Raw genomic sequence first — 112,403 nt, forward strand, 5'->3', positions numbered from 1 at the left:
GCTGCTCTACGCCAGCATCGAGGGCAACATCGAGAACATCCTCTACTCGCTGCGCCACGACATCACCCTCGACAAGATCGAGCCGCCGTCGGCCGCGTACGAGTACGCGCGGCGGCTGGCCCAGCGCGGCGTCGCCATGAGCGCTCTGGTCCGTGCCTACCGCCTGGGCCAGCAGCACCTGCTGGAGCTGGTGTTCGCCGAGTGCGAGCGGATGGCGGCCGAGCCCAGCGCACGGGCGGCGGCGTACGAGGAGGTCGTCGCGGTGACCTTCGACTACATCGACTGGATCTCGCAGCGCGTCATCACCGTCTACGAGGGCGAGCGCGAGCGCTGGCTGGCCGAGCGCGACAGCGCCCGGGCGGGCCGGGTCCAGGAGCTCGTGGCCGGGCGGGTCGACGACGTCGATGCCGCCGAGAAGGTGCTGGGCTACCGGCTCCGGGTCACCCATCTCGGCGCCGTGCTGTGGGTGCACGAGACCGGGACGCAGCAGGACCAGCTCACCCGGTTCACCCGCGCCGCGACCGTGCTCGCCGAGCACCTCGGCTCGAGCTGGGCGCCGCTCGTCGTCCCCCACGACCGGGCCACCGCATGGGCCTGGTTCTCCGTCGCCGAGGACGTCGAGCCCGACCTCGACGCCATCCCGTCCCTGCTCGCCAAGGCGGGCGGGCCGCCGACGTCCAATGTCGCGCTGGGCCGGCCCTGGTCCGGCGTCGACGGCTTCCGCCGCACCCACCGCGAGGCGCTGCACGCCCAGCAGGTCGCCATGGTCGGCGCCGACCCGCAGCGCGGCGCGACGAGCTTCGACGAGCCCGGGCTCAAGGTCGCGGCGCTCCTCGCGCACGACCTCGACACCGCCCGGACCTGGGTCCAGGAGACGCTCGGCGACCTGGCCCGCGACGACGAGCAGCACGAGCGGCTGCGGCACACCCTGCTGCTGTTCTTCCAGAACGACAGCAGCTACACCGCGACCGCCGAGGCGATGCTCATGCACAAGAACTCGGTGAAGTACCGGATCGCCTCGGCCGAGAAGGCCCTGGGGCGCTCGATCAGCTCCGACCGGCAGGCGATCGAGCTCGCGCTGACCGCCTGCCACTGGCTCGGCCGCGCGGTCCTCGTGGGCGCCGGATGAGCCGGGTGCGCCGGGCTTGTGCGCCGGGCACAAAGCCCGTCGCCGAAGTCCGGCCCCGCGGGACATGGGGCCGCACCCCCGCAGGGCCTACGGTCGAGGCATGAGCGACGCCCTCGTGATCGGCAGCGGGCCCAACGGACTCGCCGCCGCCCTGACCCTGGCCCGGGCCGGCGTCGCCGTGACCGTGCTGGAGGCGCAGGACGAGATCGGCGGCGGCACCCGCACCGTCCAGCCGTTCGGCGAGGGGATCCTCGTCGACCACTGCGCGGCCTTCCACCCGATGGCGCTGCAGTCCCCGGCCCTGGCCGGTCTCGAGGCGTACGGGCTGCGCTGGGCCTGGCCCGAGATCGACGCCGCGCACCCGCTCGACGACGGCCCCGCGGCGCTGCTGCACCGCTCGGTCGCGCAGACCGCGGCCGGCCTCGGCGCCGACGGCCGGCGCTGGAAGATGCTCTTCGGCGGCCCCTCGCGGCGCTACCCCGAGCTCGCCGGCGACATCCTCGGGCCCGTCGTCCACGTGCCCCGGCACCCGCTGCTGATGGGCCGGTTCGGTGCCCCGACCCTGCTGCCCGCGACTCTCCTCGCCCGACTGTTCCGCACCGAGCGGGCCCGCGCGCTCTTCCTCGGCACCACCGCCCACGCGATGCGCCCGCTGACCGAGGTCGTCTCGTCGGCGATCGGCATGGGCATCCTCACCGCCGGCCACCACGACGGCTGGCCGGTCGTGGTGGGCGGCACCCAGGCGCTCACCGACGCGATGGCGGCGGCGCTGACCGACCTCGGCGGCAAGATCGAGACCGGCGTCCCGGTGACCTCGCTGTCGCAGCTCCCCCACGCGGACGCCGTCCTGCTCAACCTGGCGCCGCAGGCCGCGCTCGCGCTGTACGGCGACAAGCTCCCCGCCGGCACCCGGCGCGCCTACCGCCGCTACCGCTACGGCCCGGGCGCCTTCAAGGTCGACCTCGCCGTCCAGGGCGGGGTGCCGTGGCGCGACCCGGAGGTCGGCCGGGCCGGCACCGTGCACCTCGGCGGCGGCTCCGCCGAGATCATCGCCGGCGAGAAGGCCGTTGCCGCAGGCCGGATGCCGGAGCGCCCCTTCGTCCTCCTCGGCCAGCAGTACGTCGCCGACCCGACCCGCTCGCGCGACGACGTCCACCCGGTCTACGCCTACGCCCACGTCCCCGCCGGCTACGACGGCGCCGCGAGCGACACGACCGAGGCCGTCATCAGCCAGATCGAGCGCTTCGCCCCCGGACTGCGCGAGCGCATCACCGGCGTCCACGTCACCAGCCCCGCGCAATTCGCCGCGGGCAACGCCAACTACATCGGTGGCGACATCCTCACCGGCGCGAAGTCCCCCGGCGCGCTGCTCCTCGGCCCGCGCCCCGGCCGCAACCCCTACCGGACCGGCGCCCGCGGGGTCTACCTCTGCTCGGCGGCCGCCCCGCCGGGGCCCGGCGCGCACGGCATGGCGGGCTACCGCGCGGCGCAGCTCGCGCTGCGCGACCTGGGCGTCGGCCGTCCGTAGCCGGGCGTCTGCCAGCATGGCGGGGTGACCCCGAGCATCCTGTGGTTCCGGCGGGACCTGCGGCTCGGCGACCATCCCGCGCTCCTGGCCGCCGCCGGTGACGGGCCGGTGCTGCCGGTGTTCGTCCTCGACGACGCGCTCCTGCGCCCCTCCGGCGCCGCCCGGACCGCCTTCCTGCTGCGCTCGCTGCGCGCGCTCGACGCCGACCTGCGCCGGCACGGCCCGGGCCTCGTCGTCCGCCGCGGCCGCCCCGAGGACGTCGTCCCCGCCCTGGTGCGCGAGACCGGCGCCGCGGCCGTCCACGTCAGCGCCGACTTCGCCCCCTACGGCGCCGCCCGCGACGAGCGCGTCGCGGCGGCCCTCGCCGAGGCCGACGTGCCGCTGGTGCGCACCGGCTCGCCGTACGCCGTGGCGCCGGGCCGGCTGCACACCAAGGGCGGCGACCCCTACAAGGTGTTCACGCCGTTCTACCGGGCCTGGGCCGACCACGGCTGGCGCGCGCCGGCCGCCTCCGACCCGGCCGGCGTCGAGTGGGCCACGGCGCCGGGCGACGACCTGCCCGCCGAGCCGGACGTCGACGCCGAGCTGCCCGAGGCCGGCGAGGCCGCCGCGCGCGCCCGCTGGGACGCCTTCCGCGGCACCCCCTACGACGACATCCGCGACCGCCCCGACCTCGACGAGACGTCGCGCCTCTCGACGTACCTGCGCTGGGGCGCGATCCACCCGCGCACCCTGCTGGCCGACCTCGACGCCCGGCACACCCACGCACAGGTCTACCGCCGCGAGCTGGCCTGGCGGGAGTTCTACGCGCACGTCCTGCACGCCTGGCCGGCCAGCGCCCGCGACTACTTCCGCCCCGAGCTGAAGGACCTCCCCTACGTCACCGGGCGCGAGCAGCGCCGCCGGCTCGACGCCTGGGCCGCCGGCCAGACCGGCTTCCCGGTCGTGGACGCCGGCATGCGCCAGCTGCTCGCCGAGGGATGGATGCACAACCGGGTGCGGATGATCGTCGCGTCCTTCCTGGTCAAGGACCTCCAGGTCGAGTGGACCCACGGCGCCGCGCACTTCATGGCCCACCTGGTCGACGGCGACCTCGCGAGCAACCAGCACAACTGGCAGTGGGTCGCCGGCTGCGGCACCGACGCGGCGCCGTACTTCCGGGTGTTCAACCCGATCACCCAGGGCGTGAAGTTCGACCCCGACGGCGACTACATCCGCCGCTGGGTGCCCGAGCTCGCGGGTCTGTCCGCGCCCGCCGTGCACCGGCCGTGGAAGGACGGTCCGCCGGACGGCTATCCCGCGCCGATGGTGGACCACGCGACCCAGCGCGAGGAAGCGCTCGCCGCCTACCAGCTGCTGCGGAGGAACCATGACTGACGCCCCCGTGCTCACCGACCGCCTGCTGCCCGAGCGGCCGCGCGCCCTCGTCCTCGTCCTGCACGGCGGCGCCGAGCGCTCGACCGAGCCGCTGGGCCGGCGCAGCGGCGCCTGGCGCCGCAGCCGGGCCCTCGCCCGCCACCTCGCCCCCACCCTCGTCCCGGACGACATCGGCCTGCTCGTGCTGCGCTACCGGGTCAAGGGCTGGAACGCCGGCGTCGAGGCCCTGCCCTCGCCCGTCCCGGACGCACGCTGGGCGCTCGACCAGATCGCCGCCGAGCACGACGTCCCGGTCGCCATCGTCGGCCACTCCATGGGCGCCCGGACCGGCGTCGCCGTCGCCGACCACCCCTCGGTGCGCGGCGTCGTCGCGCTCGCCCCCTGGCTCCCCGTGGACGACCCGGTGACGCCGCTGGCCGGAAAGGTGCTGCGCGCCGCCCACGGCCGCCTGGACCGGATCACCTCGGCACGCGCCACCCGCAAGTACGTCGAGCGCGCCGCCGCGATCGCCGACGCCGAGTTCACCGACATGGGCCCGACCGGGCACTACATGCTGCGCCGGGTGCCGCTGTGGAACGCGGTGACCGCCGCGTCGGTGCGCGAGATCCTGCCGCGCTGAGCGCTCAGGCGAGCGCCAGGAACAGCTTCTCCAGCTTCTTCGCGTCGACGCTGTCGGGCCCGCCCTCGACCAGGCACTTCTGCAGTCCCGTCGCGACCAGCGCGTAGCCCCCGCGCCCGACCGCCTTGTTCACCGCGGCGAGCTGCAACAGCGCGTCCTCGCACTCGGCGCCCTCCTCGAGCATCCGGATCACCGACGCCAGGTGCCCGTAGGCCCGCTTGAGGCGGGTGATGATCGCCTTGATCTCGTCAGGCTCCAGCTTCATCGACGCGCTCCTTCTCTCCGGTGAGGACCTCCATCATCCCGGCCAGCCGGGCCCGCCCGTCGGCCGCCACCTCCGCGAGCTCCGGATCGGGCACCAGTGCGGCCAGCAGACCGGGATCCATCACGTCCACCCGGGTCCGCCCCGCCCCCGCGTCGGCGACCACCACGTTGCACGGGATCAGCGCCGCCACCCGCGGCTCGACCTGCAGCGCCCGGTGGGCCAGCTGCGGCCGGCACGCCCCCAGGATCACCTGGGCCGGCACCTCCTCCCCCAGCTTCGCCCGCAGCGTCGCGCGGATGTCGATCTCCGTGAGCACGCCGAACCCGGCGTCGGCCAGCAGCGTGCGCACGCGCGCCACCGTGTCGTCGTACGAGGTCGGGACGGTGGCGCTCAACGTGAAGTCCGCGGTCCCGGTGATCTCCGTGGTGTCGGTGATCTCCGTGGTGTCTGTGCTGTCCATGGGGCTCTTCCTCCCGATTCGCTATCCCCCCAGGGGGTTCTGTACGGTCGCCAGCCTAACCCCCCAGGGGGATAATCGAAAGGAGCCGCCACCGTGGCGCAGCACACCTCCCCCGCCGGCCCGCTGGGCCGCCTCGGCCTCTGGGTCGCCGACCACGGCCGGCTCGTGGGGATCGCCTGGATCGCCGTCGTGATCGGGCTCGGGATCTTCGCCCCCTCGGTCGAGAAGAACCTCTCCGGCGCCGGCTGGCAGGCCGACGGCTCGGAGTCCGTCGCCGTCCGCGACCTCGCCCAGGAGCACTTCGGCGGCAACGCCAGCCATGCGCTCCAGGTCGTCGTGCACAGCACCGACGGCCCCCTGGACGACGGCGCCGGCGACGGCGCGCGCGTCCTGGCGCAGGTGCGCGACGTCCTCGAGGCCGAGCCCCGGCTCGCCGAGGTGATCGCGCCCACGCCCGGGGCGAGCCTCTCCCCCGACGGCCGGACCGCCGTCGTCCTCGCCGGCGCCGGCGTCGACACGAACGAGATGGTCCGCGTCGCCTCCGACCTCAAGGAGGAGCTGCAGGCCCTGTCGACGCCCACCGTCCAGGTCAACCCGACCGGCTCGTCCCTGCTCTGGTCGGACTTCAACGAGGCCAACCTCGAGGCGATGCTGACCTCGGAGATGATCTCCTGGCCGGTCACGCTCGCGATCCTCGTGCTCGCGTTCGGCGCGCTCGTCGCCGCCGGGCTCCCCCTCCTGCTGACCCTCGCCGGACTCGTCGCGTCGGCCGGCTCGCTGGTCCTCGTCAACGAGCTCGTCCCGGTCTCCATCTGGGCGATGAACTTCGCCATGATGTTCGCGCTCGCGCTCGGCATCGACTACGCGCTCTTCCTCGTCGTCCGCTACCGCGCGGCCCGGATGGGCCGCGACGCCTCACCCCGGCAGGCGATCGCCGAGACCATGGACACCGCCGGCAAGGCGGTCCTGCTCTCCGGCGCGACCGTGCTCGTCTCGCTCTCGGCGGTGCTGCTCGTGCCGTCGCCGTCGTTCCGATCGATGGCCGGCGGGATCATGATCGCCGTCGTCTTCGTGCTCGCCGCGACGCTCACCCTGCTCCCGCTGGTCCTGGTCCGCCTCGACCACCGGATCGACCGGCTCGCCCTCCCCTGGGCCCGCACCACCGAGCACCGCTCCCCGGTCTTCGCCCGCTGGGGCGCCCACCTGTGGCGCCGTCCGCTCGCCTGGGGCCTCGGCGCGACCGCCGTCCTGCTGCTGCTCGCCGCCCCGATCGCCGGGCTGAGGACCGGCATGCCGTCGATCAAGGTGCTGCCGGACGACGCCAGCGCGCGGGTCGGCTACGCCCAGGTCAAGGACGCCTTCGGCCCCGGCGCACCGGGGATGCTGCAGGTCGTCGTCGCCCGCCCGGACGCCGACGCGGCCGCCGCGGTGCTCGCCGACGACGCCGGCATCCGGTCGGTGCTGCCGCCGCAGCCTGCCGCGGACGGCAGCGACCTGGCGATGATCCAGGCCGTCCCGACGGTCGACCCGTCCGACCCGCACCTGCCCGCGACCGTCGAGCGACTGCGCGCCGACCTGCCGTCGTCCGCCCTGGTCGGGGGCGCCGCCGTGGAGAACATCGACCTCACCGACCAGCTCGACCGGTCCACGCCGCTCGTCATCGGCGTCGTGCTGCTGCTCGGCTTCCTGCTCCTGCTGGTCGCCCTGCAGGCACCGCTGATCTCGCTGCTCGGCACCCTCGCCAGCCTGCTCTCGACCGCCGCGGCGTTCGGCGTCGCGCGGCTGCTCTTCCAGGACGGCCACGGCGCCGGTCTCCTCGGGTTCGAGCCCCAGGGCTTCCTCGACGCCTGGGCGCCGGTGTTCTTCTTCGCGATGATCTTCGCCATCGCGATGGACTACACCGTCTTCCTGCTCGCCGCCGCCAAGGAGCACTGGGAGCGCACCGGCGACCCCCGCGAGGCCATGGTCGGCGCCGTCGCCCACTCCGGCCGGGTGATCTTCGCGGCCGGCGGTGTGATGGTCGCGGTCTTCTTCACGTTCGCCCTCTCCGGACCGCTCCCGCCCAAGGAGATGGGCGTCATCCTCGGCGTCGCCGTCCTGCTCGACGCCTTCCTGGTCCGCCTCGTGCTGCTCCCCGTGCTGCTCCGGCTGTCCGGTCGCGCGGCGTGGGCGACGCCCGCCTGGCTGCGCCGGATCCTGCCCCGGATCACCTTCGCCCACGGCTGAGCAGTCTCAGGCCGCGTCGTGCGCCCGCAGGTACGCCGCGAGCGGCCCCGGCAGCTGCGCCGGCCGGTCACCCCAGTCGTAGACGACTGCCGTGCGTGCGATCAGGTCGTGCAGCGCGCGGTGGTCGCGCCGGAACGCGATGAGCAGCAGCCCGATCGCGAACACCGACGTGCTGAGCGGGAACGCCAGCACCCGCACGACCGCCGCGGACGGCCGCACCGGGTAGCCCAGCCGCGAGACCACCTTGAGCCCCACGACGCCCTTGCCGACCGTCCGCCCGGAGATCGCCGTGCCCACGGCGACGTACAGCGCCGCCCAGCCCAGCAGGACCGCCGTCGCGAGCACGCCCGTCCCCTTCTCGATCGAGAAGTTGAACAGCGCCTGCGACAGGAACCCCGCCAGCCCCACCCCGACCGAGTACGACGCGAGCACCACCGCGACGTCGATCGCCGTCGCCGCGGCCCGGCTCACCGGTCCGGCGTACCGGCCCGTCACGGTCGGCCGGCTCATCGCCGCACCTCCCCGGCCGCACCCGGCCCGACGAGCGCCGGCGGACCGACCGGCGCCGGACCGCGCCGGCGCAGCAGCCGGTCCACGATCCCGGTCACCACCGTGTCGAGCCCGACCACCTGCCGCCGCGCGACGTCCAGCGTCCGGCCGGCCAGCTGGCCGGTCGTGTCGGCGACGACGTCGGGGATCCCGGCGCGCTGCACCAGCTCCTCGAGGTCGACCCGGGCGAGCAGCCGGTCGATGTCGACGCGGTCGAGGAGGCGGTCGACGTCCACCCGGTCGAGCAGGCGGTTCACGTCGACCCGCTCCAGCAGTGCGTCGACGTCGACCTGCTCGATGATCTCCTCGATCGGCACGACATCGACCACCTTGCCGGTGACCGCACCCGCGACACGTCCGAGCAAGCCGTGGTCTGGAGGCGTCATGCGGTCAGGATTCCATAGGGTGCATCCATGAATTGGCCCGTTCCGACGTCGACACTCGGCTGGATCATCTTCGGCCTCGACCTGGTCCTCAGGTTCGTCGCGCTCGGCATCATCCCCGGCAACCGCAAGCCGTCGACGGGCATGGCCTGGCTGCTGCTCATCATGATCGAGCCGATCATCGGCTTCTCGATCTTCCTGCTCCTCGGCCGGACCCGCCTCGGCAACCGCCGGATCACCCGCCAGCGCACGGCGATCGCTGCCATCCGCGAGCAGTCCGAGCGGCTGCCGCTGTCGTTCGACAGCGCCCGCCTGCCGGCGCCGATGGCACGGGTCGCGGACCTCAACCAGCACCTCGGCGCACTCGCGCTGACCGGCGGCAACGAGGTCCAGCTCTGGCCCGACTACCGCGGCACGATCGCCGAGATGGCCGCCGAGATCGACCGCGCCCGCAGCCACGTCCACATCGAGTTCTACATCACCGCCTGGGACGAGGTGACCGACCCGGTCTTCCAGGCGATGATCCGCGCGACCGACCGTGGCGTCGACGTCCGGCTGCTGTTCGACCACATCGGCTCACGCCGGATCCCGGGCTACAAGAAGATGGTGAAGCGGCTGCGCGGCACCCGGATCGCCTGGCACCCGATGCTGCCGATCAAGCCGCTGCAGGGCCGGTTCCGGCGTCCGGACCTGCGCAACCACCGCAAGATCCTCGTCGTCGACGGCAGCGTCGGCTTCACCGGCTCGCTCAACCTCACCGAGCCGGGCTACAACAAGCCCGCCAACCACAAGCTCGGCCGCGAGTGGGTCGAGCTGATGGTGCGCCTGGAAGGCCCCGTGGTCGGCGCGCTCAACTCCGTGTTCGCCTCGGACTGGTACGTCGAGACCGGCCAGGTCGTCGACCTCGTCCCCGTCTTCGGCGAGCCGGACGCGCGCCCCGACGAGGTGTTCGACGTCCCCTGCCAGGTGGTCCCGAGCGGCCCGGGCATCGTCGCGGAGAACAACCTCCGCATGTTCACCACGCTCCTCTACGCCGCCACCGAGCGGATCTCCCTCACCTCGCCGTACTTCGTCCCCGACGAGTCGCTGCTGTACGCCGTCACCACTGCCGCCGAGCGCGGCGTCGCAGTCGAGCTGTTCGTCAGCGAGGTCTCCGACCAGTTCCTCGTGGGCCACGCGCAGGCGTCGTACTACCGGGCGCTGCTGGAGGCGGGCGTGCGGATCTACCAGTACCCGGCGCCGTACATCCTCCACTCGAAGCACTTCACCATCGACGAGCAGGTCGCGGTCGTCGGCTCGAGCAACATGGACATGCGCTCGTTCGCGCTCAACTACGAGGTCTCCCTGATGATGCCGGACCCCGCCGTCGTCGCGAAGATGCGCGAGGTCGAGGACACCTACCGCGCACTGTCCCGGGAGCTCACCCTCGCCGACTGGGAGCAGCGCCCCGCCCGCACCAAGTACGTCGACAACGTGGCCCGACTGACCGCGGCCCTGCAGTAGCGCAGGCCCGAGACCCGAGCAGGCCCGAGACCCGAGCAGGCCCGGGACCCGAGCAGGCGCAGCCCGGGCCCCCGTCCCGGCCGGCCTGGCCCGTCCGGACCGCGCGGGCGCCCCGACCGGCCAGACCTCGGCCGTACCCGTTGCCGCACCCCACCCGGGCGGCGATCCTCGGAAGGTCGCAATCTCGCACGTCACGGAGGCCGAGGCAGATGAGCGCACGCACCGCCGTCCAGGACGAGCACGAGCACGATCCCGGCCTGGCCCCCGCCGGGCCCGCCCCGCACCTGTCCCCGGAGCTCGAGGAGGTCATCCTCGAGATCGCCGCGTCCGAGCGCGCGCTCGACGACGTCCTGCTCCGTGCGTCCCGGCTCCACGAGAGCCACCTCGACCACGACCCGCGGTCGTGCCTGGTCTGCTTCGGCGACCGCTGACGCTCGGCCACGCCGCGCCTCGCATGCGCCGAGGCCGCCCGCCTGAGCAGAGCTCTCGGGCAGGTCTGCCGAGAACCTGACTTGACAGAGTGCTCGAACGCATGTTCGAATCGACGCACGTCGGAGCAATACTCCTCGGTGGCTGATGGTTCCGGCTTGGCCCACCCCCTGCGGTGGGTCGCCTCCCTCACAGGCACCTGCCCCGAGACGTGAGAACCCGCTGCTTCCTGCTGGGTCCGTGTCTCGAGAGGGGTAGGTCATGTCGGTCGATGCCGTCGCTACGTTGCACCCGGTGCTCGCCTGCGCCCGCACCGTACGTCGCGCGCTGGCCGAGGTCGCCGACACCCAGCCGGCCTACATGTCCACCCTCGAGAAGCAGACGGCACTTGTCGAGCTCGCGAAGGCCGAAGCCCAGGTCACCGAGCTGCGCCTGCGCGTCCTTGCAGCCTCGGGCGAGGTCGGCGACCAGTCCGGTGCCCGCAACGCAGCAGCCTGGCTGTCCCACGAGACGCGCGCGGAGCCGGCCGCCGCCCGGTCCGACTGGCACCTCGCCACCTCCCTCGAGGACCGTCCTCTCCTCGCGACGGCCTTGCGTGCCGGCCAGGTCTCGCCCGCTCAGGCCCGCGTGATCGCCGACGGTGTGGCCGATCTGCCCGAACGCCTCGGCGCCGAGGTGCGCACCTCGGCGGAGAAGACCCTCGTCGGCTATGCCGCGCACTACCGTCCCGGCGAGCTCCGCCGTCTTGCCCGGCGGATCCTCGACGTCGTCGCCCCCGAGGTCGCCGAGGCGGAAGACGGTCGTCGTCTCGAGGACGAGGAGCGGCGGGCCCGCGAGACCGCTTCCCTCCGCTTCCATCCCCTCGGCCGCGGGCGTACCCGCCTCGTCGGGATACTCCCCACCAGCGTCACCGACCGCCTGCGTACCTACCTCGACGCCTTCACCTCGCCCCGCCAGGCCGATGGCGCTGCCCACGGCGAGGCCGACCTGATTCCGCCGTACCGCAAGCGCGCCCATGCCTTCGCCGCACTCCTGGAGCACCTCGACCCCGCTCGGCTTCCCGACCATGGCGGCGATGCCACCACGCTCGTCGTCACCCTCGGCCTCGACCAGCTCCGCACCGAGCTCGCCGCCGCAGGGGTGCAGACCAGTGACGGCGACACCACCATCTCGGCCGACCAGGCCCGGCGGCTCGCGTGCACCGCACGCATCATCCCCGCTGTCCTCGGGACGGCCGGCGAGGTGCTCGACCTCGGCCGGGCCAGCCGTCTCTTCCGCCCGGCCCAGCGCCGCGCCCTGCGCCTGCGCGACCGCTCCTGCCGCGCCGAGGGCTGCACGATCCCTTCCGCCTGGTGCGAGACCCACCACCTCACCCCTTGGTCACGCGGCGGCCGCACCGATCTGGCCGACGGCATCCTGCTCTGCTCGTACCACCACCACCGCATCCATGACCGCGCCTTCGACCACGATCGGCTGCCCAACGGCGACGTCCGCTTCCACCGGCGCACGTAGGAGTGGGCACCACGGTGACGATGCCGCGGCTCTCAGAATCCGATGCTGTCGAGGTAGAAGTCGCCCAGGTGTCCCGCCCCGAGGATCGCCGCCCACGCGCCGAGCACCATGAACGGCCCGAACGGAAGGGCCGTCCGCCGTCCAGCCCGCCCGCCGGCCATCAGCATCAGGCCGGCGACCGCACCCAGCAAGAAGCCCAGGAACGCACCGACCAGAAACGTCCCCCACGAGAGGTAGGCCGTCATGCCGCCCACCATCCCGGACAGCTTCACGTCGCCGAATCCCATTCCTCCGGGCGCGACGTACCAGATGACGAAGAAGAACGCGGCCAGCGCAACCGTTCCCTCGGCCGCCCGCACCAGCGCCGGCCCATCGCCTCCGATGGCCAGCAGCGCTGCCAGCGCAGGGTACGACGGCAGCACGATCGCATCCGGCAGCCGCTGGACGTCGAGGTCGATCAAGGCGAGCGCGATGCCGACACCGGCGAAGGCCAGGTACGCCGGCAACAGCCGGAGCCCGCCCTCGTCCGTCCCGAGCCGCAGCGCGACCAGGGCGAAGCCGACGCCCGTGCCGAGCTCCACCCAGGGGTAGCGCGCGCTGATCGGCTCCTGGCAGTCGTAGCACCGACCCCGCAGCACCAGCCACCCCACGACGGGGACGTTGTGCCGCGCGCGGATCAGGTGCCCGCACTGGGGGCAGGCCGACGGCGGCCGGACGACCGACTCCCCCGCCGGCACGCGGTGCACGACCACGTTGAGGAACGACCCGACCGCCAGCCCCAGGAGGCCGGCGAGCGCCGGGACGGCGATGCGGAGGAGTTCCTGCTCGGTCAGCGGTTGTGGCTCCAGCTCAGGACGGTCATCTGCCGGTGCGGCGGCCCCGGCGTCCCCCCATCGTCGAAGATCTTCACCTTCGACTTCAAGGCCAGCTCACCGCCGGTGGCACAGGTGGTGCCAGGGCAGACGTAGACCTCGAGTCGGACCAGCGTCGTCTCGACGCCGAAGCCCGGTGTGTTGTCAGGGATCTCGATGACCGGGTAGGTCTGGTCCGACGCGCCGTTCCAGAACTGGAACTCCAGCTGGCGAGCGACGAGACCGAACTTCATGATCTCCGACGCGAAGTTGCCCAGGAGGAGCTGCAGGTCGCCGTAGGGCACGTAGGTCGTCCCCTGGAAGTAGACCTGGACCTTGTTGTTGCCGTTCTTCATGTCGATGAAGCGGCAGCCCCCGCCGGTGCCGTCGATGCACGTTCCGCCCTGACCGCGGAGCACCGGGACGTAGTACGTCAGGTCGAGCTTGACCATGTCGACGGTGGTCGTCGCGGCGTTCTTCTTCGCATTGGCGGTGTAGGCGATCGACGCGCCGGCGTAGCCGTTGTCGTGGATCTCCTTCTGGAGGCTGTTGAGGTTCGTACCGGTGATGGCGAGATCGGACGTCGTCGCAGTGGCCGAGACGGGCACGTTGACGGCGGTGGTGGTCGTGCCGCCCACGGTGACCTTGGCGGTCGCCTGCGAGCTCGCCGTACCGTCGGCATCCTGGTGCCGCACGTGCAGCGTCGCTGCGGTGAGGATCGATCCGGGCGGTACGGCGCTGCCGGGCGCGAATCCCTGAGCGGTCAGGGTCGTGCTCTGTGCGGCCGCCGACGTGGTCTTCCACGTGGCGGCGTTGCCGTCGTTCGGGGCGGCGAGGTCGGCCTCGGTCGCCGCGCCGGTCGTGGTCGACCGTGTGAAGGCTCCCGCCGAAGGTACCGATGAGGCGACGAGCCCGTTCGCGTTGGTTGCGGTCGGTGTGGTCCCCGACTTCAGGCCGTACAGCTCGATCGGCGGACGGTCGGCGTGGTAGGTCGCGCACAGCTCCATCTTCGAGTTCTGGTCGACGTAGATCCGGCTGCTGCCACCGAAGACGAACTGCACGCCCTGGGCGTTCACGTCGGTGATCGGGCTGCGGCAGGCGCCCGGGACGGACACATTGCTCGGCGGCTGGCTGAGCGTGTTGTTGTTCGCGTCGACCGGCGTTCCCCCGATGACGGTCGCGCCGTTGATGGTCCACGTGTTGCCGCCGGTGCCGTAGACGTTGCTGGGGCAGACGTTCGCGCAGCTGTCGTTGTGGAAGTCGAAGTAGTAGGTGCCGGGCTTGAACCACGCGACCGAGCACAGGTTGGTCGCGGTGTTCAGCGTGCTGGCGTTGTCGTAGTAGCCCGGCTCGAAGATCGCGACGCCACCGCTGCAGGTCGTGGGCGGCGTGCGAAGACCCGGGATAGTCCCCCCGAGCTCGCTCGCGTAGTTCGGATCGGAGATCGGCGGGCCGCTGTTGCAGCTCTTCGGACTCGCGGTCACCGTCGCATCACAGGAGCCGACGGCGCGGACGCCACCGGCCAGCACGTTGACCGGACCCTTCACCGCGCCGTTGGAGTAGATCCCGCCGCGCACCAGCAGTCCTGGGCTCTTGGAACCCGTCGCGTCGACCGCACCGCCGAGCGTGACCACGGCATACCCGGGCTTGTTCGCATTCGTGATGGGCACCGCGGAGCCTTGGTCGCCGGTGTCGTTGTCGGGCGTGCAGACGACGCGCGCCGACATCGGCTGCTGTGTCTCGCCGCCGGCCTGGGGGATCAGGTTGTTGAGGACGAGGGTGTCCTTAGCCGTCGCGGTCGCGAGCGGGCCGTCGTAGCCGAAGCATCCGGTGTTCTTGACGTTCGTGTAGTACCAGCCCGCCGGCTCGCCGCTGCCCACGTTGTAGCCGGTGCGCAGCGCGTTGATGGCGACCTGGGCGCCGGCATCCGCGGCGTACGACGTGCGGGCGACATCGCGCAGGGCGACGGTGGCGCGCAGGCTGCCGTCGCCACGGGTCAGCACGAACCCGGTCACGACGGCGACCACCGTCACGATCGCCATCGCGATGATGAGCAGTGCTCCGCGGTCGTCGCGCGCCGGAAACAGGCGTCGCAGGTATCGCCGGACTCTCATGACTGTCTCCGTTCGCCCGAGAGGGTGGCCGTGTAGGCGACGGTGTCGTGGCCTTCAGGGTCGAGGACGGCGAGATCGATGCGCACCACCGACGGCACGTCGGCGCCCGATCCGGTGCACGCGACATTGCAGCTCACGGTCGGCGGGGCCCGCAGGCTGTGGGCGACGCGTACCGTCGAGTCGACCGCGCTGCCGCTGCAGCGGATCCGGACCAGCTCGTACGCGCCGCCGACCGCGCGGGCGACGTAGCTGACCGTGATCTTGGGCGGGGTCACCGTCGAGTCCGGCGAGACGTACTCGCTCCAGGCCAGCGTGACCACGGTGGTGCCGGATGGCAGGGTGCACGACGGACTGACGTTGACCGACTGCTGCAGCGGGAACGACTTGGAGGGCGCGTCGTAGGCGCGGACACCGATGCTGGCCACGTCGCGCTGCCAGTAGGCGGCGGCGAACTGAACGTCCTGCGACTCGGTCATCCGCGCCTGGGTGTCGACGGTGGTCTTGAAGTAGCTGATCACCACGCCCGTGAGGGCAGTCACGATGATGCCCATGATCGCCACGGTGATCACGAGCTCGATCAACGTGAAGCCTCCGTCGCCGGCCGCACTGCGGCGCGCGTGCCCCGAGCGTCCCGGGCGAAGCCGGAGACGCAACGACCTCAGCAGTCTCAGTCGCATGACGTCGTCGCCCCACACGCTCGACGGACGACGATCGTCAGGCGCTCGGTGGCGCGGCCGTCGTCGCTGCGCACGCTGAGCCGCAGCCGCTGGACGCCGCGGTCGGGGCAGGAGCCACCGGACAGGACCGAGCCGTCGCCGTCGAGCGGCTGCGCCGCGCCCTCCTGCTGCGCCGTGTAGCCGTCGGGCTCGTCGAAGCCGACGACGCCAGGCGTGTACGCGGAGGCAGAGGCGCACGACACGTAGTGGGCCGACTTGTCGAGGTAGGTCTCGATCGCCTCGGCGTAGCTGCGCACGTAGGCGCCACCGGTCGACTGCTTGCGGTGGATGTCCGAGGTCTGCACGGTCAGCTGGAGTCCGGCCATCACGGCGACGCCGGCGATGCTGAGGATCGACAGTGCCACGAGCGTCTCGATGAGCGTCACGCCGTCGTCGGCACGGACCCCCGCGCGCAGACGCCCGAGGCCGCGCATCAGACCTGCACCTGCTGGAAGATGCCGTACATGGCGGAGACCAGGGCGACGGCCACGAAGCCGACGATGCCGCCCATCACCACGATCACGATCGGCTCGAAGAGCGCGGTCAGCTTCGCGATCTTGTAGTCGAGCTCGTCCTCGTAGTACTCCGCCGTCACCTCGAGCTGGGTGTCCATCGACCCCGTCTCCTCGCCGACGCGCAGCATCGAGGTCGCGGTCCCTGGGAAGAGCTGGGTGCGGGCGAGCGGACCGGCCATCCCCTGGCCTTCGAGCATCTGCTCGGTGACGCCGTTGAGCCTCTTGATGAAGACCCGGTTGCGCAGGGACTCGGTCGCGACGTGGAGCGCCTCGGGCAGGTTCACGCCGGCACCGACCATGGACGCCATCACCCGGCAGAAGCGCTCCACCAGCGCGTACTGGATCGTCGTGCCGAGGACGGGGACCTTGAGCAGGAAGGCATCGCGCGCGTACTTGCCCTTCTCGAACCGGAGGATGATCCAGCTGAGCAGCAGCCAGGCAGCGAGGGCCGCCAGGATCGCCCACCACCAGGTGCCCAGGAAGTCCGTGAAGCCCATCAGCATCCGCGTCGGCAGGGGCAGGGTGGCGTCCAGCTCCTCGAAGAAGTCCTGGAACTTCGGGAGCACGTAGACCGCCAGCACGACGACCGTGACCACGGACATGATCGCGACCGCGATCGGGTAGATCAGCGCGGACTTGATCTTCCGTCGCGCCTCCAGGTCGCGCTCGATGTAGATGGCCAGCCGCGCGAGCACGGTGTCCAGCTCTCCGGTGAGCTCGGCCGATCGGACGATGCCGCGGTAGAACTCCGGGAACACCTTGGGATAGCGGTCGAGCGTGTCGGAGAAGCGCTCCCCCGCCCGGAGCCCGTCCTCGATCTCGTGCATCATCCGGCGTACCGAGGAGTTCTCGCTCTCCGCTCCGATCGAGTGCACGGCGTCGAGGATCGGCAGGCCCGCCCGGAGGAAGGCCGCGATCTGGCGAGAGAGGTGCATGACGTGCTCGCGCTTGATGCGCGGGCCGGAGATCTCGTACTGGAGAACGCTCTTCTTCTCGATCACCCGCAGCTCGCGCAGGTCGCGCTGGAACAGAGCGACCTCCGCATCGCCGCGGCTGGCGGCCTTGTGGGTGCCCTTGACGTGCTGACCCTCGAGGTCGATACCGACATACGCGAACTTGGGCATGGTTCAGACTCCTGCGACGTAGATGGCGCGCATGACCTCGGCGGCTGTGGTGACGCCGTCACCCACGAGCCGAACGGCCTGCTCCTGGAGAGTGCGCATCCCCTGGCTCCGGGCGAGCTTGCGCATCTGGTCGTGCGGCGCGCGGTCGACGATCAGCTCCCGTACCTCGTCGGTGACGACGAGCATCTCGTAGACGCCGATCCGCTCCAGGTAGCCGGTGTGGGCGCAGAAGTGGCACCCGGTCCCGTGCTGCCAGCCGCCCATCGGCTCGGTGCCGCCGAAGCTGCGCAGGAAGGCGAGCTCCTCGGGCGACGGCTGGTACGGCGCGAGGCACGAGGTGCAGCTGCGGCGAACCAGGCGTTGGGCGACGACGGCGGTCACCGATGAGGCGATGAGGAACGCCTCGATCCCCATGTCCAGCAGGCGGTAGAGCGCCGACACCGCCTCGGTCGCGTGGAGCGACGACAGGACGAAGTGGCCGGTGAGCGCGGACTGGACGGCGATCCGGGCGGTGTCGACGTCCCGGATCTCGCCGACGAGGATGACGTCCGGGTCCTGGCGGAGGATCGACTTGAGCCCGCCGGCGAAGGTGATGCCGGCCTGCTCGTTGATCTGGATCTGGTTGATCGAGTCGAAGGTGTACTCGACCGGGTCCTCGATCGTCATGAGGTTCTTCTCGGGGGTGTTGAGCTCCCCGAGCGACGCGTAGAGCGTGGTGGTCTTGCCGCCTCCGGTCGGGCCGGCGCAGATGACCATCCCGAAGGGCGAGCGGATCAGCTGGGAGTAGCGCGCCGCCGTGTCCGCCGGCATCCCGAGCTGCTCGAGCCGGAACAGCGGCCGGCTCTTGTCGAGGAGCCGCATGACGACCTTCTCGCCGCCGACGACCGCCGTGGTCGACACGCGGATGTCGACCTCGCGCCCGTCGACCTCCATGGTGATCTGGCCGTCCTGCGGGCGACGGCGCTCGACGATGTTCATGCCGCCGAGGATCTTCACCCGGCTGACCAGCGCGGGGCCGATCGAGCCGGGCAGGTCGAGGACGTCCGTGAGAGCGCCGTCGATGCGGTACCGGATGCGGACCCGATCGCCGGACGGCTCGATGTGGACGTCGGACGCGCGATCGCGCAACGCCTGGGTGATGACCTTCTGCACGACCTGGACGACGGGCGCCTCCTCGTTGACGCTGACCGAGTCGAGCTGCTCGGCCTCGCGGCGGAGCACGTCGCGCGCCTCGAACGCCTGGATGTGGCCGACCACCTCGCGGGTCGCCGGGTACGCCGACGCGATCGCGCGGTCGAGGTCACGCCGGGTCGTGACGAGCGGGCGGACCGGCTGCTCGAGGACCGCGACCAACGCTTGGACACGTTCGGGAGCCGGGTCGAGGACGGCCACGGTGACCGTGCCGTCGGCTGTCGTGATCGGCAGCGCGTCCAGGGTGATGGCCTGGTCGCGCGTCAGCAGCGCGATGGCCTCGGCGTCCGGGGTCAGGCTGCGGAAGTCGGCGACGCCCACCTGGTGGTGGTCGGCGAGCGTCCGGGCGAGGGCGTCCTCGGTGATCACACCGGTCGCGGTGAGCCGTGCGGCGAGCGAGCCGCCGTCGGCCAGACCGCGGGCCGCGTCCAGCTGGTAGGGCTGGAGCCGGCCGGCTCCGACCAGGATCCGGCCGAGCCGCTCGTCGTCCTCGTCGTTTCGTGCGACGGCGACCGGCGCGTCCGCCTTGCTGTGCTTGCCCTTGAGCCTCATCGGTGGCCGTCCCGCCTCACCGGCCCACGCCGACGGCGTGCCGTGGCCGGGCGTCGATGTCCTTGGGGTACAGGCTGCGGGCGACGGCGTCCTGCTCCGTCACGATGCCGGCCTGGATCAGCTGCGACAGCGACTGCTCGAGCGTGACCATGCCGTCCTGGGCACCGGTGACGATCGAGTTGCGCAGCTGGTGCGTCTTGCCCTCCTTGATCAGGTTGCGGACGGCGGGCGTCGCGACGAGGACCTCGTACGACGCGATCATGCCGCCGCCGATCCGCGGGATCAGGCGTTGGTAGACCACGCAGCTCAGGGCCGCCGCGAGCTGGACGCGGATCTGCGCCTGCTGCTCGGCCGGGAAGACGTCGATCATGCGACCGAGCGACTGCGCGGTGTCGTTCGTGTGCAGGGTGGCGAAGACGAGGTGGCCGGTCTCGGCGACGGTGAGCGCGAACCCGATCGACTCCAGGTCGCGCATCTCGCCGACCAGCAGGACGTCGGGGTCCTCGCGGAGCACCGAGCGCAGCGCGTTGTGGAAGCTGCCCGTGTCGGTGCCGACCTCGCGCTGGTTGACGGCCGCCATCTTGTGGTCGTGGACGTACTCGATGGGGTCCTCGACGGTGATGATGTGGCAGCCCCGGTTGGTGTTGATCAGGTCGATCAACGACGCGAGCGTCGTCGACTTGCCCGACCCGGTGGGCCCGGTCATCAGGATCAGGCCCTGGTGGCGCATCGACAGGTCCCGCAGGACCGTCGGCAGCCCGAGCGCGTCGGGCGTCGGCACGGTGCGCGGGATCATCCGCAGCGCGACCGCCGTCATCCCGCGCTGGGTGAAGGCGTTGCCACGGATACGGGCGTGCTCGCGCCAGGAGAACGAGAAGTCGTACTCGTGGCTGGACTCCCACACGTCGCGCTGCTCGGTGGTGAGCACCTCGGCGAGCAGGCTGTCGGTGTCGTCGGCCGCGAGCACCGGCTGGTCCGGGATGGGCTTGAGCGTCCCGTCGACCCGGATCATCGGCGGCAGGCCGACAGTGAGCATCAGGTCCGTGCCGCGCGCCCCCCAGAGGACGTCGAGGAGACGGTCGACACGATCGCCGATCCGAGGCAGGTGATGAAACACGATGGTTCCCCTCCCGTGGGCCGCTGGGCCGTGGTCTGGTGGGTCAGTGGGCCGGAGGCCCGGAGGAGGGCCGTCGTCGCGTGGACGACGGCCCTCCGCAACGGAGGCTCACGGGCAAGCGGTACCAGTGGCCTTCGCGGGCTCGGTGGCCGTCGCGGCCGAGAGACCGGTGACCCAGTCCGACGGGGTGTCGTGCAGGAAGCCCGCGTCCACGAGCGCCTGGAGCGTGCCCGGGTAGGTGGTCTTCGACGCGTAGTACGCCTCGATCGCCGTGTTGACGGTGCGGTACTCCGTCTTGCACGCGGCGGTCTTGCTGTTGTTGTTGATGCCGCGCACCGAGAACACCACGATGCCCGCGAGGACGCCGAGGATGACGATGACGATGAGCAGCTCGATGAGCGTGAAGCCGCGCTGGTCGCGGCGCGCCTCGGTGAGGCGATCGGAGATTCGGCGCATGCCAATATCCTTCGAAAGAGAGATGGTTTGGTAAGAAGGAGCAGCCCCCGAGCAACCGAGATCAGGTTGCGCCGCGGCTCGGAGGGGCGTCCCGGCATTTCGGTTTTCTTTACCCACCGATGAGACGGCCTTCCCCAACTTCGGTGAGAAGCCCGTACCTTCGGGCGATTCGCCTGCCGGGGTCGGAAGATCCGCGCACAATCCGCCCGTGCAGGCGGGTTGTGGCCGATCGGTCAGGTTGTCGGGCGGCGCAGGGCGCGGTCGACGACCGCCGGCAGGTGCCGGATGGCGACGGCGGCGAGGCGGCTGTCGCGGCCCGGGATGACGAGGAAGCCGCGGCGGCGGCCGAGGGCGCGGACGAGGGTGTCGGCGACCTGCTCGGGGGTCAGCGTGGCGACGCTCTCCTCGGCGGCGAGCACCTCGGCGGGCTTGTGGTGGTTCTCCTCGGCGAAGCCGGGGGTGAGCGTGTTGGGTGGGCAGAGCACCTTGACGGTGATGCCGTAGGGGCGGACCTCGCGGCGCAGCGCCTCCGAGAACCCGATCACGCCGAACTTCGTCGCGCTGTAGACCGTGTAGCCGAAGACCCCCGCCAGTCCGGCCATCGAGGACGTCGTGACGATCGTGCCGGTGCCTGCTGCGCGCAGGTGCGGGAGGACCGCGCGGCACACGTGGACGGTGCCGAGCAGGTTGGTCGCGACCATGCCGGCGATGTCGTCGGCGGGCAGCTCGTCGAGGTAGCCGGGCCGCGCGTAGCCGGCGGTGGTCACCACCAGGTCGGGGACGCCGACGTCGGCGACGAGGGCGTCGACGGCGGCCGTGACGGCGGCTGCCGAGGTGACGTCGACCGCGTGGGAGCGGGCTTCCGGGCCCAGCCGGGTGCGGGCGGCGGCGAGCTTCTCCTCCGAGCGGGACAGCACGACGACGCGCGTGCCCGCGGCGTCGAGGCGCTCGGCGACCGCGAGGCCGATGCCCTCGGAACCCCCGAAGACAAAGGCGATCCGCGGCTTCACACCGATGCCTCCTCCTCGACCTGCCGGCGCAGCTGGAAGTGCTGGAGCTTGCCGCTCGTGTTGCGCGGCAGAGCCTCGATGAACCGGATGACGCGAGGGTACTTGTACGGCGCCAGGGTCTGCTTCACGTGCTCCTGCAGGCGCCGCACGGTCGCGTCGTCGGGCGCGACGCCCGGTGCGAGCACGACGAAGGCGCAGACGACGGAGCCGCGCTCGGCGTCGGGCGCCGCGACGACGGCGGACTCGACGACGTCCGGGTGCTCGTCGAGCGCGGCCTCCACCTCGGGGCCGCCGATGTTGTAGCCCGCCGAGACGATCATGTTGTCGGTGCGCGTCTGGTAGGTGAAGTAGCCGTCGGCGTCGCGGACGAAGGTGTCGCCGGTGACGTTCCAGCCGTTGCTGACGTACGCCGCCTGGCGCGGGTCGTCGAGGTAGCGGCAGCCGACCGGGCCGATCACCGCGAGGCGGCCGGGCTCGCCGGGCGGCAGCTCCTCGCCGTCGGGGCCGAGCACGGTCGCGCGGAAGCCGGGCAGCGGGCGGCCCGTCGTCCCGGGCCGGATCTCGCCGACGGGCGCGGACAGGTAGATGTGCAGGAACTCGGTCCCGCCGATGCCGTCGATGATCTCGAGCCCGAGCTCGTCGCGGACGTGCTCCCACGTCTGCAGCGGGAGGTGCTCCCCCGCGCTGACCGCGACCCGCAGGCCGGCGAGGTCGCCGATCCGGCCGGCCCCGAGGATCCGCCGGTACGCCGTCGGCGCAGTGGCCAGCACGGTGACGCTCTCGCGCGCGATGATCTCGGCGAGCTCGAGCGGCGTCGCCGCCTCGGTGAGCAGGGCGCAGGCGCCGGCCCGCAGCGGGAAGACGACGAGCATGCCGAGGCCGAACGTGAACGCGAGCGGCGCGGAGCAGGCGACGAGGTCGTCCGGCCGCAGCCGGAGGACGTGCCGGCCGAACGTGTGGTCGATGGAGAGCACGTCGCGGTGGAAGTGCGTGGTGATCTTGGGGACGCCGGTGCTGCCGGACGTCGGGCAGAACAGCGCGACGTCGTCGGCGGCGGTGACGACGGCCGCGAAGTCCTCGGGCTGGCGGGCGGCGCGCGCGACCAGGTCGTCGTCGCCGGGACCGCCGAAGGTGACCAGGGTGAGGCCGGGCGCGGCCTCGGCGACGTCGTCGGCGAAGCGGTGGTCGACGAGCGCCAGGAAGGGACGGGTCCGCTCGACGAGCGGCACGATCTCGCGCGCCCGCAGGGCCGCGAACGTGGTGACCACGATGCCGCCCGCCTTGAGGACGCCCAGCCAGGCGGCGACCGTCCACGGGTTGTTCGGTGAGCGCAGCAGGACCCGGTTGCCCGGGCGCAGCCCCAGCTCGTCGACGAGGACCCGGGCGACCTGGTTGCTGCGGGTCTGCAGCTCGCCTAGCGTCCACGTCTCCCCCGACGGCGTGCGCAGCGCCGGGCGGTCGGCGCCGAACTCGGCGACGGCGCGGTCGACGAGCTCGACCGCGGCGTTGAGGCGGTCCGGGTACTGCAGCTCGTCGGTGGTGAACTCCAGCACCGGCCACTGCTCGGCGGGCGGGAGGTGGTCGCGCGCGAACGTGTCCTCGTAGCCGCTCGGCGTCAGCGTCATATTACGAGATTTGCACGATCGTTTGAGAACGTCAATAGACCGCCGGGGGGTGGTTCAGCCCTGCCCGACGTGCTCCTCGAAGACGAGGACGGTCTGGGTGGCGACCACCTCCGGCAGCGCCTGGATGCGCTCGAGGACCAGCTCGCGCAGGTGCTCGGCGTCGCGCGCGCGGACCAGGATCACGCAGTCGAAGTCGCCCGCGACGAGCGCGACGTGGGCCGCCTCCTCGAGCGCCCAGGCCTTCTTGCGGAACGACTTCCAGGTGTTCTGCTTGATCCGCACGTGGACGTACGCCGGCAGCCCGAGGCCCAGCGCCGCCGGGTCGACGTCGATGGTGAACCCGCGGATCACCTTCGTGTCGACCAGGCGCTTGACCCGGGCGTACGCGCTCGCGCGGCTGATCCCCAGCCGCTCGGCGACCTCCCGGATCGAGGTCCGGGAGTCGGCGCGCAGGATGTCCAGGATTCCGTGGTCGACCGCGTCCATGCCGGACACCCTGCCACCGAATTAGGGCTCGCGGGGGCCAAACGTCTGACCTTGCTCGCAATTCGGTGGACCACGTCTCAGACTGCAGCCATGTTCGAGGAAGCCCAGTACTTCGCGCCCGTGACCGCCGACGAGGACGGCTCGCTCAAGGTCCACCTCGGTGCCGACCACCCCGGCTTCGCCGACCCGGCCTACCGTGCCCGGCGCGACGCCCTCGCCACGCTCGCCAACGCCTGGACGCCGGGCACCCCCGCGCCGTACGCCGACTACACGGCCGAGGAGCACGACGTCTGGCGCGTGGTCAGCGAGGCGCTCGTCACCAAGCACCGCGCGTACGCCTGCCGGGAGTTCCTCGACGGCAAGGAGGCGCTGGCCCTGCCGATCGACCACATCCCCCAGCTCGCCGAGGTGAGCGAGTGGCTGGAGCCGCTGACCGGCTACCGCTACCAGCCGGCCGCGGGCCTGGTGCCCCTGCGCGACTTCTACGGCTCGCTCGCCGACAAGGCGTTCTGGTCGACCCAGTACGTCCGGCACCACTCGGTCCCGCTCTACACGCCGGAGCCCGACGTCCTGCACGAGGTCGTCGGCCACGGCAACACCCTCGCGAACCCGCGCTTCACCGCGCTCTACGAGCTCGCCGGCCAGGCCTCGCGCCGGGTCGAGTCGGCCGACGCGCTGGAGTTCGTCAGCAAGGTCTTCTGGTTCACGCTGGAGTTCGGCATCCTCTGGGAGAGCTCCGAGCTCAAGGCGTACGGCGCCGGCATCCTCTCCTCGCCCGGCGAGATCGAGGCCTTCCGCGGCATGACGATCCGCCCGCTCGACGTCGGCGAGATGGGCAGCATGACCTACGACATCACCGACTACCAGAACGTCCTCTACGTCGCCGACTCGTTCAGCCAGGTCGAGGACGTCGTCGGTACGTTCTGGGCCGAGTGCACCGACGACTCGATCGCGGCACTGCAGGAGCGCCACCCCGCGCACACCTGATCCGGCCCCCGTCGTACCGGACAAAATGGTCGCGAATCCACCGGATTGACGACCATTTTGTCCGGTACGACGATCACCGGGGGCCGCGAGCTGCCCAGGCGACGAGGTCGCGGGCCGGTCCCTCGGGGGGCTGGGGGCCGCCCTTCCAGACGGCGTGCAGCCGGCGGGTGAGGTCGAGCCCGGTCACGGTGACCCGGACCAGCCGTCCGGTGGCCAGGTCGTCACGCACGGCATGGGCACCGACGGCGGCCGGTCCGGCGCCGGCCGCGACGGCGGCGCGCACGGACGCCGTGCTCGACAGCTCCAGCGCGGGCGGCGCCTGCGGGCGGCCGGCGAGGGCCCGCTCCAGGACGGTGCGGGTGCCCGAGCCCAGCTCCCGGACGACGAGCGGCGTCGCCGCGAGCGTCTCGGCGCTGACCCGGCGGCGCGAGCGCGACGCCCAGGGGTGCCCGGGGCCGACCACGACGAGGAGCTCGTCCGTGCCGACCAGCCGGCGGCGCAGGCCGCGTGGGGCCTCGGGTCCCTCGACGAAGCCGAGCACGACCTCGCCGGACCCGACGAGCTCGGCGGCCCGCGAGGAGTTGGTGGCGGTCATGGTGACCTCGGTGGGCTGCAGGCCGCGCTGGACCTGGTGCGCGCGCAGGCCCACGAGCCAGCCCGGCAGCAGGTGCTCGGCGATCGTGAGGCTCGCGGCGATGTCGAGGTGGCCGCGGCGGTCGGCGCGCAGCGCGGCGATGCCGGCGTCCAGCTCCTGCGCGGCGTCGAGCACCCGGTCGGCCCACTGGACGACGAGCTCGCCGGTCGCGGTGAGCTCGGAGCCGCGCTTGCTGCGGGTCACCAGCGGCTCGCCGACGAGCGCCTCCATGGTCCGCACCCGCGACGACGCGGCCTGCTGGGTGATCCCGAGCTCGGCCGCGGCCGCCCCCAGCGAGCCGGTGCGTGCGACCACGACGAGCAGCTCGAGAGCGCGCAGGTCGGGGACGTGGGAGCCGAGCATTCTCACAAACTAACCTTGTGAGAACCCAACCACAACCTCGTTCTGTGAGCAGCCCGCGGCGCCCAGACTCGTCAGCATGACTCTTCGCGTCGCGATCGTGGGCGGTGGCCCGGCCGGCATCTTCGCCGCCGACATCCTCACCAAGGCCGAGACCCCGGTCTCCGTCGACATCCTCGAGCGGCTGCCCGCCCCCTTCGGCCTGGTCCGCTACGGCGTCGCGCCGGACCACCCGCGGATCAAGGAGATCATCAAGGCGCTCCAGCGCGTGCTCGCCAAGCCGGAGGTCCGGTTCCTCGGCAACGTCGAGTACGGCGTCGACGTCAAGCTCGAGGACCTGCGCGAGTTCTACGACGCCGTCGTCATCTCCACCGGCGCGATGGCCGACCGCGACCTCGGCATCCCCGGCGAGGAGCACTCGCTGGGCGCCGCCGACTTCGTCTCCTGGTACGACGCGCACCCCGACGTGCCGCAGACCTGGCCGCTCGACGCGACCAGCGTCGCCGTCCTCGGTGTCGGCAACGTCGCGCTGGACGTCGCGCGGGTGCTCGCCAAGACCGGCGACGAGATGCTCGTCACCGACATCCCGCCGCACGTCCACGCGGGCCTGAAGGCCAAGACGATCACCGACGTGCACGTGTTCGCCCGGCGCGGCCCGGCGTACGCGAAGTTCTCGCCGGTCGAGCTGCGCGAGCTCAACCACTCGCCCAACGTCGAGGTGGTCGTGCACCCCGAGGGCTTCGACGTCGACGAGCACGGCATGGAGCACATCGCCCAGCACAAGTCGCAGAAGATGGTGCTCAACACACTGACCAGCTGGGTCGGCGCGGACCCGGTCGGCAAGCCGCACCGGATCCACCTGCACTTCGCGGAGGCGCCCACCGAGATCGTCACCGACGCAGACGGCCGGGTGACGACGCTGCGCACCGAGCGCACCCACTCCCCCGCCGCCGACGGCCGGGTCGAGGGCACCGGCGAGGTGACCGACTGGGACGTGCAGCAGGTCTACCGCGCGATCGGCTACCGCAGCACGCCGCTGCCGGGACTGCCGTTCGACGAGCGCGCCGCCGTCATCCCCAACGACGGCGGCCGGGTGCTCGACCTGGACGGCGAGCCGATCCCCGGCACCTACGTCACCGGCTGGATCAAGCGCGGCCCCATCGGCCTGATCGGGCACACCAAGAGCGACGCCGCCGAGACGGTCGGCCACCTGCTCGCCGACACCACCGCGACGGCACCCGCCCGGCGCCCCGAGGACGTCGACGCGTACTTCGCCGAGCGCGAGGTCGACGTCGTCACGCACCGTGGCTGGGAGCGCCTGGACGCGCACGAGATCGCGCTCGGCGCGGCCGAGGAGCGGCTCCGGGTCAAGGTCGCCACCCGCACGGAGATGCTGCGGGCCGCCTCGGACGGGGCCTCTATGTTGGAGGGGTGAGCCGCCCCACCGTCCTCCGTGTCCCGCCCCTGAGCCCGCAGCTCCACGACGCCGTCGGCGAGCAGTACGACGCGCTCGACCTCCCCGCCGAGGGACGCCCGGCCTTCCTGGCCGAGCACGGCGCGGAGGTCGTGGCGATCGTGTGCACCAACGGCGGCCAGGTCGACGCCGGCGTGATCAACGCGCTGCCGAACCTGCGGGTGATCGCCAACCACGGCGTCGGCTACGACAACATCGACGTGCCGGCCGCGCTCGCCCGCGGGATCGCGGTGAGCAACACCCCCGGCGTCCTCGACGACGCCGTCGCGGACACGGCGCTGGCCCTCCTGCTCGCCGTGCGGCGGCGCGTGGTGGTGGCCGACCTGTTCGTCCGTGCCGGCGAGTGGCAGCGCGGCGAGTTCCCGCTCACCACCGAGGTGTCCCGGAGCCGGGTCGGCATCCTCGGCCTGGGCCGGATCGGCCGCGCGATCGCGACCCGGCTCGAGGCCTTCGGCTGCACGGTGAGCTACCACAGCCGGCACGAGGTGCCCGGCGTCCCCTATGCGTACGCCGCGTCGGCCGCCGAGCTCGCTGCCTCCGTCGACAACCTGGTCGCGGTGGTGCCCGGCGGCGCCTCGACCGCGGCGCTGGTCGACCGCGAGGTGCTCGACGCGCTCGGTCCCACCGGCGTGCTGGTCAACGTGGCCCGCGGCTCGGTGGTCGACCAGGACGCGCTCGTCGCGGCACTGGTCGAGGGCCGGCTGGGGGGCGCGGGGCTCGACGTGTTCGCCGCCGAGCCGGAGGTCCCGGCCGCGCTGGCCGACCTCGACAACGTCGTGCTGCTCCCCCACGTCGGGTCCGCGACCCACGAGACCCGGGCCGCGATGCGCGCGCTGACCCTCGACAACCTGGCGTCCTGGCTCGACACCGGCACGCTGCTGACGCCGATCCCCGAGATGTCCGAGATGTCCGAGCGCGCGGGAGGTGCCTGATGGATCTCGGACTGGCCGGCGCCGCGGCCCTCGTCACCGGCGGCAACCGCGGGATCGGCCGCGCGACCGCCGCCGCGCTCGTGCGGGAGGGCGCCCGCGTCGTCCTGCTCGGCCGGGACGGCGCGAGCCTCGCCGCGACCGCGGCGGAGATCGGCGCCGCCGGTCACGTCGTCGCCGACACGACCGACGACGGCGCGGTGGTCGCCGCCGTCGACCGGACCGTCGCGCTGCTCGGCGGGATCGACGTCCTGGTCAACTGCGCCGCACCCCGTGCCGACGTCGCGCCCCCACCGGGCCTGGCCGGCCTCGACGACGCCGACTTCCTGCGCAACCTCGACACGAAGGCGCTCGGCTACCTCCGCACGGCGCGGGCCGCCGCCCCTCACCTGCGCGAGCGGGGCGGCGCGATCGTCAACGTCAGCGGCATGAACGCCCGCACCACCGGCAACATCACCGGCTCGGTCCGCAACATCGCCGTCGTCGCGCTCACCAAGAACCTCGCCGACGAGCTCGGCCCGGCCGGCATCGCGGTCAGCTGCGTCCACCCCGGCCTCACCGTCACCGAGCGCACCGAGGGCGACGCCGAGTACGCCGCCGTCGCCGCCCGCAACGCCCTCGGCCGGCCGGTCACCGCGGCCGAGGTCGCCGACGTCATCACGTTCCTGGTGTCCCCGCGCGGGCGGGCGACCAACGGCGCCGTCGTCACCGCGGACGGCGGGCGGCCCGGCGGGCTCTGGGCCTGACCGGTCGCCGCCGCCACGAGGCCTCAGTAGCTGAAGGTCGTCGCGCCCTCGTCGCCGATCCACTCCCACATCGGGATGCTGCCGCCCACGACGGCGTTCTCGATGAGCCGCTCGGGGTCGAGCGCCTTCGCGTGGAAGCAGACCGGGCAGACCAGGTAGCGCCCTCCCGCGGCGGCGTACCGCGCGAGCAGGTCGGGCAGCGACGGGCAGCCCTCGCACGCCCGGCCGACGGCGACCCCTGGCTGCGCGAGCCGGACCGCCTCCTTGGTCAGGAACATCAGGGTCGGCCGGCCGTGCTCGGCCGCGCCCAGCGCGACCAGGAACGCCACCGCCACCCGTTCGGGATCCTCGAGCCCCGTGCTGAGGCTGATCACCGCCTTGTTCGACATCGCCTTCTCCTCTCGCTTCGTCCGTGCGGTCCGGTGCTCGTCCGGATGCTCCGACGCTACGAATCGGCGGCCCCGACGGGCATCGGTGCCGACGCGCATCGTGACGACGCGGCTGGCGGCCGGCGCGTACGCGTGCCCGGCGCTCAGGCGAGGACGCGGGCGACCGCGGCAGCCCGTGCGTTGCGGCCGGAGAGGCCGAGCTTGAGGTAGATGTTCTGGAGGTGTCGCTCGACGGTCCGCACGCTGAGCGTGAGCCGCCCGGCGATGGCGGTGTTGTCGAGGCCCTCGGCGGCGAGGAGCAGGATCTCCCGCTCGCGCTCGGACAGGTTCGAGACCGGTGCGGCGGCGTGGTCGCGGTGCAGGAACGCACGGACCTCGTGGACGAAGACGGGCCAGGCGGGCTCATCGGCGAGCAGGACGTGGTTGCGCGAGTCGAGCAGCACCAGGCGGGCGTCCGGCAGCGCGGTGGCCAGTCGCGGGCCCCAGCCGGGCGCGACCCGGTCGCCTTCGGCGTGGAGCACGAGTGCCGGGACGGCGATCTCCGGCAGCAGCGGCCGGACGTCGACCTGGTGGCGCGCGACCCGGCTGCACACCGCGTTCTCGGTGTTGGTCGAGGTGCGCTGGAGCTCGTCCATCCACGCCATCTGGTCCTCGGTGGCGTCCGGGATGAAGGCGTTCGTGAACACCCTCCGGAAGAGCGGGTCCGGCCGCGCCCAGCCGGCCCGGATCATCGCCAGGAAGGCCTCCTCGGCGGCCTCGTCCTCCTGCTGCAGGCCCCCGCCGGCCATGCCGCCGTACAGGACGAGGCCCGAGACGCGGTCGGGGTGGGCGTGCGCGTAGGCGAGCGCGACGGGCGCGCCGCCCGACATGCCGAGCACCGCGAACCGGCTCAGGCCGGCGGCATCGACGAGCGTCTCGAGGTCGGCGAGCCGCCGGGCGAGCGAGAAGTCGGCGACGCCCCACTCGGAGAGCCCGAAGCCGCGCTCGTCGTACCGGACGACGGTGGCGAGATCGCCGAGGTCGTCGAGGAAGTGCCGCCAGACCGGGCTCTGCCAGTCGTGCTGGAGGTGGCTGAGCCAGCACGACACGATGAGGAGCGGCGGGCCTGAGCCGTGCCGCGCCCAAGCGAGCCGGACGCCGTCGTCGGCCCGGCAGAACCGCACCTCCTGCGTCACGGCGCGCGCCACCCGGCCAGCCTACGCCGCGGAACCGGGTGCGCGCCTTCGTCCGGGGAGCCCAACAGAGCCCCCGAGTCTTGGCCGGGACGACAGCCTGCGGGCCTGCGGAAGTCCCGATGCTGGTCGCCATGCACGAGTTGGTGGCCGACATCGAGGCCCTGGTCCGCTGCGAGTCCCCGTCGGAGGACCTCGCCGCGGTCGCCCGCAGCGCGGACGCCGTCGCGGCCGTCGGCACCCGCCTGCTGGACGCCGAGCCGGAGCGGATCGTGCTCGACGGCTGGACCCACCTGCGCTGGCGCTTCGGGTCCGCGGCGCCCGGCGACCCGGCGCCGCGGGTGCTGCTGCTCGGCCACCACGACACCGTCTGGCCGGTGGGCTCGCTCGTCACCCATCCCTTCGGCGTGCACGACGGCGTGCTGCGCGGGCCGGGCTGCTTCGACATGAAGGCGGGCGTGGTGATGGCCTTCCACGCCGTCGCGGCGCTGCCGGCCGACGAGCGGGCGGGCATCACGATCCTCGTCACCGGCGACGAGGAGATCGGCTCCCCCTCGTCGCGCGCGCTCATCGAGAGCGAGGCGCGCGGCTGCGTGGCCGCGCTGGTGCTGGAGGCGGCCGGCCCCGGCGGGGCGCTCAAGACCGAGCGCAAGGGGGTCTCCCGGTACGACGTGCTCGTCACCGGCCGCGCCGCGCATGCCGGCCTCGAGCCGGAGCGGGGCGTGAACGCGACGATCGAGGTCGCCCACCAGGTCCACGCGGTGGCGGCGCTCGCCGATCCCGCGCGCGGGACGACAGTGACGCCGACCCGGCTCGACGCGGGCACGACGATCAACACCGTGCCGGCCGCGGCGGGCTTCGGGGTCGACGTGCGGGTGCGCGACGAGGCCGAGCAGGACCGGGTCCACGCCGCGCTGCAGGAGCTCCGCCCGGTGCTGCCGGGCGCGGACGTCGAGGTGGTCGGCGGGCCCAACCGTCCGCCGCTGACCTCCACCGCGACCCGGGCACTCTTCGACCGCGCCGCCACGATCGCTGCCGGGCTGGGACTCGACCCGCTGACCGCGCTCGCGGTCGGCGGCGCCTCTGACGGCAACTACACCGCCGGCGTCGGCACGCCGACCCTCGACGGGCTGGGCGCGGTGGGCGGCGGCGCCCATGCGGACGACGAGCACGTCGTCGTCGCCGAGCTGGGCCGGCGAACCGCGCTGCTGACCGCGCTCCTGACGGACCTGCTCCGATGACCACGCTCGCCCCCGCCGACGTGGCCGCCGCGGCGATCGCCGCCTCCGGCGTGGAGATCCGCACCCTCGACGCGATCGCCGACCTGGAGGCGGTCCGCCGCCTCTACGAGCACATCTGGCGCACCGGCGCGAGAAACCCGCCGATCACCGCGGACCTGCTCCGCGCGCTGGCCAAGGCCGGCAGCTACGTCAGCGGCGCGTACGACGGCGACGAGCTCGTCGGCGCCTGCTTCGGCTTCTTCGCGGCCCCCGGGCGCGAGACGCTGCACAGCCACATCGCCGGCGTGCTGCCGCGCGTCCGCGCGCGCAAGGTCGGCTTCGCGCTCAAGCTGCACCAGCGCGCGTGGGCGCTCGAGCACGGCGCGGGCGCCGTCACGTGGACCTACGACCCGCTGATCCGGCGCAACTCCTGGTTCAACCTGGGCAAGCTCGCCGCCGACGCGGTGGAGTACCTCCCCGACTTCTACGGCCCGATGGACGACGACATCAACCGCGCCGACCCCACCGACCGGCTGCTCGTCCGCTGGCCGCTGCTCGCGCCGGCCGTGACCGACGCCTGCGCCGGGACGCCACGCGCGCTGGAGGGCGCCGCGCTGCGGGCGGCCGGGGCGGTCGTGGCACTGGAGAGCTCGGCCGCGGGCGGGCCGATCGTGCGGCCGTCGTACGGACGGACGGTGCTGGTGGGCGTCCCCGACGACATCGAGGCGCTGCGCGAGCACGACGCGTCGCTCGCGGCGCAGTGGCGTGGCGCGCTGCGCGAGGTGCTCGGCGGGCTGCTCGCCGGAGGCGCGCAGGTGCGGGGATTCGACCGAGAGGGCTGGTACGTCGTGGAGAGGAAGGAGTCGCAGTGAAGCTCACCGGGGTGGAGATCCGGACCGTGGAGGTGCCGCTGGTGGCGCCGTTCCGGACGTCGTTCGGCACCGAGACCGTGCGCGAGGCGCTGCTCGTCCGGGTCGTCGGCGAGGACGCCGAGGGGTGGGGCGAGAGCGGCGCGGGGACCGGGCCGTTCTACTCGTCGGAGTACACCCACGGCGCGGCCGACGTCCTGAGGCGGCACCTCGTGCCGGCGCTCGCCGCGCTCTCCGCGACCGGCGAGCTCGACGCGCACCGCGTGGCGCCGGCGCTCGCGCACGTGAAGGGCCACCGGATGGCGAAGGCCGCGCTGGAGACCGCGGTCCTCGACGCCGACCTGCGTGGCCGTGGCGAGTCGTTCGCGCACGCCCTCGGCGCGGTCCGGACCACGGTCCCGTGCGGGGTCTCGGTCGGGATCACCGAGTCGATCCCGGCACTGCTCGACGTGGTGGCGGGCTACCTGGCCGACGGATACCTGCGGATCAAGCTCAAGATCGAGCCCGGCTGGGACGTCGAGCCCGTCCGCGCGGTGCGCGAGCGGTTCGGCGACATCCCCCTCCAGGTCGACGCCAACACGGCGTACCGCCGCGGCGACGTACGGCACCTGGCCCAGCTCGACGCCTTCGACCTGCTCCTGCTGGAGCAGCCGCTCGACGAGGAGGACCTGCTCGGGCACGCCGAGCTCGCGCGGCAGCTGAGCACGCCGATCTGCCTCGACGAGTCGATCGTCTCCGCGCGGGCCGCGGCCGACGCGATCGCGCTCGGCGCCTGCTCGATCGTGAACATCAAGCCCGGGCGGGTCGGCGGCTACCTGGAGGCCCGGCGGATCCACGACGTGTGCGTCGCGCACGACGTGCCGGTGTGGTGCGGCGGGATGCTCGAGACCGGCCTGGGCCGGGCGGCGAACCTCGCGCTCGCGGCGCTGCCCGGCTTCGCGCTGCCGGGCGACACGTCGGCGTCGGAGCGGTACTACGCGACGGACCTGACCGAGCCGTTCGTGCTGCAGGACGGGCACCTCGCGGTGCCCACCGGGCCCGGCCTCGGCGTCACCCCGCTGCCCGACGTCCTGGACGAGGTGACGGTCGCGCGGGAGTGGATCCCTGTCCACTAACGTCGGTGGCGTGAGCGCCGCCGACCTCCCCCGGGCAGGGCTGGCGCGCGTCCTCGCCGAGCTCGGGACGACGCTGCTCGACGTCGTGTGCGGCGACGTCCAGCGTGCCGACGAGTCCGGCGCCGGGAGCGCCGCCGGGATCGGCGGCATCGTCATCCACGACCCCCTCGACGAGCCCGCGCTGCCCGAGCGCGCGCTCGTCCTCGGCGTCGGCCTGCACGAGAGCCGCGAGATCGCCGCGGTCGTCACCCAGCTCGGCGCGCAGGGCGCGATCGGGCTGGTGGTCCGCGGGCCGGTCGAGGCGGACGACCAGCTCCGCGCCGCCGTGCAGCGGGCAGGGGTGCCGGTCCTCGCGTTCACCCGCGGCGCGTCGTGGACCCAGCTCGCCGGCATGCTGCGCGTCCTCACCGCCGACGAGCCCGCGGCCGACGGCGGCGATCCCGTCCTCCCCACCGGCACGCTGGGCCGCGCGGGCGCCGGGCTGCGCCAGGTCGTCGGCTACCAGTCGGGGCTCGACGACCTGTTCGCCGTCGCCAACGCGATCGCGGCGCTCGTCGACGCGCCGGTCACGATCGAGGACCGCAACTCGCGGCTGCTGGCGTTCTCCAGCCGCCAGGAGGAGGTCGACACCTGGCGGGTGCAGACGATCCTGCGCCGCCAGGTGCCCGAGGACTACACGCGGATCCTCGAGGAGCGCGGGGTCTTCCAGGAGATCTACCGCAGCGACCGCCCGGTCTGGGTGGGGCCGATCGCCGAGGGCGAGCAGGGGCGCGCGGCGATCGCCGTCCGGGCCGGGGACGAGATCCTCGGGACGATCTGGGCCGTCGCCGCCGAGGCCTTCGACGAGGCGCGCGGCCAGGCGCTGTACGACGCCGCGAAGCTCGTCGCGATGCACCTGGTCTGGCAGCGCGCCGATGCCGACGTCGAGCGCCGGCTGCGCGCCGAGCTGATCAGCACCGCGCTCGAGAGCGGTCCGCGCACCCCCGAGACGATCCGCCGCTTGGGCCTGAAGGACGAGCCCTCGGTGGTGCTCGCGCTGACCGTCGTCGGCTCCGGCACCGAGCTGCCCCTGCCCGCCCAGCTCGCGGTCGAGCGCAAGCGGCTGGCCGACGCCTTCGCAGTGCACCTGACCGCCGTCCACCCACGCAGTGCCGCAGGTCTGGTCGGCGACGTCGCCTACGGCATCCTCCCGGTCGCCCGCGGTGGCGAGGAGCGCGCGGCCGAGCTCGCGGCGGACTTCCTGTCCCGGGTCGACTCCCGGCTGCGGCCCCTCGTCGGCGTCGGGCCGCTGGCGCCCGGCAGCGCCGCCCTCCAGCGCTCGCGCTCGGGCGCCGACCGCGCCCTGCGCGTGCTGCGCTCCCGGGTCACGGGCCGCCAGGTGGCCCGCCTCGACGACGTCCACCTGGAGGCGCTGCTCCTCGAGCTCGCCGACCGGGTGCCCAAGGGCGACCTGCCCAGCGGCCCCGTCGCCCGCCTCGTCGCCTACGACCGTGCCCACCAGAGCAGCCTGGTCGACACGCTGCGCGCCTGGCTCGACGCCTTCGGCGACGTGGCGATCGCCTCGGCCGCGATGTACGTCCACGCCAACACCTTCCGCTACCGGCTGCGCCGGGCGGCCGAGGTCGGCGGGCTCGACCTGGCCGATCCCAACGCGCGGCTGGCGGCGATGCTGCAGCTGCGGTTGATGGACCTCAGCGCGACGTCGGCGGAGTAGGCTCCCCGCATGCAGAGCACCGGGCCCGGCAGCGAGCTGTGGAAGCAGCTCCAGAAGGTGCGCGTGACCAACGGCAAGATCGAGGCGCCGGTCCGCGCGAACGGCAAGGACGGCATCCAGGTCGGCGACTTCTCGCTGACCGAGCCGCGCCCGGCCTCGGCGCGGGGTGACGAGGAGCCCGTCCGCAGGCGCGGTCTGCTGGCCCGGCTGCTCCGGCGCGGCTAGATCTCCAACCCCAGCTCGCGCGCCAGGAACCCCAGCCACTCGACGTCCTGCGCGACGATCACGTCGTGCCCGGTCGCGGCGCCGTGCCCGGCGTTCTCGAAGACGTGGACGAGCACCGGAGCGGTGCCCTGCTGGGCGGCCTGGAGGCGGGCGACGAGCTTGCGGGCGTGCCAGGGGCGGCAGCGGGGGTCGTTGGCGCCGGCCTGGACGTAGACGGCGGGGTAGTCGGCCGGGCGGACCAGCTCGTACGGCGAGCGGCCGATCATGCGGCGGACGTCGTCCGGGTCGTCGGGATCGCCCCAGGCCTTGCGGATCACGAAGTCGAGGTAGGGGTCGCGCATGCCGGCGACGAGGTCGAGCAGGGGCGCGCGCGGGAGCACCGCTCGCCACAGGTCGGGCCGCGTGGTGAGGGCGACCCCGCACATCAGGCCGCCGTCGGAGCCGCCGGTGACAGCGAGCCGGTCGGGCGTCGTCCGGCCGGTGGCGACGAGGTGCTCGGCGACGGCGACGAGGTCGTCGTCGCGGACGTGCTTGGTCGCGCGGTGGGCGGCGAGGTACCAGTCCCGGCCGAGCTCGCCGCCGCCGCGCAGGTAGGCCTGGACGAGCGTCCCGCCGGCGGCGACGAAGGCAGCGAGATCAGGTTGGTACGACGGCAGGGTGGGCACGTTGGCCGCGCCGTAGGCGCTGATGAGCACCGGCGCAGGAACAGCCGGGTCCGTTCCGGCCGGGCGGACGACGTGGAAGGGCACGAGCGCGCCGTCGGCCGCCGGTGCCTCGCCGGCCTCGACGGTCGCGTCGAGCGTGACCGCGGGTGCCAGCAGGGTCTCGGTGCCGGCAGTGCCCAGACGGTGCCGGTGCACGCCCCACGAGGTGGTGAGCGTGGAGAAGGCGAAGAGGTGCTCGGGTGCGGGCGCACCGACGGCCAGCCCGGTCAGGGCGAAGAAGGGCGCGGCGACCGCGCCGCGGCCGGGCAGGGGCACCTCGCCGACGGGGGTCCCGGCGCGGTCGAGGACGCGGATGCGGGCGAAGGTGCGGTCGAGCTCGCCGAGGTAGAGGTGCTCCCCCACCGGCGTCAGCGTGCGCAGCACGGTGGGGCCCTCGGGCACGAGCTCGGTCCAGGTCGCCGGATCGGAGGGGCTCGCGGCGTCGAGCGGGATCGCGACGACGCGGCCGCGCGCCGCGCCGACGTCGGTCACCGCGACGTACCGGTCGTCCACGACGTGGCCGGCGACGGTGCCGGTGCAGCCGGTGACGAACGGGCGCCAGCCGCCGCCCTCCGGCGCGGTGAGGTCGCGCACGGCCACGGGGACCGGGCTGCCCACGCGATGGCTGGCGACGAGCCAGCGTCCGTCCGGGGACGGCTGGACGAGCGTGTACTCGCGCGATCCCGTGGGGACGGGCACCGGCTCGACAGTGGTCTGGCCGGTCGCGAGCGCGTGGTGGAAGGTCGCCTGCGTGAACTCCTCCGGCGTGCCGGTCAGCGCGAAGAACCAGAAGCCGCCGCTGTCCGCCTGCCACGAGACCCCGCCGGCCCACGCGCTGTGCACCACCTGCGGGGGCGCGGGCAGCCGCTCTCCCGAGGCGACGTCGACGAGCCGGATCGTGTTGTGCTCGCTGCCGTCGGTGCAGACGCCGATCGCGAGAATTCGCCCGTCCGGTGCGGGTGCCAGCCACGAGAGCACCTCGCCCTCCGCCAGCCTGAGCACGGGGTGTCCGGCGCCGAACGGCTCCTCGGCGACGACGACCGCGGCGCCGTCCGCGCGGAACCAGCGACCGGCGGCGTGCTTCGGCAGGTCGGGACGGGCGCCGGCGTCGTACCGCTCGACGAGGGCGCGCAGCGCGGCGCGGTCCTGGCCGCCGAGGATCGTGCCGGTCGCGATCTCGGCCTGGCGGCGCTGCCAGGCGTGGACCTCGTCGTCCTCGGCCTCCAGCCAGCGATACGGGTCCGGCACGGCGACGCCCGCCTGGGTGGCGACGACGTCGACCGTCCGCGTCGGCGGGTACGGCAGGGCGAGGTCGCGACGCAGCGCCTCGAAGGCGCCCGGCACCCGGTGCACCTCGCCCAGGTCGAGCACCAGGTCGAACGCACCGGCAGTCGGGTCGAGCGGCGCCGAGGGCACTCCTTCCTCGAGCGCGACGTCCCAGTCGAACGGCCGGGGCGAGCGGTCCGTGATCCGGACTGCGGGCCCCGACGCGAACGTCGTGCCGACCACGACGAGGTCGCGGTCGTGGTCGAGCTCGGCGGCGAGCAGCCCGCCGAGCGTCGGTACGCCGTCGAACGGCGTCCGCTGGACGTGACCGGCGTGCGCGCTGACCAGCACCCGCTCCTCGCGCTCCAGCACCCACCGCACGGTGGCGGCCATGAAGGCGTCCCGGTCGGTGTCGTCGGCGAACGCCAGCACCGACGCGGCCAGGCGCTCCGCCACCGGCTCCCCCAGTGCCCGGCCCCGGTCCGCGAGCGACCTCAGGTCGGCACGCAGCCGCTGCTGCTCGTCGTCGTCCAGGCCGGCGAGGCGGATCGCTGCCTCGACCCGGCCACCGAGGTCGGCACGGGCCATCAGCTCGGCGTCGCCGGGCTCCGGCGCGAGCCGTGCCAGGAGGGCGCGGACCGCCGGTCCCGGCGAGGTCGAGCCGCCGGGCACGTCCATGCCGTAGACCCGCAGACCGCCGCGCTCACGCATCCAGGTGAGCTGACGGTGCACCTCGGCCGCGTTGCCGAAGCCGTAGGAGATCGCGTCCCGGGCGACGTTGGCGACCGGGCCGGGCCCGCCGGCGACCCAGGCGTCGAGGTCGAGGCCCTCGGCGAAGCCGGACTCCAGCACCAGCGCGGTGAAGCCGTGCTGCTCCACGAGCATCCGGAACACCTGGTCCCGGAGCTCGTGGAGCTCGGCGACGTGGTGCGCCGCCTCGCCGAGCGCGACCACGCGCGCTCCCTCGGCGAGCGCGCGCAGCGCGCCCAGGTCGACGTTCGTCATCACTCGTGGAAGTACCACAGCTCCGGCGTGTACAGGAAGCTCAGCAGCGACTGGAACGACGACGGCGGCCCGGTCAGGGTGTCCTTCCAGACCACCAGCGTGTGCGGCGTCGGGAAGAAGAGCACCGGCAGGTCCTCGGAGATCGTGGTGATCTCGTCGGCCAGCACCGCCGGGTCCGCGCCGTACGTCGACTCGTCGATCAGCTTGTCGACGTCCTTGTTGGAGTAGGAGCCGAGGTTGAAGCTGCCCGTCGTGTTGAAGACGGTGTTGCTGCTCGGGTAGCCGGCGGCCAGGTAGAGCGGGCCGTAGTCCTGCATCGCCCACTCGTTCTTCTTCGCCGGGGCGAAGGAGTTGCCGTAGTTGGCGTACATGTAGTTGAGCGACTTCGTGATCGCCTTGATCTCGATGCCGATCTTCTTGGCCTCGGAGACGAAGGCGACGTCGCGGGCACCGACGTACGCCGGCGTGTTGGCCGAGGCGATGGTGAAGCTGATCCCCTGTCCCTTCGTGATCCCCGCGCCGCACTGGTCCGCGCCGGTGCCGGGGTTCGCGCAGGTCGTCCTGCCCCCTTCGTCGACCTTCCAGCCGTGGTCGGTCAGCAGCTTGGCGGCCGCTGCGGGGTCGTACGGGTAGGGGGCCTCGTCGCCGAACGCCGGCGGGTACGGCGAGTCCGCGCCGCCGGTGCTGTAGTTCTCGGAGGCCGCACCGTTGTAGATGCCGCGGCTCGCGACGTACCCCTTCTGGTCGATGAGGTGCTGCAGGGCCTGCCGCACGTACGGCTGCGCGATGACCTTGTCGAATCCGTCGGCCGTGTTCTCGAAGTTGATCGTCAGCGCGTCGAAGCGGGCCGGGGCGGGTGCGCCGTAGACGTGGTAGCCGTCCTTCTTGAGCTTGTCGATCTCGGTGACGAAGCTCGAGTCGAGCGTGCCGACCGTGAGCGTCCCGGCCTTGTACTGGTTGAGCACCGCGGCGGCGGACGTGAACGCCTTGAAGTCGACCTGGTCGAGCCGGGAGTCACCCGGGCCGCTGTAGTCGCGGTTGGGCACCAGCGAGAACGAGCCCGTGGTGGAGTCGAAGCTCTTCAGCTTGTAGGGGCCGTTGACGACCTGCCACAGCGGGTTCGTGGCGAAGCTCGACTGGTCCTCGGACTGCTTGGTCAGGTAGCGGTAGATCGCCGCGGCGTTCTCGGGGTCGGTGAAGTCGAGCCGCGGGCCGCCGTCCTTGGCGATCGCCCAGTCCTGCGAGGGCATCACGTAGAGAAGCGCGAGCATGGAGAGCAGGTACGACTCGTTGTACGCCTTCTCCAGGTGCAGCGTGACGGTGTCGTCCGCGGCGGCCTCGGCGGTGACGCCGTCGGGGAACTGCCCGGGCGTGTAGAAGCTCCAGTTGCCGGGGCTCTCGGCCAGTGCGGCCTTGAGCAGGTCGAGCGAGAACACGACGTCGTCCGCGGTCACCGGGTTGCCGTTGGACCACTGGTAGTCCTTGAGCTTGATGGTGACGGTCTTGCGGTCGGCGCTGGTCTCCGGCAGCTCGGCCATGCTCAGGTCCTTGTCGACGACCTGGTCGCCGGCGCCGCTGGGCCGGTAGAGCGCCCGCCACAGCAGGCCGCGGGCGATGACCGTGCCGTTGGCCGCGGCCGGCGGGTACGGGTAGATGTAGTTCGGGCTCAGCCCCGGCGTCAGCGCGACCGTGATCGTGCCGCCGTCCTTGGGCTTGCCTGCCTCGTCGGGAATGGCGCTGTACTTCTTGGCGACGTCCTTCGTCGATGCTCCGCCTCCGGAGCATCCCGAGACGAGGAGGGCGACCACCGCGACGAGCGCCACGCCGAGGCGGCCGCGGCGCGGTCCGGGCAGGTGGTTCATGTCGGGCTCCTAGTGCTGGTGGGTGGTGCGTCGAAGATGCAGCAGGAGCTGCGGGCCTGGTTCGTCCGGCCCGACGATTCCTGGCGAGCACGTCGGTCGGGCCGGACAGGGGCCGCCCGCGGACGGGTCATGGCCTAGTCGGCCTTGCGCCCCACGGCGTCGCGCAGGGCGTCGGCGAGCAGGTTGAGGGCGAGGACGGTGAGGATGATGCAGCCGCCGACGGGGTAGATCAGCCACCAGTAGTCGGCGGAGATGTAGGTGACCCCGCTGGCGAGCTGGCTCCCCCAGTCGGTCGTCGGGTAGGTCAGGCCGAAGCCGAGGAAGCCCAGCGCGGCGACGACGAGGACGGCGTCGGCCACCTGGAAGGTGATGTTGACGATGATCACGCCCATGGCGTTGGGGATCAGGTGGGTCAGGATGATCCGGCGGCGCGAGGCGCCCATCACCTTGGCGGCCAGGACGTACTCTCGCACCCGCAAGGTGAGCACTTCGCCGCGCACGAGCCGGGCCGAGATCAGCCACGAGAAGGCGCCGATGACGAGCGCCAGGGTCCAGGCGTTGGCGTGGAAGCGCGCGGAGAGGATGAGCACGAAGAACAGGAACGGCACCGACAGCAGGACGTCGACCAGGCGCATCATGAAGCCGTCGACCACGCCGCCCGCGAGGCCGGCCACGGCGCCGTACAGGGTGCCGATGGTGGTGGCGAAGAGTGCGGCCAGGAGGCCGATCTGGAGCGACACCTGGCCGCCGGCCATCAGCCTGCCGAGCACGTCGAAGCCGTTGGTGTCGGTGCCGAGCGGGTGCCCGGGGCCGGGCGGCAGCGCGGCGTCGAGCAGGTTGACGTCGGTCTGGTTGGTCTTCCAGAACACCGGGCCCAGGTAGCAGAACGCCACGATGAGCAGCAGCAGCCCGAACCCGACCAGGCCGAGCGGGTGGTGCCGGAACCGGCGCAGCACCGTGCGCAGGGACGTCGGCGTCGGGAGGGTGGCGGGCGGGTCGCCCGCGTTGTCGACGGCGGTCATGAGGCGAGCTCGATCCTGCGGTCGGCGAGGGCGACCGCGATGTCGGCGACGAAGTTGCCGACGACGGTGAGCACACCGCCGATCAGCGTGTAGGCCAGCAGCACGGGGTAGTCCTCGCGCTGCAGGCTGTTGAGGAAGAGCAGCCCGAGCCCGGAGTAGTTGAACAGCGACTCCACGATCAGGTTGCCCGCCAGCAGGGCCGGGATCATCGTGCCCACGAGCGTGATCACCGGCAGGCAGGCGTTGCGCAGCAGGTGCCGGGTGACGACCAGCCGCTCGGGCAGGCCCTTGGCACGCGCGACCCGGATGTAGTCCTGGCCGAGCTGGTCGAGCGCCGACGAGCGCTGGTACTGGCTGAAGATCGCGATGCTCGTGGCGGCGATCGTGATCACCGGCAGCGCCATCGAGCGCGGATCGGTGAAGACGACCCACGGCGAGTGCGACTGCGAGGCCTCGGCCGGGAACAGGTCGAGCTGCTGGCTGAACACCGCGATCAGCACCAGGCCGAGCAGGAAGGCGGGCGTCGCGTAGAGGACGTACGCCAGGCCGGTCGCGACCCGGTCGACCACGCTGTTGCGGCGCACCGCCTGCAGCACGCCCAGCGGGATCGCGACGAGGAGCGCCAGGACCAGACCCGCCAGCGAGAGCATCGCGCTGCGTCCGGCGTTCTGCTGGAGCAGCGTGCCGACGCTCTCGTTGAGCTTGTACGAGCGGCCGAGGTCGCCCTGGAGCAGCTGGCCGAGGTAGCTGACGTACTGCACGACCACGGGCCGGTCGAAGCCGTGGCGCTGGTTGAAGTCGGCGACGGCCTCGGGCGAGGCACGCTGGCCGAGCACGACGCGGCCCGGGCTGTCGGAGACCACGTGCAGCAGGAAGAAGACGACGGCGGAGATGCCGAGCAGCACCAGGACCGAGACGGCGAGCCTCCGGAGGACGTACCAGGCCATGTCAGCGGGCTCCTTCCTTGGTCTGGAGGGGGAAGTGGCAGGCGACCTGGTGGGTGGGCGAGACCGGTTCGAGGACCGGCTCGACCTCGGCGCACAGGTCGGTGGCGAGCGGGCAGCGGGTGCGGAAGCGGCAGCCGCTCGGCGGGTCGATGGGGCTGGGCAGCTCGCCGTGGATCCGCGGGACGCGGTCGGCCTCGGCAGGCCCCTCCTCGCCAGGTACGGCGGCGAGGAGCCCCGCCGTGTAGGGGTGCGCCGGTGCGGCGTACACCTCCTCGGCGGCGCCGGACTCGACCAGCTTGCCGAGGTACATGACGCCGACCCGGTCGGACAGGTAGCGGACGACGGCGAGGTCGTGGGAGATGACGATGCTGCTGAGCCCGCGCTCGCGCTGGATCCGGCGCATCAGGTTGAGCACCTGCGAGCGGATCGAGACGTCGAGCGCGCTGACCGGCTCGTCGGCGACGAGCACCGACGGGTCGAGGGCGAGCGCCCGGGCCAGGCCCACGCGCTGGCGCTGGCCGCCGGACAGCTCGTGCGGGAAGCGCTCGAGCACCGAGCCGGGCAGCCCCACGTCGTCGAGCAGGTCGCGGGCGCGCGCCGTGCGCTCGGCCCGGGTGCCGATCCCCTGGATGGCGAGCGGCTCGCGCAGGATCGCGCCGATGCGCATGCGCGGGTCGAGCGCGGCGCTGGAGTCCTGGAACATCATCTGCAGCCGGGCCCGCCGCTCGCCCAGCTCGCGGCCGCGCAGGGCGGACACCGCGACGCCGTCGAACACGACCTCGCCGGAGGTCGGGCGGTCGAGAGCGACGAGCATCCGGCCCAGCGTGGACTTGCCGCAGCCGGACTCCCCCACCAGGCCGAAGGTCTCGCCGGGCGCGACGTCGAAGCTGACCCCGGAGACCGCCTTGACGGTGCGCCGGCCGCCGAACCAGCCGTCGCTGCCGGCGGGGTACTCACGGCGCAGGTCGACCACCCGCAGCCGCGGTGCGGCGGAGGTCTCGTCCACGGCGGCGGGACGCTCGGCGAGCCGGGCCGGCGTCCGCTCGACCGGGCCGTCGGCGGGGTGCCAGCAGGCGAAGGCGTGCGCGGGCTCGGCCCCGTCGGCGACCAGCGGCGGCTGCTCGGCCCGGCAGCGGTCGGTGGCGGCGGCGCAGCGCGGGGCGAAGCCGCAGCCGACGTCGTGCACGCTGAGGTCGGGCGGCGCGCCGCCGATGCTGTAGAGCTCCTCGCCGCGGTCGTGGGTCAGCGACGGGATGGAGGCGAGCAGGGCCTGGGTGTAGCGGTGCCGGGTCCGCTCGAAGAGGGCCGGCGTGGGGCCGGTCTCGGCCAGCCGGCCGGCGTACATGACGCCGACGCGGTCGGCGTGCCGGGAGATCACCCCCATGTCGTGGGTGACCAGGATCATCGCCATGCCGAGGCGGGCGCGCAGGTCGTCGAGCAGGTCGAGGATCTCGGCTTGGATGGTGACGTCGAGCGCGGTCGTCGGCTCGTCGGCGATGACCACCTTCGGCTGGCAGACCAGTGCCATCGCGATCATCACCCGCTGGCGCATCCCGCCGGAGAGCTGGTGGGGGTGGTCGTCCATCCGCTCGGAGGGGCGCGGGATGCCGACCAGCGCGAGCATCTCCTCGGCACGCCGGCGGGCCTCGCGCCGGGACAGGCCCTCGTGCAGCCGCACCGGCTCGGCGACCTGGTCGCCGATCCGGCGGGTCGGGTTGAGCGAGGTGAGCGAGTCCTGGAAGACCATGGCGATGTCGTTGCCGCGCAGGCCGCGGTAGCGCGCAGGCGGGAGGCCGACCAGCTCGGTGTCGCCGAACGTGATCGAGCCGCCGGTGATCCGGCCGCCGGCGGGCAGCATCCCCATGATCGCCAGGCCGGTCATCGACTTGCCCGAGCCGGTCTCGCCGACGATGCCGAGCGTCTCGCCGCGGTGCAGCACGAGGTCCACCCCGGAGACCGGGCGGACGACGCGGTCTCCGCGACGGATCTCGACCGACAGGTCGCTCACGGTCAGCACCCGCTCGGTCGCGGGGGCGGGGGCGATGCTCACCACGCTGCTCTCCAGGGCCACGGCACGATGGTGCGACGCGCGTCACCCGCGATGTTGGTGCAGCCCGCCCGACCTGGGGGGTGCGGTTCGTCGGCGAGGACGAAGGCGCTCATGCGCGGCGGCCGAGCTCGGCCGTGTAGAGCCGCCGGACGTTCGCCCCGAGGACGGCGACCACGTCGTCCTCCGCCCAGCCGCGGCCCAGCAGCGCGTCGGTGAGCAGCGGCAGCCCGGCCGGCCCCTCGAGGCCCGGCAGGTAGGCGTCGGCGGGCACGCCCTCGACCGTCTCGGGCTCGCAGCAGGGCGGCGTGGTGTCGGCGAGGACCTCCTGGAGGAAGTCCGGGCCGAGCCCGACGTGCGCCACGCCCATCACGCCCACGAGGTGCTCCAGGTGGTCGACCAGGCGGTCGATCGAGTAGTCCGAGGCGTGCAGGAAGGGCGCGAAGAAGTTGGCGCACACCACCCCGCCGCCGGCCGCGATCGCGCGCAGCTGGTCGTCGCTGAGGTTGCGGTGGTGGTCGAACAGCGCCCGGGCCGACGAGTGGGTCGCGATCACCGGGCGGGTGGCGAGCTCCAGGACGTGCTCCACGCCGGCGATCCCGAGGTGGCTGACGTCGTAGAGCAGGCCGAGACGCTCCATCTCGGCGACGGCGGCGGCGCCCGGCTTGGTCAGCCGGCCGCCGGTCTGGTCCTCGCCGCTGCCGTCGGCGAGCGCGGTGCGGCCGAAGTGGGCGAGCGAGGCGACCCGCACCCCGAGCCGGAAGAGCGTGTGCAGCAGCTCGACGTCCTCCCCCACGCCGGGGGCGCTCTCCAGGGCCAGCACGAGCGCGATCCTGCCGCCGGCGAGGGCCTCGTCGATCTCGGCACCGTCGCGGCAGAGGGCGACCGCGTCGGCATTGCCCTCGGCGATCCGGTGCGCGGCCTCGACCATCCGGAGGGTCCGCCGCAGCGCGCCCTCGGGCCGGTAGGCGTCCTCGACGAAGACCGGCAGCGTCTGCAGGTCGACCCCGCCCGCGCGCAGCTGCGGCAGCCACCGGTCGCGGAAGTAGCCGGCCCAGCGCTCGACCGGCCGCGCGACGACGGCGCAGAGCAGGTCGTTGTGGGTGTCGGCGACGACGGCGCGGCGGTGCAGCTCGTTCACCGGATCCTCCGGTCGGCGCGTCCGGTGTGCAGGTACGCCGCCCGGCCGGTGCCGTCGTCGCCGAGGAAGCCGGCCGGCTGGTGCGCGCCGCCCTCGGGGGTGAGCGGCCAGAGGACGTCGGCGTCGTCCTGCCAGGCCACCAGCTCGGTGCGGTACGGCGGCTCGTCGATCTCGGCGAGCTCGCCCAGCGGCGTGCGGTGGAGCCACAGCCGGCCGGCGTCGTCACGGGCGACGGTGCTGCGGCCGACGACCGAGGCGTAGGTGCCCTCGTAGCGGGCCGGGTCGGCCGGCGTCCGGTTGTCGCGCGGCGGGGTGGGCGCGGCGGGCAGGTCGACGCCCACGAGCGCGGGCAGCACGTACCCGGCGACCGCGCGGTGCAGGCCCTTGCCGTCGCCGCCGTTGGTGAGCACCGCGAGCGCGAGGTCGTGGTCGGGCAGCAGCCGCAGGAAGGCGGACTGCCCGATCGTGTTGCCGTCATGGCCGACGATCAGCGGCTCCTGCTGGAAGATCTCCCAGCCCACACCCCACGCCGCGCCCTGCCCGATGGCCGGCAGTGCGACCTGCGGCTCGCGCATCGCCGCCAGCGCCGGGGTGCGCAGGTGGTGCTGCGCGAAGGCGACGAGGTCGCGGGCCCGCATCGCGAGCATCGAGCCCGCGGGGGCGTTCGAGCGGGCGAGCGCCCAGGTGGGCGTCGGGTGGAGGGTCGCGTCCGACGCGGTGGCGACGTGACCCACCGCGACCCGGTGCAGGACCGCCTCGTAGGGGTCGGTCGCCGCATGGGTCAGGCCGAGCGGGTCGAGCAGCTGCTCGCGCAGGCACGCGTCGTAGGACCTCCCGCGAAGGAGCGCGATCAGGCGCCCGAGGACGCAGAATCCGGCGTTGTTGTACGACCACAGCTCGCCCGGCGGGAACAGCTGGCGTACGCCGGCCAGCAGGTCGACGTACCGCTCCAGGCAGTCGTCGCCCTTGCCGGTGTCGGTGAACACGTCACCCTCGAAACCGGCGGTGTGGGTCAGCAGCTGGCGCACGGTGACCGACGCCGCCGCCTCCTCGTCACCGAGCCGCAGGCCGGGGACGTAGGTCCGCACCGGCCGGTCGAGGTCGACCAGACCCTCGTCGGCGAGCTGCTGGACCAGCGTCGCGGTGAACACCTTGGTCACCGAGCCGACCTGGAAGATCGCGTCGGTCGTCGCCGCGACGCCGGTCGCGGTGCTCAGCGTCCCGGCGGCGGCATCGACCACCTGGTCGCCGTACCCGATCGCGACGGCGGCCGCGGGCACGCCGTACTCCTCCAGGAGCCGCGGCAGCCGCTCCTCCAGCCACTCGCCCGTCCCCTGCATGGCCGCAGCCTAGGGCGGTGCGGGCGGTGCGGCCTTCGTCGGACCGCACCGGCTCAGGCGCGGCGCTTCGTCGTCCCCGCCAAACCGGTCTCGATGACGTCGAGGGCGGCGCCGGCCGAGGCGAGGAGGCGGCGGGCCATCCGGGCGTCGACGGTGCCGGCCGCGGCGGCTTCCTGGACCTGGCGGGTCATCGCGCGGGTGGTGCCGACGAGCGCGGAGGCGACCGTCCAGCAGCGGCATCTTGACCGACGGATCGGCACCCGCGGGGTACACCTATCGGTAGACAGCGATCGGGCGAAGGATGACGGCCGGCGCCGGGAAGGTCAGATCTGCGGGCAACAACGTGATTCCCAACTCCAGTGCAGGTTCAATGAAACCGTTCAGCGCCTCGGAAACGGTCTTGATCTCCATCGGCGTAGGAGGCACGTCCCTGATCACACGGATAGCGGAGTACTCCTCACCTTCTTCCAAGAGGCTATCGACTTGCCCAATGACTCGATACGTGCCACCCATATCTTCCTTCGGGTCCAACAAGTACTGCTCGTCAAGTCTCGCAACGATCATTGGATCGCTGACCCCATTCGGGGCCATATAGGTCGGGAGGTGCTTAGGCGCATCCTTGCCGCCGAGCATTGTGTGGAAGATACGGGCCGACGTCTTCGTCTCTCGCAACTCTTCGCCCTTCTGCTGGAAGAAGGAGCCCGGAGTCTCAGCCGCGGTAGCAAAACTCAGAAAGGAGCGGATCAGCAGATGCAGCGGCGCCAGGGTGATCTTGGCCGTGAACTCGATCGTATCGCCAACTTCAAGACTATTGCGGGTGGCCTCATCCCAATCCTTGAGTCGCCCAAACGCGCCTTCGGCATCCAAATGCTTGTACCACGCATCGAAAGCAGAGAAGATTGTTCTCGTTCTTACCATTTCTTCTTCAATGTTGGCGGTCTTCTTCCGGCCGCCACTTGCTTCCACAGGCCCTGCTCCCAAGCCCGCAGAGAAGCCGCCCTCGCGGGCTTGATTCGCTTTCTGAAGAATCTCGTCAATTTTCCCCGCCTCGAGCGCAGACAGCGAGTTCACAATGGTGTCGTGATTCAGGTACAAGAACTCGCGATGCAAGTGCTTCTTTGGCTTTTCATAGTTCGCCATTACAGCTCCCTGAAGATCCAGTCAGTCCCACCTCGGACAGTGTGACATTGCCCGAGCGTTAGCATCGGGCTTATCAAGAAAAATGAAAGGTGCTGCTGCCGCTCTACCACCTGGTCGCGCGGGGCGAGTCCGAGCTCGCGACCGGGCTGCTGCTCGTGCCCCAAGGTGTCGGGGCTGCCCTCGCCATGGCCCTCACCGGCCGGCTCGTGGATCGCGGGCACGGTCGCGCCGTCGTCCTGGGCGGCGTGGGGCTGCTCGGCGCCGGGTTCCTCGGCTACACCACGGTCGGCAGCGACCCGTCGCAGGTCTTCCTCGCCGTGGCGCTGCTCGTGATCGGCCTGGGTGCGGGCTGCATCTTCGCGCCGACGAGCGCGGCGGCGTACGCGGCGGTCGACCGGTCCGCCATCGCCCGGGCCACCACCACGATGAGCATCGCCCAGCGCACCGGCGGCGTCGTCGCGACAGCCGTCTTCGCGACCGTCCTGCAGCACCACCTCGACGGGAGCACCGCGCCGGGAGAGGCTTTCGGGGCGACCTTCTGGTGGCCGCTCGCGGTCGCCGGGCTCGCTCTCGTCCCCGCCCTGCTGCTGCCCACCTCGCACCGAGAAGGAGCCGACCGATGAGCATCGACCTCAACCACACGATCGTCCACGCGAGCGACCGCGACGCCACCGCGGACTTCCTCACCGACGTGCTCGGGCTCCCAGAAGCCCGCACCTACGGGCCGTTCCGCGTCGTCGAGCTCAGCAACGGCGTCAGCCTCGACGTGATGACGGCGCCCGGGCCGATCACGCCGCAGCACTACGCCTTCCTCGTCGGCGACGCCGAGTTCGACGCGATCCACGACCGGATCGTCGCCCGCGGCCTGCCGTTCTGGGCCGACCCGTTCCGGCGCGAGCCGGGCCGGGTCAACCACCACGACGGCGGGCGCGGGCTCTACTGGCCCGCGCCCGACGACCACAACCTCGAGATCATCACCGTCCCCTACGGCGGCTGAGCCGCCGCGGGCCTCAGCCCATGTGCGGGTAGCGGTGGTCGGTCGGCGGGACCAGCGTCTCCTTGATCGAGCGCGGCGAGGTCCAGCGCAGCAGGTTGAGCACCGAGCCGGCCTTGTCGTTGGTGCCGGACGCGCGGGCACCACCGAACGGCTGCTGGCCGACGACGGCGCCGGTGGGCTTGTCGTTGACGTAGAAGTTGCCCGCCGCGAAGCGCAGCTCGTTGCTGGCCCAGTCGATGGCGGTGCGGTCGGTGGCGAGGACCGACCCGGTGAGCGCGTAGGGCGCCACCGACTCGGCCTGCTTGACGATCTCCTCGAACGCGCCGGGGCGGCTGTCGTCGTACACGTGGACGACGAGGATGGGCCCGAAGTACTCGGTCGCGAACATCTCGTCGGCCGGGTCCTCGGCGACCACGATGGTCGGGCGCACGAAGTAGCCGACGCTGTCGTCGACCTCGCCGCCGGCGACGATCTGCAGTCCGGAGGTCTCCTTGGCCCGGGCGATCGCGGCCTTGTGCTTGGCGAAGGCCCGCGCGTCGATGACCGCTCCGGTGAAGTTCGCGAAGTCGGTCGGGTCGCCGACGAGCAGCGCGTCGGTCTGGGACGCGAGGTCGGCACCCATCCGGGCCCACAGCGAGGCGGGGACGTAGGCCCGCGAGGCGGCCGAGCACTTCTGGCCGGAGTACTCGAAGGCGCCGCGGATCAGCGCCGTGCGCAGCACGTCGGGGTCGGCCGACGGGTGCGCGATGACGAAGTCCTTGCCGCCGGTCTCGCCGACGAGCCGCGGGTAGCCCCGGTACGACGGCAGGTTCGTGCCGACGGTGTGCCAGAGCTTCTGGAAGGTCGGCGTCGAGCCGGTGAAGTGGATGCCGGCCAGGTCGGGGTGGGCCAGCGCGACCTCGGAGACAGCGAGGCCGTCGCCGGGGAGCATGTTGATGACGCCCGGCGGCATCCCGGCCTCCTCGAGCAGCTCCATCGTCAGCGACGCGGCGAGCTGCTGGGTGGGCGACGGCTTCCAGAGCACGGTGTTGCCCATGAGCGCCGGCGCGGTGGGCAGGTTGCCGGCGATGGCGGTGAAGTTGAACGGGGTGATCGCGTAGACGAAGCCCTCGAGCGGGCGGTGGTCGGTGCGGTTCCAGATGCCGGGGCTGTTGGCGATCGGCTGCTCGCCGAGCACCTGCCGGGCGAAGTGGACGTTGAAGCGCCAGAAGTCGATGAGCTCGCAGGCGGCGTCGATCTCGGCCTGGAACGACGTCTTCGACTGGCCGAGCACCGTGGCCGCGTTGAGCTTCTGGCGCCACGGGCCGGCGAGCAGCTCGGCCGCGCGCAGGATCACGGCAGCGCGCTCGTCGAACGGCAGCGCGCGCCAGCCCGGCGCGGCCTCGCGGGCCGCGGCGATCGCGTTCTTCGCGTCGTCGGCGGTGCTGTTGCGCAGGACGCCGAGCACCTTCTGGTGCGCGTGCGGCTGGACGACGGCGATCTCCTCGCCGCCGCCGGCGACCTTCTCGCCGCCGATGTGCGCGTCGAGCTGGCGCGTCGTCCCGCCGAGGGCGTCGAGCTGGACGACGAGCGCGTCGCGCTCGGCGCTGCCCGGGGCGTAGGTCAGGTTCGGCTCGTTGACGGGGGCCGGCGGGGTGGTGATGGCGTCCATCTCAGGTGTCCTCTCGATCGGGGTGCGGCGGGCGGCGGGTCAGCGGGTCAGCGGCGGGTGAGCGCGCGGAGGAAGAAGGCGACGTTGGCGGGGCGCTCGGCCAGGCGGCGCATGAAGTAGCCGTACCAGTCGGTGCCGTAGGGCAGGTAGACGCGCATCCGGTGGCCGGCGTCGACGATGGTCTGCTCGAGCTGGGGGCTGACGCCGTAGAGCATCTGCACCTCCCACTGCGCGTCGGTGCGGCCGGCCTCGCCGGCGCGCAGCACGGCGCGGTCGAGCATCGCCGGGTCGTGGGTGGCGATCATCGGGTAGGAGTCGGACGTCATCAGCGCGTCGATCGCGAGCTCGTAGGCGCGGTCGACGTCGGCCTTGCGCTGGTGGGCGACCGAGGCGGGCTCGCGGTAGGCGCCCTTGACCAGGCGGATCCGGGCGGCGGAGCCGTCGAGCGCGGTGATGTCGCCGGGGGTGCGGAAGAGGTTGGTCTGCAGCACGTTGCCGACGAACGGGTACGAGCGGCGCAGGTCGGCGCCGATCGCGAGCGTGGAGTCGACCGTGGTGTGGTCCTCCATGTCGAGCGAGACGGTGCAGCCCAGGGCCGCAGCGGCCGCGCAGATCTCGGCGGCGTGCTCGGTGGCGATGGCGGTGCCGTCGGGCAGCGCCTGGCCCATCGCGGAGAGCTTGAGCGAGACGTCGGACCCGGCCGCGCAGCCGGCCTCGGCGAGCGCGTCGAGCAGGCCGAGGTAGGCGTCGCGCATCGCGCGCGCGCCGGCCAGGTCGAGCACGTCCTCGCCGAGCACGTCGATGGTGACGGCGCGTCCGGTGGCGGCCATCCGCTGGGCGGCGGCGACGGCCTCGGCGGTCGTCTCGCCGGGCACGAACCGGTCGACCACGCGCCGGGTGAGCGGGATCGACTCGACGGCGCGCCGGGCCCGCGTGCTGCGGGCCGCGCGGTTGAGGGTCTGGCTGAGCATGCTTCCACGCTAGGAGCGTCCGCGGTCACACGGAACGGACACCTGTCACACACTTTGGCGCCGGACGTGTGACACTTGTCGAGTGACGACGCTGGACGACCTGGTCGAGGACATGGCCCGGCTCACCGACGCGCCCTGCACGCTCGAGGACCCCGCCTTCCGCCTCATCGGCTTCTCCGACCACCGCGGCGACGACGTCGTCGACTGGATCCGGGAGCGCTCCATCCTCGAGCGCCGCTCCAGCGACGACGTGCGCGCGTGGTTCCGGGCGCTGGGCATCGAGGACTCCCCCGGCCCGCTGCGCACCCCGGCCGACACCGGCCTCGGGATCGTCGGCCGGCTCTGCGTGCCCGCACGCCACCTGGGCCGGGTGCACGGCTACTTCTGGCTGATCGACCCCGCAGGCCGCATCGACGAGGCGACCTGGCCCGAGGCGGTCCGGATCGCGGAGTCCGCGGCCCGGCTGCTCGACGTCGCCGAGCGCCGCCAGGCCCACCGCGACGCGCTCTTCCGCGACCTCGTCGAGGGCGGCCGGCTCGCGGCCCGCGCCTCGGCCGTCGACCTCGCCCAGACCGCCGGCCTGGACCTCGACGAGCCGGTCACCTGCGTGCTCGTCGAGCGTCCCGAGCTGCTCGACCAGGTCGCCAGCCGGCCCTCGCGCCCGGGTGTCGTGTGGGTCCGCTCGGCCACCGGCGCGACCGGGGTCGCCGCGGCCGTCGTCCGGGCCGAGCTGGTGGCGGGCACCACCGGGCTCGACGACCTCCTCGCCGCCGTCGGCCTGGGCCGGCGCCTCGACGCGCTCGACCGGGTGACCCGGGCCGCCACCGGGTCCGTGGCCGGCGGCGTCGACCGGATCGCCGCCGCCCACCGCGACGCCCGGGTCGCGCTCCGCGTCGCCCGCACCCGGCCACCCGGCTCGGTCGTGGCCTGGTCCACCCTCGGGCCGCTCGCCCTCCTCGGCGTCGCCCGGGACGACGACCTCGCCGCCGCCGTCCTCGCCCCCGACCTGCGCACCTTCCTCGACGCGGCGCCGCCCGACGTCCTCACCACCCTGCGCACCTGGCTCGACGAGGCGGGGAGCGCCTCCCGCACCGCGACCCGGCTCGCCGTCCACCGGCAGACCGTCTACCACCGGCTGGGCCAGGTCGAGGAGGCCACCGGGCTCGACCTGGCCCGGGGCACGGACCGGCTGCGCCTGCACCTGGCGGTCGAGCTCGCGCCCTTCCTCACCGGCGCCTGACGGCAAACCGGTGGAGCGGGGCCCGCCCGCCGACGTACATTCACGGTGTCGGAACCTCGCGCAGAGGACCCCTGCTCTTCACGCCTTCGTGGCTCACCGGAAATGCGGACGGAATAGGAATCCGACTGGCACCGTGTGACGAAACGAGGAGGTGACGGCGGCCATGACCACTGTGACGCTGCTGAACGCCTCCTACGAGCCGCTGGGCACGGTCACCTTCCAGCACGCCGTGCGGATGCTGTTCCGGGAGGTCGCCACCGTCGAGGAGGCGCACGACGACCGGATGATCGGGCCGCACCCGTGGCCGCGGGTGATCCGGCTGGTGCGCTACGTCGCGGCGAAGTGGATGTACCGGCCGGCGTCGTACTCGCGGACCAACCTGCTCAAGCGGGACCGGCACCGGTGCGCCTACTGCGGACGGCACGCGATGACCATCGACCACCTGCTCCCCCAGAGCCGGGGCGGCACCTGGACCTGGCTCAACACCGTCGCGGCGTGCGGCAGCTGCAACGGCCGCAAGGCCAACCGGACGCCGGCCGAGGCGGGGATGCGGCTGCTGGTCCAGCCCTACGAGCCGACCCGGGCGCAATTGGCCGCGGGCCAGGCCGTCCGGCTCTAGGGTCGGCGGGTGCGCACGACCACCCGCCTCAAGCTCGCCTACACCGCCCTCGCCGCGACCGACACCGCGCTCGCCGGCTCGGCGCGCCCGTGGGCGCACCGGGCGCGGTGGGTCACCAAGCCCCTGCTGCTCCCGGCGCTGGGCGCGGCGCTCGCCACCGACCCGCGGGCCCAGGGCTCGCCGCTGCGCGCGTCGACGCTGGCCGCGCAGGCGGGTGGGTGGGGCGGCGACGTCCTGCTGCTCGGCGCGGGCGAGCGGGCGTTCGCGGCGGGCGCGACGTCGTTCGGGCTGGGCCACGTCGCCTACCTGACGGGCTTCCGGCGCGCCCGCGACCGTCGTGCGCCGTTGCGGGCGGGGCGTCTCGCGCGCAGCTTCGCGGCGACCTGGGCGGCGAGCGGACCCGTCGTCGCCGCGGCGGCCGCGCGCCACGACCGGCGCCTGGGCGCGACCGTGCTCGGCTACTCGGCGCTCCTGTCGGGCATGGCCGCCGCGGCCTCGCACCTCGACCCCGCCCTGCCGCGCGACGCCCGGGTGCTCACCGCTGCCGGCGGCGCGCTCTTCGTCGCCTCGGACGCCGTGCTCGGCGCCCGGACCTTCCTTCTCCCGAGCGCCCCGGCCCGGCTCGAGTCGGTGGTGATGGCGACCTACACGGGCGCCCAGCTGCTGCTCGCCGAGGGCGCGGCCCGGGCCGGCCGGCGCGGCTGAGCCGTCCGGGCAACGTCTGGGATACCAGACACCAACCCGGTCGCGGGCGTTCCGGCAGGTAGCCGGATCGGCTGGAGTGGACGCATGTCCCTGACCGTGCGCCGCGACCGCGACCACCGACGCCAGCCGTGGGCCAACGGCGAGGGCGTGACCGCCGAGATCGCCACCGGACCCGACGGCGCCGACCCGTTCGACTGGCGGGTGAGCCTCGCCGACGTCGAGCGGAGCAGCGACTTCTCGGCGTTCCCCGGCATCGACCGGATCATCACCCTCGTCGACGGCACCGCGATGGAGCTGACCCTTCCCGACCGCACGCACGTGCTCCGCCCGGACGAGCCGTTCGCCTTCGACGGCGGCGTGCCGGTCCGGTGCGCGGTCGACCGGCCGACCCGCGACCTCAACGTGATGACCCGGCGCGGCCGGGCCAGCGCGAGCCTCCAGGTACGACGGGTCCACTCCCACGACGCCGCGCTCCCCCTGGCCGCGGCGGCCCCGCTGGTCGTCGTCGTGCTCAGCGGCTGCGTGCGCGTGTGCGGTTCCTCCGGCGCGACCCTGCGGGCCGGCGACGTGGCGCTGACCGACGAGCCGGTGCTGCTCGCCGGCGACGGCCGGGTGGCGCTGGCGCGGATCGCCTGACGTCCGTCCGGAACTCGGCTGGACACCTGTACCTACTTCTCAGTAGGTAGTGACGACCCTTCACCAAAGCAGGTAGAACATGTTCTGATTCTGCCCCTTGTGATGGAGGTCACATGTCGCACACCCCCCAACCCCGCGGCTCTCGGTTCTCCCGGCGCGGGTTCCTCGCCGGTGCCGGCGCCGCCGCCGGCGTCGCGTCTGTCGGCCTGCCGACGTTCGCCTCACCGGCCCGTGCCGCGAGCATCGGCAACGGCGCCTCGGTGCCCGTGCTCGTCATCGGCACCGGGTACGGCGGCGCGGTGGCCGCGCTCCGCCTGGCCCAGGCCGGCGTCCAGGTCGAGATGATCGAGATGGGCATGTCGTGGGACACCCCCGGCTCCGACGGCAAGATCTTCGCGAAGGTCACCTCGCCCGACAAGCGTGCGTACTGGCTGCGCACCAAGACCAAGGCGCCGGTGAGCAACTTCTTCGGCTTCCCCATCGACGCCACCATCCCCAAGTACACGGGCATCCTCGACGCCGAGGAGTTCGCGGGCATCACCGTCTACCAGGGCCGCGGCGTCGGCGGCGGCTCGCTCGTCAACGGCGGCATGGCAGTCACGCCGAAGCAGTCGCGGTTCAGCTCGATCCTGCCCTCGGTGGACGCGGCGGAGATGTACGCCACCTACTACCCGCGGGCCAACGCCGGCCTGGGGGTCGGCTCGATCGACCCGGCCTGGTTCGAGACCGCCGAGTGCTACAAGTACGCCCGGGTCGGCCGCAAGCACGCCCAGCGCTCCGGCTTCGCGTGGACGTTCGTCCCCGACGTCTACGACTGGAACTACATGAAGGCCGAGCAGGCCGGCACGGTCACCCGCTCGGCGCTCGACGGCCAGGTCATGTACGGCAACGACCACGGCAAGAAGTCGCTCGTGCAGACCTATCTCGCCCAGGCGCTCGCGACCGGGCGGGTCAACGTCTCGACGCTGCACCAGGTGACCGCCGTGGCGCCGAGGAGCGGCGGCGGCTACACCGTGTCGATCGACCAGCTCGACACGTCGGGCAATGTCGTCGGCACCAAGTCGGTCACCGCCGGCAAGGTGTTCTTCGCCGCCGGCAGCGTCGGCACCAGCAAGCTGCTGACCAAGCTCAAGGCGACCGGCTCGCTGCCCGCCCTGAACAACGAGATCGGGAAGGGCTGGGGCGACAACGGCAACGTCATGTGCGGCCGCGCCAACCACATGTGGGACCCGACCGGCTCGCTGCAGTCGACGATCCCCTGCTCGGGCATCGACAACTGGGACGCCGGTGGTGCCTTCGCCGAGGTCGCCCCGCTGCCGACCGGCATCGAGACCTACGCCTCGCTCTACCTGTCGATCACCAACACCACCCGGCGCGCGGAGTTCTCGTGGAACGCCGCCGCCAACAAGGTCGACCTCTCCTGGCAGACCGCCTGGAAGCAGGACTCGATCAACATGGCCAAGACCATCTTCGACAAGATCAACAGCAAGGAGGGGACGATCTACCGGACCGACCTCTTCGGTGCCTACAAGGTCTGGCAGGACGGCCTCACCTACCACCCGCTGGGCGGTGCGGTGCTCAACAAGGCGACCGACAACTACGGCCGGCTGCACGGCTACAACGGGCTCTACGTCATCGACGGCGCGCTGATCCCCGGCAACACGACGGTCAACCCGTTCGTCACGATCACGGCCCTGGCCGAGCGGAACATCGACAACATCCTGGCCAACGACATCTAGGAGCCGCTCAGGCCGGGTGCGACCGGGCCACGGCGACGAGGTCGGCAGCGATGCCGGTCAGCCGCCGCGGCCCGGTCCACACCGCCCGGAGCTCGCGGCCGAGCTCGAGGTCGAGCGGGACCTCCAGCACCGCACCGGACGCGAGCGCGTCGGCGACCGAGAGCCGGCTCAGCACGGCCGGTCCGGCGCCGGCCTGCACCGCCACGCGGACGGCGGCGTTGCTGCCGAGCTCCTGCAGCGCGGCGGCCGGGCGGCCGGTCCGGGCGCGCAGCTCGTCGTCGAGGCGGACCCGGGTGCCCGAGCCGGGCTCGCGGGTCAGCAGCGCCGTCGCGGCCAGCTCGTCGGCGCTTACCCGGCTGCGGCGACGGGTCCACGGGTGGTCCGGGGCGACGACGAGGACGAGCTCGTCGCGCGCGACGACGGCCGTCCGGACGCCGCGCGGGGCACGCGGGCCCTCCACGAAGCCCAGGTCGCAGGCGCCCGAGAGGACGCCGGCGACGACCTCGGCGGTGTTGTGCACCTCGAGCAGCACCGCCGCGTCGGGATGCTGCTGGCGCAGCGCCGCCAGCCAGGCCGGGAGCAGGTGCTCGGCGACGGTCTGGCTCGCGGACACCCGCAGCTCGGTGCCGCCGGCGTGGGCGAGCGCGGCCGTGCCGTCGACGAGGGTCCGCGCGGCCCCGAGGACGTCGCGCGCCCAGTCGACGACGACCAGGCCCGCCGGCGTGAGCCGCGCCCCGGCGGTCGAGCGGGTGAGCAGGCCGACCCCGAGGGCGCGCTCCAGGCGCGCCAGGGAGCGGCTCGCGTTGGGCTGCGCCATGTCGATCGCGCGCGCCCCGGCGCTGACGCTGCCGTGGTCGGCGACCGCGACCAGCAGCTCGAGGGCGGTGAGCTCGGGCCAGTCCTGCATATCCGGAGGATATATCCCCATGCAGGATCGACGTCTACTGCACGGCCCTGCGTCGGGCCACGCTGGATCACGTGACCACAGCCCGCCTCCGCGCCCCCGGTGTCGCCTTCTGCGCGGCACCTGCCCTCCTCGCCTTCGGGCTGGGCCGCCTGGTGCCGGCGGCGAGCCCGCTGCTCGTGGCGATCGCGCTCGGCGTGGTGGCGGCGGCCGTGGTGCCGGCGGACGAGGGGCTGGCCGAGCGCACCGCGCCCGGCATCGCGTTCGCCGCGCGGACCCTGCTGCGCGCGGGCGTCGTCCTGCTGGGGCTGCAGCTGTCGCTGCGCCAGGTCGCCGGCCTCGGGCCCGGGGTGATCGCGCTCGTGCTCGCCGTCGTGGCGTCGGGAGTCGCCGTCACCATGGCGCTCGGCGCCCGGCTCGGCCTCTCCTGGAGCCACCGGCTTCTCATCGGCTGCGGCTTCTCGATCTGCGGCGCCGCCGCGGTCGCCGCCGTCGACGGCGTGGTCGAGGCCGACGAGGACGAGACGGCGTCGGCCGTCGCGCTCGTCGTCGTCTTCGGGACCGCGATGATCGGCGTCATCCCGCTCGTCACCTCGGCCCTCGGCCTCTCCCCCGCCACGGCGGGGATCTGGGCCGGCGCCTCGGTGCACGAGGTCGCCCAGGTCGTCGCCGCGGGCGGTGTCGTCGGCGGCGGCGCGCTGGGCGTCGCGGTCGTGGTCAAGCTCGGCCGGGTGCTCCTCCTTGCCCCTGTCGTCGCCTGGGTCTCGTGGCAGCGCCGGACGACGACCGGGGCGCGCCCCGCGCTGGTCCCCGGCTTCGTGCTCGGCTTCCTCGCGCTGGTGCTGCTGCGCACCTGGGTCGCCCCGCCCGCCTGGGTCCTCGACACCGCCGCGGCCGCGCAGACCGTGCTCCTCGCCGCCGCGATGTTCGCGCTGGGCTGCGGGGTCCGGCTCGGGCGGCTGCGCGCGGCCGGCGCCGCACCCCTCGTCCTGGCGGCGTTCTCGACGCTGTGGGTGGGCGCGCTGGGGCTCGGCGGCGCGCTGCTCGTCGGCGTCGGCTAGGCCGACCCCTACAGCCGCGGGTCGACCGGCTCGGACTCCAGCGCCAGCACCGCGAAGACCGCCGCGTGCACCTGCCACAGCGGCGCTCCGGCGACGAACCCAGTCAGGGCGTCGAGACCGAGACCGTGCTCGCGGAGCGCGAGCTGGCGCTTCTTGCCGAGGCTCCGGTCGCGCAGGACGTCGAGCGCCTCGGTGTAGTCGGGACCGTAGACGATCCGCAGGTACTCCCGCCCGCGGACCTTCAGCCCCGGCTGCACCCGCCGGCCGCGCGCGTCGACGGCGTCGATCGCGTCGGCCGGCTTGACCACCATCCCCTCGCCGCCGGAGGCCGTGAGCTCCTCCCACCACTGCGTGGCGGCGGCGCGGTCGGCGGGCGAGCCGAGGTCGACGTACCGGTGCCGCGTGGGAGTGATCAGCGGGTGGTCGAGGCGACCGAGCTCGGCGAGGTGCCAGGAGTGGGGCTCGGTGACGGCGAGCGCCCGGCCCTCGGCGGCGAGCACCTGGAAGGGCGCGACCGTGACGCCGTCGAGACCCTCAGACGGCCGGCAGTACGACGCGTAGGCAGCGCGGAACGCCGCCGCGTTGCGGGTCCGGGTGGCGGTGCGGGCGGCGAGCGCGGCGACGTCCAGGCCCCGGTCCGCCGCGCGGGCGAGGGCGGCCTCGGCAGCGGGCAGGGCCGCGCCGGCGGCCGCACCGACCGAGGCGTACTGGTCGCGGATCAGCGCGCCGGCCTTGGCCGACCACGGCAGCAGCTCGCAGTCGAGCGCCAGCCAGTCGGTGTCGAGCGAGGCGAAGAGCGGCGCGACGGCCTCCCGCAGCCGGTCGACGAGCGCGCCCGCGCGGTCGCCGGCGAAGAACGGCCGCCCGGTGCGGGTGTACACCGTGCCCGTCGTCCCGTCGGCGACGCCGAAGCGTCGCTCGGCGACGGCCGCATCCCGCGCCACGACGGCGATCGCGCGCGATCCCATGTGCTTCTCCTCGCACACGACCCGCTCGACGCCCCAGCCGGCGTACTCGTCGAAGGCCTGCTCGGGGTGCTCGAGGCAGCCCTCGCGACGCGACGTCGCGGCCGGCGACATCGTCGGCGGCAGGTAGACCAGCCAGCGCGGGTCGACCGCGAACCGGCTCATCACCTCGAGCGCCGCGGCCGCGTTCTCCTCGGGGATCTTGACCTTGCCCGCGTGGGGACTGTCGATCCAGCGGGTGCCGGTGACGTCGTCGAGGCGCAGCACGGACGGCTCGCGGTCGGCGTCCGGGGAGGCCGGGGCGAGCGGGCGGACCGGCTCGTACCACTGCTGCTCGGCCTCGACCGCGACGACCTCGCGCTCGGGATAGCGCAGCGCCGTCAGCTCGCCGCCGAACACGACCCCGGTGTCGAGGCAGATCGTGTTGTTGACCCACTCCGCCCGCGGCACCGGCGTGTGGCCGTAGACGACCATCGCCCGGCCGCGGTACTCGTCGGCCCACGGGTAGCGCACCGGCAGGCCGAGCTCGTCGGTCTCGCCGGTGGTGTCGCCGTAGAGCGCGAACGCGCGGACCCGGCCCGACGACCGGCCGTGGTAGGCCTCCTTGAGGCCGGCGTGCGCGACGACGAGCCGGCCGTCGTCGAGCACGTAGTGGCTGATGAGGCCGTCCATGAACGCCAGCGCCCGGGCCCGGAAGTCCTCCGGCTCGGCCTCCAGCTGGGCCAGCGACTCGGCCAGGCCGTGCGCCACCTTGACGTTCGCGCCCTTGAGCGCGCGCACCAGCTTGGCCTCGTGGTTGCCCGCGACGCAGAGCGCGGTGCCGGCCTCAACCATCCCCATCACCAACCGGAGCACGCCGGGCGTGTCCGGCCCGCGGTCGACGAGGTCGCCGACGAAGACCGCCTGCCGGCCTTCGGGGTGCCGGGCCCCGACGACCTGCGCGCCGTCGTGCTCCAGCTCCCACCCGAGCTCGGTGAGCAGCGTGCGCAGCTCGGACGCGCAGCCGTGCACGTCGCCGATCAGGTCGAAGGGACCGGTCAGCGTGCGCCGGTCGTTCCACGACGGCTCGCGGACCACCGTCGCGGCGGCGATCTCGTCGACCCCGCGCAGCACGTGCACGCGGCGGAAGCCCTCCTTGCGGAGCCGGCCCAGCGACCGGCGCAGGTCGCGCGCCTGGCGCTTCACGACGTGGTCGCCGAAGTCGCGGTCGGCGCGGCCGCGGTTGCGCTCGACGGCGAGGCTCTCTGGGACGTCGAGGACGATCGCGTCGACGAGGACGTCGTGGCTGCGGGCCAGCCGGACCAGCTCCTCCCGCGCGGACTGCTGGACGTTGGTCGCGTCGACCACCGTCAGCAGACCGCGGCGCAGCCGGGTGCCGGCGATGTAGTGCAGCACGTCGAAGGCGTCCGGCGTCGCGTCCTGGTCGTTCTCGTCGTCGGCGACGAGCCCGCGGCAGAAGTCGCTGGAGACGACCTCGGTCGCCTTGAAGTGCTCGCGCGCGAACGTCGACTTGCCGCTGCCCGAGACGCCGACCAGCACGACGAGGCCCAGCTCGGGCAGGTTCAGCGTCGTCATCGGCTCGCTCCGTCGGTGCTCGTGCGGGTCAGGATCGCCATCTGGGTGGGCGTCCCGACCTCCGGGTCGTCGTCACCGACGCCGCGGAGCTCGACCGTGTAGCCGTACGCCGCCCCCACCCGCTCGGCCCAGGCGCGGAGCTCGGCGCGGTCCCACTCGAAGCGGTGGTCGGGGTGGCGCATCCCGCGCAGACCCTCGTAGCGCACGTTGTACTCGCGGTTGGGCGTGGTCACCACGAGCACCCCGGGACGGGCGCTGCCGAGCACCACCCGCTCCAGCGCGTCGAGGCGCGGCGGGTCGACGTGCTCGATCACCTCCATGAGCACGGCCACGTCGTAGCCGGCGAGCCGCGGGTCGTCGTACGTCAGGGCGCTCTGGAAGAGCGTCAGCCGCTCCTGCTGGCGCTCGGTCATCCGGTCGACGTGGAGCCGCCGGGCCGCGCCCTGCAGCGACCGGGCGGAGACGTCGCAGCCGGCCACCCGGGCGATCCCCTCGGTCGCCAGGAGCCGCTCGACCAGCCGGCCCGGCCCGCAGCCCAGGTCGATGACCGAGCGCGGCCGGATCTCCGCGAGCAGCGCGAGGACGGCCTCGTGCCGCCGGGTGTTGAGCGGGACGCGCACCTCCTCGACGTCCGCCGGCTCGGTCTCGGCGCCGGCCGGCTCGAGGACGTCGTCGACCTCCGCCAGCCGCTCGAGCGCCACGCCGACCAGGCGACCGCGGCGTCCGAGGTAGCGGCGGACGACGAGCTCGCGGTCGGGGTGCTCGGCCAGCCAGCCCGCGCCCGAGCGCAGCAGCTTGTCGACCTCGTCGGGCCCCTGCCAGTAGTGCTTCGACTCGTCGAGCACCGGCAGCAGCACGTGCAGCTGGCTCAACGCGTCGGCCAGCCGCACCGTGCCGGTCAGCGTGAGGTCGAGGTAGCGGGAGTCGCCCCACTCGGGGAACCCCGCGTCGAGCGGCACCGGCTCGGCCGCGACCGTCCAGCCCAGCGGCTCGAACAGCCGCCGCGCGATCGGCACACCGCCGCGGCACGGCAGCGCCGGGATCGCCAGCTCGAGCGGGATCGCGGTGTCCGCGAGCTCGGGACGCGCCACGCAGCGCCCACTGCGCGCCGTGCTGAAGACGTCGGCCAGCGCCACCCCGAACAGCGAGGAGGCCGCGTAGGAGCGGTCGTTGACGTACTGCCCGAGGCTGAAGTCCGGCGTCCCCTTGCCGTGCTTGCCCTTGCCCGAGCGCCGCGCGAGCCGCACCGGGTCGACCTCGAGCAGCAGGGCCGCCGTGCAGCGCTCGTCGCTCGCCTCGGGGTAGAAGACCGTCGCGGTGCCGAACGACTGGCTGAACTCCTGGACCCGGTCGGGGTGCTTGTGCAGCAGGAAGCCCAGGTCCGTCGCGGGGCGGTGGGTGGTCGAGATCGTCAGCAGCACCGGGCCATCCTGCCTGGTGGGCGCGCGCGGTTCACCCGGTTTGCGGCGTCACCCGCCGGCCCGGCCGGCCAGCCCCACCAGCACGAACGCCCCGGTCGCCGCGAGCGTCCGCACGCTGTGCCAGACCAGCCACGGCGTCTCGAACGCCTGGCGCGAGCCGCCGGCGGCGAGCGCGTCGTTGAGGGGCACGTTCGCGGCGACGGTGATGACGAGCGCGGCGAGGGCGCACACCGCGGCGGCGATCGCGAGCGGACCGCGCTCCCACAGCAGCAGGACGCCCGCGAGCAGCGGGGCGCCGAGGAAGAGCAGCACGAAGGCCGGGTTCACGATGACCTCGTTGATCCGGTTCATCACCCGCGCGAAGACGTCGTCGGGCAGGCCGTGCAGGGCCGGCATGACGGCGAGCAGGAAGGCGGCGTACACGCCGGCGAGCAGGCCGTTGAGCAGCCGGGCGCCGTAGAGGATCGATTCGTCCATGGCCCCAGCCTGGTGGCGCGGGTGAGCGTCAGGAATGCTTGTCACGCGCATCGGCATGTGTGATCGTCTCACCATGACCGCGATCGATGCGCTGCTCGACGGCCCCCGCGCCCAGCGGGCGTTCCTGCTCAAGGCGGTCTTCGCCGGCGCGTGGGCGATCGGGGTCGAGGACGAGGCGCCGCTCAGCGTCGTCGTCGTGGCCCGCGGTCGCACCGCGTTCACGGGGGACGACGGCGTCGCCCACGACCTCGGGCCCGGGGACGCCGTGCTGGCGCGCGGCCCGGCGCCGTACTCCTTCGCGGACCGGGCCGGGCGGCCCGTCGGCATCCGGGTCCTGCCCGGCCAGGTCTGCGTCGACCCGGAGGGGCAGGTGCTGCCGGACGAGATGCTCACCGGGGTCCGGACCTGGGGCAACACCCGCGAGCACGACCGGGACGACGCCACGGTCCTGCTGATCGGCACCTACGAGCACGCGACCTCGGTCGGCGCGCTGCTGCTCTCGCGACTGCCCCCGAGCGCCGTGCTCCACGGCTTCGACCCGGTCCTCACGGCGCTGCTCGCCACCGAGCTCGAGGGTGCGGACGCCGGCCAGTCCGTCGTCCTCGACCGGCTCCTCGACCTCGTCCTCGTCAAGGCGGTCCGCACGCTGCTCGCCGACGGGCCCGCCCTCCCGGCCGACGCCGCCGTCGCGCGCACCCTCGCCGCGATCGAGGCACATCCCGAGCTGCCCTGGACGGTCGCCTCCCTCGGCGCCCACGTCGGTCTCTCCCGCGCCGCCCTCGCGCGCCGTTTCGGGCGCAGCGTCGGCGAGCCACCGCTGACCTACCTCACCCGCTGGCGCCTGGCACTGGCCGCCGACCTGCTCGCCGGTACCGACCTGCCGCTCGCCGCGGTCGCCGGGCGGGTCGGCTACGCGAGCCCGTTCGCGCTGAGTGCCGCCTTCAAGCGGGCGCACGGCGTCGCGCCGGCGACCTACCGGCTGGGGCTGGCCGGCTGACGCCGCCCGGGCCGCTGGAGCGCCGCCGGAGCCCGGCGGCGGCGCTCCTCCAACCGGGCTGCAACCGGGGCCCAGCGGCCCGGGCCACTGTCGGACATCCACCGCACGACGCCGGATGGCCGACCGAAAGGCACCCCCATGCACCCCGTCCCACCTCCGCGGCGACGGCTGCGCCGCGCGCTCGCGCTCGGCCTCCTCCTCGCCCTGCCCGGGGCGCTGCTGCCGGTGAGCCTGCCGCTCCTCGCCGCACCGGCGCAGGCACAGGCAGCGCCGGACGCGGCCACGCCGCCCGGCACCCTCGTGTTCGTCAAGAACCACGACGTGTGGATCTCCCGGGGCGACGGCTCGGCCGCGCGCCGGGTCACCACCGGCGGCGCGGCCGGGAACCCGTGGCGCTCGCCGACGCAGTCCGGCACGGGCGTGGTCGTCGCGACCCGCGGACCGCTGCTCTACCGGATGGACCAGTGGGGCAACGTCCTCAACGTCATCGACCCGCCGGCCCTCGTCAACACCGCGGGCCAGCCGATGGACGGCACCGTCGCCGAGGCCGCGATCTCCCCCGACGGCAGCCGGATCGCCTACACCTACACGCAGTACACCTGCCCGGTCGGCGTCGGCTGCGCGTGGCGCTCGGTGACCGGCTACACCGACGCGACCACGACGAGCCCGCCCGCGAAGTACGGCACCACGCCGTTCGAGCACCCGTCGTGGGTGACCGGCGGACGGACGCTCGTCACCGGCGGCTACCTCTCCCAGCTGAACCTGCACGACCTCGGCCACGGCGAGGCGGTCCACTGGTTCGACGACTCCGAGCTCTACGCGAACGACACCGACCTCGGCAACGGCGAGGTGTCCCCGGACGGCCGGCTGCTCGCCGCGGTCCGCGGGTACGGCGACAGCCAGCAGATCATCTGGTACGCCGTCAACGGCGACGCCCGCACGGGCCGGCCGACGCTGCCGACGCCGCTGTGCTGGACCGAGACCGGCTCCGGCATCACGAACCCCACATGGGCACCCGACGGGAGCGCACTGGCGATCGAGCAGCCCCAGGGCATCGAGATCGCCCGCGACATCCAGGGATGCACCTCCATCACGCTCGCCATCCCCGGCGGCTCGCAGCCGTCGTGGTCGCGCGCCGCGCTGTCGACCCAGCGTCCCGCGGCGAAGCGGATCACCGCGACCGCGAGGCCGAAGGTCAGCGGCAAGGCCAGGCCCGGCCGCCGGCTGGCGGTGAGCACCGGCGGGTGGACGCCGGCCCCGGCGACGTACGCCTACCAGTGGTACCGCAACAACCGCCCGGTCCCCGGCGCGCGGAGCCGCACGTACCGCGTCGTGAAGGCCGACCGGGGCAAGCGGCTGAGCGTCCGCGTCACCGCGAGCCGCCCCGGCTACACCCCGGCCTCGGCCACCACCGCGCCGCTGAAGGTGCGGCGCTGACCCGCACCACCACCCCTGCCACCCCTGCCTTGCCCGCCGCGAACCGCGGGGGCACCCGCTCTCACGAAGGAGTCACCCCGATGACCGACCAGATCCTGCTGCCCGGCCAGGCCGCCGCCCCGGACGGACCTGCCGACATGACGATGATGTACGTCCTGCACCACGCGTTCCGCCGCGACCTGCGCGACTTCCGCGCCGCTGCCGTGAGGGCCGCCGCCGACGACCAGCCGGCGTGGGGCCGACTGGCCGATCGGTGGCGGCTCTTCACCTCCGAGCTGCACACGCACCACACCAAGGAGGACGAGATCCTCTGGCCGCTGCTCGCCGGGCACGCCCGGGCCGCGGCCGACCTCGGCAGCCTCCGGACGCTGGAGCAGATGGAGGAGGAGCACGACGTGCTCGACCCGCTGCTCACCTCGTGCGACGCCGGGTTCACGGCGCTGTCGCGGCGCGCGGACCGGGACGTGCGGGACGACCTGCTCGACGACCTCGCCGACCTGGACGCCGCGCTCGACCAGCACCTGGGCCACGAGGAGTCCGCGGCGGTGCCGATCCTGCAGCGCTACGTCGCCGGCGACGAGTGGGAGGTCATCGAGCGCGACAAGTTCCGCGGACGCCCGTCGGTCGGCCATGCCCGCCGGTTCCTGCCGTGGATCTTCAAGGGCCTCGACGAGGCCGCGGCGGCCCGGGTGCTCGCCATCGGCGGGCCCGGGATGCGGCTGCTGCTGGCCACGGCGCGGCGCGGCTTCGAGCGCCGCGAGTCAGAGGTCTTCGGCTGAGCCCGGACCGGTCAGGACCGGTCCTGACCAGTCAGGACCGGTCAGGACGCCGGGAGCCGGAGCTCGACCCTGCTGCCGAGCCCGGCACTCGCCGTCCCCAGCCGGAGGACGGCGCCGAGCTCCTCGGCGCGCTCGCGCATCGAGCGCAGCCCGATGCCCTCGACCTTGTCCGCGGGCAGGCCGACCCCGTCGTCGGAGACGACGAAGAGGGTGTCGCCGTCGGCCCGCCGGCGCAGGTGCACCTCGCACCGGCTGGCCTGCGCGTGCCGGCTGACGTTGAGCAGGGCCTCGCTCGCCATCTGGTAGACGGCGACCTGCACCGGCGGCTCCAGCTCGACGTCCGGGGCGACCGTGACCTGCACGCTGAGGTCGTCGCCGGTGAAGCGCTCGGCGAGCGCGGTGAGCGCCGTCGTGAGGTCGCCGTCCTCGAGGGCCAGGGGGACGAGCGAGCGGCTCAGCCGGCGCACCTCCTCGCCCTGCTGGGCCAGCTCGCGCTCGAGCATGTCGAGCATCTCCTCGGCGGCCTCCGGGTCCCGCTCGCGCAGGCCCCGGGCGGCGACCAGGCCGAGCCGGATGCCGGCCAGGGCCGGGCCGAGGCCGTCGTGCAGGTCGCGGCGCAGCATCCGCCGCTCCTCGTGCCGGACGCCGGCCATCCGGCGCCGGGCGGTGGTCAGGGCGTCGACCGACTGGATCAGGTCGAGGGTCATGCCGACCAGGCCGGCCACCTCGGTCAGCATCCGGGTGGTGCGCTGGTCGAGCCGCTCCCCCGGCCGCGGCCGGGCGACCAGGACGCCGACGTCGCGCCCGCGGCTCGTCAGCGTCAGCACCAGGTCGTCGGCGGTGACCGCGGCCGGGTCGAGACCGGCGTCGCCGGGAGCCGCCGTCACGATGTGGACGTCGGCCAGCCGGAGGCTGCGGCACAGACCCGCGGCGAGGCTGTCGACGTCGAACTCGTCCTGGCCCTCGACGCTCGACAGCAGCCGGGCCGGGTCGGCACCGGTGCCGTAGACGAGGCGGTCGACCCGGCGCTGCACGAGGCGGCGCAGCGGCGTCGAGCCGAGGCCGACGAGACCGACGGCGAGCGCGAGCGTGACGTCGGACTGGCCGGGCAGCAGCTGGGCGGTGACGGCGATGAGCACCAGGTAGGCCAGCGCGATCGCCACCGTCATCACCGCCCAGACGACGCCGCGGTTGATCCGGGTGTCGACGCCCCACATCTGCTGGCCGAGCACCAGCACGAGCAGCGCGGCCGGCAGGAACAGCTGGGCCACCAGCAGGAGGCTCCCGCTCAGCTCGGCCGCCGGCCCCATCCAGTCGTCGGCCAGCGGCAGCAGGAAGGCGATCAGGGCCACGACCATCGCCGCGTGCCCGGCAAGGAGCCAGGACAGCCCGCGCCGCTCGGCGGCGGGAGTGCGCCGCACGCGCACGAGCAGCCAGACCAGCACCAGGACGCCGAGCAGGGCGACCGAGCGGTCGGGCCACAGGCCCCACGAGCGGATCATCGACTGCCACCACGCGACGTCGAAGCCGAACGGGTTGGGCGGAAGCCCCGGCACGACCACGGTCAGGCTCGGCACGACCGAGGCCACGATGGCGCCGCCCGCGACGACGAGCGCCGGCCAGCGCCGGCGCACCCCGGGCACGACGAGCAGCGGGATGACGGCCACCGTCGCGTAGACGCCCGGCACCCAGGCCCAGTAGGGCAGGTAGACGGCGAGGTCCTGCGCCGGCCAGTCGCCGTCGAGCGCGACGTAGCCGGTGGTGAGACCGGAGGCGCCGCAGCCGAGCGCGGTCAGCGCCAGCAGCCAGACCACCGGGTGCCGGGCCCGGGGCAGCATCATCAGCACCACCGCGCCGTAGACCGCGGCGGTCACGACGTCCATGACCCAGTCGGCCACGTTGGGGGGCTGGGCGCCGGTCACGGCGAGCGCGACGATCGCGCCGGCGGCCAGCAGCCACGACGCGAGCGCGATCAGCCAGGCGACGACGGCCCAGCCGGTCGAGCCCGTCCAGCCGGCGCGGCGCGCGGTCACGGCCGGGCCAGGCGCGAGCGGGCGGCGCGCGCCACCGCCGAGCCGATGATGAGCTCGCCGCGGGCGACGCCGCGGATGGCGCGCTGCACGTCGTCGGCCTCCGCCGACTTGAGCAGGTAGCCGGCCGCACCGGCCTCGAGCGCCCGCGCGACGTGGTCGTCGTCCTCGTGCATGGTCATCACGAGGACCTTGAGGTCGGGGTGCGCGCGCAGCAGGTCGCGGGTGAGCTCGATGCCCGACTCGCCGCCGAGGTCGAGGTCCATGAGGACGACGTCGACACCGCGCGCCACCAGCTCGCGCGCGCCCGCGGCGTCGCCGGCGGCGCCGACGAGGTCGAGCCCGTCGAGCGAGCCGAGCAGCCCGGTCATGCCCATCCGGAACATCGGGTGGTCGTCGACGACGGCGACCCGGCACCTGTCCGCGGGGCGGCCGGTGCCCCCCGTCCCGGCGGGCACCTCGCCCGCGAGGCGCTGCTGGAGGATCGCGGTCTCGAGGACGCCGACGGCGGGACTCGCGTCGACGCCGAGGTCGTCGCGCAGGGTGTCGCGCAGCCGGCGCAGCGCGGTGAGCGCGTCGACCTGCCGGTCGGCGCGCACCAGGGCCGCGGCGTGGAGCAGCCAGAGCCGCTCGCGGTGCGGGTGCGCGGCGGTCTCGCTGCCGAGCCGGCGCGCGGCCTCGGCGGACCCGCCCTCGTGCATCCGGATCAGCTCCCGCAGCTCGACGGCGGCCGTGCGCACCTCGCGCAGCCGGTGGCGCTCGGCGGCGAGCGCCGGGGCGTCGCCGAGCTCGACGTAGGGCTCGCCGCGCCAGGCCGCGAGCGCCTCGTCGAGCGCGGCCGCGACCTCGGCGAGGGTGGCGGCACCGGGAGCGTCGGCGAGCGTCCAGGGTTGCTGCGGGTCGGTCCGCAGCGTCGCCGCGGCGGTGTCGACGGCGGCCTCGAGGAGCCCGGCGTCGATGGCGTCGGCGGGCAGCCGCAGGGCGTAGCCCAGCGACGAGGTCTGGATGACCGTGCCGGCGCCCCGCGGTGCCCGCTGCGGCTCCAGCACCTTGCGCAGGCCGGCGACGTAGCCCTGCACGGTGACGACGTGGCTGGCCGGCGGCTCGTCGCCCCACAGCGCCTCGACGAGGCTGTCGAGGCTGACCGGCCGGCCGCGGTGGAGCGCGAGCGCCGCCAGCACCTGGCGCGGCTTGGGCGCGCCGAGGTCGAGGACCCGGCCGTCGACCTCGACCTCGACCGGGCCGAGCACACGCACTCTCACCCGCGAAAGGCTAGCCATCTGCGACCGTCAGCGCCGGACCTTGACGCGCTTGCTCGTCCACGTCGTCCCGACGAGGCCCGGCTTGCTCGCGACCACGCGGACCGAGATCCGCTTGCCACGGTCCTTCTTCGTCACCCGGTACGCCGCCTTGCGCGCGCCGGGGACCGGCTTGCCGTTGCGCAGCCACTGGTAGGTCACCGTGCGCGGCGTCGTCGACCAGACCGCGCCGCGGAGCTTGAGCACCTTGCCCACGCGGGCCTTGCCGGTCAGCCGGGGCGGGACCTTCAGCGTGAGCCGGACCGTGGCCGGCGGCGGGTCCGGCAGCTTCACCGACGTCCAGGAGACCTCCCCACCGCCGGCGACGACCCGGCGCGCGGGCTGCCCGCAGTCCAGCGGACCTGGCTTGAGCCAGATGCCGTCGGCCTGGGCCCACGCGACGGCGCTGCCGTCGGGAGCGAACGCCGGGCTGGACTGCGCGCCCGTCCCCGGCTGCTGGCACACCGTCGTCGCGGGCGCCAGGAAGCTGCCGCCCACGATGTCGCCGTTGATCTCGTACGTCGTCACGCGGGCCGCCGCACCCGTCCCCCGGGTGGTCGCCAGCATCCGGCCGTCGCGCGAGACCACCGGCTCGGTGAGCGGCACGAACATCGGGAACTCCCCGTCGTGGAACCAGTCCTGCGACTGCCCCGGCAGGTCGAAGAGGCGCAGCCCCTGTCCGGGCGAGCCGTTGCCGATCAGCCGGGTGCCGCTCACCCAGCTCGGGTGGTCGTCGGCCGACGCCCCCGGGCTCAGCACCGATCCGGACCCGTCGGCCGCCCCCACCCCGCTCGCCGCGTAGTCGCGGCAGTCGGTGAACACGCAGTGGAAGTCGCGGTAGGTGTAGGCGATCTTGCTGCCGTCGGGCGAGACGGCCGCGGCGACCACGGTGCCGCCGTACTGGTAGCCCCACTGGTCGAAGACGTCCGGCGGGTCGAACGAGCCGAGCACGGCGCCCGTCCGGCTCAGCCGGTAGACCTTCGTGCCCCGGGCGGCGACCACGGTGCCCAGGTCGTCACCGGACGGCGACACCCACGGCGCGGCGGCCGTTCCGTCGGTGGTCAGCCGGCGCTCGCCGGTCCCGTCGGGGCGCGCGATGTGGACGTCGTGGTCCTTGATGTAGACGAGCGCACCCGGCGCCGTCGGGGTGGCCGAGGTGCTCGGGGTGGTCGGGGTGGTCGAGGTGGTCGGGGTGGCGGCGGCCGTGGCGGCGGTGGCGGCGGTGGCGGCGGTCGTCGCCACCAGCGCGAGCAGACCGGTCGCGAGCGCCCCTCTGCGGAGCGCCATCAGTGGCCCACGATCCCGGCCGGGTCGTAGGTCGCCCGGACCTGCGCCAGCCGCTCGCGGACCTCGGCCGGCCAGGCCGTGTCGAGGGCGGCCGGCTGGTTGAGCGCGCCGACGAAGTTGGGCTGGAAGCCACCGTTCGCCCAGGGCGCGAGCGCGCGGGCGAGGCTCCCCACAGCTGCGGGGATCGGGCCCTCGAACAGCTCCGGCACCGGGGCGCCGACGACGAACAGCCCGTACGCCGCGTCGCGCCCGGCGACCGCGTCGGGGACGACCGGCGCCTCGGCGAGGCGTCCGCCCAGCAGCCGCAGCTCGACGACCGCCAGCGGCGCACGTGCCTGCGGTCCGGCGGCGGCGAGCACCGCGCGGGCGGCGTCGGCGTCGAACGCGCGCAGCAGCGCACCCGCCTCCAGCACCGGCATCGGCTGGTCGGGGTCCGCGTGCACCGCGCCGATCGCGGCCGCGGGCAGCACCGCGAGCGTGTCGAGGATCGGCTCCGCGACCTTGCGCATCGGCTCGACGAGACCGGCGGCCAGCACCGGGCTCTCCTCGGCCCCGAGCGGGACGGCGACCCGCACGTGCACGACGTACCGGCCGCGCAGCGGCGCCGGCACCGGCTCGGCGTCCGGCAGCTGCAGCAGCGCGACGGAGGTGTTGACCTGCGCGGGCACCTCGGCGGACCAGGCCGCCCACTCGGTCAGCACCGCCTCGGCGTCGGCGCCGTCGAAGAACAGGCCGCCGCCGTACACCTGGGTGAGGCGGAGCAGGTCGAGCTCGACCGAGGTCACGACGCCGGGGACGTGCTTGCCGCCGAGGAGCGCCCAGAACAGCTCCGGGTGGCTGGTCGCCGAGGCGGTGACGACCTCGCCGGTGCCGGTGACGACCTCGGCGGAGCACAGGTAGTCGCTGCCCCAGCCGTAGGTGCGCCCGAGCGGGCTGAGCCCGCCCCCGAGCAGGTAGCCGACCGCGCCGACGCCGGGCGCCGAGCCCGCCAGCGGGGTCAGCCCGTGCGGGGCGGTGGCCTCGAGGACCTGCGCCCACGTGGTGCCGGCGCCGATCCGGGCCACGCCACGGGCCGGGTCGACGGTGACGCCCGCCAGGCCGCGGGTGAGGAGGGCGATGCCGCCCTCGATCGCGTGGGTCCAGCCGTGACCGGTGCCGACGGGGTGGACCTGCTGGCCGGCGTCCGCCGCACGGCGTACGACGGCGGCGACCTCGGCGGCGCTGCGCGGCTCGGCCACCTCGGCCGGGGCATGGCGCTGGGCGAGGTTGAAGACGGGGAGTTGCTCAGGCATGGATGTTCCTTCGTTGGGTTGCGGACAGGTTCGCGGCGCCTGCTGGAGCCGCGCTGGAGACGGACTGGTGGTCAGCCGGCGAGCGCGTCGAGCTCGTCGGGAGCGACGACGTCGTCCGCGGCGGGCGTGGCCACGTCCGGGACGACGTCGAAGTCGGAGAACGTCATCGTGGCCGGCGCCTCGCCGCCCGGGCGCTCGGTGCGCACGAGGTAGTGGGGCGCGTCCGCGCGGATGTACCCGTACGTCGTGCCGCCCCCGCCCGCGCCCCGGCCCTGGTTCCCGTCGTCGCTGCGGATGCGCAGCGCCGGGGCGCCGTCGACCTCCTCGGTCCCGGCGCTGCTGTAGACGCGGCCGTCCTCGGGAGCCGAGATCAGGCTGCTCATGATCGAGCGGAAGTCGCACAGCGCCCGCAGGTCGTCGTCCTCGAGGACGACCCAGCGCTCGCCGACGACCTCCGCGATCTGCTCGCCGGCGTCGTCGGCATCGGGATCGGCATCGACGATCGAGGACCACAGCGTCGCGTCGGGGCGGAACCACGCCCCGTCCTCGGTGGCCCGGACCTCGGCCACGCCACCGTCGACGCCCAGGGTGCCGGCGCAGCTGCCGTCGTCGGCGAGCGCCAGGTCGACGTCGAGCGGGCGGCCGGCGTTGGTCAGCGTGCCGGTCAGGTGGACGGCGTGCAGGCCGGCCATCGCCGTGCGGGCCGCCGCGACCTGGTCGGCCGGGGCCTTGCCGGCGAAGCTCGGAGGGGCCGGCTCGTCGTCCGTCCCGCACCCGCCCACCAGGGCGGCGAGGAGCGCGATCGTCGCGGCCAGTCGTGTCGTGTGGTCCATGGCGCCGACGCTGTCAGCGGGCGCCGGGAGCACAGCGGGGCTTTGTTGGAGACCCGTCCCCAGTGCGACCGCAGCGCCGTCCCAACCACGCCTTGTGTGATCGCGTCATGAGACTCCGCACCCTGCTCAGGCTGGCCGCCGTCGGCGCCATGAGCGCCACCCTGCTCAGCGCCGCCCCGGTGGCTCCGGGCCACGCCGTCCCCCAGGGCGATCCGCCCGGCACCACCTACGTCTACCGCGGCACCTTCACCGCCGAGGTCAGCCACAGCCTCCTGGTCGACTGGGCCGACAACGACAACGACGACCGCGCGGTGTCCGCCACCATCGCGGGCACCCTCCCCAGCGTGAAGATGGACGACCTCGACCTGTTCTCGCTCAGCCCGGCCAGCAACACCGTCCGGGTCGTCTCGGCGGTCGGCTCCGGCTTCACCCACACCAACTCGGGGCGCCACGAGCGCGTGTGCAAGGCGACGACGGCGACCGTCAGCGGGAGGCCGACGCTGCTGCCCGACCGGACCCGGGGCGCCAACGCGTTCGTCCCCTTCTCGCTCCTGACCATGCCGGGCAAGTGCACCGACAGCGACGGCGTGTCGTCGACGATCACCTACCACTACGGCCCTCTCGTCACGGACCTCTGGGACGGCCGGGCCGGCGACGACAAGCTCGAGCTGCGCTTCCACGCTGCGCGCGGGCTGCCGCCACTGCAGGGAGCCGACACCTGCCCCGGCTACATCCCCGGCCAGACCGAGGTCTGCAGCTACGAGATCGACGGCGTCCTGACCCTGCACCTCGTCAAGAAGGTGCCGCCCACACCGAAGCCGTCACCCAAGCCGGGCAAGGCGACGCTCACGCCGGGGGCGAAGAAGGTCTCGGCGCCCGTCGGCTGCCCGGCCCGGTGCACCGTCAAAGTCCGGGTCACCCCGCTCGAGGGTGGCCCCGCGCTCGCCGTCCGCCGCGTCACCCCCGCCGTCGGCCGGGTGGTCCCGGTCAAGGTCTCCATCCCTGCCGCGAAGCGGCGCCTGGTCAAGAAGGCGGGTGGCGTGCGCGTGAAGCTCACCTACCGGCTCGCCGGCGGTGCGTCGTACACCGAGACCCGCAAGGCCCGGCTGTGATCCGGCGCGCCGCGCTCGCGGCCCTCACCACGGCGCTCCTCGCGCTGCCCCTCGCCGCCACCGCGCCCGCACCCGCGCAGGCACAGGCCCAGGCGGCGCCGGCGGCGCCGTCCAGCACCGCCGCCGGGACCCTCACCTACGTCAAGGGGCACAACGTCTGGGTGGCCCGGGCGGACGGCACCCAGGCCCGCCAGGTCACCACCGGCGGCACCGCCGCGACGCCGTGGCGCTCGCCCACCTCGTCCGACGACGGCCACATCGTGGCCGGCCGCGGCAACCTGGTCTACCGGATGGACCAGTGGGGGACGGTGCTCGGCGTGCTCGACCCGCCGGACATCCCCAGCTCGGCGGGCGAGCTGCTCGGCGGTCCGCCGGCGCACCTCGCCGTCTCCCCCGACGGGACCAAGATCGCCTACACGTACGAGAAGTACTCGTGCCCGGTCAACCTGGCCTGCCGGATCCGGTACGTCACCGCGTTCACCTCGTCGACCTCGGTCACGCCGCCGGGCACCTGGGGCGTCGTCTACCACGACAACCCGTCGTGGATCACCGACAGCCGGGTCGCCGTCAACGCCGACCTGATCGACAACATCAACCTGTTCGACCTCGGCCGAGGCTCGACGCACTGGTTCGACGAGGACGACTACACCACCGACGACCAGCCGATCTTCGACTTCGAGGTCTCCCGGACGGCGCCCTATGCCGCGGTCATCCGCAGCACCGGCGACGACGCGCACGTCATGTTCTACCGGGTCTCGGGCAACTACCGCACCGGTGGCCGCCCGCCCATCCCGGAGACCTTCTGCGCCACCACCCCGCAGCTCGGCACGGCCACGCCCACGCTGTCTGCCGACGGCGAGCGCGGCGCCTGGGCCGAGCCGGACGGCATCTGGATGATGCTGCTCGGCCCGACCGCACCCTGCACGGTCCAGCCCACCCGGGTGATCCCCGGCGGCTCGGCTCCGTCGTACTCGCCGGCGGCGCTGCAGGCAGTGCGTCCGACGTACGCCTTCACGGTGGTGCGCGCCCCCAGGGTCACCGGAACGGCCAAGGCCGGCCGCCGTCTCAAGGCGACCGCCCCCGTGCTCGCGCCCGCCGCGGCCGGCCTGCGCTACCAGTGGCTGCGCGACGACCGGCCGATCGCCCGGGCCACCGGGACCGGCTACAAGGTCACCAAGAAGGACCGCGGTCACCGGATCCGGGTCCGGGTGACCGGCACCCGGGCCGGCTTCCGGACGAAGACCGTGGTCTCGGCGGCGGTGCGGGTCCGGCGCTGACCGGTCGGGCCGGCCTGGCCGCGCCCGGTCCGCGCGGGTCCGTCAGACCCGCTCGATGATCGTCGCGTTGGCCAGGCCACCGGCCTCGCACATCACCTGCAGCCCGTAGCGGCCGCCGCGCTGCTCGAGGACGTTGACCAGGCTGGTCGCCAGCCGCGCGCCGGAGGCGCCGAGCGGGTGGCCGATGGAGATCGCGCCGCCGTTGACGTTGACCTTGTCGAGGTCGGCGCCGGTCTCCTTCTGCCACGCCAGGACGACGGACGCGAAGGCCTCGTTGACCTCGAAGGCGTCGATGTCGGCGAGCGTCAGGCCCGCGCGCTCCAGCACCTTCCGGGTCGCCGGGATGATGCCGGTCAGCATGAGCACCGGGTCGTCGCCGACCACGGCGAAGGAGTGCACCCGTGCCCGCGGCCGCAGGCCGAGCCGGGCGGCTGCGTCCTCCGAGGTGACCAGGACGGCGGCCGCGCCGTCGTTGACCGGCGAGCTGTTGCCGGCGGTGATCCGCCAGTCGAGCTCCGGGTACGCCGCCGCCCACTCCTCGCTGTAGAAGGCCGGCCGCAGTCCGGCCAGGACGTCGGCGGTGGTCCCGGGGCGGATGGTCTCGTCAGTGCGCAGCTCGTTGACGAACGCGACCTGGCTGTCGAGCAGCCCGTCCTTCCACGCCCGGGCCGCGCGCTCGTGCGACAGCGCGGAGTACTCGTCGAGCTCGGCGCGCGAGAGGCCCCACTTCCGGGCGATGAGCTCCGCGCTGATGCCCTGCGGGACCAGCCGGCCCTCGTAGCGGGCCTGGACCTGCGGGCCGAAGAAGTCCTTGCCGGCGAACTGGCTGCCGATGGGGATCCGGCTCATCGACTCGACGCCGGAGGCCACCGCGACGTCGTACGCGCCGGCGATGACGCCCTGGGCCGCGAAGTGCAGCGCCTGCTGGCTGCTCCCGCACTGCCGGTCCACGGTGACACCGGGGACGCTCTCGGGGTAGCCGGCCGCGAGCAGCGCCCACCGGGCCGTGTTGCCGGACTGCTCCCCGACCTGGCCGACCGCTCCGCTGATGACGTCGTCGATCGCGGCCGGGTCGATGCCGGTGCGGTCGACGATCGCCCGCAGTGCGTGGGCGTGCAGGTCGACGGGGTGGATCTCGGCGTACGCGCCGCCGGGCTTGCCCTTCGCGAGCGGCGTCCGGACGGCGTCGACGATGACGGCGTTGTTCATGGTGGCCTCCTGAGGCTACTTCCGAGAATTGAAGTCAGGAGGGGAACGCTACGCTCTGGCTATTGATTCCTGAAGTCAGATGGAAGGTGAGGTGGACGACATGCGGCTGCACGCTCCGCTCGACGACCGCACGGCCTGGTCGCCGGTGGGCCACTGCCCCATCGAGAAGGCCATGGCCGTGGTCGGCTCGCGCCCGGCGATGCTGATCATGCGCGAGGCGCACTACGGGACCCGCCGCTTCGACGACTTCGTGACCCGCGTCGGCGTCTCCCCCGCGACCGCCTCGACCCACCTCCGCGCGCTCACCGACGCCGGGCTGCTGGTCCGCCGTCCCTACCAGGACGACGGCGCGCGCACCCGCGACGAGTACGCCCTCTCCCCCGCCGGCACCGAGCTGGTCCCGGTCGTGATGAGCCTCTTCGTCTGGGGCGCGCGGCACGCGGGCGGCGCCGACCAGCTCGAGCTCGCCCACGCCGGCTGCGCCGAGCCCGCGCAGGTCCGCATCGTCTGCGCCGCCGGTCACGAGCTCAGCGAGGACGAGGTCGAGGTGCGGCTGCGACGAGGTCGCCGCGCTCCGTGAGCCCGCGCCGGGTCAGCTCCAGGGCACGTTCGGCCGCGCCATCATGGCGAGCAGGTCGAACGTCAGCCCGGCCGCGGCCAGGGCCGTGATCTGCGCGTGGTCGTAGGCCGGCGCGACCTCGACCACGTCCGCCCCGATGACGTCGAGGTCGGCGAGCCCGAAGAGGATCATCTGCAGCTCCCGGGTCGTCAGGCCGCCGGGCTCCGGCGTGCCCGTGCCCGGCGCGTTGGCGGGGTCGAGGACGTCGATGTCGATGCTCACGTAGACCGGGCGGTCCCCCACCCGGGAGCGGAGCCGGTCGACGGCCTCGTCGATGCCGCGGCGGGCGACGTCGAGGGTGGTGATCGTGGCGAAGCCGAGCTCCTTGTCGTCGATGAGGTCCTGCGCCGACGGGTTCGTGCTGCGGATCCCGACGTGGGCCGAGTGGTGGACGTCGAGCAGGCCCTCCTCCGCCGCTCGGCGGAAGGGGGTGCCGTGGACGGTGCGGGCACCGAACAGGTTGTCCCAGGTGTCGAGGTGGGCGTCGAAGTGCACCAGGGCGACCGGGCCGTGCTGCGCGTGCGCCGCCCGGAGCAGGGGCAGTGCGATCGTGTGGTCGCCGCCGAGGGTGATGATCCGCTCGGCGCTCCCGTACAGCCCCCGCGCGGCCTGCTCGATCGTCGCGATCGCCTCGCCGATGTCGTACGGCGTCGCGCCGACGTCCCCGGCATCGGCGACCTGCAGGGTGTTCCAGGGCTCGACCTCGAGCCCGATGTGGAACGGCCGCAGGAGCTTCGAGCCGGCCCGCACGGCCTCGGGGCCGAACCGCGCGCCCGGCCGGTACGACGTGCCGGAGTCGAAGGGGACGCCGAGGACGGCGACGTCGGCGCGGCCCACCTCGTCGAGCCGGGGCAGCCGGGCGAAGGTGGCGGCGCCCGCGAAGCGCGGGATCGCGAGCAGCGCGTCGGGCGGGCCCACGGTCGTGCGTGCCTCGGGTGCGGGCGGGACCTCGGTCATTCGGTACTCCTCCGGTGGGGTGGCTGGCCCGGCCGAGCGTAGGAAGACGCGCCCCCGCCACAGATCGGCCGATCGACCGAGAACCGCGCGGTGCTGTCGGACGTTCGCACCATGCAGCGCGTGCGGTGAGCCGGGACAATCGGGCCATGACGTCACCGTCCACCGACCTGCCCGTGCTGACCTCGACCTTCCTCGACACGCTCGACGCCGAACGGCGTCGACTCGGCATCCCGGGCGCGATCGTGGCCGTCCGGACCTCGGACGGCGCCCGCTCGTCCGCCGCCCTGGGGGTCCGCGACCTCGCGGCCGGCACGCCCCTGGCGGTCGACTCGGTGCTGCGCGTGGGGAGCGTGACGAAGACGATCGTCGGCACCGTGGTCCTCCGCCTGGTTGAGCGCGGCGACCTCGGTCTGGACGACGACGTCCGCGACCTCGTGCCCGATCTCCCGGTGCCGAGCGGGGTCACCGTGCGCCGGCTGCTCGACATGACCTCCGGTCTGCCCGAGTACACGACCGAGAAGTTCCTCGACACCCTGCTCGCAGCTCCCGAGCGGGTGTGGGAGCCGCGCGAGCTGCTGGACCTCGCCTTCACCGGCGAGCAGCACTTCGCCCCCGGGACCTCCTGGGAGTACTGCAACGCGGGCTACATCCTGCTGGGGATGCTGGTCGAGCAGGTGACGGGCGAGCTCGTCGAGGACCTCGCGCGCCGGCTCGTCCTCGACCCGCTGGGCATGAGCGACACCGCGCTGCCGGCGCGCACCCCCGAGGGCAGGCACCTCCCGGACCCCACCGTCCGCGGCTACCTGCGCGACGGCGACCAGCTCGTCGACGCGACGGACATCAACCCGTCGTGGGGATGGACGGCCGGCAACGCGATCTCCACCGCGGCCGACCTCGTGCTGCTGGCCGAGGAGCTGGTGCGCGGCGACCTGCTCACGGCCGAGACCCAGGCAGCGCGCCTGACGGCCATCCCGGTGCCGGACACGGAGTGGGCCTACGGCCTCGGCATCGCGAACTTCGGCGGCATCTGGGGTCACAACGGGCAGCTGCCCGGCTTCCAGGCGTTCGCCGGGCACGAGCCCGCCACCGGGAGGACGATCGTCGTGCTCGCCAACGTCGACAGGGCGAGCGACGAGACCAACGCGGCCGACACGCTGGCCGCGCTGGTCCGTCGTCACCTCGCGGCCGAGAGCGCCTGACGGCGCTCAGCCCGCGTCCGTCAGGTGCACCGTCACGGGCCGGGTCGCCGCGTCGAACGCCGCGTCGGCCCCGTCGGCGCCGACGCCGCTCAGGCCCCACGGCTCGTACGTCGCCTCGGCCCCGGTCTGCTGCCAGGCGTTGATCCACACGATCCCGGCCCGGACGTCCGCGGCACGCCGCTGGTGGCCGGGATCGCGGGTGTAGACGGTCGCGGCGAGCCCGAACCCGGTGCCGTTCGCGAGCTCGACGGCCTCGTCGAAGGAGTCGACGACCACGACCGGCGCGAGCGGACCGAACGTCTCCTCCCGCATCACCCGCATCTCCGGCGTGAGGCCGGTCAGGACCGTGGCCGGGTACCCGAACCCGGGCCCCTCCGGGAGCTCGCCTCCGCAGCGCACGGTCGCGCCGAGCGCGACGGCGTCCCTCACGTGCGCGTGCACGAGGTCGCGCTGCGCGCCGTCGACGAGAGGCCCGAGACCGGACCCGTTCCGGTCGGCGTTGAGGGGGTAGTCCCCCGCTGCCGCCACCAGCGCGGCGACGAACTCGTCGGCCACGGCGCGGTGGACGTAGACGCGCTCCGAGGAGGTGCAGATCTGGCCGCTGTTGACGAACGAGGAGAAGGCGACGGCAGCCGCCGTCGCGGCGACGTCCACGTCGGCGTCGACGATCACGGGGTCGTTGCCACCGAGCTCGAGGACGGACCTCTTGAGCCGCGCCGCCGCGGCGACACCCACGGAGCGGCCGGCCTCCACCGATCCGGTGAAGTGCAGGAGCGCGACGTCGTCGTGGGACGCGAGCGGCCGGCCCGCGCGCGCGTCGCCGTGCACCAGGTTGACGACGCCGGGCGGGAGGTCGAGCAGCTCGGCGAACCGGGCCGCCGACAACGGTGACTTCTCCGAGGGCTTGAGCACGACGGTGTTGCCCGACGCGAGGAGCGGGGCCAGGCTGCTGAGGATCGAGGTCACCGTGAAGTTCCACGGGATGATCAGCCCGACCACCCCGAGGGGTCGACGGTCCACGATCGTCCGCCCGGGCTCTCCCGGCACCGTCACGTCGGTGACGAAGGAGTAGCGGCGGGCCCGTTCGAGGCTCTGGCGCCAACCCGCGACGCCGCCGGCGATGAACTGCTCCGCGAGGGGAACCGGCTTGCCCATCTCGAGGTTCTCGAGCCGGGCCAGGTCGGCAGCCTCCTTCTCGACGGCGTCGGCGACCCTCGCGAGGAGAAGGAGCCGCTCGGCGAGGTCGAGCGCGGCCCAGCCGGGCTGGGCACGGACGGCCGAGCGCACCGCGGCGTCGACGTCCTCGGCGGACCCGACCGGGATGTGCGCGACGACCTCCTCGGTCGCGGGGTCGACCACGGGGCGGGTCTCGGGGTCGGTCGAGGCGAAGGCCCGGCCGTCGATCAGGTGCTGCAGGTGCCTCACGGCAACTCCTCGTCTCCAGGGTTCAGGCCAGCCGGGCGGCCAGCAGCTCGCCGACCAGCACGCTCGCCAGGTGGGTGTTGGCACGCGGTACGAACGGGAAGACCGACGCGTCGGCGACGCGCAGGCCCTCGATGCCCAGCACCCGGCCGTCCGGGTCGACCACCGTCGTCGCGGCCGCAGGATCGCCCATCCGGCAGGTGCTGGTCGCGTGCTGGGTGTCGACGGCCGTCGCCCGCAGGTAGGCGCGCAGCCCGGCCTCGGGTCCGTCGAGAGCGGCCCGCACCGGGGCGTTCGCCGCCCACAGGTCGCCGGCGGTGATCTCGCCGAAGGCGGGGTTCTCCACGAGCTCCGCGAGCTGGCGCAGCCCGACGGCGAGCCGATCGACGTCGCGGTCGTCGTCGAGCATGTTGAAGGACAGCGCGGGCTGGCTCCGGGGATCGGTCCCGCGCAGGCGAAGCGTGCCGCGCGAGTAGGTCCGGTTGACGAACACCCCCACGGCGCCGGCTCCGGCGCGGGGCTCGGCCGAGGCCATGGCGAGGGCGTTCTGGTTGAGCGCCACCATCATCATGTCGTGGGTGTCCGGCGTCATCCCGCTGGAGTAGCGGATGCAGCAGTTCGTGTGGCGGTCGCGCGGTCCCGCCGTCGCCGCCAGCGTGAGCGGGATCCCGATCAACGCCATCGGGTGGTCCTGCAAGCCCTCGCCCACCGGCAGGTCCGCCTGCACCGTGATGCCCAGCTCGGACAGGTGCGGCGCGGGCCCGATGCCGGAGCGGATCAGGATCGACGGCGTCGCCGTGGCGCCCGCGCACAGCACGACGCTGTCGGCGCGGAGCACCTCGCCGTCCGCCAGCCGTACGCCGACCGCCCGGCCCCTCTCCAGCTCGACCCGGTCGACCAGCGCCTCGCCCCTGATCGTGAGCAGGTCGTGGCCGCGCAGCGGCTCGAGGTAGGCATCGTGGCAGGACACCCTGAGGCCGTCGACCGAGTTGACCGGGTACGGCGAGACGCCGGTGGCGCCCGGCGCGTTCACGTCCGGTGCCCACGGCCGGCCGGCGGCGAGCGCCGCGTCGCGCAGGGCGCGGTCGACCGCTCCCCAGGCCTCCTCGGGGTAGCGGTGCACCGGGATCGGGCCGTGCGCACCGTGGGCCGGCTGGTCGCCGTACTCCTGGTCGGACTCGAGGGCGGCCAGGTACGGGAGCACCTCGTCGGCGGACCAGCCGGTGCAGCCGTCGGCCGCCCAGTCGTCGAAGTCCTCGACCGGCGGGCGGATCGCGATCTGCCCGTTGACGACCGAGCTCCCTCCGAGTCCCTTGCCGCGCCAGTACAGCGACGGCTCCTGCACCGCCGTCCGGGAGGCCAGGTGGTCCTCCCAGAGCAGCTCCTCGCCACCCGGGTCCACGAGCGCGGCGACCGGGTTCGGCGAGCGCCAGGACCCCGCCAGCTCGGACGCCGGGTAGTCGCGGCCGGCCTCGAGCAGCAGGACCCGGCGGCCTGACCGCACCAGCCGCGCGGCCAGCGCGGAGCCGGCCGAGCCGGCGCCGACGACGATGACCTCGGGGGCCGGCTCGCTCCCCGTCATGCGCCGGCGAGCTCCGCCGTCACGTCGACGGCGTCGACGGTGAGCTCCTCGAGCACGTCGGCGATCGGCTCGACGCCGAAGCCGGGACCGTCCGGAACCGCGACCACGCCGTCCTTCATCACGACGGGGTCGGTGATGTCCTGGGCGTAGAAGCGGTCGGAGCCCGAGACGTCGCCGGGCAGGGTGAACCCCGGCAGGCCGGCCAGCGCGATGTTGGCGGCGCGCCCGATGCCCGTCTCGAGCATGCCGCCGCACCACACGGCGATGCCGTGCGCCCGGGCGAGGTCGTGGATGCGGCGCGCGGCGAGGTAGCCGCCCACCCGCCCCGGCTTGATGTTGATGACGCTCGTGGCGCCCCAGGCGATCGCGTCCGCGGCGGCCTCGACCGACACGATCGACTCGTCGAGGCAGATCGGCGTCGCGATCTGCCGGGCCAGCAGCGCGTGCTGCCGCAGGTCGTCCTCGGCCAGGGGCTGCTCGATGAGGAGGAGGTCGAAGGCGTCCAGCCGCCGCAGCAGCGGCGCGTCGGACAGGCGGTACGCCGTGTTCGCGTCGACCTGCAGGGGCACGTCGCCGAACTCCTCGCGGACCGCGCGGACCGGCTCGATGTCCCAGCCGGGCTGGATCTTGAGCTTGATCCGGGCGTACCCCTCGTCGAGGAAGCCCCCCACGCGGGCGAGCACCTCGGGGATCGACGACTCGATCCCGACGCTGACGCCGGACGGCACCTCGGTCCGGGTGACTCCGAGGTGGGTCGCGAACGAACGCCCGTCCAGCCGCAGGCCGGCGTCCAGGACGGCCATCTCGAGCGCGCCCTTGGCCATCCGGTGGCCCACGACGTGCTCGGTCGCCGTGGCGACGACCTCCGCGGTCACGGCACGGCCGGAGGCCTGCCAGGCGAGGAGCGAGGGGACCAGGAAGCGGCGCAGGATCTCGCGCGCCCCGTCGAGGTACTCCGGCGAGTACGACGGGTCGGCCAGCGCCACGCACTCGCCCCAGCCCGTCACCGTGCTCCCGTCGCGCGACGCGGTCACCCGCACCAGCAGCGGACGGCGCTCGGTCTGGGTCGAGAAGGACGTCGTGAACGGATGGACCAGCGGCATCCGGACCGTGATCAGCTCGACGCGCTCGATGTGCATTCAGTTGCTCCTCGTCAGGGTGTAGTGACCTCGTCGGTCGAAGTCGGTGACGGTCCAGCCGTCGGCGAGCAGGGTGCCGAGCGCCTCCCCCAGCGCCAGGCGCCAGGCGACGGCCAGGCCGGGATCGGTCCGGCGGACCTGCTCGATGTCGTTCGGGACCTCGACCCGGCAGGTGCCCACGCCGAGGGCCCGTCGTGGGTCGAGGACGGGGCGCCCGCCCTCGGACCACAGGACGGCGACCGGGGGCTGCGCACCGCGGGGGGCAGGTGGCCGCGGGCCGGGCCGCTCGAGGTCCCACACCGCGAGCACCCGGTCGCTGGGCTGCCCGTGGTTCAGGCCGTCCCCCATCACGCCGTAGAAGTCCGGCAGGTAGGCGTCGATCGTGCACCCGAGCTTGTGCACGTTGAAGTACGCGTTGCGGGCGACGAGCGGGTCGTAGGTCCACGTCACCCGGGTCACGCCGCGCTCGAGGCACCAGTCCCGCTGGTGGCGCTTGATGGCGTTGCCCCAGCCGGTCCCGATGGCGTCGGACCGCACGCCCGCCAGGTGGGAGTGCAGCGCCTGCTCGTGCGGCGCGTAGAAGAAGCCGACGCAGACAGCCATCAGCTCCGCGCCCCGGAACCCGCCCGCCACGTAGTTGCCGGCATGCACCAGCGCGGTCAGCAGCCCGGGGTTGACGTGGGACTGGCTGACGTCGACCTGCCACACGCTGGCCACGAGCTCGGTCGCCGCGACCATGTCGGAGGGCAGGTGCAGCATGCGGAGCTCCGTGCGCGTCGCGTCGTCCTCCGCGACCCCGCTCCCGGGATGCACGCCGGACGCCTCGCTGGTCATCCGCGCACCTCACGCAGGAACCGGTGGCCGTGGTAGAGGCCGCCGGGGACCGGGCGGACCGCCTCCGCCCCTGCCATCTCGTCGCCGGTGTAGGTGTAGACACCGGGGATGGTCGAGGCGTGCAGCGCGAGATCGCGGACGCGGTCGGGATCGGCGCCGCCGGCGTAGCCCATGCGCTCGCGGAGCCTCAGGCGGAGCCCACCGTCGGCCGGCGCGATGTCGGCGACGAAGCCGGCCGACTCCCACGAGCCCGCCAGCGGCGCGGGGGCCGTCGTCGGGTCCGGGACCGCCACGGTGTGCAGCGCGCCGCCGTCGAGCGTGCGCGCGGCGTCGTCGAAGAGCTCGCGGTAGAGCCCGTCGGAGCGGCCTCCCGAGGTCAGCAGCGCCACCGCGAGCCCGCTGTCCGGGAAGATCCGGAGGTACGCGCGCTGGCCGATCGTGCCGCCGTCGTGCCCGTAGACGCTGCTCCCCTGCCAGTCCTGCAGGAACCAGCCGAGCCCCCACCCGGTCTTCCCCACCACGCTGGTGCGCAGGTCGACGTGGGGAACCGTCATCAGGCGGGCGCTCTCGGCCGACAGGATACGGGTGCCGTTCGGGGCGAGACCCTCGCGCAGAGCGGTCTCGGCGAACGTGAGCAGGTCGCCGATGCTGGCGTTGATCAGCCCGGCCGGGCCCATCGAGCGCGGGATCCCCCACGTGCTCACGGGAACCGCGGACGCCCCCGCCCCGTCGTGCCCGGTCGCCGTCAGGAAGCGCGGCGCGTCGTCGGTGGACGTGAAGGTGTGAGCCAGCCCCAGCGGCTCGATCAGGTGGCTCCGCAGGGCCTCGTCCCACGTGGCGCCGCGCAGCACCTCGATGATGCGGCCCGCGACCACGAAGGCGGAGTTGCAGTACGAGAACCGCTCCCCCCGAGGATGCAGCCGGTCGGTGCCGTTCAGCAGCTCGACGTACTTCGCGACGCAGTCGTCGCCGCGACCGGTGTCGGTGAACAGGTCGCCGTCGAGGCCGCTCGTGTGGTGCAGCAGCTCGCGCACCGTGATCGTCGGAGCGTCGTCGTCGCGGAGCCGGAAGTCCGGCACCACGCTGCGCACGGGGGCGTCGAGGTCGAGCCGGCCCTCCTCGACGAGCTGGAGCACGAGCATCGTGGTCCACACCTTGCTGATCGACCCGATCTGGAAGACCGCGTCGTCGGTCACGGGGACGCCGGTCGAGACGTCGAGCACGCCCGACGACACGGTCACGCGGTCGAGAACGCCGGCGCCCTCGCCGGCACCGAGCTGGACGATGCCGAGCTGCGCGCCGACGACGCCGTACCGGTCCCGCAGGAGGTCGAGGCGGCGCTGCCACGCGGCGGCGTCGCGAGCCGCCGGCGCGACCGCGGTGGACGGTGTGCGGTGGCCCGTGCGGGTGTACCTCTCGACCCACTCCACTACTCGGCGCTGGTAGTCGATGCGGTGCTCGACGGGCCCGGCGGCGACGAAGACGTGACCGGCGCCGGGGTAGACGACGAGCCGGGTCGGCACGCCCTGGATGCGCAGCGCCGAGAACCACTCCTGGGCCTGGGTGCTGGGGCAGGTCTCGTCGCGCTCGCCGTGCAGCACGAGCGTCGGCGTGGTGACCCGGCCCACCCGGGCGATCGGCGAGAGCTCGGTGAGGCGTACGACGTCGGTGGGCTCGAGCCCGGCCGTCGCCGCGGAGAAGAACCCCTCCGGCACGAGCCGCTGGCCGGCGACCGCCGCGAAGTCGCACAGGAGACCACCGGCCACCGCCGCCGCGAACCGGTCGGTGTGCGCGGTGAGCGCGCAGGTCGACAGACCGCCGTAGCTGTAGCCGGTGACCGCGAGCCGGTCCGGGTCGGCGAGTCCCTCGGCGACCAGGGCGTCGACGGGCTCGAGGAAGTCCGGCAGGTCGACCTGGGCCCATCCCCCGAACACCGCGGTCAGGAAGTCCTCGCCGTAGCCGTCCGACCCGCGAGGGTTGAGGGTCAGCACGCGCCAGCCGCGGTGGGCGAGCACCTGGTGGTAGAGGTGCATGTCGTCGGCCACGCCGCTCCACGCGTTGTGCGGCCCGCCGTGGATGTCCAGCAGCAGCGGAGCCGGGCCCTCCGTCGTGGGTGCCGCCAGGATCCAGCCGTGCACGACCGTGCCGTCGCTGATGGTGAACGACCGCGGCTCCGGCCGCAGCAGCTCGACGTCCGGGAGCGCGTCGCGGGTGAGCGTGGTGAGCTCGCGGTGGTCGCCCGTGGCGAGGTCCACCAGCGCGACCTCCCCGAAGGACTCCTGGCTGGTGACGACGACGGCGGCGCGGCTGCTCTGCGCCGCCACCGACAGGGCCGAGACGACCCGGTGCTCCTCGGCGACGACCGGGCGGGGTGCGCCACCGGCGAGGGCCACCCGGTAGAGGTGGGTCCAGCCGCGGTCCCGGGCGCAGAAGACGACGTCCTGGCCGTCGTGGGTCAGCGCGGGCCGGCCACCGGGGTAGCCGACGGCACCCGGCATCACGTTGAGGTCGAGGCCGGCGGTGAGGTCCTCGTCCGGGCGGCCGTCGAGGTGGAGCCGGAGCAGACGGGCGTGCCCGATGGCCATCGTGGGATAGCCGACGGCGACCACCGAGCCGCCGTCCGGCGTCCAGAGGAGGGGGCCGGTCACGCCGGTCGCTGCCCCGACGACTCGCGGAGGGCTGAGCGGGTCGTCGACGGTGAGGACGTGGACGGCGCGCTCGCGCTCCACGTCGGCGCGCGGCGAGGTCCCGGCCGTGTAGGCGAGCAGGGTGCCGTCCGGCGACCACGCGGGCTCGCCGGCGTCCTCGTCGCCGTCGGTGACCTGGCGGGTGCTCCCGTCGTCGAGGTCGAGGACGACGATCTGGTGGCGCACGCTGCCGGTCCATCCGGCGCCGTCGGCCTTCTGGTCGAGGGTGTCGACCACGATCGGCGCCTGCGGGTCGCCCGCCCCGCGCTCGACCGGGGCGAGGAACGCGATCCGGCGGCCGGTCGCGTCCGCGACGGGCCGTCCGGCCCCGAGCGGCAGGCTCGTGAGCTGGACCGGCTCGCCCGTCTCGGGCAGCAGGTGCAGCTGGGGGACGCCGTCGACGGGCCGCAGGAAGAGCAGCCCGGCCGCGCCGATCCCCAGGCCGCCGTCGTCGGGGCCGTGCGTCAGGCGCCGCTGGGCGCCGTCCTCGCCGATCTCCCACAACGAGGTGACCGAGCGGCCGGCCGCGACCTCGCGCCGGGCCACGACGACGGCGGAGCCGTCCGGGCGGATCGCCGTCTCGGTCACGGTGACGAGCCGGTCGAGGTCGTCGGGACGGGGGGCGCGCGGCGTCATGAGACGGCTCCTCGGTGCAGGGTGGGGGTGTCGACGGGGGCGGCGAGCCGGGGCACGGCGTCGACCAGGTCGCGGGTGTAGGGGTGCTCGGGTGCGTCGATGACCCGGGTGGTGGGTCCCGCCTCGACGAGCCGGCCGTCCTTCATCACCGCGACCTCGTCGCAGAGCTGACGCACGACCGCGAGGTTGTGGCTGATGAACAGCACGGTGAGGTCGAGCTCGCGCTGCACCTTGCGGAGCAGGTTGAGCACGGTGCCCTGAACGGAGACGTCCAGCGCTGAGGTGATCTCGTCGGCCAGGAGGACCCGGGGCGACGCGGCGAGCGCGCGGGCGACGGCGACGCGCTGGCGCTGACCGCCCGAGAGCTGCGAGGGCAGGTCACCGGCCCGGGCCGGGTCGAGCTCGACGGTCTCCAGCAACCGGGCGACCTCGGCCCGACGCGCGGCCCGGCCCCGTGCGACGGTGCCCCGCACCGCCAGGGCCTCCTCGACCGACGCCCCCACCGTCATGCGTGGGTCGAGGGAGGAGCTCGCGTCCTGGAAGACCATCTGGACGTCGCGACGGATGGCCGCCTCGCGGCCCCGGGCGCGGACGACGTCGGTCCCGCCCACCAGGATGCGGCCGGCATGCGGCTCGTGCAGGCCCACGACGGCCCGGGCCAGGGTCGACTTGCCGGAGCCGGACTCCCCCACCAGACCGACGATCCGGCCGCTCCCGACGGTCAGGCTGACGTCGCGCACGGCGTCGTGCGCCGACGCCCCGCTCCCGTAGCGCACGTGGACGTTCTCGAGGACCAGGTCGGTCACGATCGGCTCCTCACCGGCTCGGTCGGGAAGTCCGCACCCTCGGCGATCGTCGCGAACTCGGCGCCGGGCTCGGCATCGAGGTGCGGGACGGCCTCCACCAGGGCACGGGTGTACGGGTGCTGGGCACGTCCGGCGGCGAGGTCCGCGGTGGAGAGGTCCTCGACGATCGCGCCCCGGTACATGACCAGGACCCGGGTGCAGAACGACGCGACCAGCGTGATGTCGTGCGAGACGAACAGCACGGCCGTGCCCTTGACCTCGTTGATCTCGGCGAGCAGTGCCATCACCTCGCGCTGGACGGTGACGTCGAGCGCGGTGGTCGGCTCGTCCGCGATCAGCAGTGCGGGCTCGCCCATGAGGGCCATCGCCATCATCGCGCGCTGGCGCATGCCGCCGGAGAACTCGTGCGGGTACTGGTGCGCCCGCCGCGCGGCATCGGGGATCCGGACGGCGTCGAGCCGGTCGACGGCACGCTCGTGCGCCGCGCTGCGGCTCAGGCCACCGTGCAGCAGGCCCACCTCGGCGACCTGGGTGCCCACGTGGAGGGCCGGGTTCAGCGAGGTCGAGGGGTCCTGGAAGACGAAGCCCATGCGGGTGCCCAGCCGGCGAGCCAGCTCGCCGGACGTCTGGCCCGAGACCCGCCCACCGGCGACGAGCTCGGTGCCGTCGAAGCAGACCGAGTCGGCGGTGACCTCCAGCGGCTCCTCGAGCAGGGCCGCGACGGCCATGCAGGTGAGCGACTTTCCGGAGCCCGACTCGCCGACCACGCCGACGACCTCGCCCCGTCCGATGTCGAAGCTGACTCCCCTGACGGGAGTGGCCCACCAGTCACCCCGGGGCGCGCTGACCTTCAGGTCCCGCACCCGCAGCACGGGGTCGTCCACCACGCTCAGCGGGGCGGCCTGCTCGCCCGGGCTCGCGGGACGCCGTCGGAGCCGGCGCCACAGCCGCCGCGAGGGCTGGTGCAGGCCGAACGCCCGCGACAGCGTCTCGCCGACCAGCGCGAAGGTCACGCCGGCGAAGACGATCGCCCCCGCCAGGCCGAGCGAGGGCGCGGCGTTGACGAAGATGCCCTCGAGGCTCTCGTTGAGCATCCGGCCCCAGTCGTAGCGCGGCGCCTGGACGCCGAGCCCCAGGAAAGACAGGCCGGTCGCGGCCACGAGAGCGGTCCCCGCTCCGATGCTGGCGTTGACGATGAGCGGGTCGCGCACGTTGGGCAGCACGTGCCGGGTCAGGATGCGGAACCGGCCGACGCCGAGGATGCGGGCCGCGGCGACGAAGTCGCGGCCGGCGACGGACGAGCCGAGTGTCTGCGCGAGGCGTGCGTAGGCGGGCGCCATGGCGAGACCGATCGCGAGCGTCAGGCTCACCGCCCCCACTCCGAGCACGACCGAGACCACGATGGCGAGCAGCAGCGACGGGAAGGCGAGGGCGACGCCCAGGGCCGCGTTGACGGCGCGGGCGATCCAGCGCGGGGCCACGATCGGGATCAGGCCGAGCACGACGCCGAGCGTCACTCCGATCAGGGTGGCGAGCACCGCGGTCAGGACCGAGAGCCGGGTCGCGGTGAGCATCCGGGCCAGCACGTCCCGCCCACCGGCGTCCGTCCCCAGCAGGTGATCGGCGCTCGGGCCCTCCGAGAGCCTGGTCAGCTCGGCGACCTTCGCGGTCTCGCCCCAGTGCAGGGGCCCCACCACGGCCAGGACGACGAGCGTCAGGAGGAACAGCGAGGCCACGATCCCGAGCGGCGAGCGCAGGGTGCTCAGGAGTGCGCCCCGCCGGCGGCGGGGTCCGGCCGGGGCGGCGGCCGGCAGGTCGCGAGGCATCGTCATGTCAGGTCTCCTTGAGCGCCGAGCGCGGGTCGAGCCACACCAGGACGACGTCGATCACGAGGTTCGCGACGAGGACGATCAGGCCGTAGACGATCACGATCCCCTGGGCGAGGGGGAAGTCCTTGCTGCGCACGGCGTCGATGATCGTCAGGCCCAGGCCGGGCCAGGAGAAGATCGTCTCGACGAGCACCGTGCCGGCGATGAGCGAGCCCAGCACGAGGCCGCCCACGGTCAGGGCCGGCGTCACGAGGTTGGGGAGCGCGTGGCGGAGGTAGAGGCGGCGCCGCGACATCCGCTTGGCGCGGGCGGTGCGGACGTAGTCCTGGGAGAAGACGGTCAGCGCCTCGACCCGCACGATGCGGGAGACGCCCGCCGTGACGCCGAGGGACAGCGCGGCGACCGGGAGGATGTAGGAGTCCGGGCCGCCACGACCGGCCACGGGGAGCAGGGTGGTCTGCACCGCGAACAGGTAGACGAGGGCGACGCCCGTGAGGAACTCCGGGATCACCGAGAGGAGGCCGCTGATCGAGGTGTAGGCGACGTCCACGCCCGGCCGGCGACCGCCGCGGGTGAGCGCCGCGAAGACGATGCCGAGCGGGATCGAGACCACGAGGACGACGGCGAGCGACAGGAACGCGAGCTCCAGGGTGGCCGGCAGCCGCTGGTCGATGATCGTCGTGACGGGCAGGTGGAGCGAGAACGAGTCGCCCAGGTCCCAGGCGAGCAGGCCCTTCCAGAAGTCCAGGTACTGCTGCCACAGGGGGTCGTTGAGCCCGAGGCTCTCGCGCCGCGCCTCGACGACGGCGGCAGTCGCGTTGGTGCCGAGCGCGTTGCGCACCGGGTCGCCGGGGATCAGCCGGACCATCACGAAGACGAGCGTGACGAGGGCGACGACCGATCCGGCCAGCCGCACCAGGCGGCGGAGGAGGAACGACCCGATGGAACCGCCTCGGGAGCGGGAGCGCCCCCCGCTGACGGGTGCCGGAGCACCCGTCAGCAGGGTCGGCGCCGGAGGCGTGGTCACGAGAGGACGCGGATCGCTGCGCCGGGCAGCATCCCGCCGACCGGACGGACGATCGCCGTCGCGCCGTTGAAGTACATGTTGTACGGCGTGACCGAGACCGGGACCAGGTCGGCGGCGTCGAACAGGGCGGCCTCGGCCTTCCCCCAGGTCGCGCAGGCCTCGTCGCCGGTCTGGGCCGCGGCGGCGTTCGTGAGGTCGCGGTAGGCCTTGTTGTCGATGCCGGCGAAGTTGGTGCCCTCGGGCGCCGCAGGTCCGGACAGGTACTGCGGGAAGATCGCCGGCGTGCCGGACTGCAGGTTGAGGCCCAGCGTCGCGGTCCAGCTCGTCGGGTCGTCCGTCGCGAAGGACCGGCTGATCACGTAGTTCTCGTCACCGCCGTCGAGCTTGACCTTCGCCCCGGCGCCCTCCCACTGCTTGGCGACGTACTCGGCCGCGGCGCTGCGGGCGGCCGTCGCGTTGTCGTACACCAGCGTGATGTCGACCGGCCCTGCCGCGCGGATCGCGCCGGCCGCGGCCTCGGGGTCGTACGTCGGGAGGTGGCCCTCGACGGTGTCGTAGGTGCACAGGCTGGGGTCCTCGCCGAGCAGCGACGTGGCGCGCTCGCCCTTGCCGTCGGTGAGGATGTCGGTCAGCACGTCGAGGTCGACCGCCTGGGTCAACGCCCGGCGCACGGCGGGGTCGGCGGTCGGGACGGCCGCGTTGTGGTTGTAGATGATCATGCCGGAGGTGGACGGGGAGGCCTGCGACTTCAGGTCGCCCAGGCGCTTCTCGTCCTTGCCGCTGACGACCGCGGCGTTGAGGCCGCCGGAGCGCAGCAGGTTCGCGGCCGTGGAGGGGCTGGGCACGATCTTGATCGTGACCGTCTCGGGAACGCCGGGGGTCTCGCTCGTCGTGTCCTTCGGTCCCCAGTTGTAGCCCTCGCGGCGCTTGAGGGTGATCGAGTCGCCGGCGACGACCTTGTCGATCACGAATAGGCCGGTGCCGTTGCTTCCGGCCGAGAGGCTCTTCGGGTCGGCCAGACCGGCGTCGCAGACCAGCTGCTGGGCGCCGAGGTTGTAGACCATGAAGGGACGCGGCGTCGGCGTGGTGACCGTGAGGACGTTGCCCTCGGCGGTGATGGTGGCGTCGCCCGGCACCACCGACTCCAGGCGAGGAGACTCGTTCTTCGGGTCGATGATCCACTTCAGGTTCGCCGCGGCGGTCTCGGCCGTGAACGGCGTGCCGTCGGCGCAGGTGATGTCGTCGCGCAGTGTGTAGGTGACCTTCGTCGGGCTCTCCGTCCAGCTCTCGGCGAGGAACGGCTGCAGCTCACCCGTCTCCGGGTCGGCGTCCAGCAGGGTGTCGTAGGAGTAGAAGCCCACGATCTGGGCGTTGACGAGGTTGGTCGTCAGCGGGTTGAGGTCGCCGGGATCAGAGTCGACCGCGACCGCGAAGGTGCCGTCGGTCGCGAACTCGCCTCCGTCTGCGTCCGAGCCGCCACCGCAGGCCGCGAGGGCCGACGCGGCGAGCAGCAGCGCGGCGAGGGAAACAGTGGGTGTCTTCATGCGGGGACCGCCCTTGTTCGACGAGAGAAGTGCTTCGGCTCACACTCTCGCCGACGGGAGCGACCCTTCTCATCGGTCGTTCGACCGACACGTCACGCCGACTCTCGGTCGATCGCACGAACGCCCACGGCGCCGGCCGAGCGGGCTCAGGCTGGCCGGGCTCCGGCGCCCACCCGCAGCTGGAGCATCAGGCCGAACCGGGTGTCCGGGTCGCGCAGGTCGATCGACGCGATCGCCTCCACCCGCTCGAGCCGGTAGCGGAAGGTGTTCTTGTGCACGTGGACGTCGCGCGCCGCGGCGCTGACGTCGCCGAAGCGCTCGAGCCAGGCGGTGAGGGTCGCGACCAGCTCGCTGCCGTGCGCCTCGTCGTACGCGCGCAGCGCGACGAGGGGCCCGCCGAGCTCGATGCCGTCGGCCGCGAGGGAGTCGCGGATCCGGAGCATCAGCGCCTCGACCTGCACCTCGGTCGAGCGGGCGGCGCGGCGCTCGCCGTCCGGCCGGGCGCGCAGCACCCGCAGCGTCGCCTCCGCATCGCGGCGCGAGGCCGCCAGGTCGCGCACGTCCGCGACGATGCCGCCGATCCCCGCGCAGAACTCCGTCGACGTGTCGAGCCGCCCGACGAACTCGGCGGCGGTCTGCTGCACCGCGGTGAGCGTCCGCTCGTCCGCGGAGCGCAGCGGCACGACGGCATGGACCAGGCCTCCCAGCGGGACGGTGATCGCCCGCGGGTACACCGAGCGCAGGTGCATCCGCAGCGCCGCGGCAGCGCGCTGGGTGTCCGCGACCGTGCGGATCTCGTCGTCGTCCACGAGGGGCCCGAGCGTCACGACGCACGCGGGCGACGACGCGAAGTCGAGCTGCTGGGCGGCCTCGCGGGCCCCCGAGCCCCCGGCGAGCAGCTGGGACCCGAGCGACTCGGCGAGCCGTTGCGCCGCGTCGGCACTGACCCGGGCCCGGAGCATCGCGAGCGCCACGACCTGGGCGGCTTCGATCATGCCCTGCTCGCGCTCGGCGTCGAACGGCTCCGGGCTCACCGCCCAGATCGACCCGAGCACCTCGTCGCCGGCCTGGATCCTCATCGCGATCCGGGGCAGGGTGCCCGGCGCGGGCTCGGCGAGGAAGATCGGGCGCTCGGAGCCGTAGATCAACGGGAACACGCCCTGGGTGCGCTGGTGCGCGCTGTACTCCTCCGGCACCTGCAGGCCCAGGATCGTGAGCCGGCGGGGCTCGTCGGTCCCCACCTGGTCGGCCGAGAACGCCACGACGCGCGACGAGCGGTCCTCGATCGTGACGGGCGCCCCCAGCAGGGCCGACAGCGAGTCGGCGAGGGTGAACAGGTCGCGGCCGGAGTCGCCGGAGCCGTGGTCGGGGCCGTCCGGCCCCAGGTTGAGCGCGCCGCTGAGCAGGGTGGCGACCTGGACCCAGGACGCGCCCCGGACGAGGCTGAACACCGAGACGTCCCGCCGCTCGGCGATCGCCGCCACCTCGCGCCCCACGGCGAGCGGCTCGCGGACGATCAGGGCCGCCGCGCGCGCCTCGCCCGCCGACCGGACCAGGTCCGCGAGGTCTTCGTCGGTCGCCACGGCCACGCCGAGCACGATCGCGTCCCGGGTGATCTCCGGCGGGTCCAACGGGTCGTGGAGCACGACGGTCGAGACCGTGCGGCGGGCCTGGTGCCGGCCGGCCTCCAACGTCAGCAGCGTGGAGCCCAGGCGCTCGGTCAGGCGCCCGAGGCTGGTGGAGAGGGCCGGCGCGGGCATGGGACGACGGTACAGCCGCCCTCCAGGGATTTCGGTCGATCGCACCATCACGCCCACCCCGCGGTCCCGCACAATTGCGGGGTCCCGTACGACGAGCGCAGGAGCCAGCGGTGAAGGTCTACATCTCTGTCGACATGGAGGGCGTCGCGGGCATCGCGACCCTCGACCAGATCGTCCGGGGCGGCTCCGGCTACGGCCGGGCCCAGGAGCTGATGACCGAGGAGGCGAACGCGGCGATCGCGGGCGCCTTCGACGGCGGCGCCACCAGCGTGCTGGTCAACGACTCGCACGGGACGATGGACAACCTGCTGCACGAGCGCCTCGACCCCCGCGCCCGGCTCGTCTTCGGCGCCCCCAAGGCGCAGTGCATGGCCGAGGGCCTCACCGACGACTGCGCGGTCGCCCTGTTCGTCGGGTACCACGCGCCGGCTGGCGCCCCGGGGGTGCTGGCGCACACCTTCTCGGCCTACTTCGGCGAGGTGCGCATCGACGGCGCCCAGGTGTCCGAGGCCGAGGTCAACGCGCTCTACGCGGCCTCGCTCGGCGTGCCGGTCGGGCTGGTCACGGGCGACGACGTCATCGGCGCGATCGCCTCCGACGTCCTGGCCGGCGCGACGATCGTGACGGTCAAGGACGCCCACGGCTTCTCCGCGACCAACACCGTCGCCCCCAGCGTCGCGCGCGAGCTCGTGCGCGAGGGCGCCGCGCGCGCCGTCGCGGGAGCCGACGCGCTGCCGCGTCCCGTGGCGCGGACGCCGCTGCGGCTCGAGGTCGACATGCCCTCCCCCGTCGCCGCCGAGCTGGGCGCCTGCATCCCGGGGTGCACCCGCACCACGGACCGGACGATCGCCGCGGTCCTCGACGGTGCCGACGAGGTGCTGGGCCTGATCACCGTGCTGTACGAGCTGGCGCTGAGCAGCGAGCGGGCGCGTCAAGCGCTCACGAACCGTCGCTGACCAGGTCGAGCACCAGCGCCGCGAGCAGCTCGGTCCGCGGCCCGATCCAGCTCACCTCGACGTGCTCGTCGCGGGCGTGCGCCCCGCCACCGACGGCACCGAGCCCGTCGAGGGTGGGCACGCCCACCCCGGCGGTGAGGTTGCCGTCCGAGGCACCTCCGACCGCCATGCTCACGAGCGGCGGCTGGCCCAGGGTCTCCGCCAGGCGCGCTGCCCGCGCGAACAGGCCGGCCGAGGCCTCCGCTTCGAGCGGGGGCCGGTTGATGCCGCCGTGCACCTGCAGGCGCGCGCCCTCGACGCCGGCCGACAGCGCCCGGATCGCCACGTCGACGCGCTCCTGCTCGGCGACGGTCCGCGCCCGGACGTCGACGGCGACCGTCGCCCGCGCCGGCACCGTGTTGGCCGCCGTGCCGGAGGCCATCAGGGTCGGCGTCACCGTCGTGCCCGCCTCGGCGTCGGCGAGGTCCGCCAGCGCGAGGACCAGCCGGGCGACGCCGATCGTCGCGTTGATCCCGCGCTCCGGCTCCAGGCCGCTGTGGGCCGCCCGTCCCAGGACCTCGAGGTCGTAGCGCGACACTCCCTTGCGCTGGGTCTTGAGGGCGCCGCCGGGACCGGCCGCCTCGAGGACGAGCGCCGCCGCGCACCGGCCGGCCTCGGCCTCGACCAGCGCGCGCGACGTCGTCGAGCCGACCTCCTCGTCCCCCGTCACCAGCACGGTGACCTGGTCGAGGACCGCGTCTCCGTGCCGCGCGCGGAGGGCCGCCAGGGCATGCACGATCTGCGCGACGCCGACGAGCATGTCGAAGCACCCGGGGCCCCGCAGGACGCCGTCCTCGACGGCGAACGGCAGCTCCGCGAGGGTGCCGACGGGCCACACCGTGTCGTGGTGGCCGAGGAGCAGGACGCGGGGCTGCCCGCCGCGCAGCAGGACGTGGTCGACGCCGTCGATGCGGACGATCTCGGGGCGCCTGCCGAGCCGGCGTTCGACCAGGTCGGCGACGACCTGTGCCGACCGCGCCACGGCGGCGTGGTCCGACGACGGCGACTCGACCTGGACGAGGCATTCGACGTCCGCGAGGAAGGTCGCGAGGTCGGGGCCCGAGCGGTCGCCGGTCCGGGCGCTGTCAGAAGTAGGTGCGGACGGCATCGGTCACCTCGTACTCGTCGGAGACGACCGGGAGGAGCCGCCACTTGTCGAAGGTCGTGCAGGGATGGGAGACGCCGAGGCACACGAGGTCGCCGACCTCGAGCGCGACGTCGTCAGGCACGGCGAGCATCGCGTGCTGGTCGTTGACCGCCGTGACCCGCAGGCCGCCGGCGGGCCGGGTGCGTCCGCGGTGCCGGACCGCGACCGGCAGCGGGAGATCGGCATCGGTCGACACGTCGCGACGGCCGGCACCGAGGATCGCCAGACCGGGCTCGGGTCGCGACAGCACCTCGGCCCACACCTCGAGCGCGGGGAGCGGCGGCGGCTCCTCGCCCACGAAGGGCGACGTCCGCGCGTAGAGGCCGTGGTCGTGCGTCAGGTAGCAGCCGCTCCGCAGCAGCACCTCCACCCGCTCCCCCGTCCAGCGCGCGCGGAAGCGGTCGACCACCAGGTCGAAGTACGAGCTGCCACCGAAGGAGACGACGACGCCACGGGCGGGCAGCAGCCCGTCCTCCACCAGCCGGTGGACGACCTCCGCCGACCAGGCGAGGAAGTCGGCCGCACGCCCCCGGCGCTCGGCGTCGTCCGCGCCGGGCACCAGACCCTCGAACCCCTCGACCCCGACCAGCTCCAGCCCGGCCGTCGCGCGAACCGCCTCGGCGACCCGGACGGCCTCCTCGGTTGTCCGCGCGCCGCCGCGCCCGCCGTCGTACCCGAGCTCGAGCAGGACCGCGAGGGGCCGCTGATCGGCCGGGTCCGGGACCGCCCGGTCGGCGAGCAGGGCGACCCCCTCGACCGAGTCGACCAGGAGGATCACCTCCAAGCCGGGATCGGCCCGCCGGCACGCGGCGAGGTAGCCGAGGTCGGCCGCGCCGACCACCGGATTCGCCACGAGGACGCGACGGACGCCCGCGGTGATGAACACGCGCGCCTGCTGGACGTTGGCGACCGTCACCCCCCACGCACCCGCGGCGATCTGCCGGGCGACCAGCGCCGGGCTCATCGTCGTCTTCGCGTGCGGCGCGACGAGAACGTCGTGCCGGCGGCAGTACCCCTCCATCAGGGCGAGGTTGCGCTCGAGCGCGGTGGCCCGCAGCGCCACGATCGGCAGCACGAAGTCGCCGTCGAGCAGCCGCCACCCCTGCGCCCCGACCTCGGTGAGCGGCACGTCGCCGTCGGGGAACCCCCGGTCGCGCCACGTGACCCGTTCGTCGGTCATGCCCACCTCCTCGCGTCCCTGCCGGACGGGGTCCAGTCTGGCGGGCCGCGGGCTGCCCGCGCCCGTACGACCGCACGAAGAGAGCGGGCGGCCTTCGGTCGTCCGCACGACGACCGCCGAGGTCAGATCCCAAAAAGGCCTCAGGCCCGGAATCCGTGGATTCCGGGCCTGAGCTTTGTAGCGGGGGCAGGATTTGAACCTGCGACCTCTGGGTTATGAGCCCAGCGAGCTACCGAGCTGCTCCACCCCGCGTCGGTGAACAGAACATTACCCGCCACCCCCGAGGTCACCAAATCGGGGTGCCTACGACGACGGCGGCGGCGACATCCGCGGCACCGGCGCCCGCCATCCCCGCCAGCCCGCGAGCAGTCGCCACCCGATGGTGACCAGGGCGGCCGGGGCGGCGATGACGCCGTGCGCGACCCCGAGCTCGGAGCCGGTGGCGGCGATGGCGGCACCGGCCAGGGCCGGGATGGCGTAGAGCTCGCCGTACCGGAAGATCACCGGGACCCGTCCGACGAGGAGGTCGCGGACGATGCCGCCGCCGACGCCGGTGGCCATGCCGAGGGCCGCGGACGGGACGGGGCCGAGGCCGAACTCCTGGGCCTTGAGGGCGCCGGCGACGCAGAAGAGGCCGAGACCGAAGGCGTCGAACACGTTGATCACTCGCTCGACGCGGCCGAAGGCCGGGTGCCAGGCGAAGGTGACGAGGCCGGCGACGACGGGCATGAGCAGGTAGCGCCAGTCGGCCACGGCCGGCGGCGGGACGGCGCCGATCACCACGTCGCGCAGGACACCGCCGCCGAGGCCGGTCGCCATCGCGAGGACGACGACACCGACGATGTCGAGCTGGTTGCGGACGGCGACCAGCCCGCCCGAGATCCCGAAGACGAAGATCCCGACCAGGTCGAGGGTGAGCAGCATGCCGCCATGATCCCGCACGACGACGGGCCCGCCGGCCACCAGGGCGACCTGGGGCGGGCGGGCCCGTCGTGGGCGTGGTGCGCTACTTCTTGTCGCGCTCGTCGGCCAGCTTGACGGCCTTCTCGACCTCGTCCTGGGCGATGCCGAGCTGCTTGGCCCACTCCGCCGTGTTGTTCTCCTTCTGGGCCGCCTCGGCCGCCGTGAACGCCGTCTCGGCATTGCGCAGCGCTGCGGTGATCTGCTCGTTCAGGTCGCCGGCCGGCTCGCCAGGGGTGGGCGTGCCGGGCTCGCCCGGCGTGGGCGTGCCGGGCTCGGCGGGCTGACCGGGGGTGTCGAGATCGACGCCGAGGGCGTCGGCCAGGGCACCGGGCAGGTCGCGGTCGATGCCGACCTTGTCGCCGTACTTCACGATCACGTACTGCAGGATCGGGAAGGCCGAGGTCGCGCTGCGGGCGGCGTAGACGGGCTGGATGTAGACCAGTCCCCCGGCGACGGGCAGGGTCAGCAGGTTGCCGAACCGGGGCGGGGTCGCCCCCTGCACGCGGTACTGCTGCAGCTTCGAGGCGACCTCGTCGTCCTGCTGCATCTGGTTGGCGACCTGGCCGGGGCCCGGGGTGTTCTCGTCGATCATCTCCAGCAGCCGCAGCTTGCCGAAGCCGTCGGAGGTGGCGTCCGAGTTCACCTGCAGGTACGACGCCAACGTGTTCTGCGCGCCGCGCGGCTTGAACACCGAGGTGAGCGACCAGTCGTTCGTGCCGTCGACGCCGGTCGAGAACAGCCGGTACGGCGGCTGGAAGACCTCGCGGGTGACGTTCGGGTCCTCGGGGACCTCCCAGCGGTTGTTGCCCGAGTAGAACTCGCCGGCGTCGGTGACGTGGTACTTGGCGAGCTGGAAGCGCTGCACCTTGAACATGTCCTCGGGGTAGCGCAGGTGCGCCATCAGCTCGGGGTCGATCTTCGACTTGGGCTCCACCGCGCCGGGGAAGACCTTCATCCACGTCTTGAGGATCGGGTCGGTCTCGTCCCACTGGTAGAGGGTGACCGTGCCGTCGTACGCGTCGACGGTCGCCTTCACCGCCGAGCGCATGTAGTTGATCTCGTCGGTGGGGATCGTCTGCAGCCCGGTGTCCTGCTGCAGCGAGTCGTCGATCATCGCGTCGAACGACTCGCGCTGGGAGTTCGGGTAGCGGTCGGTGGTCGTGTAGCCGTCGATGATCCACACGATCTTGCCGTCGACGACCGCCGGGTACGGGTCGCCGTCGACGGTGAGCCAGGGCGCGACCTTCTCGACGCGCTCGGTGGGCGTGCGGTTGTAGAGGACCTTGGAGTTGCCGTTGACGCGCCCGGACAGCAGGAAGTTCGGCTCGCCGAACTTGATCGCGTACATCAGCTGGTTGAAGGTGCTGCCGACCTTGACGCCGCCCTTGCCGTCGTACGTCGTGCGCTGGTCGTCGGGGTCGTCGCTGACGGTGTCGGCCAGGCCGAGCTCGACGTTGTTGGCGTCCTTGCTGGCCTTGCCCACGATCGAGTACGACGGGCTCTGCTCGCCGTAGTAGACGCGGGTCTCGAACGGCTCGGCGTCGGTCAGGTCGCGGCTGCCCTCGTCGCCCTCGCCGCGCACGCCCTCGGCCCACACGATCCGGCCGTTGGCCTCGTCGTTGATGGCGATCTCGTTGGCGTAGGCGGCGATGAGTCCCTCGCCGTGGGTGTAGACGGTGTGCAGGTTCGACCAGTTCTGGTCGGAGGCCTGGATGCCGCTCTGGTCGAGCTCGCGCACGCCGAGGACGAGCGGCACCTCCTTGCCGTTGAGCTGGTAGCGGTCGACGTCGAGCACCGCGGGCACCGAGTAGTAGGCGCGGATCCGCTGGCGCTGCTGGAAGGTCTCGCGGACCTGCAGCGGGTCGACGACGGGGGTCGTGGTCAGCTGCTCGAGGACCTTGGTGCCGTCGGCCTTGGACGTCTCCTCGGAGGCGATGCCCTGGTAGGTCGTGGTGTCGACGCCGCTGAGTCCGTAGGCCTCGCGCGTGGCGTCGATGTTGGCCTTGATGTAGGAGTTCTCCTTGTCGGCCTCGGACGGCTTGACCTGGAAGTTCTGCACGATGGCCGGCCAGATCATGCCGAGCAGCACGGCCGAGAGCGCGAGCAGCGCCAGGCCCACCGACGGCAGCTGCCAGGTCTTGCGCCAGATGTTGAGGAAGAACAGCACGGCACAGATGAGCGCGACGCCGACGAGGATGTTGCGTGCGGGCAGCAGGGCGTTCTCGCCGGTGTAGTTCATGCCGGTGAAGAGCCGGTGGTCGTCGGTGACGAGGTCGTAGCGGTCGAGGTAGTAGTCGACCGCCTTGGTCAGCACGAAGACGCCGAGCAGCACCGAGAGCTGCACCTGGGCCGCCGGGGTGAGCCGGTCGTGCTGGGCCTGGAGCCGGATGCCGCCGTACAGGTAGTGGACGACGGCGGTCGCGATCAGCGCCACGATGGCCACGGCCATCACGAAGTCGATGACGAAGTTCCACCACGGCAGGTCGAAGACGTAGAAGGAGATGTCCTTCTTGAAGTAGGGGTCCTGCTTGCCGAAGGACTCCCCCTCGCGCCACAGCATGAAGGTGCGCCACTGGCCGATCGCCGAGGTGCCGGCGAAGATGCCGACCACGACCGCGACGCCGGCGAGCAGCCAGGTCCGGATCGGGGTCACCGCGTCGCGGTAGCGGTCGACGCCGTCGTTGCCGGGCAGGCCGAAGATCGGGCGGCTGCGGTAGGCCAGGTACATGTTGAGCGCGACCACGCCGCCCATCAGGGCGCCGAACGCGACGAACAGGCCGATCCGGGTCCACAGCAGGGTGCTGAACACCTGGCTGTAGCCGACCTCGGAGTACCAGAGCCGGTCGGTGTAGATGCCCGCGAAGGCGCTGAGCAGGAAGAAGCCGACCACCAGCACGATGCCGGTGATCACCAGCGCGCGGGTACGACGGCCGGGCCGCTCCGGCGCGGGGCGCTCGGGCTCCTCGTCGAACAGTTCACTCATCGGGCTCGTCCTCCGCGTCGTCCAGCAGGGTGTTGCGCAGCAGCTCGATCAGGCCGGGCACCAGGTCGGTCCCGCCCATCACGGCGCTGTCATGGTCATCGCTGCGCATCCGCAGTGCGCAGTAGGCGGCACCGTGCCGGGTCACGCCGGCCACGATGCGCACCTCCTCGGCGTCCGGGTGCTCGCGCGCGAACTCGAGCGCGGCCGCCGGGTCGTCGGGAACCTGGCCGTCGGCGGCCGGCGGCAGCACGAGGCGCTCGACGACGGCCGCGCAGCCGCGGACCACGCCGGGCCACACGATGCCGGGCAGCACCTCCTCGAGCTGCTGGCCGGGCGGGAGCTCGTCCTGCTCGATCGGCGTCATCGAGCCCTGCTCGGCGGGGGTGTCGAGCCCGAGCTGGGAGGCGAGCACCGGCTCCTGGGCGACGAGCCGGCCGGTGTCGACCAGCGCGTAGAGGCGCGCCGGCTGGTCCCAGCCCACCCGGGCCTGGTGCTTCTCGATCTCGAGGACGGCGGCCGCGAGGGCCGGGTCGACGTCCAGGTCGTAGTCCATGGCTGTGGTCCGCTCGTTCCGGTGGTCAGCAGGCCGGCAGGGCGGCGTCGTGGTCGCCGACCCACGTCTCGAGGGCCTTGCGGGCCTCGGTCATCGTGGTCGCCTTGACCAGCCGCAGGTCGGGGTCGAGCCCCTGGACGTCGGAGCAGTTGTCCTTGGGGACGAAGAACAGCTTCGCGCCGGCCGCCTCGGCGCCGGCGATCTTCTGCTGGATGCCACCGATGGGGCCGACCTGGCCGTCGGGCGCGAGCTCGCCGGTGCCGGCGACGGTCGCGCCGCCGGTGAGCGAGCCCGGGGTCAGGGTGTCGTAGATGGCCAGCGAGAACATCAGGCCGGCGCTGGGCCCGCCGACGGTGGGGTCGACGCGCAGGTTGATCTGGAACGGGAACTCGTAGCCGACGCCGAGGGAGACGCCGATCTTGCCCTGGCCGTCCTCGACCTTCGGCTTGATCCGGACGGTCAGCTCGCGCTTGTCGCGCAGGATCCGCAGCTCGACCAGCGAGCCGTCGTTGTGCTGGCGCACCGCCTTGACGACCTGCTCGGTGCTCGTCACCGGCTGGCCGTCGACCTCTTTGACGATGTCGCGCACGAGCAGCTTGCCCTCGGCTGCGCCCTTGTCGACGACGAGCGCCACCTGGATCGCCTCGGGCACGTCGTACCCGAGCTCGTGCAGGGCGACCGCCTTGGCGACGTCCTGCGAGGTCGTCATCTGGACCGCGCCCTCGGCCTTCTCCTGCTCGGCCGAGCGGTCCTTCGGGTGCACCACGTCGTAGGGGACGACGGCCTTGTCGGGGTCGACCCAGCGGCTGAGCGCCTCGCCGAGCGAGAGCTTGTCGTCGTAGGAGGACGCGACGACGGTGGTGAACCGGAGCTGGCCCTTGTCGTAGTACGCCTTGTGCCCGTCGACCTGGATCACCTCGGCGTTGTCGGCGTCCTTGCCGAGGATGTCGAACGTCGGCCCGGGGCTGTAGGAGGCGTAGGGCAGCGGCACGGAGGCCGCGACGCCGCCCAGGATCAGCACCAACGGAGCCGCGATGCACACGGCGATCAGGCGCTGGCTCATGGCGCCTAGCCTGTCAGACGCCACCAATCGTGTCCTGCGGTGGTCGTCAGGACGCGCGGCGATCGCGGTCGGGAGCGACCGGCGGGGTGCTCTCGGCCGGCTCGGCGGGCGCGGCCGGGTCGGCCGGCTGGCCCTGGATCACGACCGGTCGCCGGCGGGAGGTGCGCAGCGCGATGCCGGTGGCCCGCTCGGGCGCGCGGCGCGGCGCGGCGTAGCCGGGCCGGGTGTGCTGCTCGCGCTCGAGGGCCTCGCCCATCCGCCGGGCCGCGGTCTCGCGGTCGACCTCGCCCCGGCCGTCGCGGCCCCACCACGCCACCCACGCCATCGAGGCGACGGTGAGCGCGGCGGCCGGTACCAGCCAGAACAGGATCTCCACTCCACGAGCGTAGGTGGGTGCCCCACGCGCGGCGGTCAGGACACGCCCGTCAGGGCGAGCCCACCCACTCGTCGGAGCCGTCGGAGAAGCGCTGGTGCTTCCAGATCGGCACCTCGGCCTTGAGGGTGTCGATGAGCGCGCGGCTCGCCTCGAACGACGAGCCGCGGTGCCCCGCCGTCGTGGCGACGACGACAGCGAGGTCGCCGATGTCGAGGTCGCCGACCCGGTGCACGGCGGCGAGCGCGGTGACGTCGTGGTCGTCGGCGACCTGCTCGCACACGGCGCGCAGCCGGTCGAGGGCCGACGGGTGCGCGGAGTACGACAGGCCGGTGACGCCCTGGCCCTGGTCGTGGTCGCGGACCCGCCCGACGAAGAGCACGAGCCCGCCCGCGGCCGGGTCGTCGAGGCTGTCGAGGACCTCGCTCACCGACAGCGGCTGGTCGGAGATCGCGACGAGGCGCACGGCCGGATTGCTCATGGCTGCACTCTAGGACTCCGGCACACTCCCTACCGGGTGAGGTCCGGGGTCCGACCAGGGGTCTCCCCTACACCGCCGGTTGGCGATCCGGCGTAGATTCGGACCATGACCGACAACCCGGGCGACGACCAGCCGAACCCCTTCAAGGGCACGCCGTTCGAGCAGATCTTCGGTGCGCTCGGCGGCGCCTTCCCCGGCGCCGGAGGCCCGGGTGGCCCCCTCGGCGGCATGGACGGCATGGCGTTCTTCCAGCAGCTCCAGTCCCTGATGCAGCCGCACGACGGCCCGCTCAACTGGAACGCCGCCAACGACATCGCCCGCCAGACCGCGGCCCAGGAGCCCGACCCCTCCGCCACGCAGCGCGACCGCGACCGGGTGGCCGACGCCGTCCAGCTCGCCGACCACTGGCTCGACACCGCGACCGGCTTCCCCTCCGGCGTCACCACGACGGCCGCGTGGAGCCGCGCCGAGTGGCTGGTCGAGACCCAGCCGGTCTGGAAGGTGCTCGTCGAGCCCGTCGCCGCGCGCTCGGTGACCGGCCTGTCCAGCGGGCTGCCCGACGAGATGAAGGCCGCGGCCGGTCCCCTGGTCGGCATCATCGGCCAGGCCGTCGGCGGCATGATGGCGATGCAGATCGGCCAGGGCCTCGGCGCCCTCGCCGGCGAGGTGCTCACCGCCTCCGACGTGGGTCTCCCCCTGGGCGCGCCCGGCAAGGCCGCGCTGGTGATGGCCAACGTCCGCGCCTTCGCCGAGGGCCTCGACGTCACCGAGGACGACGTCGTCCTCTACCTCGCGCTGCGCGAGGCCGCCCACCAGCGGCTGTTCGCGCACGTGCCGTGGCTGCGCGAGCACCTCATCGGCGCGGTCACCGACTACGCCCGCGGGCTCGAGATCAACGCCCAGCAGATCCAGGACCGGGTCCAGGAGCAGCTGCGCGGCATCGACCCGGGCAACCCCGAGGCGATGCAGTCCCTGCTCGAGGGCGGCCTGTTCGACCCGCCGCAGACCGAGGCCCAGACGGCCGCGCTCTCCCGGCTCGAGATCGCGCTGGCACTCGTCGAGGGGTGGGTCGACGAGGTCGTCGGCGTCGCCACCCAGGAGCGGATGCCGGCCGCCGCCAAGCTCCGCGAGGCGGTCCGCCGCCGCCGGGCCGCGGGCGGTCCCGCCGAGCAGACCTTCGCCGCCCTGGTCGGCCTCGAGCTGCGCCCCCGCCGGCTGCGCGACGCCTCCACGCTGTGGGGCGGGCTCCGCAGCCGCTCGGGCCAGGAGGCCCGCGACGGCGTGTGGATGCACCCCGACCTGCTGCCCACCGCCGCCGACCTCGACGACCCGCTGTCCTTCCGCGCCGAGGCGACCGCGCCCGAGGAGCTCTCCGCCGACGAGTTCGACGCCGAGCTGCGCAAGCTGCTCGACGGACCGGACGCGCCGGACGCTCCCGACGCGGAGTGACCCTCCACGACGACGCGCTGGCCGTGCTCCGCGGCTGGCGCGCGCCCGATGCCGCCGAGGAGGCGCTGCGCCGGCGCTACGTCGACCACCTGGAGGCGCGTGCCGACGGCATGTGGCGCTCGTCGTACCCCGACCACGTGACCGCGGGGACCCTCGTCGTCGACGCGACCGGCGAGCAGGTGCTGCTCAACCTGCACCGCAAGGCCGGGCGCTGGTTCCACTTCGGTGGCCACTGCGAGCCCGGCGACGCGACGCTCGCCGCCGTCGCGCTGCGCGAGGCGCACGAGGAGAGCGGGCTGACCGAGCTCACCTTCCACCCCGAGCCGGTCCAGCTCGACCTGCACACGGTGCCCTTCTGCGGCGACCGGGGCGAGGTGAGCCACCTCGACGTGCGCTACGTCGCCGCGGCACCCGCCGGCGCCACGGCCGTGGTCAGCGACGAGTCGCTCGCCGTGCGCTGGTGGCCGGTCGGCGACCTGCCCGAGCTCGAGCCGGCGATGCACGCGCTCGTCGCCCGGGCCCGGGCGATCCTGTGCTGAGGCCTAGTCGACGTCCTCGCCGGGCATGACCTGCTCGGACGGCGGCCGGTCGATCCGGGCGGCGTCCGACCAGCCGGCCAGGTAGCCCTTCGCCTTCTCGGCGGCCGGGTAGTGCGCGACCCAGCCCCAGAACTTCTCGTCGTGGTGCGGCTCGATGAGGTGCGCGAGCTCGTGCACCAGCACGTAGTCGATCACCCACTCCGGCATCCGCTGCAGCCGCTCGGAGAGCCGGATCGAGCGGTCCCGGGGCGTGCACGAGCCCCAGCGCGAGCGCTGGTTGCCGACCCAGCGCACCGACTCGGGCACCGCCAGGCCGCCGAGGTAGGCGTCGCTGAGCTCCTGGGCGCGCTCGGTCAGGGCGTCGTCGGTCCACCGGCGCGGCGTGGTCGTGCGGCGCTCGCGGCGCTCGACCCGGGCCACCATCTTCGAGACCCACGCGCGCTCCTCGGTGCCGGTGAGGTTGTCCGGGACGAGGACGACGATCTTCTCGCCGTCCCGGTACGCGGACACGGTGCGCCGCCGGCGGCCCGATCGCCGTACCTCCACCCGAGGAGTGCCCATGAGGCGACCCTACGGCGCCGGACGCCCCCGCGGTGGGACCTCGGCGTGCTCGCCCGCCCGCAGGTTGTCTGGACCTGTCAGGGCCGCGCCCAGTCGAGGAGCCGCTCGACCGGCCAGGTGTTCACGATCCGGTCCGCCTCGATCCCGGCCGCCTCGGCCCGCTCGCAGCCCAGGAGCGGGTAGTCGAGCTGGCCCGGCGCGTGCGCGTCGCTGTCGATCGAGAACACGCAGCCGACGTCGCGGGCCAGCTCGAGCAGCCGCGTCGGCGGGTCGCGCCGCTCGGGCCGGGAGTTGATCTCGACCGCCACCCCCTCCTCCGCGCACGCCTCGAACACCGCGCGCGCGTCGAACCGGGACTGGCCGCGCGTGCCCCGGGCACCGGTCACCAGCCGGCCCGTGCAGTGGCCGAGCACGTTGGTGAACGGGTTGCGCACCGCGGCGATCATCCGCCGGGTCATCTGCTCCGCGTCCATCTGCAGCTTGGAGTGGACGCTCGCCACCCGCACGTCGAGGCGGCCGAGCATCTGATCGGTCTGGTCCAGCCGGCCGTCGTCGAGGATGTCGACCTCGATCCCCCGCAGCAGCCGGAACCCGGCCCCGTCGAGGTGCTCGTTGACCGCCGCCACGACGTCGAGCTGGCGGGTCAGCCGCTCCGCGGAGAGCCCCCGGGCGACCTTGAGCCGCGGCGAGTGGTCGGTCAGCACGAGGTACTCGTGCCCGAGCTCGATCGCGGTCATCGCCATCTCCTCGATCGGCGAGCCGCCGTCGGACCAGTCGGAGTGCGAGTGCAGGTCGCCGCGCAGGGCCGCGCGCAGCTCGGTCCCCGCACCGTCGGCGGTCAGCGGGGCGCCGTACTGGTCCTCGACCTCGGCCAGCTTGTCCGGCACCTCGCCGCGCGCGGCCTGCGCGATCACCCGGGCCGTGCTCGCGCCGACGCCGGGCAGCTCGGTCAGCGTCCCCGCGCCGGCCCGGGCGGCGACCTCGTCGGGCGGCAGCGCCAGGATCGCCCCGGCCGCGCCGCGGTACGCCTTGACCTTGTAGCTGTCCGCGCGGCCGCGCTCCAGCAGGAAGGCGATCCGGCGCAGCGCCGCCACCGGCGTGCCGTCGTACTGCTCCTCGGTCACGGGTCTCCCGTCCTCGCGAAATTAGTTCTCCACAGGCGGTGGAGGAGCCGCTCGGGCCCATCCTCGCTGGTCATCCGACCGTACGCCGCCCGCCGCGTCCACCGCCCCGGCGCCCCGTCCACAGCCGGTGCACCGTTCCGCCCCGCCCCATCCACGGGTCCGGCCCTTCGTCCACAGAGTTCTCCACAGCCCTGTCCACAGGCTGCCGCGCTGCCGGATTGACCGCGCCGCCGCGGGTCCCTAGCGTCATGCCCAGACGAGGCCCCTGGGGCCGCAGCACCTCGCTCGCAAGGGGAAGGCAAGCGAGGGGCAGGCGGACCCAGGGGTCTCGCGCTGTCTGCCCGTCACCTGCCCTCGAACACCGGCGGCCGCTTCTCCTGCGCCGCCCGGATCCCTTCCAGCAGGTCCGCGGTGGCCAGCGTCACCGGCTGCGCCAGCGCCTCCCAGGCCAGCGCGGACTCGAGATCGGCGTGCCCGCGCTGCAGCGCGCCCTTGGTCAGCCGGGTCGCGATGGGGGCCGCCGCCGCGATGCCGGCGGCCGTCGCCAGGACGTCGTCGCGGAAGGTCTCCGGGTCCAGCACCCGCGAGACGAGGCCGAGGCCGAGCGCCTCGTCGGCGTCGACGATCCGGCCGGTGAGGAAGAGGTCGCGCGCGGCGGCCGGGCCGACGACGTCCGGGAGAAGGTAGGTGCCGGCCATGCCCGGGTGGATCCCCAGCTTCGTGAACGGCACGCCCAGCTTGGCCCCGCGGGCGGCGTACCGGAGGTCGCAGGCCAGTGCCAGGCACAGCCCGGCGCCGATCGCCGCGCCGTTGATCGCCGCGATCGTCGGCACCTCCAGGCGCCGGATCGAGAGCCAGGCGCGGTAGAACGGCAGCATCCGCGAGCGCAGGTCGTCGACCGTGGCGTCCGGCTCGGAGGCCAGCCAGCCCAGGTTGCCCCCGGAGCAGAAGCCCTTGCCCTCGCCGGTGACCACGACGGCCCGCACCGTGGGGTCCGCGGCCAGGTGGTCGACCGCCGTCACCCACGAGGCGGTCATCTCGTCGCTCATCGCGTTGCGCAGCTCGGGCAGGTCGAGGACCAGCAGCGCGACCCCCGGCGAGGGCCGTTCGAGGCGCAGGTGGGTCAGCACCGGGGGCGTGGACGATTTCACGGCGGAATCAGACATGCGGGGCACGCTACTGCGACTCCGTGGCGCTGTGCCGTAGGGTCGGGGAGGTTCGGAGTGCGGCTCCGGACCCCGACGGGCTTCCCCCAATGTCCCCGTCGCGACGACCGAACGAACAACATGAGCAAGGAGGCCGTCATGGCGGAGACCTGGAGCGGCGAGTTCTACTGCGTGAAGTGCAAGGCCAAGCGCGAGGCCGAGGGCGAGGTCAAGGTCAACGAGAAGGGGACCCGGATGGCCAAGGCCGTCTGCCCCGAGTGCGGCACGAACCTCAACCGCATCCTCGGCAAGGCCTGAACCTCAGGCACTCAGCCGATTGTCACGGGCGGCTCCACCTCGGTGGAGCCGCCCGTGGCGCGTCTCTGCGGCAGCCTGTGGATGAGCGCGGCGCGCGCGCCCGCACCCGTGGCACGCTGCCCGCATGCCCCCTGCAGCGGATGCCGGCGCACTCGCCCTGGTGCTGCGCCCGGCCACGCCCGTCCTGAACCGCGGACCGGGCGTCCTGCAGGTCGGGCTCGACCCACCCCGCGCGTGCGTCCCCGACGATCCCTCGGTACGCCGCCTGCTCGACGCGCTCGCCCGGCCCGCCGGCCACCCCGCTGACGCGCCGCTGACAGCCCCGGCCAGCACGGCCCTGGCCCGGCTCCACGAGGCGGGCCTGGTGCTCCCCGCGCCCCGGCACCCCCACGCTCCCGGGCTGCGCCCGCTGCTCGCGCAGTTCGGGCCCGACGCCCCGCGGCGGCACGCGGCCCGCGCCGCCGTCCGGGTCCACGTCCGCACCGCGCCCGGGAGCGTCCTCGCCACGACGCTGGCCGCGCTGCTCGCCGAGGCGAGGCTCGCCGTCACCGACGATCCCGGGCACCCCGGCGCGGTCCACCTCGTCGTCCACCCCGGCCCGCTCCCCCGCGAGACGCTCGACCCGCTCGTGCGCGGCTCGGTCCCGCACCTGCTCGTCGCCGGCGACGCCACCGGGCTCCGGGTCGGCCCCTTCGTCGAGCCCGGGCGCACGGCCTGCCTGCGCTGCGTCGACGCCCACGAGTCGGTGCCCGACCAGCGGCGCGCGCTGCTGCTGGCCCAGGCCGCGGCCCAGGCCACCGCCCACCCGGCACCGAGGGACCCCCTGCTCGACCGGCTCGCGCTCGCCTGGGCGGTGCGCGACCTGGTCCGCTGGGCCGACCGCGACGAGCCCACCACCTGGTCGGCCACCGTCGACCTCGGCCCCCACGGCGCTCCGGAACGGACCGTCTGGGGCCGTCATCCCTACTGCGGCTGCTCCTGGGACGCCTTCCTCGAGCTCCCCTGAGCCCGGCCGGCTACCACCACTCGCTGTCGAGCTTGGCCTCCATCGACCGCACGTACGCGCGCGAGCACTCGTCGCAGTAGCGGCGCACCCGCCCTCGCTCGACCGCCGTGGACCACGTCAGCGGCGGCTCCTCGCCGTCCGCCCGGCGCCCGCAGAAGTCGCAGATCAGCGTCACGGCCCCCAGCCTAGTGGCGCTGCGCCCCCGAAAAATGCGGAAGGGCCGGTTCGACGATCGGTCGAACCGGCCCTTCCTGTTCACCCGCGATCAGGTGCCCTTCGAGGAAGGTCTCGAAGAATTCCGGTCTCGCTTGTCCGTGGTGCGGGGCTCCCTCCCGCGATACGGACTCAGAGAGCGCGAGCGAGGGCGAGACGAGCCTGCTGCGCTGCACGCTCGGCCTTGCGGCTCAAGCGTCGCGCGCGCGCCATCCGACTGGCCGCACGCAGCTGCTGCGCCTCTCCCAGGCGCATGGCCATCTGGGCCCGCGCCATCTCTTCGTTGAGGAGGTTGTTCATCGTGGTATCCGTTCTGGTGGTGAGAAAAGCTCTTGGGTGGTGGTGGATGCGCTACGCCGCGGCGTCCTTGCGCGGCCGGCCCCGGGGCCGCTTGCGTGGGATCACCACGCCGGCCAGGAACAGCTCGCCGCCCCAGACGCCCCACGGCTCGCGCCGCTCCAGCGCGCCGGCGAGGCACATCGCCTGGACCGGGCAGTCCACGCACAGCGCCTTGGCGGCCTCGACGTCCGACGGTGACTCGGCGAACCACAGCTCCGCATCGTTCAGCCGGCACGGCAGCAGCTCGTCCAGCGTCGGCTCGAGAACACTGGTCGTCATTTCTGCTTTCACCTCCTCTACTCAGACCTGATCGCGTTGGTCGATTCCTTGGACGGGATCTGCGCCTTCGCGTTCTCGGTCGGAGAAGTACGAAGGCCGCGGATCCCGGTCTTTCGGGTTCCGCGGCCTGGAGGGTGCCGAGCTGAGTGCTATCTCAGATCGGTGGACTCCAGGCGAGTGAACCCGGGACGTAGGCGGTCGTGCCGCGCTGTCCCATGCCGGCGTGTGCGCGCTCCCGCTTGAGGGCACCCGTGGCCACGGCGGCGGCGAGGGTCGCGAACGGCGCAAAAGCGGCATTCGGAGCGATCGCACGCGCGGCAATGCCCGGGACCTCGAAGGTCGGGAGGGCAGAGGTGGCGCAGCTGGGGCATGCGGACGGGGACAGCGTGAGCTGCCATGCGGACGTCATCGCCGGAAACATCGTGATGTTCTCCATGAGGAGCCACCTCCTTCAGTGCCAGATCGGGCGCCGGCCCTGCCAAGGCCGTAGTGCGCAGCGGTGTGTTGTCTGATGACCGTAACGGCCCGTCTTCGGGCCGTGCAAATCATTTATCGGGGTTTTTCAAGGTTTTTCTGAAACCAGTGCCAGCACGGCCTCGCCATAGCGCTCGATCTTGTTGGGACCGACCCCGTTGACCTTCGCGAGCGCGGCCATCGTGGTGGGCTTGTGCTCGGCGATCAGCTCGAGCGTGGCGTCGGTGAAGACGACATAGGCCGGCAGCGGCTTGCCGTCCTCGCCGGACTCGCGCGCGGTCTCGAGACGCCAGGCCTTGAGCCGCTCGAAGAGCCCCTCGTCGTAGCGGACCGGGTGGTGGGCGCAGCGCCCGCGCTTCTTCTCGGCGGCGGAGGTCAGCGGCTGCAGGCACTCGCGGCAGCGGGCGACCTTGGTCCGCCCGCGGGTCGGCTGGGGCTGCTGGCTGGCCGGCAGCATCGGCACCAGGAAGCGGGACGGCTGGCGCCGCGGCGCCTGCCCCGGGTTGCGCGCGGCTGACCACGACACCATCAGCTCGCGCCGGGCCCGGGTCATGCCGACGTAGAGCAGCCGGCGCTCCTCCTCGACCGCGTCGGGGCGCGCGCCGCCCTGCTCCGCGTAG

General features: G+C 73.4%; 103 protein-coding genes and 1 tRNA gene (2 of these 104 running past the window's edge). 37 read left to right on the forward strand and 67 right to left on the reverse strand.

The window, feature by feature from the left end:
* The 4 genes from BM223_RS10295 to BM223_RS10310 all read left to right on the forward strand — a co-directional run.
* On the forward strand, positions 1-1,129 hold the 3' portion of the coding sequence (locus tag BM223_RS10295; RefSeq protein ID WP_038677952.1) for a PucR family transcriptional regulator. It extends 137 nt beyond the left edge of the window; the window shows 1,129 of its 1,266 coding nt (coding positions 138-1,266); the start codon falls outside the window, past its left edge; it ends in the stop codon at positions 1,127-1,129.
* Positions 1,130-1,229: 100 nt separating this feature from the next.
* Positions 1,230-2,657 carry a phytoene desaturase family protein gene (locus BM223_RS10300; protein ID WP_038677950.1) on the forward strand — a complete coding sequence of 476 codons (1,428 nt, stop codon included), beginning with the start codon at positions 1,230-1,232 and terminating at the stop codon, positions 2,655-2,657.
* A 24-nt stretch (positions 2,658-2,681) separates the two neighbouring features.
* Positions 2,682-4,034 (forward strand): cryptochrome/photolyase family protein, encoded by a 1,353-nt coding sequence (locus tag BM223_RS10305; protein WP_038677949.1) that lies wholly within the window; start codon positions 2,682-2,684, stop codon positions 4,032-4,034.
* Complete coding sequence (locus BM223_RS10310) at positions 4,027-4,653, forward strand: alpha/beta hydrolase (protein ID WP_038677948.1); 627 nt, start codon at positions 4,027-4,029, stop codon at positions 4,651-4,653. Before BM223_RS10305 ends, BM223_RS10310 begins: the two co-directional genes overlap by 8 nt.
* Positions 4,654-4,657: 4 nt before the next feature.
* Here the strand turns inward: BM223_RS10310 and BM223_RS10315 are convergent, their stop codons facing one another.
* Together BM223_RS10315 and BM223_RS10320 are read right to left on the reverse strand one after the other, a co-directional pair.
* Positions 4,658-4,918 (reverse strand): metal-sensitive transcriptional regulator, encoded by a 261-nt coding sequence (locus BM223_RS10315; protein ID WP_038677947.1) that lies wholly within the window; start codon positions 4,916-4,918, stop codon positions 4,658-4,660.
* A complete protein-coding gene (locus BM223_RS10320; protein WP_052138428.1) occupies positions 4,902-5,378 on the reverse strand; it encodes a DUF302 domain-containing protein in 477 nt (158 codons plus the stop codon). The genes BM223_RS10315 and BM223_RS10320 overlap by 17 nt, the downstream gene beginning before the upstream one ends.
* 93 nt (positions 5,379-5,471) lie before the next feature.
* Here BM223_RS10320 and BM223_RS10325 point away from each other — a divergent pair, with 93 nt between their 5' ends.
* Entirely contained in the window at positions 5,472-7,604 is a 2,133-nt protein-coding gene (locus BM223_RS10325; protein ID WP_038677946.1) for an MMPL family transporter, read from the forward strand.
* Positions 7,605-7,610: 6 nt separating this feature from the next.
* Here the strand turns inward: BM223_RS10325 and BM223_RS10330 are convergent, their stop codons facing one another.
* Both BM223_RS10330 and BM223_RS10335 read right to left on the reverse strand, forming a co-directional pair.
* Positions 7,611-8,114: an RDD family protein gene (locus tag BM223_RS10330; RefSeq protein WP_052138427.1), complete on the reverse strand. Its 504-nt coding sequence runs from the start codon at positions 8,112-8,114 to the stop codon at positions 7,611-7,613.
* Positions 8,111-8,539, reverse strand: coding sequence for a hypothetical protein (locus BM223_RS10335; protein WP_141267215.1), 429 nt, complete (start codon positions 8,537-8,539; stop codon positions 8,111-8,113). The genes BM223_RS10330 and BM223_RS10335 overlap by 4 nt, the downstream gene beginning before the upstream one ends.
* 27 nt (positions 8,540-8,566) lie before the next feature.
* Here BM223_RS10335 and cls point away from each other — a divergent pair, with 27 nt between their 5' ends.
* The 3 genes from cls to BM223_RS10350 all read left to right on the forward strand — a co-directional run bounded on the left by cls (position 8,567) and on the right by BM223_RS10350 (position 11,980).
* Positions 8,567-10,039 carry a cardiolipin synthase gene (gene cls, locus BM223_RS10340; protein ID WP_038677944.1) on the forward strand — a complete coding sequence of 491 codons (1,473 nt, stop codon included), beginning with the start codon at positions 8,567-8,569 and terminating at the stop codon, positions 10,037-10,039.
* Between the two features lie 209 nt (positions 10,040-10,248).
* Entirely contained in the window at positions 10,249-10,470 is a 222-nt protein-coding gene (locus BM223_RS10345; protein WP_038677943.1) for a hypothetical protein, read from the forward strand.
* A gap of 259 nt (positions 10,471-10,729) precedes the next feature.
* Positions 10,730-11,980, forward strand: coding sequence for an HNH endonuclease signature motif containing protein (locus BM223_RS10350; protein WP_082003615.1), 1,251 nt, complete (start codon positions 10,730-10,732; stop codon positions 11,978-11,980).
* A gap of 32 nt (positions 11,981-12,012) precedes the next feature.
* Here the strand turns inward: BM223_RS10350 and BM223_RS10355 are convergent, their stop codons facing one another.
* The 11 genes from BM223_RS10355 to BM223_RS10405 all read right to left on the reverse strand — a co-directional run bounded on the left by BM223_RS10355 (position 12,013) and on the right by BM223_RS10405 (position 23,737).
* Positions 12,013-12,828, reverse strand: coding sequence for a prepilin peptidase (locus tag BM223_RS10355; protein WP_342351428.1), 816 nt, complete (start codon positions 12,826-12,828; stop codon positions 12,013-12,015).
* On the reverse strand, positions 12,810-14,945 hold the full coding sequence (locus BM223_RS10360) for a hypothetical protein (RefSeq protein ID WP_141267214.1): 2,136 nt from the start codon (positions 14,943-14,945) through the stop codon (positions 12,810-12,812). The genes BM223_RS10355 and BM223_RS10360 overlap by 19 nt, the downstream gene beginning before the upstream one ends.
* Positions 14,942-15,622 (reverse strand): type II secretion system protein, encoded by a 681-nt coding sequence (locus tag BM223_RS10365; protein ID WP_141267213.1) that lies wholly within the window; start codon positions 15,620-15,622, stop codon positions 14,942-14,944. The genes BM223_RS10360 and BM223_RS10365 overlap by 4 nt, the downstream gene beginning before the upstream one ends.
* Positions 15,613-16,095 carry a type IV pilus modification PilV family protein gene (locus tag BM223_RS10370; protein ID WP_038677939.1) on the reverse strand — a complete coding sequence of 161 codons (483 nt, stop codon included), beginning with the start codon at positions 16,093-16,095 and terminating at the stop codon, positions 15,613-15,615. Before BM223_RS10370 ends, BM223_RS10365 begins: the two co-directional genes overlap by 10 nt.
* Positions 16,095-17,300, reverse strand: a complete 1,206-nt coding sequence (locus BM223_RS10375) for a type II secretion system F family protein (RefSeq protein WP_038677938.1) — start codon at positions 17,298-17,300, stop codon at positions 16,095-16,097. Before BM223_RS10375 ends, BM223_RS10370 begins: the two co-directional genes overlap by 1 nt.
* A 3-nt stretch (positions 17,301-17,303) precedes the next feature.
* Complete coding sequence (locus BM223_RS10380; protein ID WP_082003613.1) at positions 17,304-19,043, reverse strand: GspE/PulE family protein; 1,740 nt, start codon at positions 19,041-19,043, stop codon at positions 17,304-17,306.
* 16 nt (positions 19,044-19,059) lie between these two features.
* On the reverse strand, positions 19,060-20,160 hold the full coding sequence (locus BM223_RS10385) for a type IV pilus twitching motility protein PilT (protein ID WP_235319225.1): 1,101 nt from the start codon (positions 20,158-20,160) through the stop codon (positions 19,060-19,062).
* Positions 20,161-20,268: 108 nt separating this feature from the next.
* The gene (locus BM223_RS10390; protein WP_082003612.1) at positions 20,269-20,616 is read right to left on the reverse strand and encodes a competence type IV pilus major pilin ComGC; all 348 of its coding nucleotides are present in this window, start codon (positions 20,614-20,616) and stop codon (positions 20,269-20,271) included.
* A gap of 233 nt (positions 20,617-20,849) precedes the next feature.
* Positions 20,850-21,626: an SDR family NAD(P)-dependent oxidoreductase gene (locus BM223_RS28905; protein ID WP_052138424.1), complete on the reverse strand. Its 777-nt coding sequence runs from the start codon at positions 21,624-21,626 to the stop codon at positions 20,850-20,852.
* Entirely contained in the window at positions 21,623-23,251 is a 1,629-nt protein-coding gene (locus BM223_RS10400) for an AMP-binding protein (protein ID WP_038677937.1), read from the reverse strand. The genes BM223_RS28905 and BM223_RS10400 overlap by 4 nt, the downstream gene beginning before the upstream one ends.
* A 54-nt stretch (positions 23,252-23,305) precedes the next feature.
* Positions 23,306-23,737 (reverse strand): Lrp/AsnC family transcriptional regulator, encoded by a 432-nt coding sequence (locus BM223_RS10405; RefSeq protein WP_038677936.1) that lies wholly within the window; start codon positions 23,735-23,737, stop codon positions 23,306-23,308.
* A 90-nt stretch (positions 23,738-23,827) separates the two neighbouring features.
* Between BM223_RS10405 and BM223_RS10410 the strand changes: the two genes are divergently transcribed.
* Positions 23,828-24,724, forward strand: coding sequence for a phenylalanine 4-monooxygenase (locus tag BM223_RS10410; RefSeq protein WP_038677935.1), 897 nt, complete (start codon positions 23,828-23,830; stop codon positions 24,722-24,724).
* 73 nt (positions 24,725-24,797) lie between these two features.
* Here BM223_RS10410 and BM223_RS10415 read toward each other — a convergent pair whose 3' ends face one another.
* Positions 24,798-25,721 (reverse strand): LysR family transcriptional regulator, encoded by a 924-nt coding sequence (locus BM223_RS10415; RefSeq protein ID WP_038677934.1) that lies wholly within the window; start codon positions 25,719-25,721, stop codon positions 24,798-24,800.
* A gap of 76 nt (positions 25,722-25,797) precedes the next feature.
* Between BM223_RS10415 and BM223_RS10420 the strand changes: the two genes are divergently transcribed.
* The 3 genes from BM223_RS10420 to BM223_RS10430 are packed head-to-tail and all read left to right on the forward strand — an operon-like array spanning position 25,798 to position 28,867.
* Positions 25,798-27,153: an FAD-dependent oxidoreductase gene (locus BM223_RS10420; protein ID WP_141267212.1), complete on the forward strand. Its 1,356-nt coding sequence runs from the start codon at positions 25,798-25,800 to the stop codon at positions 27,151-27,153.
* Entirely contained in the window at positions 27,150-28,124 is a 975-nt protein-coding gene (locus BM223_RS10425) for a 2-hydroxyacid dehydrogenase (RefSeq protein ID WP_038677932.1), read from the forward strand. The genes BM223_RS10420 and BM223_RS10425 overlap by 4 nt, the downstream gene beginning before the upstream one ends.
* Complete coding sequence (locus tag BM223_RS10430) at positions 28,124-28,867, forward strand: SDR family NAD(P)-dependent oxidoreductase (RefSeq protein WP_038677931.1); 744 nt, start codon at positions 28,124-28,126, stop codon at positions 28,865-28,867. Before BM223_RS10425 ends, BM223_RS10430 begins: the two co-directional genes overlap by 1 nt.
* Before the next feature lie 23 nt (positions 28,868-28,890).
* Here BM223_RS10430 and BM223_RS10435 read toward each other — a convergent pair whose 3' ends face one another.
* Positions 28,891-29,256 carry a DsrE family protein gene (locus BM223_RS10435; protein ID WP_038677930.1) on the reverse strand — a complete coding sequence of 122 codons (366 nt, stop codon included), beginning with the start codon at positions 29,254-29,256 and terminating at the stop codon, positions 28,891-28,893.
* A 143-nt stretch (positions 29,257-29,399) separates the two neighbouring features.
* Positions 29,400-30,443: an alpha/beta fold hydrolase gene (locus BM223_RS10440; RefSeq protein ID WP_200887099.1), complete on the reverse strand. Its 1,044-nt coding sequence runs from the start codon at positions 30,441-30,443 to the stop codon at positions 29,400-29,402.
* A 119-nt stretch (positions 30,444-30,562) separates the two neighbouring features.
* On the opposite strand from BM223_RS10440, the gene BM223_RS10445 reads away from it, so the two are divergent.
* From BM223_RS10445 to BM223_RS10465, 5 genes are read left to right on the forward strand one after another with little or no spacing between them, the layout of a single operon-like run.
* The gene (locus tag BM223_RS10445; protein WP_038683992.1) at positions 30,563-31,669 is read left to right on the forward strand and encodes a M20 family metallopeptidase; all 1,107 of its coding nucleotides are present in this window, start codon (positions 30,563-30,565) and stop codon (positions 31,667-31,669) included.
* A complete protein-coding gene (locus BM223_RS10450; RefSeq protein ID WP_038677929.1) occupies positions 31,666-32,520 on the forward strand; it encodes a GNAT family N-acetyltransferase in 855 nt (284 codons plus the stop codon). The genes BM223_RS10445 and BM223_RS10450 overlap by 4 nt, the downstream gene beginning before the upstream one ends.
* The gene (gene menC, locus BM223_RS10455) at positions 32,517-33,632 is read left to right on the forward strand and encodes an o-succinylbenzoate synthase (protein WP_038677928.1); all 1,116 of its coding nucleotides are present in this window, start codon (positions 32,517-32,519) and stop codon (positions 33,630-33,632) included. The genes BM223_RS10450 and menC (BM223_RS10455) overlap by 4 nt, the downstream gene beginning before the upstream one ends.
* A gap of 10 nt (positions 33,633-33,642) precedes the next feature.
* A complete protein-coding gene (locus tag BM223_RS10460; protein ID WP_038677927.1) occupies positions 33,643-35,346 on the forward strand; it encodes a PucR family transcriptional regulator in 1,704 nt (567 codons plus the stop codon).
* A 9-nt stretch (positions 35,347-35,355) separates the two neighbouring features.
* On the forward strand, positions 35,356-35,571 hold the full coding sequence (locus BM223_RS10465) for a hypothetical protein (protein ID WP_038677926.1): 216 nt from the start codon (positions 35,356-35,358) through the stop codon (positions 35,569-35,571).
* On the opposite strand, the gene BM223_RS10470 is transcribed toward BM223_RS10465, so the two are convergent.
* The 9 genes from BM223_RS10470 to BM223_RS10505 form a co-directional block, all read right to left on the reverse strand.
* Positions 35,568-38,546 (reverse strand): prolyl oligopeptidase family serine peptidase, encoded by a 2,979-nt coding sequence (locus BM223_RS10470; protein WP_038677925.1) that lies wholly within the window; start codon positions 38,544-38,546, stop codon positions 35,568-35,570. The genes BM223_RS10465 and BM223_RS10470 overlap by 4 nt on opposite strands.
* Positions 38,546-40,408, reverse strand: coding sequence for an ABC transporter substrate-binding protein (locus tag BM223_RS10475; protein ID WP_038677924.1), 1,863 nt, complete (start codon positions 40,406-40,408; stop codon positions 38,546-38,548). Before BM223_RS10475 ends, BM223_RS10470 begins: the two co-directional genes overlap by 1 nt.
* 134 nt (positions 40,409-40,542) lie before the next feature.
* Positions 40,543-41,430 carry an ABC transporter permease gene (locus BM223_RS10480; protein ID WP_082003611.1) on the reverse strand — a complete coding sequence of 296 codons (888 nt, stop codon included), beginning with the start codon at positions 41,428-41,430 and terminating at the stop codon, positions 40,543-40,545.
* Positions 41,427-42,377 carry an ABC transporter permease gene (locus BM223_RS10485; protein WP_038677923.1) on the reverse strand — a complete coding sequence of 317 codons (951 nt, stop codon included), beginning with the start codon at positions 42,375-42,377 and terminating at the stop codon, positions 41,427-41,429. The genes BM223_RS10480 and BM223_RS10485 overlap by 4 nt, the downstream gene beginning before the upstream one ends.
* A 1-nt stretch (position 42,378) precedes the next feature.
* Positions 42,379-44,448 carry a dipeptide ABC transporter ATP-binding protein gene (locus BM223_RS10490; protein ID WP_052138423.1) on the reverse strand — a complete coding sequence of 690 codons (2,070 nt, stop codon included), beginning with the start codon at positions 44,446-44,448 and terminating at the stop codon, positions 42,379-42,381.
* Between the two features lie 88 nt (positions 44,449-44,536).
* Entirely contained in the window at positions 44,537-45,565 is a 1,029-nt protein-coding gene (locus BM223_RS10495) for a dipeptidase (RefSeq protein WP_038677922.1), read from the reverse strand.
* Positions 45,562-46,905 carry a serine hydrolase domain-containing protein gene (locus tag BM223_RS10500; protein ID WP_038677921.1) on the reverse strand — a complete coding sequence of 448 codons (1,344 nt, stop codon included), beginning with the start codon at positions 46,903-46,905 and terminating at the stop codon, positions 45,562-45,564. Before BM223_RS10500 ends, BM223_RS10495 begins: the two co-directional genes overlap by 4 nt.
* Before the next feature lie 53 nt (positions 46,906-46,958).
* Positions 46,959-47,165 (reverse strand): hypothetical protein, encoded by a 207-nt coding sequence (locus tag BM223_RS28325; protein ID WP_170222501.1) that lies wholly within the window; start codon positions 47,163-47,165, stop codon positions 46,959-46,961.
* A gap of 13 nt (positions 47,166-47,178) precedes the next feature.
* The gene (locus tag BM223_RS10505) at positions 47,179-48,045 is read right to left on the reverse strand and encodes a DUF6414 family protein (protein ID WP_038677920.1); all 867 of its coding nucleotides are present in this window, start codon (positions 48,043-48,045) and stop codon (positions 47,179-47,181) included.
* Between the two features lie 89 nt (positions 48,046-48,134).
* On the opposite strand from BM223_RS10505, the gene BM223_RS10510 reads away from it, so the two are divergent.
* Positions 48,135-48,668, forward strand: coding sequence for an MFS transporter (locus tag BM223_RS10510; RefSeq protein ID WP_052138422.1), 534 nt, complete (start codon positions 48,135-48,137; stop codon positions 48,666-48,668).
* Positions 48,665-49,042 (forward strand): VOC family protein, encoded by a 378-nt coding sequence (locus tag BM223_RS10515; protein ID WP_038677918.1) that lies wholly within the window; start codon positions 48,665-48,667, stop codon positions 49,040-49,042. The genes BM223_RS10510 and BM223_RS10515 overlap by 4 nt, the downstream gene beginning before the upstream one ends.
* Before the next feature lie 13 nt (positions 49,043-49,055).
* On the opposite strand, the gene pruA is transcribed toward BM223_RS10515, so the two are convergent.
* Positions 49,056-50,693, reverse strand: coding sequence for an L-glutamate gamma-semialdehyde dehydrogenase (pruA, locus tag BM223_RS10520; RefSeq protein ID WP_038677917.1), 1,638 nt, complete (start codon positions 50,691-50,693; stop codon positions 49,056-49,058).
* Between the two features lie 47 nt (positions 50,694-50,740).
* Positions 50,741-51,664 (reverse strand): proline dehydrogenase family protein, encoded by a 924-nt coding sequence (locus BM223_RS10525; RefSeq protein ID WP_038677916.1) that lies wholly within the window; start codon positions 51,662-51,664, stop codon positions 50,741-50,743.
* Between the two features lie 82 nt (positions 51,665-51,746).
* Here BM223_RS10525 and BM223_RS10530 point away from each other — a divergent pair, with 82 nt between their 5' ends.
* The 5 genes from BM223_RS10530 (at position 51,747) to BM223_RS10550 (ending at position 56,603) form a co-directional block, all read left to right on the forward strand.
* Positions 51,747-52,904 carry a PucR family transcriptional regulator gene (locus BM223_RS10530; protein ID WP_038677915.1) on the forward strand — a complete coding sequence of 386 codons (1,158 nt, stop codon included), beginning with the start codon at positions 51,747-51,749 and terminating at the stop codon, positions 52,902-52,904.
* Between the two features lie 163 nt (positions 52,905-53,067).
* The gene (locus tag BM223_RS10535; RefSeq protein WP_038677914.1) at positions 53,068-53,523 is read left to right on the forward strand and encodes an HNH endonuclease; all 456 of its coding nucleotides are present in this window, start codon (positions 53,068-53,070) and stop codon (positions 53,521-53,523) included.
* 9 nt (positions 53,524-53,532) lie between these two features.
* Positions 53,533-54,228 carry a lysoplasmalogenase gene (locus BM223_RS10540; protein ID WP_038677913.1) on the forward strand — a complete coding sequence of 232 codons (696 nt, stop codon included), beginning with the start codon at positions 53,533-53,535 and terminating at the stop codon, positions 54,226-54,228.
* 84 nt (positions 54,229-54,312) lie between these two features.
* Positions 54,313-54,864, forward strand: coding sequence for a HutD/Ves family protein (locus BM223_RS10545; RefSeq protein ID WP_052138421.1), 552 nt, complete (start codon positions 54,313-54,315; stop codon positions 54,862-54,864).
* Positions 54,865-54,977: 113 nt separating this feature from the next.
* Positions 54,978-56,603, forward strand: a complete 1,626-nt coding sequence (locus BM223_RS10550; RefSeq protein WP_052138420.1) for a GMC oxidoreductase — start codon at positions 54,978-54,980, stop codon at positions 56,601-56,603.
* Between the two features lie 7 nt (positions 56,604-56,610).
* Here BM223_RS10550 and BM223_RS10555 read toward each other — a convergent pair whose 3' ends face one another.
* Complete coding sequence (locus tag BM223_RS10555; RefSeq protein ID WP_038677912.1) at positions 56,611-57,510, reverse strand: LysR family transcriptional regulator; 900 nt, start codon at positions 57,508-57,510, stop codon at positions 56,611-56,613.
* A 71-nt stretch (positions 57,511-57,581) separates the two neighbouring features.
* Between BM223_RS10555 and BM223_RS10560 the strand changes: the two genes are divergently transcribed.
* The gene (locus tag BM223_RS10560) at positions 57,582-58,568 is read left to right on the forward strand and encodes a YeiH family protein (RefSeq protein WP_235319224.1); all 987 of its coding nucleotides are present in this window, start codon (positions 57,582-57,584) and stop codon (positions 58,566-58,568) included.
* Between the two features lie 8 nt (positions 58,569-58,576).
* Here the strand turns inward: BM223_RS10560 and BM223_RS10565 are convergent, their stop codons facing one another.
* The 3 genes from BM223_RS10565 to BM223_RS10575 are packed head-to-tail and all read right to left on the reverse strand — an operon-like array spanning position 58,577 to position 63,006.
* Positions 58,577-61,108, reverse strand: a complete 2,532-nt coding sequence (locus BM223_RS10565) for a polynucleotide kinase-phosphatase (protein WP_038677910.1) — start codon at positions 61,106-61,108, stop codon at positions 58,577-58,579.
* Positions 61,105-62,529, reverse strand: coding sequence for a 3' terminal RNA ribose 2'-O-methyltransferase Hen1 (locus BM223_RS10570; RefSeq protein ID WP_038677909.1), 1,425 nt, complete (start codon positions 62,527-62,529; stop codon positions 61,105-61,107). Before BM223_RS10570 ends, BM223_RS10565 begins: the two co-directional genes overlap by 4 nt.
* Before the next feature lie 48 nt (positions 62,530-62,577).
* A complete protein-coding gene (locus tag BM223_RS10575; RefSeq protein WP_038677908.1) occupies positions 62,578-63,006 on the reverse strand; it encodes an anthrone oxygenase family protein in 429 nt (142 codons plus the stop codon).
* 73 nt (positions 63,007-63,079) lie between these two features.
* On the opposite strand from BM223_RS10575, the gene BM223_RS29730 reads away from it, so the two are divergent.
* From BM223_RS29730 to BM223_RS28910, 3 genes are all read left to right on the forward strand, one after another.
* On the forward strand, positions 63,080-64,003 hold the full coding sequence (locus BM223_RS29730) for a helix-turn-helix transcriptional regulator (RefSeq protein WP_038677907.1): 924 nt from the start codon (positions 63,080-63,082) through the stop codon (positions 64,001-64,003).
* Positions 64,004-64,141: 138 nt separating this feature from the next.
* The gene (locus BM223_RS28330; protein ID WP_038677906.1) at positions 64,142-65,440 is read left to right on the forward strand and encodes a WD40 repeat domain-containing protein; all 1,299 of its coding nucleotides are present in this window, start codon (positions 64,142-64,144) and stop codon (positions 65,438-65,440) included.
* A gap of 80 nt (positions 65,441-65,520) precedes the next feature.
* Positions 65,521-66,219 (forward strand): hemerythrin domain-containing protein, encoded by a 699-nt coding sequence (locus tag BM223_RS28910; protein ID WP_052138418.1) that lies wholly within the window; start codon positions 65,521-65,523, stop codon positions 66,217-66,219.
* Positions 66,220-66,260: 41 nt separating this feature from the next.
* Here the strand turns inward: BM223_RS28910 and BM223_RS10595 are convergent, their stop codons facing one another.
* The 5 genes from BM223_RS10595 to BM223_RS10615 all read right to left on the reverse strand — a co-directional run bounded on the left by BM223_RS10595 (position 66,261) and on the right by BM223_RS10615 (position 72,959).
* A complete protein-coding gene (locus BM223_RS10595) occupies positions 66,261-68,252 on the reverse strand; it encodes a sensor histidine kinase (protein WP_038677905.1) in 1,992 nt (663 codons plus the stop codon).
* Positions 68,249-69,511: a BTAD domain-containing putative transcriptional regulator gene (locus BM223_RS10600; protein ID WP_158510190.1), complete on the reverse strand. Its 1,263-nt coding sequence runs from the start codon at positions 69,509-69,511 to the stop codon at positions 68,249-68,251. The genes BM223_RS10595 and BM223_RS10600 overlap by 4 nt, the downstream gene beginning before the upstream one ends.
* A gap of 27 nt (positions 69,512-69,538) precedes the next feature.
* On the reverse strand, positions 69,539-70,834 hold the full coding sequence (locus BM223_RS10605) for a TolB-like translocation protein (RefSeq protein ID WP_038677904.1): 1,296 nt from the start codon (positions 70,832-70,834) through the stop codon (positions 69,539-69,541).
* On the reverse strand, positions 70,834-72,126 hold the full coding sequence (locus BM223_RS10610) for an FAD-binding oxidoreductase (RefSeq protein ID WP_052138416.1): 1,293 nt from the start codon (positions 72,124-72,126) through the stop codon (positions 70,834-70,836). The genes BM223_RS10605 and BM223_RS10610 overlap by 1 nt, the downstream gene beginning before the upstream one ends.
* Positions 72,127-72,197: 71 nt before the next feature.
* Complete coding sequence (locus BM223_RS10615; protein WP_038677903.1) at positions 72,198-72,959, reverse strand: hypothetical protein; 762 nt, start codon at positions 72,957-72,959, stop codon at positions 72,198-72,200.
* 107 nt (positions 72,960-73,066) lie between these two features.
* Here BM223_RS10615 and BM223_RS10620 point away from each other — a divergent pair, with 107 nt between their 5' ends.
* Complete coding sequence (locus BM223_RS10620; RefSeq protein WP_038677902.1) at positions 73,067-74,071, forward strand: hypothetical protein; 1,005 nt, start codon at positions 73,067-73,069, stop codon at positions 74,069-74,071.
* On the forward strand, positions 74,068-75,348 hold the full coding sequence (locus tag BM223_RS10625; RefSeq protein WP_038677901.1) for a TolB-like translocation protein: 1,281 nt from the start codon (positions 74,068-74,070) through the stop codon (positions 75,346-75,348). The genes BM223_RS10620 and BM223_RS10625 overlap by 4 nt, the downstream gene beginning before the upstream one ends.
* 42 nt (positions 75,349-75,390) lie before the next feature.
* Here BM223_RS10625 and BM223_RS10630 read toward each other — a convergent pair whose 3' ends face one another.
* Complete coding sequence (locus BM223_RS10630) at positions 75,391-76,557, reverse strand: thiolase family protein (RefSeq protein WP_038677900.1); 1,167 nt, start codon at positions 76,555-76,557, stop codon at positions 75,391-75,393.
* Positions 76,558-76,657: 100 nt separating this feature from the next.
* On the opposite strand from BM223_RS10630, the gene BM223_RS10635 reads away from it, so the two are divergent.
* A complete protein-coding gene (locus tag BM223_RS10635; protein WP_038683975.1) occupies positions 76,658-77,137 on the forward strand; it encodes a winged helix-turn-helix transcriptional regulator in 480 nt (159 codons plus the stop codon).
* Between the two features lie 12 nt (positions 77,138-77,149).
* Here BM223_RS10635 and speB read toward each other — a convergent pair whose 3' ends face one another.
* Complete coding sequence (gene speB, locus BM223_RS10640; protein ID WP_052138415.1) at positions 77,150-78,133, reverse strand: agmatinase; 984 nt, start codon at positions 78,131-78,133, stop codon at positions 77,150-77,152.
* Between the two features lie 146 nt (positions 78,134-78,279).
* On the opposite strand from speB, the gene BM223_RS10645 reads away from it, so the two are divergent.
* The gene (locus BM223_RS10645) at positions 78,280-79,332 is read left to right on the forward strand and encodes a serine hydrolase domain-containing protein (RefSeq protein WP_052138414.1); all 1,053 of its coding nucleotides are present in this window, start codon (positions 78,280-78,282) and stop codon (positions 79,330-79,332) included.
* 6 nt (positions 79,333-79,338) lie between these two features.
* Here BM223_RS10645 and BM223_RS10650 read toward each other — a convergent pair whose 3' ends face one another.
* From BM223_RS10650 to BM223_RS10695, 10 genes are all read right to left on the reverse strand, one after another.
* Positions 79,339-80,757, reverse strand: coding sequence for an aldehyde dehydrogenase family protein (locus tag BM223_RS10650; RefSeq protein WP_038677899.1), 1,419 nt, complete (start codon positions 80,755-80,757; stop codon positions 79,339-79,341).
* A 22-nt stretch (positions 80,758-80,779) separates the two neighbouring features.
* Positions 80,780-82,336 (reverse strand): GMC family oxidoreductase, encoded by a 1,557-nt coding sequence (locus BM223_RS10655; RefSeq protein WP_038677898.1) that lies wholly within the window; start codon positions 82,334-82,336, stop codon positions 80,780-80,782.
* Positions 82,333-83,475 (reverse strand): o-succinylbenzoate synthase, encoded by a 1,143-nt coding sequence (gene menC, locus BM223_RS10660; protein WP_038677897.1) that lies wholly within the window; start codon positions 83,473-83,475, stop codon positions 82,333-82,335. The genes BM223_RS10655 and menC (BM223_RS10660) overlap by 4 nt, the downstream gene beginning before the upstream one ends.
* Entirely contained in the window at positions 83,476-84,309 is an 834-nt protein-coding gene (locus BM223_RS10665; protein ID WP_038677896.1) for a hypothetical protein, read from the reverse strand.
* A complete protein-coding gene (locus BM223_RS10670) occupies positions 84,306-87,632 on the reverse strand; it encodes a serine hydrolase (protein ID WP_038677895.1) in 3,327 nt (1,108 codons plus the stop codon). The genes BM223_RS10665 and BM223_RS10670 overlap by 4 nt, the downstream gene beginning before the upstream one ends.
* The gene (locus BM223_RS10675; protein WP_038677894.1) at positions 87,629-88,438 is read right to left on the reverse strand and encodes an ABC transporter ATP-binding protein; all 810 of its coding nucleotides are present in this window, start codon (positions 88,436-88,438) and stop codon (positions 87,629-87,631) included. The genes BM223_RS10670 and BM223_RS10675 overlap by 4 nt, the downstream gene beginning before the upstream one ends.
* Complete coding sequence (locus BM223_RS10680; RefSeq protein ID WP_052138413.1) at positions 88,435-90,270, reverse strand: dipeptide/oligopeptide/nickel ABC transporter permease/ATP-binding protein; 1,836 nt, start codon at positions 90,268-90,270, stop codon at positions 88,435-88,437. Before BM223_RS10680 ends, BM223_RS10675 begins: the two co-directional genes overlap by 4 nt.
* A gap of 1 nt (position 90,271) precedes the next feature.
* Positions 90,272-91,294, reverse strand: a complete 1,023-nt coding sequence (locus BM223_RS10685) for an ABC transporter permease (protein WP_200887098.1) — start codon at positions 91,292-91,294, stop codon at positions 90,272-90,274.
* A complete protein-coding gene (locus BM223_RS10690; RefSeq protein WP_038677893.1) occupies positions 91,291-92,838 on the reverse strand; it encodes an ABC transporter substrate-binding protein in 1,548 nt (515 codons plus the stop codon). The genes BM223_RS10685 and BM223_RS10690 overlap by 4 nt, the downstream gene beginning before the upstream one ends.
* 146 nt (positions 92,839-92,984) lie before the next feature.
* A complete protein-coding gene (locus BM223_RS10695; RefSeq protein ID WP_038677892.1) occupies positions 92,985-94,598 on the reverse strand; it encodes a PucR family transcriptional regulator in 1,614 nt (537 codons plus the stop codon).
* Between the two features lie 110 nt (positions 94,599-94,708).
* Between BM223_RS10695 and BM223_RS10700 the strand changes: the two genes are divergently transcribed.
* Positions 94,709-95,554, forward strand: coding sequence for a M55 family metallopeptidase (locus BM223_RS10700; RefSeq protein ID WP_038677891.1), 846 nt, complete (start codon positions 94,709-94,711; stop codon positions 95,552-95,554).
* On the opposite strand, the gene BM223_RS10705 is transcribed toward BM223_RS10700, so the two are convergent.
* The 9 genes from BM223_RS10705 to BM223_RS10745 form a co-directional block, all read right to left on the reverse strand.
* The gene (locus tag BM223_RS10705; protein ID WP_052138412.1) at positions 95,538-96,701 is read right to left on the reverse strand and encodes a M20/M25/M40 family metallo-hydrolase; all 1,164 of its coding nucleotides are present in this window, start codon (positions 96,699-96,701) and stop codon (positions 95,538-95,540) included. The genes BM223_RS10700 and BM223_RS10705 overlap by 17 nt on opposite strands.
* Positions 96,679-97,920 carry an alanine racemase gene (locus BM223_RS10710; protein WP_038677890.1) on the reverse strand — a complete coding sequence of 414 codons (1,242 nt, stop codon included), beginning with the start codon at positions 97,918-97,920 and terminating at the stop codon, positions 96,679-96,681. The genes BM223_RS10705 and BM223_RS10710 overlap by 23 nt, the downstream gene beginning before the upstream one ends.
* Before the next feature lie 178 nt (positions 97,921-98,098).
* Positions 98,099-98,172 (reverse strand) — tRNA-Met (locus BM223_RS10715).
* 51 nt (positions 98,173-98,223) lie between these two features.
* Positions 98,224-98,844 carry a trimeric intracellular cation channel family protein gene (locus tag BM223_RS10720; RefSeq protein WP_038683965.1) on the reverse strand — a complete coding sequence of 207 codons (621 nt, stop codon included), beginning with the start codon at positions 98,842-98,844 and terminating at the stop codon, positions 98,224-98,226.
* A gap of 82 nt (positions 98,845-98,926) precedes the next feature.
* A complete protein-coding gene (locus BM223_RS10725; protein WP_038677889.1) occupies positions 98,927-101,866 on the reverse strand; it encodes a UPF0182 family membrane protein in 2,940 nt (979 codons plus the stop codon).
* Entirely contained in the window at positions 101,859-102,419 is a 561-nt protein-coding gene (locus BM223_RS10730) for a PPA1309 family protein (RefSeq protein ID WP_038677888.1), read from the reverse strand. The genes BM223_RS10725 and BM223_RS10730 overlap by 8 nt, the downstream gene beginning before the upstream one ends.
* A gap of 25 nt (positions 102,420-102,444) precedes the next feature.
* On the reverse strand, positions 102,445-103,482 hold the full coding sequence (locus tag BM223_RS10735) for a YlbL family protein (RefSeq protein WP_038677887.1): 1,038 nt from the start codon (positions 103,480-103,482) through the stop codon (positions 102,445-102,447).
* Between the two features lie 46 nt (positions 103,483-103,528).
* Positions 103,529-103,858 carry a hypothetical protein gene (locus BM223_RS10740; RefSeq protein WP_075018553.1) on the reverse strand — a complete coding sequence of 110 codons (330 nt, stop codon included), beginning with the start codon at positions 103,856-103,858 and terminating at the stop codon, positions 103,529-103,531.
* A 49-nt stretch (positions 103,859-103,907) separates the two neighbouring features.
* Positions 103,908-104,336 (reverse strand): molybdenum cofactor biosynthesis protein MoaE, encoded by a 429-nt coding sequence (locus tag BM223_RS10745; RefSeq protein ID WP_038677886.1) that lies wholly within the window; start codon positions 104,334-104,336, stop codon positions 103,908-103,910.
* 105 nt (positions 104,337-104,441) lie between these two features.
* Between BM223_RS10745 and BM223_RS10750 the strand changes: the two genes are divergently transcribed.
* Together BM223_RS10750 and BM223_RS10755 are read left to right on the forward strand one after the other, a co-directional pair.
* Positions 104,442-105,785 (forward strand): zinc-dependent metalloprotease, encoded by a 1,344-nt coding sequence (locus tag BM223_RS10750; protein ID WP_052138411.1) that lies wholly within the window; start codon positions 104,442-104,444, stop codon positions 105,783-105,785.
* Positions 105,782-106,324: an NUDIX hydrolase gene (locus tag BM223_RS10755; RefSeq protein WP_038677885.1), complete on the forward strand. Its 543-nt coding sequence runs from the start codon at positions 105,782-105,784 to the stop codon at positions 106,322-106,324. The genes BM223_RS10750 and BM223_RS10755 overlap by 4 nt, the downstream gene beginning before the upstream one ends.
* A 3-nt stretch (positions 106,325-106,327) precedes the next feature.
* Here BM223_RS10755 and BM223_RS10760 read toward each other — a convergent pair whose 3' ends face one another.
* The 3 genes from BM223_RS10760 to BM223_RS10770 form a co-directional block, all read right to left on the reverse strand.
* Entirely contained in the window at positions 106,328-106,885 is a 558-nt protein-coding gene (locus BM223_RS10760) for a M48 metallopeptidase family protein (protein ID WP_075018554.1), read from the reverse strand.
* A 77-nt stretch (positions 106,886-106,962) separates the two neighbouring features.
* Positions 106,963-108,009 carry a PHP domain-containing protein gene (locus BM223_RS10765; protein WP_038677883.1) on the reverse strand — a complete coding sequence of 349 codons (1,047 nt, stop codon included), beginning with the start codon at positions 108,007-108,009 and terminating at the stop codon, positions 106,963-106,965.
* A 344-nt stretch (positions 108,010-108,353) separates the two neighbouring features.
* A complete protein-coding gene (locus BM223_RS10770) occupies positions 108,354-109,175 on the reverse strand; it encodes an enoyl-CoA hydratase/isomerase family protein (protein WP_052138410.1) in 822 nt (273 codons plus the stop codon).
* A 138-nt stretch (positions 109,176-109,313) separates the two neighbouring features.
* Between BM223_RS10770 and BM223_RS28340 the strand changes: the two genes are divergently transcribed.
* On the forward strand, positions 109,314-109,472 hold the full coding sequence (locus BM223_RS28340; protein WP_107776774.1) for a DUF5679 domain-containing protein: 159 nt from the start codon (positions 109,314-109,316) through the stop codon (positions 109,470-109,472).
* 124 nt (positions 109,473-109,596) lie between these two features.
* Positions 109,597-110,478 (forward strand): hypothetical protein, encoded by an 882-nt coding sequence (locus tag BM223_RS10775; RefSeq protein WP_141267206.1) that lies wholly within the window; start codon positions 109,597-109,599, stop codon positions 110,476-110,478.
* A gap of 10 nt (positions 110,479-110,488) precedes the next feature.
* On the opposite strand, the gene BM223_RS28915 is transcribed toward BM223_RS10775, so the two are convergent.
* The 5 genes from BM223_RS28915 to BM223_RS10795 all read right to left on the reverse strand — a co-directional run.
* Positions 110,489-110,653, reverse strand: coding sequence for a hypothetical protein (locus tag BM223_RS28915; RefSeq protein ID WP_170222500.1), 165 nt, complete (start codon positions 110,651-110,653; stop codon positions 110,489-110,491).
* Positions 110,654-110,823: 170 nt separating this feature from the next.
* Positions 110,824-110,991 carry a hypothetical protein gene (locus BM223_RS28920; RefSeq protein WP_170222499.1) on the reverse strand — a complete coding sequence of 56 codons (168 nt, stop codon included), beginning with the start codon at positions 110,989-110,991 and terminating at the stop codon, positions 110,824-110,826.
* A 51-nt stretch (positions 110,992-111,042) separates the two neighbouring features.
* Positions 111,043-111,309 carry a WhiB family transcriptional regulator gene (locus BM223_RS10785; protein WP_052138409.1) on the reverse strand — a complete coding sequence of 89 codons (267 nt, stop codon included), beginning with the start codon at positions 111,307-111,309 and terminating at the stop codon, positions 111,043-111,045.
* A 154-nt stretch (positions 111,310-111,463) separates the two neighbouring features.
* Positions 111,464-111,745 (reverse strand): hypothetical protein, encoded by a 282-nt coding sequence (locus BM223_RS10790; protein WP_038677880.1) that lies wholly within the window; start codon positions 111,743-111,745, stop codon positions 111,464-111,466.
* A gap of 126 nt (positions 111,746-111,871) precedes the next feature.
* Positions 111,872-112,403, reverse strand: the end of a protein-coding gene (locus BM223_RS10795) for an ATP-dependent helicase (protein WP_038677879.1). The gene runs 1,544 nt beyond the window's last position; 532 of the gene's 2,076 nt are visible here — the last part of the coding sequence; its start codon lies off the right edge, out of view; its stop codon occupies positions 111,872-111,874.

Origin of the sequence: Pimelobacter simplex (genome assembly GCF_900114845.1) — a bacterium.
Classification (GTDB): domain Bacteria; phylum Actinomycetota; class Actinomycetes; order Propionibacteriales; family Nocardioidaceae; genus Nocardioides; species Nocardioides simplex.

What these genes read in the sequence shown, in the direction of transcription:
- BM223_RS10750 (WP_052138411.1), top strand. Translation starts at nt 104,442, where the DNA reads ATGACCGACAACCCGGGCGACGACCAGCCGAACCCCTTCAAGGGCACG.
- BM223_RS10405 (WP_038677936.1), bottom strand. Translation starts at nt 23,737, where the DNA reads ATGGACGCGGTCGACCACGGAATCCTGGACATCCTGCGCGCCGACTCC.
- BM223_RS10515 (WP_038677918.1), top strand. Translation starts at nt 48,665, where the DNA reads ATGAGCATCGACCTCAACCACACGATCGTCCACGCGAGCGACCGCGAC.
- BM223_RS10620 (WP_038677902.1), top strand. Translation starts at nt 73,067, where the DNA reads ATGAGACTCCGCACCCTGCTCAGGCTGGCCGCCGTCGGCGCCATGAGC.
- BM223_RS10760 (WP_075018554.1), bottom strand. Translation starts at nt 106,885, where the DNA reads ATGGGCACTCCTCGGGTGGAGGTACGGCGATCGGGCCGCCGGCGGCGC.
- BM223_RS10475 (WP_038677924.1), bottom strand. Translation starts at nt 40,408, where the DNA reads ATGAACCACCTGCCCGGACCGCGCCGCGGCCGCCTCGGCGTGGCGCTC.
- BM223_RS10335 (WP_141267215.1), bottom strand. Translation starts at nt 8,539, where the DNA reads ATGACGCCTCCAGACCACGGCTTGCTCGGACGTGTCGCGGGTGCGGTC.
- BM223_RS10680 (WP_052138413.1), bottom strand. Translation starts at nt 90,270, where the DNA reads ATGACGATGCCTCGCGACCTGCCGGCCGCCGCCCCGGCCGGACCCCGC.
- BM223_RS10610 (WP_052138416.1), bottom strand. Translation starts at nt 72,126, where the DNA reads ATGCCTGAGCAACTCCCCGTCTTCAACCTCGCCCAGCGCCATGCCCCG.
- BM223_RS10785 (WP_052138409.1), bottom strand. Translation starts at nt 111,309, where the DNA reads ATGACGACCAGTGTTCTCGAGCCGACGCTGGACGAGCTGCTGCCGTGC.
- BM223_RS10575 (WP_038677908.1), bottom strand. Translation starts at nt 63,006, where the DNA reads ATGGACGAATCGATCCTCTACGGCGCCCGGCTGCTCAACGGCCTGCTC.
- BM223_RS10465 (WP_038677926.1), top strand. Translation starts at nt 35,356, where the DNA reads ATGCAGAGCACCGGGCCCGGCAGCGAGCTGTGGAAGCAGCTCCAGAAG.
- BM223_RS10615 (WP_038677903.1), bottom strand. Translation starts at nt 72,959, where the DNA reads ATGGACCACACGACACGACTGGCCGCGACGATCGCGCTCCTCGCCGCC.
- BM223_RS10665 (WP_038677896.1), bottom strand. Translation starts at nt 84,309, where the DNA reads ATGACCAGCGAGGCGTCCGGCGTGCATCCCGGGAGCGGGGTCGCGGAG.
- BM223_RS10635 (WP_038683975.1), top strand. Translation starts at nt 76,658, where the DNA reads ATGCGGCTGCACGCTCCGCTCGACGACCGCACGGCCTGGTCGCCGGTG.
- BM223_RS10300 (WP_038677950.1), top strand. Translation starts at nt 1,230, where the DNA reads ATGAGCGACGCCCTCGTGATCGGCAGCGGGCCCAACGGACTCGCCGCC.
- BM223_RS10555 (WP_038677912.1), bottom strand. Translation starts at nt 57,510, where the DNA reads ATGCAGGACTGGCCCGAGCTCACCGCCCTCGAGCTGCTGGTCGCGGTC.
- BM223_RS10525 (WP_038677916.1), bottom strand. Translation starts at nt 51,664, where the DNA reads ATGCTCAGCCAGACCCTCAACCGCGCGGCCCGCAGCACGCGGGCCCGG.
- BM223_RS10310 (WP_038677948.1), top strand. Translation starts at nt 4,027, where the DNA reads ATGACTGACGCCCCCGTGCTCACCGACCGCCTGCTGCCCGAGCGGCCG.
- BM223_RS10400 (WP_038677937.1), bottom strand. Translation starts at nt 23,251, where the DNA reads ATGACGCTGACGCCGAGCGGCTACGAGGACACGTTCGCGCGCGACCAC.
- BM223_RS10745 (WP_038677886.1), bottom strand. Translation starts at nt 104,336, where the DNA reads ATGAGCAATCCGGCCGTGCGCCTCGTCGCGATCTCCGACCAGCCGCTG.
- BM223_RS10485 (WP_038677923.1), bottom strand. Translation starts at nt 42,377, where the DNA reads ATGGCCTGGTACGTCCTCCGGAGGCTCGCCGTCTCGGTCCTGGTGCTG.
- BM223_RS28330 (WP_038677906.1), top strand. Translation starts at nt 64,142, where the DNA reads ATGCACCCCGTCCCACCTCCGCGGCGACGGCTGCGCCGCGCGCTCGCG.
- BM223_RS10435 (WP_038677930.1), bottom strand. Translation starts at nt 29,256, where the DNA reads ATGTCGAACAAGGCGGTGATCAGCCTCAGCACGGGGCTCGAGGATCCC.
- BM223_RS10605 (WP_038677904.1), bottom strand. Translation starts at nt 70,834, where the DNA reads ATGGCGCTCCGCAGAGGGGCGCTCGCGACCGGTCTGCTCGCGCTGGTG.
- BM223_RS10655 (WP_038677898.1), bottom strand. Translation starts at nt 82,336, where the DNA reads ATGACGGGGAGCGAGCCGGCCCCCGAGGTCATCGTCGTCGGCGCCGGC.
- BM223_RS10330 (WP_052138427.1), bottom strand. Translation starts at nt 8,114, where the DNA reads ATGAGCCGGCCGACCGTGACGGGCCGGTACGCCGGACCGGTGAGCCGG.
- BM223_RS10565 (WP_038677910.1), bottom strand. Translation starts at nt 61,108, where the DNA reads ATGACGACGCTGAACCTGCCCGAGCTGGGCCTCGTCGTGCTGGTCGGC.
- BM223_RS10390 (WP_082003612.1), bottom strand. Translation starts at nt 20,616, where the DNA reads ATGCGCCGAATCTCCGATCGCCTCACCGAGGCGCGCCGCGACCAGCGC.
- pruA (WP_038677917.1), bottom strand. Translation starts at nt 50,693, where the DNA reads ATGGACGCCATCACCACCCCGCCGGCCCCCGTCAACGAGCCGAACCTG.
- BM223_RS28340 (WP_107776774.1), top strand. Translation starts at nt 109,314, where the DNA reads ATGGCGGAGACCTGGAGCGGCGAGTTCTACTGCGTGAAGTGCAAGGCC.
- speB (WP_052138415.1), bottom strand. Translation starts at nt 78,133, where the DNA reads ATGACCGAGGTCCCGCCCGCACCCGAGGCACGCACGACCGTGGGCCCG.
- BM223_RS10790 (WP_038677880.1), bottom strand. Translation starts at nt 111,745, where the DNA reads ATGGAGAACATCACGATGTTTCCGGCGATGACGTCCGCATGGCAGCTC.
- BM223_RS10730 (WP_038677888.1), bottom strand. Translation starts at nt 102,419, where the DNA reads ATGGACTACGACCTGGACGTCGACCCGGCCCTCGCGGCCGCCGTCCTC.
- BM223_RS10770 (WP_052138410.1), bottom strand. Translation starts at nt 109,175, where the DNA reads ATGTCTGATTCCGCCGTGAAATCGTCCACGCCCCCGGTGCTGACCCAC.
- BM223_RS10315 (WP_038677947.1), bottom strand. Translation starts at nt 4,918, where the DNA reads ATGAAGCTGGAGCCTGACGAGATCAAGGCGATCATCACCCGCCTCAAG.
- BM223_RS10415 (WP_038677934.1), bottom strand. Translation starts at nt 25,721, where the DNA reads ATGCTCGGCTCCCACGTCCCCGACCTGCGCGCTCTCGAGCTGCTCGTC.
- BM223_RS10450 (WP_038677929.1), top strand. Translation starts at nt 31,666, where the DNA reads ATGACCACGCTCGCCCCCGCCGACGTGGCCGCCGCGGCGATCGCCGCC.
- BM223_RS10550 (WP_052138420.1), top strand. Translation starts at nt 54,978, where the DNA reads ATGTCGCACACCCCCCAACCCCGCGGCTCTCGGTTCTCCCGGCGCGGG.
- BM223_RS10670 (WP_038677895.1), bottom strand. Translation starts at nt 87,632, where the DNA reads ATGACGCCGCGCGCCCCCCGTCCCGACGACCTCGACCGGCTCGTCACC.
- BM223_RS10630 (WP_038677900.1), bottom strand. Translation starts at nt 76,557, where the DNA reads ATGAACAACGCCGTCATCGTCGACGCCGTCCGGACGCCGCTCGCGAAG.
- BM223_RS10320 (WP_052138428.1), bottom strand. Translation starts at nt 5,378, where the DNA reads ATGGACAGCACAGACACCACGGAGATCACCGACACCACGGAGATCACC.
- BM223_RS10535 (WP_038677914.1), top strand. Translation starts at nt 53,068, where the DNA reads ATGACCACTGTGACGCTGCTGAACGCCTCCTACGAGCCGCTGGGCACG.
- BM223_RS10690 (WP_038677893.1), bottom strand. Translation starts at nt 92,838, where the DNA reads ATGAAGACACCCACTGTTTCCCTCGCCGCGCTGCTGCTCGCCGCGTCG.
- BM223_RS10545 (WP_052138421.1), top strand. Translation starts at nt 54,313, where the DNA reads ATGTCCCTGACCGTGCGCCGCGACCGCGACCACCGACGCCAGCCGTGG.
- menC (WP_038677897.1), bottom strand. Translation starts at nt 83,475, where the DNA reads ATGCACATCGAGCGCGTCGAGCTGATCACGGTCCGGATGCCGCTGGTC.
- BM223_RS10695 (WP_038677892.1), bottom strand. Translation starts at nt 94,598, where the DNA reads ATGCCCGCGCCGGCCCTCTCCACCAGCCTCGGGCGCCTGACCGAGCGC.
- BM223_RS10360 (WP_141267214.1), bottom strand. Translation starts at nt 14,945, where the DNA reads ATGAGAGTCCGGCGATACCTGCGACGCCTGTTTCCGGCGCGCGACGAC.
- BM223_RS10350 (WP_082003615.1), top strand. Translation starts at nt 10,730, where the DNA reads ATGTCGGTCGATGCCGTCGCTACGTTGCACCCGGTGCTCGCCTGCGCC.
- BM223_RS10720 (WP_038683965.1), bottom strand. Translation starts at nt 98,844, where the DNA reads ATGCTGCTCACCCTCGACCTGGTCGGGATCTTCGTCTTCGGGATCTCG.
- cls (WP_038677944.1), top strand. Translation starts at nt 8,567, where the DNA reads ATGAATTGGCCCGTTCCGACGTCGACACTCGGCTGGATCATCTTCGGC.
- BM223_RS10375 (WP_038677938.1), bottom strand. Translation starts at nt 17,300, where the DNA reads ATGCCCAAGTTCGCGTATGTCGGTATCGACCTCGAGGGTCAGCACGTC.
- BM223_RS10725 (WP_038677889.1), bottom strand. Translation starts at nt 101,866, where the DNA reads ATGAGTGAACTGTTCGACGAGGAGCCCGAGCGCCCCGCGCCGGAGCGG.
- BM223_RS10735 (WP_038677887.1), bottom strand. Translation starts at nt 103,482, where the DNA reads ATGAGCCAGCGCCTGATCGCCGTGTGCATCGCGGCTCCGTTGGTGCTG.
- BM223_RS10710 (WP_038677890.1), bottom strand. Translation starts at nt 97,920, where the DNA reads ATGACCGACGAACGGGTCACGTGGCGCGACCGGGGGTTCCCCGACGGC.
- BM223_RS10470 (WP_038677925.1), bottom strand. Translation starts at nt 38,546, where the DNA reads ATGACGAACGTCGACCTGGGCGCGCTGCGCGCGCTCGCCGAGGGAGCG.
- BM223_RS10380 (WP_082003613.1), bottom strand. Translation starts at nt 19,043, where the DNA reads ATGAGGCTCAAGGGCAAGCACAGCAAGGCGGACGCGCCGGTCGCCGTC.
- BM223_RS10480 (WP_082003611.1), bottom strand. Translation starts at nt 41,430, where the DNA reads ATGACCGCCGTCGACAACGCGGGCGACCCGCCCGCCACCCTCCCGACG.
- BM223_RS28920 (WP_170222499.1), bottom strand. Translation starts at nt 110,991, where the DNA reads ATGAACAACCTCCTCAACGAAGAGATGGCGCGGGCCCAGATGGCCATG.
- BM223_RS10645 (WP_052138414.1), top strand. Translation starts at nt 78,280, where the DNA reads ATGACGTCACCGTCCACCGACCTGCCCGTGCTGACCTCGACCTTCCTC.
- BM223_RS10365 (WP_141267213.1), bottom strand. Translation starts at nt 15,622, where the DNA reads ATGCGACTGAGACTGCTGAGGTCGTTGCGTCTCCGGCTTCGCCCGGGA.
- BM223_RS29730 (WP_038677907.1), top strand. Translation starts at nt 63,080, where the DNA reads ATGACCGCGATCGATGCGCTGCTCGACGGCCCCCGCGCCCAGCGGGCG.
- BM223_RS10705 (WP_052138412.1), bottom strand. Translation starts at nt 96,701, where the DNA reads ATGCCGTCCGCACCTACTTCTGACAGCGCCCGGACCGGCGACCGCTCG.
- BM223_RS10775 (WP_141267206.1), top strand. Translation starts at nt 109,597, where the DNA reads ATGCCCCCTGCAGCGGATGCCGGCGCACTCGCCCTGGTGCTGCGCCCG.
- BM223_RS28910 (WP_052138418.1), top strand. Translation starts at nt 65,521, where the DNA reads ATGACCGACCAGATCCTGCTGCCCGGCCAGGCCGCCGCCCCGGACGGA.
- BM223_RS10420 (WP_141267212.1), top strand. Translation starts at nt 25,798, where the DNA reads ATGACTCTTCGCGTCGCGATCGTGGGCGGTGGCCCGGCCGGCATCTTC.
- BM223_RS10410 (WP_038677935.1), top strand. Translation starts at nt 23,828, where the DNA reads ATGTTCGAGGAAGCCCAGTACTTCGCGCCCGTGACCGCCGACGAGGAC.
- BM223_RS10505 (WP_038677920.1), bottom strand. Translation starts at nt 48,045, where the DNA reads ATGGCGAACTATGAAAAGCCAAAGAAGCACTTGCATCGCGAGTTCTTG.
- BM223_RS10445 (WP_038683992.1), top strand. Translation starts at nt 30,563, where the DNA reads ATGCACGAGTTGGTGGCCGACATCGAGGCCCTGGTCCGCTGCGAGTCC.
- BM223_RS10345 (WP_038677943.1), top strand. Translation starts at nt 10,249, where the DNA reads ATGAGCGCACGCACCGCCGTCCAGGACGAGCACGAGCACGATCCCGGC.
- BM223_RS10370 (WP_038677939.1), bottom strand. Translation starts at nt 16,095, where the DNA reads ATGCGCGGCCTCGGGCGTCTGCGCGCGGGGGTCCGTGCCGACGACGGC.
- BM223_RS10500 (WP_038677921.1), bottom strand. Translation starts at nt 46,905, where the DNA reads ATGCAGGGGACGGGCGAGTGGCTGGAGGAGCGGCTGCCGCGGCTCCTG.
- BM223_RS10430 (WP_038677931.1), top strand. Translation starts at nt 28,124, where the DNA reads ATGGATCTCGGACTGGCCGGCGCCGCGGCCCTCGTCACCGGCGGCAAC.